The sequence below is a fragment of the Sphingomonas sp. Ag1 genome (genome assembly GCF_000980895.1).
In the GTDB taxonomy this organism is placed as follows: Bacteria; Pseudomonadota; Alphaproteobacteria; order Sphingomonadales; family Sphingomonadaceae; genus Sphingomonas; species Sphingomonas panaciterrae.
On record NZ_LAZX01000081.1, the window covers coordinates 1 to 80,969 of the forward strand.

At 67.6% G+C, this 80,969-nt stretch carries 76 protein-coding genes and 1 pseudogene; 34 read left to right on the plus strand and 43 right to left on the minus strand.

Going from position 1 to position 80,969, the window contains the following annotated elements:
• Positions 1 to 100: 100 nt before the first annotated feature.
• The gene (locus tag XM50_RS04230; RefSeq protein ID WP_046407633.1) at positions 101 to 1,114 is read right to left on the minus strand and encodes a glycosyltransferase; all 1,014 of its coding nucleotides are present in this window, start codon (positions 1,112 to 1,114) and stop codon (positions 101 to 103) included.
• 200 nt (positions 1,115 to 1,314) lie between these two features.
• Here XM50_RS04230 and XM50_RS04235 point away from each other — a divergent pair, with 200 nt between their 5' ends.
• From XM50_RS04235 to XM50_RS04260, 6 genes are all read left to right on the plus strand, one after another.
• Complete coding sequence (locus tag XM50_RS04235; RefSeq protein ID WP_046407635.1) at positions 1,315 to 2,217, plus strand: LysR family transcriptional regulator; 903 nt, start codon at positions 1,315 to 1,317, stop codon at positions 2,215 to 2,217.
• Between the two features lie 128 nt (positions 2,218 to 2,345).
• The gene (locus XM50_RS04240; RefSeq protein WP_156167123.1) at positions 2,346 to 2,888 is read left to right on the plus strand and encodes a nuclear transport factor 2 family protein; all 543 of its coding nucleotides are present in this window, start codon (positions 2,346 to 2,348) and stop codon (positions 2,886 to 2,888) included.
• An 81-nt stretch (positions 2,889 to 2,969) separates the two neighbouring features.
• Positions 2,970 to 3,554 carry a 2Fe-2S iron-sulfur cluster-binding protein gene (locus XM50_RS04245; protein WP_082102696.1) on the plus strand — a complete coding sequence of 195 codons (585 nt, stop codon included), beginning with the start codon at positions 2,970 to 2,972 and terminating at the stop codon, positions 3,552 to 3,554.
• Positions 3,551 to 4,543 carry an FAD binding domain-containing protein gene (locus tag XM50_RS04250; protein WP_046407636.1) on the plus strand — a complete coding sequence of 331 codons (993 nt, stop codon included), beginning with the start codon at positions 3,551 to 3,553 and terminating at the stop codon, positions 4,541 to 4,543. The genes XM50_RS04245 and XM50_RS04250 overlap by 4 nt, the downstream gene beginning before the upstream one ends.
• The gene (locus tag XM50_RS04255; protein WP_046407637.1) at positions 4,540 to 6,762 is read left to right on the plus strand and encodes a xanthine dehydrogenase family protein molybdopterin-binding subunit; all 2,223 of its coding nucleotides are present in this window, start codon (positions 4,540 to 4,542) and stop codon (positions 6,760 to 6,762) included. The genes XM50_RS04250 and XM50_RS04255 overlap by 4 nt, the downstream gene beginning before the upstream one ends.
• Before the next feature lie 30 nt (positions 6,763 to 6,792).
• Entirely contained in the window at positions 6,793 to 7,536 is a 744-nt protein-coding gene (locus XM50_RS04260; protein ID WP_046407639.1) for an SDR family oxidoreductase, read from the plus strand.
• A 19-nt stretch (positions 7,537 to 7,555) separates the two neighbouring features.
• Here XM50_RS04260 and catB read toward each other — a convergent pair whose 3' ends face one another.
• Positions 7,556 to 8,194, minus strand: coding sequence for a type B chloramphenicol O-acetyltransferase (catB, locus tag XM50_RS04265; protein ID WP_046407641.1), 639 nt, complete (start codon positions 8,192 to 8,194; stop codon positions 7,556 to 7,558).
• A 329-nt stretch (positions 8,195 to 8,523) separates the two neighbouring features.
• Between catB and chrA the strand changes: the two genes are divergently transcribed.
• Positions 8,524 to 9,891 carry a chromate efflux transporter gene (gene chrA, locus XM50_RS04270; protein ID WP_231621850.1) on the plus strand — a complete coding sequence of 456 codons (1,368 nt, stop codon included), beginning with the start codon at positions 8,524 to 8,526 and terminating at the stop codon, positions 9,889 to 9,891.
• A 46-nt stretch (positions 9,892 to 9,937) separates the two neighbouring features.
• On the opposite strand, the gene XM50_RS04275 is transcribed toward chrA, so the two are convergent.
• Together XM50_RS04275 and XM50_RS04280 are read right to left on the minus strand one after the other, a co-directional pair.
• Entirely contained in the window at positions 9,938 to 10,393 is a 456-nt protein-coding gene (locus XM50_RS04275; RefSeq protein ID WP_046407644.1) for a DUF3597 domain-containing protein, read from the minus strand.
• A gap of 77 nt (positions 10,394 to 10,470) precedes the next feature.
• Positions 10,471 to 11,355, minus strand: a complete 885-nt coding sequence (locus tag XM50_RS04280; RefSeq protein WP_046407645.1) for an SDR family NAD(P)-dependent oxidoreductase — start codon at positions 11,353 to 11,355, stop codon at positions 10,471 to 10,473.
• A gap of 150 nt (positions 11,356 to 11,505) precedes the next feature.
• Here XM50_RS04280 and XM50_RS04285 point away from each other — a divergent pair, with 150 nt between their 5' ends.
• On the plus strand, positions 11,506 to 11,826 hold the full coding sequence (locus XM50_RS04285; RefSeq protein ID WP_046407646.1) for a UvrB/UvrC motif-containing protein: 321 nt from the start codon (positions 11,506 to 11,508) through the stop codon (positions 11,824 to 11,826).
• A 100-nt stretch (positions 11,827 to 11,926) separates the two neighbouring features.
• Complete coding sequence (locus XM50_RS04290) at positions 11,927 to 12,409, plus strand: MucR family transcriptional regulator (RefSeq protein WP_046407648.1); 483 nt, start codon at positions 11,927 to 11,929, stop codon at positions 12,407 to 12,409.
• A gap of 55 nt (positions 12,410 to 12,464) precedes the next feature.
• On the opposite strand, the gene XM50_RS04295 is transcribed toward XM50_RS04290, so the two are convergent.
• Together XM50_RS04295 and XM50_RS19110 are read right to left on the minus strand one after the other, a co-directional pair.
• Positions 12,465 to 12,791: a hypothetical protein gene (locus XM50_RS04295; RefSeq protein WP_156167125.1), complete on the minus strand. Its 327-nt coding sequence runs from the start codon at positions 12,789 to 12,791 to the stop codon at positions 12,465 to 12,467.
• Between the two features lie 132 nt (positions 12,792 to 12,923).
• The gene (locus XM50_RS19110; protein ID WP_125946236.1) at positions 12,924 to 14,003 is read right to left on the minus strand and encodes a hypothetical protein; all 1,080 of its coding nucleotides are present in this window, start codon (positions 14,001 to 14,003) and stop codon (positions 12,924 to 12,926) included.
• 210 nt (positions 14,004 to 14,213) lie between these two features.
• On the opposite strand from XM50_RS19110, the gene XM50_RS04305 reads away from it, so the two are divergent.
• Complete coding sequence (locus XM50_RS04305; RefSeq protein WP_046407651.1) at positions 14,214 to 14,864, plus strand: hypothetical protein; 651 nt, start codon at positions 14,214 to 14,216, stop codon at positions 14,862 to 14,864.
• 97 nt (positions 14,865 to 14,961) lie between these two features.
• On the opposite strand, the gene XM50_RS04310 is transcribed toward XM50_RS04305, so the two are convergent.
• The 3 genes from XM50_RS04310 to XM50_RS04320 form a co-directional block, all read right to left on the minus strand.
• On the minus strand, positions 14,962 to 15,510 hold the full coding sequence (locus XM50_RS04310) for a GNAT family N-acetyltransferase (protein ID WP_046407653.1): 549 nt from the start codon (positions 15,508 to 15,510) through the stop codon (positions 14,962 to 14,964).
• A 122-nt stretch (positions 15,511 to 15,632) separates the two neighbouring features.
• Entirely contained in the window at positions 15,633 to 17,456 is a 1,824-nt protein-coding gene (locus XM50_RS04315; RefSeq protein ID WP_046407654.1) for a DUF885 domain-containing protein, read from the minus strand.
• Positions 17,457 to 17,514: 58 nt separating this feature from the next.
• The gene (locus XM50_RS04320; protein ID WP_046407724.1) at positions 17,515 to 20,175 is read right to left on the minus strand and encodes a M1 family metallopeptidase; all 2,661 of its coding nucleotides are present in this window, start codon (positions 20,173 to 20,175) and stop codon (positions 17,515 to 17,517) included.
• A 262-nt stretch (positions 20,176 to 20,437) separates the two neighbouring features.
• On the opposite strand from XM50_RS04320, the gene XM50_RS04325 reads away from it, so the two are divergent.
• Positions 20,438 to 21,250 carry a hypothetical protein gene (locus XM50_RS04325; protein ID WP_046407656.1) on the plus strand — a complete coding sequence of 271 codons (813 nt, stop codon included), beginning with the start codon at positions 20,438 to 20,440 and terminating at the stop codon, positions 21,248 to 21,250.
• 18 nt (positions 21,251 to 21,268) lie between these two features.
• On the opposite strand, the gene nikR is transcribed toward XM50_RS04325, so the two are convergent.
• Positions 21,269 to 21,748 carry a nickel-responsive transcriptional regulator NikR gene (gene nikR / locus XM50_RS04330; protein WP_046407725.1) on the minus strand — a complete coding sequence of 160 codons (480 nt, stop codon included), beginning with the start codon at positions 21,746 to 21,748 and terminating at the stop codon, positions 21,269 to 21,271.
• A 116-nt stretch (positions 21,749 to 21,864) separates the two neighbouring features.
• Between nikR and XM50_RS04335 the strand changes: the two genes are divergently transcribed.
• The 6 genes from XM50_RS04335 (at position 21,865) to ssuD (ending at position 31,091) form a co-directional block, all read left to right on the plus strand.
• Entirely contained in the window at positions 21,865 to 23,964 is a 2,100-nt protein-coding gene (locus XM50_RS04335; RefSeq protein ID WP_052742420.1) for a TonB-dependent receptor, read from the plus strand.
• A 181-nt stretch (positions 23,965 to 24,145) separates the two neighbouring features.
• Complete coding sequence (locus XM50_RS04340; RefSeq protein WP_443024633.1) at positions 24,146 to 26,641, plus strand: TonB-dependent receptor; 2,496 nt, start codon at positions 24,146 to 24,148, stop codon at positions 26,639 to 26,641.
• On the plus strand, positions 26,638 to 27,837 hold the full coding sequence (locus XM50_RS04345) for a YdcF family protein (RefSeq protein WP_231621851.1): 1,200 nt from the start codon (positions 26,638 to 26,640) through the stop codon (positions 27,835 to 27,837). Before XM50_RS04340 ends, XM50_RS04345 begins: the two co-directional genes overlap by 4 nt.
• Before the next feature lie 16 nt (positions 27,838 to 27,853).
• Entirely contained in the window at positions 27,854 to 28,846 is a 993-nt protein-coding gene (locus tag XM50_RS19950; protein WP_046407661.1) for a nuclease, read from the plus strand.
• A gap of 164 nt (positions 28,847 to 29,010) precedes the next feature.
• Entirely contained in the window at positions 29,011 to 29,946 is a 936-nt protein-coding gene (locus XM50_RS04355; protein WP_046407662.1) for a TauD/TfdA dioxygenase family protein, read from the plus strand.
• Complete coding sequence (gene ssuD / locus XM50_RS04360) at positions 29,943 to 31,091, plus strand: FMNH2-dependent alkanesulfonate monooxygenase (protein ID WP_046407664.1); 1,149 nt, start codon at positions 29,943 to 29,945, stop codon at positions 31,089 to 31,091. The genes XM50_RS04355 and ssuD overlap by 4 nt, the downstream gene beginning before the upstream one ends.
• A gap of 45 nt (positions 31,092 to 31,136) precedes the next feature.
• Here ssuD and XM50_RS04365 read toward each other — a convergent pair whose 3' ends face one another.
• From XM50_RS04365 to XM50_RS04385, 5 genes are read right to left on the minus strand one after another with little or no spacing between them, the layout of a single operon-like run.
• On the minus strand, positions 31,137 to 31,877 hold the full coding sequence (locus tag XM50_RS04365) for an ABC transporter ATP-binding protein (protein ID WP_197075351.1): 741 nt from the start codon (positions 31,875 to 31,877) through the stop codon (positions 31,137 to 31,139).
• Between the two features lies 1 nt (position 31,878).
• Complete coding sequence (locus XM50_RS04370; RefSeq protein WP_082102700.1) at positions 31,879 to 32,736, minus strand: ABC transporter permease subunit; 858 nt, start codon at positions 32,734 to 32,736, stop codon at positions 31,879 to 31,881.
• Between the two features lie 10 nt (positions 32,737 to 32,746).
• The gene (locus tag XM50_RS04375; RefSeq protein WP_046407667.1) at positions 32,747 to 33,715 is read right to left on the minus strand and encodes an aliphatic sulfonate ABC transporter substrate-binding protein; all 969 of its coding nucleotides are present in this window, start codon (positions 33,713 to 33,715) and stop codon (positions 32,747 to 32,749) included.
• Positions 33,712 to 35,079 carry an LLM class flavin-dependent oxidoreductase gene (locus tag XM50_RS04380; RefSeq protein ID WP_046407669.1) on the minus strand — a complete coding sequence of 456 codons (1,368 nt, stop codon included), beginning with the start codon at positions 35,077 to 35,079 and terminating at the stop codon, positions 33,712 to 33,714. The genes XM50_RS04375 and XM50_RS04380 overlap by 4 nt, the downstream gene beginning before the upstream one ends.
• A gap of 14 nt (positions 35,080 to 35,093) precedes the next feature.
• A complete protein-coding gene (locus tag XM50_RS04385; RefSeq protein WP_052742422.1) occupies positions 35,094 to 37,523 on the minus strand; it encodes a TonB-dependent receptor in 2,430 nt (809 codons plus the stop codon).
• Between the two features lie 629 nt (positions 37,524 to 38,152).
• On the opposite strand from XM50_RS04385, the gene XM50_RS21120 reads away from it, so the two are divergent.
• From XM50_RS21120 to XM50_RS20735, 6 genes and pseudogenes are all read left to right on the plus strand, one after another.
• The gene (locus XM50_RS21120; protein ID WP_443024635.1) at positions 38,153 to 38,395 is read left to right on the plus strand and encodes a DUF6894 family protein; all 243 of its coding nucleotides are present in this window, start codon (positions 38,153 to 38,155) and stop codon (positions 38,393 to 38,395) included.
• A 9-nt stretch (positions 38,396 to 38,404) separates the two neighbouring features.
• On the plus strand, positions 38,405 to 39,394 hold the full coding sequence (locus XM50_RS19115; RefSeq protein WP_052742423.1) for a M61 family metallopeptidase: 990 nt from the start codon (positions 38,405 to 38,407) through the stop codon (positions 39,392 to 39,394).
• Positions 39,395 to 39,440: 46 nt separating this feature from the next.
• Positions 39,441 to 39,500: pseudogene (locus XM50_RS21125) on the plus strand (hypothetical protein); the annotation flags it as partial.
• A 14-nt stretch (positions 39,501 to 39,514) separates the two neighbouring features.
• On the plus strand, positions 39,515 to 39,922 hold the full coding sequence (locus XM50_RS20730; RefSeq protein WP_052742424.1) for a hypothetical protein: 408 nt from the start codon (positions 39,515 to 39,517) through the stop codon (positions 39,920 to 39,922).
• A gap of 17 nt (positions 39,923 to 39,939) precedes the next feature.
• The gene (locus XM50_RS19125) at positions 39,940 to 40,257 is read left to right on the plus strand and encodes a hypothetical protein (protein ID WP_052742425.1); all 318 of its coding nucleotides are present in this window, start codon (positions 39,940 to 39,942) and stop codon (positions 40,255 to 40,257) included.
• A 132-nt stretch (positions 40,258 to 40,389) separates the two neighbouring features.
• Positions 40,390 to 40,590, plus strand: coding sequence for a hypothetical protein (locus tag XM50_RS20735; protein WP_156167127.1), 201 nt, complete (start codon positions 40,390 to 40,392; stop codon positions 40,588 to 40,590).
• 26 nt (positions 40,591 to 40,616) lie between these two features.
• Here the strand turns inward: XM50_RS20735 and XM50_RS04395 are convergent, their stop codons facing one another.
• From XM50_RS04395 to XM50_RS04410, 5 genes are all read right to left on the minus strand, one after another.
• Positions 40,617 to 41,048: a hypothetical protein gene (locus tag XM50_RS04395; protein WP_046407670.1), complete on the minus strand. Its 432-nt coding sequence runs from the start codon at positions 41,046 to 41,048 to the stop codon at positions 40,617 to 40,619.
• A gap of 4 nt (positions 41,049 to 41,052) precedes the next feature.
• Positions 41,053 to 41,736, minus strand: a complete 684-nt coding sequence (locus XM50_RS04400) for a Crp/Fnr family transcriptional regulator (protein ID WP_052742426.1) — start codon at positions 41,734 to 41,736, stop codon at positions 41,053 to 41,055.
• A gap of 191 nt (positions 41,737 to 41,927) precedes the next feature.
• On the minus strand, positions 41,928 to 42,692 hold the full coding sequence (locus XM50_RS04405) for a DUF2243 domain-containing protein (RefSeq protein ID WP_046407673.1): 765 nt from the start codon (positions 42,690 to 42,692) through the stop codon (positions 41,928 to 41,930).
• Position 42,693: 1 nt separating this feature from the next.
• The gene (locus XM50_RS20935; RefSeq protein WP_269430557.1) at positions 42,694 to 42,816 is read right to left on the minus strand and encodes a hypothetical protein; all 123 of its coding nucleotides are present in this window, start codon (positions 42,814 to 42,816) and stop codon (positions 42,694 to 42,696) included.
• On the minus strand, positions 42,809 to 43,816 hold the full coding sequence (locus tag XM50_RS04410; RefSeq protein WP_046407674.1) for a methyltransferase: 1,008 nt from the start codon (positions 43,814 to 43,816) through the stop codon (positions 42,809 to 42,811). The genes XM50_RS20935 and XM50_RS04410 overlap by 8 nt, the downstream gene beginning before the upstream one ends.
• 324 nt (positions 43,817 to 44,140) lie before the next feature.
• Between XM50_RS04410 and XM50_RS04415 the strand changes: the two genes are divergently transcribed.
• Complete coding sequence (locus tag XM50_RS04415) at positions 44,141 to 45,193, plus strand: zinc-dependent alcohol dehydrogenase (protein ID WP_046407676.1); 1,053 nt, start codon at positions 44,141 to 44,143, stop codon at positions 45,191 to 45,193.
• 180 nt (positions 45,194 to 45,373) lie between these two features.
• Complete coding sequence (locus XM50_RS04420) at positions 45,374 to 45,958, plus strand: hypothetical protein (protein ID WP_046407677.1); 585 nt, start codon at positions 45,374 to 45,376, stop codon at positions 45,956 to 45,958.
• 24 nt (positions 45,959 to 45,982) lie between these two features.
• Here the strand turns inward: XM50_RS04420 and XM50_RS04425 are convergent, their stop codons facing one another.
• The 9 genes from XM50_RS04425 to XM50_RS04465 form a co-directional block, all read right to left on the minus strand.
• The gene (locus tag XM50_RS04425) at positions 45,983 to 47,119 is read right to left on the minus strand and encodes a hypothetical protein (protein ID WP_231621853.1); all 1,137 of its coding nucleotides are present in this window, start codon (positions 47,117 to 47,119) and stop codon (positions 45,983 to 45,985) included.
• Between the two features lie 182 nt (positions 47,120 to 47,301).
• Positions 47,302 to 47,496 carry a hypothetical protein gene (locus XM50_RS04430; RefSeq protein ID WP_046407679.1) on the minus strand — a complete coding sequence of 65 codons (195 nt, stop codon included), beginning with the start codon at positions 47,494 to 47,496 and terminating at the stop codon, positions 47,302 to 47,304.
• On the minus strand, positions 47,489 to 47,818 hold the full coding sequence (locus XM50_RS04435; RefSeq protein ID WP_052742427.1) for a hypothetical protein: 330 nt from the start codon (positions 47,816 to 47,818) through the stop codon (positions 47,489 to 47,491). Before XM50_RS04435 ends, XM50_RS04430 begins: the two co-directional genes overlap by 8 nt.
• A 31-nt stretch (positions 47,819 to 47,849) precedes the next feature.
• On the minus strand, positions 47,850 to 48,737 hold the full coding sequence (locus XM50_RS04440) for a peptidylprolyl isomerase (RefSeq protein WP_156167129.1): 888 nt from the start codon (positions 48,735 to 48,737) through the stop codon (positions 47,850 to 47,852).
• Positions 48,734 to 49,528, minus strand: coding sequence for a respiratory nitrate reductase subunit gamma (gene narI / locus XM50_RS04445; RefSeq protein ID WP_046407682.1), 795 nt, complete (start codon positions 49,526 to 49,528; stop codon positions 48,734 to 48,736). Before narI ends, XM50_RS04440 begins: the two co-directional genes overlap by 4 nt.
• Complete coding sequence (narJ, locus tag XM50_RS04450; RefSeq protein ID WP_046407684.1) at positions 49,525 to 50,223, minus strand: nitrate reductase molybdenum cofactor assembly chaperone; 699 nt, start codon at positions 50,221 to 50,223, stop codon at positions 49,525 to 49,527. The genes narI and narJ overlap by 4 nt, the downstream gene beginning before the upstream one ends.
• Positions 50,220 to 51,746 (minus strand): nitrate reductase subunit beta, encoded by a 1,527-nt coding sequence (narH, locus tag XM50_RS04455; RefSeq protein ID WP_046407686.1) that lies wholly within the window; start codon positions 51,744 to 51,746, stop codon positions 50,220 to 50,222. The genes narJ and narH overlap by 4 nt, the downstream gene beginning before the upstream one ends.
• The gene (locus XM50_RS04460) at positions 51,743 to 55,525 is read right to left on the minus strand and encodes a nitrate reductase subunit alpha (protein WP_046407687.1); all 3,783 of its coding nucleotides are present in this window, start codon (positions 55,523 to 55,525) and stop codon (positions 51,743 to 51,745) included. Before XM50_RS04460 ends, narH begins: the two co-directional genes overlap by 4 nt.
• Positions 55,522 to 58,275: a nitrate/nitrite transporter gene (locus XM50_RS04465; protein WP_046407689.1), complete on the minus strand. Its 2,754-nt coding sequence runs from the start codon at positions 58,273 to 58,275 to the stop codon at positions 55,522 to 55,524. Before XM50_RS04465 ends, XM50_RS04460 begins: the two co-directional genes overlap by 4 nt.
• Positions 58,276 to 58,437: 162 nt before the next feature.
• On the opposite strand from XM50_RS04465, the gene XM50_RS04470 reads away from it, so the two are divergent.
• Positions 58,438 to 59,025, plus strand: a complete 588-nt coding sequence (locus XM50_RS04470) for a nucleoside 2-deoxyribosyltransferase domain-containing protein (protein WP_082102705.1) — start codon at positions 58,438 to 58,440, stop codon at positions 59,023 to 59,025.
• A gap of 4 nt (positions 59,026 to 59,029) precedes the next feature.
• Here XM50_RS04470 and XM50_RS04475 read toward each other — a convergent pair whose 3' ends face one another.
• Together XM50_RS04475 and XM50_RS04480 are read right to left on the minus strand one after the other, a co-directional pair.
• Positions 59,030 to 59,680 (minus strand): trimeric intracellular cation channel family protein, encoded by a 651-nt coding sequence (locus XM50_RS04475; RefSeq protein ID WP_046407691.1) that lies wholly within the window; start codon positions 59,678 to 59,680, stop codon positions 59,030 to 59,032.
• On the minus strand, positions 59,673 to 61,097 hold the full coding sequence (locus tag XM50_RS04480; protein ID WP_046407692.1) for an amino acid permease: 1,425 nt from the start codon (positions 61,095 to 61,097) through the stop codon (positions 59,673 to 59,675). Before XM50_RS04480 ends, XM50_RS04475 begins: the two co-directional genes overlap by 8 nt.
• 175 nt (positions 61,098 to 61,272) lie before the next feature.
• On the opposite strand from XM50_RS04480, the gene XM50_RS04485 reads away from it, so the two are divergent.
• On the plus strand, positions 61,273 to 61,749 hold the full coding sequence (locus tag XM50_RS04485; protein ID WP_052742428.1) for an Lrp/AsnC family transcriptional regulator: 477 nt from the start codon (positions 61,273 to 61,275) through the stop codon (positions 61,747 to 61,749).
• 21 nt (positions 61,750 to 61,770) lie between these two features.
• On the opposite strand, the gene XM50_RS04490 is transcribed toward XM50_RS04485, so the two are convergent.
• Positions 61,771 to 62,397 (minus strand): OmpA family protein, encoded by a 627-nt coding sequence (locus XM50_RS04490; protein WP_052742429.1) that lies wholly within the window; start codon positions 62,395 to 62,397, stop codon positions 61,771 to 61,773.
• On the minus strand, positions 62,394 to 64,283 hold the full coding sequence (locus XM50_RS04495) for a cation:proton antiporter (RefSeq protein ID WP_046407696.1): 1,890 nt from the start codon (positions 64,281 to 64,283) through the stop codon (positions 62,394 to 62,396). Before XM50_RS04495 ends, XM50_RS04490 begins: the two co-directional genes overlap by 4 nt.
• Before the next feature lie 630 nt (positions 64,284 to 64,913).
• Here XM50_RS04495 and XM50_RS04500 point away from each other — a divergent pair.
• From XM50_RS04500 to bdcA, 3 genes are all read left to right on the plus strand, one after another.
• Positions 64,914 to 66,242 carry a YeiH family protein gene (locus XM50_RS04500; protein WP_197075353.1) on the plus strand — a complete coding sequence of 443 codons (1,329 nt, stop codon included), beginning with the start codon at positions 64,914 to 64,916 and terminating at the stop codon, positions 66,240 to 66,242.
• A complete protein-coding gene (locus XM50_RS04505; protein ID WP_046407699.1) occupies positions 66,239 to 66,490 on the plus strand; it encodes a hypothetical protein in 252 nt (83 codons plus the stop codon). The genes XM50_RS04500 and XM50_RS04505 overlap by 4 nt, the downstream gene beginning before the upstream one ends.
• Before the next feature lie 394 nt (positions 66,491 to 66,884).
• Positions 66,885 to 67,598, plus strand: a complete 714-nt coding sequence (gene bdcA, locus XM50_RS04510; RefSeq protein WP_046407700.1) for an SDR family oxidoreductase — start codon at positions 66,885 to 66,887, stop codon at positions 67,596 to 67,598.
• 86 nt (positions 67,599 to 67,684) lie between these two features.
• Here the strand turns inward: bdcA and XM50_RS19130 are convergent, their stop codons facing one another.
• The gene (locus XM50_RS19130) at positions 67,685 to 68,101 is read right to left on the minus strand and encodes a BLUF domain-containing protein (protein WP_052742430.1); all 417 of its coding nucleotides are present in this window, start codon (positions 68,099 to 68,101) and stop codon (positions 67,685 to 67,687) included.
• Positions 68,102 to 68,291: 190 nt separating this feature from the next.
• Between XM50_RS19130 and XM50_RS04520 the strand changes: the two genes are divergently transcribed.
• Positions 68,292 to 68,921, plus strand: a complete 630-nt coding sequence (locus XM50_RS04520; protein WP_197075355.1) for a PilZ domain-containing protein — start codon at positions 68,292 to 68,294, stop codon at positions 68,919 to 68,921.
• 26 nt (positions 68,922 to 68,947) lie between these two features.
• Here the strand turns inward: XM50_RS04520 and XM50_RS04525 are convergent, their stop codons facing one another.
• Positions 68,948 to 69,607 (minus strand): response regulator transcription factor, encoded by a 660-nt coding sequence (locus tag XM50_RS04525; protein WP_046407703.1) that lies wholly within the window; start codon positions 69,605 to 69,607, stop codon positions 68,948 to 68,950.
• 142 nt (positions 69,608 to 69,749) lie between these two features.
• On the opposite strand from XM50_RS04525, the gene XM50_RS04530 reads away from it, so the two are divergent.
• Complete coding sequence (locus XM50_RS04530) at positions 69,750 to 70,700, plus strand: PAS domain-containing protein (protein WP_046407705.1); 951 nt, start codon at positions 69,750 to 69,752, stop codon at positions 70,698 to 70,700.
• Positions 70,669 to 71,556 carry a sensor histidine kinase gene (locus XM50_RS20740; RefSeq protein WP_231621854.1) on the plus strand — a complete coding sequence of 296 codons (888 nt, stop codon included), beginning with the start codon at positions 70,669 to 70,671 and terminating at the stop codon, positions 71,554 to 71,556. Before XM50_RS04530 ends, XM50_RS20740 begins: the two co-directional genes overlap by 32 nt.
• Positions 71,557 to 71,558: 2 nt before the next feature.
• Here the strand turns inward: XM50_RS20740 and XM50_RS04540 are convergent, their stop codons facing one another.
• The 8 genes from XM50_RS04540 to ectA form a co-directional block, all read right to left on the minus strand.
• Positions 71,559 to 72,794, minus strand: a complete 1,236-nt coding sequence (locus XM50_RS04540; RefSeq protein ID WP_046407743.1) for a mechanosensitive ion channel family protein — start codon at positions 72,792 to 72,794, stop codon at positions 71,559 to 71,561.
• A 72-nt stretch (positions 72,795 to 72,866) separates the two neighbouring features.
• On the minus strand, positions 72,867 to 74,216 hold the full coding sequence (locus XM50_RS04545; RefSeq protein ID WP_046407707.1) for an MFS transporter: 1,350 nt from the start codon (positions 74,214 to 74,216) through the stop codon (positions 72,867 to 72,869).
• Positions 74,201 to 75,466 carry an MFS transporter gene (locus tag XM50_RS04550; protein WP_046407709.1) on the minus strand — a complete coding sequence of 422 codons (1,266 nt, stop codon included), beginning with the start codon at positions 75,464 to 75,466 and terminating at the stop codon, positions 74,201 to 74,203. Before XM50_RS04550 ends, XM50_RS04545 begins: the two co-directional genes overlap by 16 nt.
• 19 nt (positions 75,467 to 75,485) lie before the next feature.
• The gene (locus XM50_RS04555; protein WP_046407711.1) at positions 75,486 to 76,928 is read right to left on the minus strand and encodes an aspartate kinase; all 1,443 of its coding nucleotides are present in this window, start codon (positions 76,926 to 76,928) and stop codon (positions 75,486 to 75,488) included.
• Positions 76,925 to 77,857: an ectoine hydroxylase gene (gene thpD / locus XM50_RS04560; RefSeq protein ID WP_046407713.1), complete on the minus strand. Its 933-nt coding sequence runs from the start codon at positions 77,855 to 77,857 to the stop codon at positions 76,925 to 76,927. The genes XM50_RS04555 and thpD overlap by 4 nt, the downstream gene beginning before the upstream one ends.
• 57 nt (positions 77,858 to 77,914) lie before the next feature.
• Positions 77,915 to 78,328, minus strand: a complete 414-nt coding sequence (locus tag XM50_RS04565; RefSeq protein ID WP_046407715.1) for an ectoine synthase — start codon at positions 78,326 to 78,328, stop codon at positions 77,915 to 77,917.
• A 27-nt stretch (positions 78,329 to 78,355) separates the two neighbouring features.
• Positions 78,356 to 79,660 carry a diaminobutyrate--2-oxoglutarate transaminase gene (gene ectB / locus XM50_RS04570; RefSeq protein WP_046407716.1) on the minus strand — a complete coding sequence of 435 codons (1,305 nt, stop codon included), beginning with the start codon at positions 79,658 to 79,660 and terminating at the stop codon, positions 78,356 to 78,358.
• A 4-nt stretch (positions 79,661 to 79,664) separates the two neighbouring features.
• Positions 79,665 to 80,258 (minus strand): diaminobutyrate acetyltransferase, encoded by a 594-nt coding sequence (gene ectA, locus XM50_RS04575; protein ID WP_331386557.1) that lies wholly within the window; start codon positions 80,256 to 80,258, stop codon positions 79,665 to 79,667.
• A gap of 179 nt (positions 80,259 to 80,437) precedes the next feature.
• Here ectA and XM50_RS04580 point away from each other — a divergent pair, with 179 nt between their 5' ends.
• Entirely contained in the window at positions 80,438 to 80,917 is a 480-nt protein-coding gene (locus XM50_RS04580; RefSeq protein WP_046407745.1) for a MarR family winged helix-turn-helix transcriptional regulator, read from the plus strand.
• Positions 80,918 to 80,969 lie beyond the last annotated feature (52 nt).

The following is an 80,969-nucleotide window of genomic DNA, read 5'->3' on the forward strand; positions in this document are numbered from 1 at the left end:
AGCCGCAGCAGGCGCAGCAGCGCGTCGGGATCAGCAGGGTCGGCGAGGCCATCCAGCCGGGGGGTGAGCGCGGCGATGTCGGCGCGGTCCAGCGGGGCGATCATGCCGCGCCCTCCAGCCGGTCCTGCTCCAGCCCCGCGATCAGCCGCTCGGCATCGGGCAGGGTGACCGTGCGCATCCCGCCCGGCGGGGCGCCGACGATCCGGGCGGCGAACGCCTCGCCATTGGTACATTCGGCGGCCACCGCGACGATCTCCGCCAGCGGCAGGCGCAGCGGGGCGGCGAGCCGGGCATAGAAGCGCCGGTCGCAGCCGTGGCGCTGGCGTGCCTCCGCCTGCATCGCATAGCGCCATGCCTCGTCCGCCGGATGCGCCACCAGCGGCGGCTGCTCCGCGGTGTCGAGCGTCGCGAGATGCGCGGCAAAGCCGCCGCCGGCGCGGCCATCGCGCCGGGTCGATGTTGCCACCCGTACCGCGCCATCGCGGCGCAGCGCGAAGCCCAGCCGCGCCGCGGCATCGGCAAAGGTTGCATCCTCGCCATGCCCCAGCGGCGGGAAGCCGCCGGCCGCGCGATACACTGCGCTCGTCATCGCCAGGCTGGCGGCGCTGGTCCAGTGATGCGTGTCGCCCGCCTCCCACGGGACCGGATCGAGCCGGCGGCGAAGGGCGTGGAGGCGATCGTAATAGACCTCCAGCCGCGCCTGCAGCGGCGCGGCGTGGCCGGGTTGCTGCACGATCCGCCCGGCGACCACGTCGGCCTCAGCCAGCCCTGCCAGGGTCGCCGCGACCCAGTCGGGCGCGGGGCAACTGTCGGCATCGGTGGTCAGCAGCAGTCCGTCAGGCGCGACCGACAGTGCAAGCGCCATCGCCCGCCCGCGCGCGAGCCCGGCATTGGACGGGCGACCTGCGTCGCAACAGTCGGTGATGATGCGATAGGGCAGCGTCGGGGCCAGCCGCCGGGCGATGGCAAGGCTGTCGTCGGCGCAATTGTCGAAGAACAGCGCCAGCGTGAAGCGGGACGCGCCGACTTGCCGCGCCAGTGCATCGAGCAGCCGGGGAAGCCGGTCCGCCTCGTCACGCACCGGGACCGCAATCGCGACCTCAGCGCCGGTCACGACATCCTGTCGATCGCATCTCGATCATCGCCCCTGCCCCTTGTCTATCCATGTTATACGCCCGAACACAGGTTAGGCTCCCATGGTGAAGGTTGCGGTCAGGGGAGATCGTGCCCGATCCGTCGCGCTTCGCGCGACGCAAAGGCGCCATGCCGCGCGCGGTGCATCTATGATAGCCTTCGCACCGGAAGGGAGCGCCATTGCTGTTCGACGGCCGGATCATCGCGGGGATCACCGTGTTCGTCGCCGTGGCGCGCACGGGCAGCTATGCGCGCGCCAGCGAGTTGCTTGGCCTGTCGCGTTCGGGGGTGGGGAAGGCGATCGGCCGGCTGGAGGAGCGTACCGGCCTGCGGCTGTTCGATCGCAATGCCCGCGCGCTGAAGCTTACCGACCAGGGACGCCTGTTCCTCGACGAGGCGACGCCGATGCTGGAGGCGCTGGGTCGCATCGCCACGCCAGCGGCGCCGGCCGAGATCCGCGGGCGGCTGCGCGTGTCGACCGACGGGGCGTTCGGGCCCGATGTGCTGATCCCGATCCTGCCCGATTTCCTCGCTGAGCATCCGCGCGTCCGGCTGGACGTGCTGGTGCGCGACCGGATCGACAATCTGTTGACCGACGGGTTCGACGTCGCGCTGCGCTTTGGCGATCCCGATGCGCGCGGGCTCGACAAGCAATTGCTGATGAAGAGCCGGGTACTCACCTGCGCCAGCCCGGGCTATCTTGCCCGGCATGGCACGCCGATGGTGCCGGAGGACATTGGCGAGGAGCATCGCTGCGTCCGCCTGATCGATGATGTGACCGGGCGCCCCCACGCGTGGCATTTCATCGACGCTGCGGGGGAGACGCGCACGATCGCGCCCGAATGCGGCCTGACCGTCAACGACGCCGCCTCGCTGATCGCCGCGGCGCGCTGTGACCATGGCATCGTCCGGTTGCTCGACGTGGTGGCGGAAGGCCCCTTGCGGACCGGCGAACTGGTCGAGATCCTGCCGGAGTGGAACTGCCTGCGCTGGCCGGCCTATCTCTACACCCCCGACGACGCGCATCGCTCCCCCGCGCTGGAGGCTTTCATGGGGTTCGTGCGCAGGCGCCTGTCGGCCTGATCCCGTCGCGGCGCAGGCCTAGCCCGATCTGGCCGCGTTGCGGCCCGTCCCGCCAGGGGGGACATTTCGGCGACGAACTCGCGCGCCCGCTGCGCTGTTCTTGCAGCAGCATCCGGGAGAACAAGTCGTTGCGATCGTCCATCATGCCTGCCGCGCTGGCGGCGGTTCTGCTTGCCGCCCCCGTTGCCACACCCGTTGCCGCCGTGCCGCGTCAGGATCCGGTGGCGGCGCCCAGCCGCGAACCGGTCAATCGCCAACCGGCCAATCGCGCGCTGATCGAGCGGGCCTTTGCGCAATGGGCGCGCGGCGAGGCGGACATCTTCGACCTGCTCACCGATGACGTGGTCTGGCATATCACCGGCCAGGATCCGGCGGTCGCCACCACCTACCGGTCGCGTGAGGCGCTGCTCGCGGGGGCGGCGCGGCCGCTCGCCGCGCGGCTCACCGCGCCGCTCACCCCGACGGTGCGGCGTATCTGGAGCGACGGCGACGACGTGCTGGTCCATTGGGACGGGAGTGCGCCGCTCGCCGACGGCTCCACCTATCGCAATACCTATCTGTGGATCATGACCGTGCGCGGCGATCGGGTGACCCGCGTCACCGCCTTTCTCGACAATGCAGCGTTCAAGGCCGCGCTCGCCAAAGCGCCGCGGCGCGACGCCCGCGATTGACAATTCTGTCCCCGCTGCGTCGACAAATCGGCGCGGAACGGCGGGCGTCGGCCATGCGATACGATCGCATCGCACAGAGGAATGGAGCCCGGAAACGCGGGCGCCGAGGGAGTGACTGTGGATTGGATCGACGCGGAAGCGACCACCGATATCGACCTGACGATCAACGGCACGACGCACCGGCTGGCGATCGACGCGCGCGTAACCTTGCTCGATGCGCTGCGCGAGCATCTGCACCTGACGGGCACCAAGAAGGGCTGCGATCATGGCCAGTGCGGCGCCTGTACCGTGCTGGTCGACGGCCGCCGCATCAACAGCTGCCTGACGCTGGCGGTGATGCATCAGGGCGATGCGATCACCACGATCGAAGGCATCGGCACGCCCGAGGCGCTTCACCCGCTGCAGGCGGCGTTTGTCGCTACCGACGGATTCCAGTGCGGCTATTGCACGCCGGGCCAGATCTGCTCCGCGATCGGCATGCTGGGCGAGGTGGCGGAGAACTGGCCGAGCCATGTCAGCGACGACCTTGAGGCGCCGGTGACGCTCGACGCCGCGCAGATCCGCGAGCGGATGAGCGGCAATCTGTGCCGCTGCGCCGCCTATCCGCGCATCGTGGAGGCAATCGCGCAGGTTGCCGACCAGCAGGCGGCGGAGGCGGCGGCATGATCGCGTTCGACTATATCCGCCCCGCCTCCGTCGACGCGGCGCTCGCGGCGCAGGGTGCGCGGGGGGAAGGCCGTTTCATCGCAGGGGGAACGAACCTCCTCGACCTGATGAAGCTTGGCATCGAGCGTCCGCGCCAGCTGGTCGATATCAACGGCCTTGATCTGAAGGCGATCGAGGAAACGGCGGAGGGCGGGCTGCGCATCGGCGCGCTCGTCACCAATGCCGATCTTGCCGCGGACCCCCGCGTGCGGGCGCGCTATCCCGTGCTGTCGCGCGCGATCCTGGCGGGGGCGTCGGCGCAGCTGCGCAACAAGGCGACGACCGCGGGCAATCTGCTCCAGCGCACGCGCTGCTTCTATTTCTATGACCCGGCGACGCCCTGCAACAAGCGCGAGCCGGGCAGCGGGTGCAGCGCGATCGGCGGGTTCAACCGGATCATGGCAATCCTCGGCACCTCGCCGGCCTGCATCGCCTCGCATCCGTCGGACATGGCGGTGGCGATGCGCGCGCTCGATGCGCGGGTGGAGACGGTCGGGCATGACGATGGCCCGCGCACGCTGACGCTCGAAACGCTGTACCGCCTGCCGGGCGATACGCCGGAGCGCGAGACGATACTGGCAGCGGGTGAGCTCATCACCGCAGTGACGCTGCCGCCGCCGCCGCCCGGACGCCAGAGCTATCGCAAGGTGCGCGACCGGGCGTCCTATGCCTTTGCGCTGGTGTCGGTGGCGGGGATTGTCGCGGTTGCTGACGGGCGGATCAGCCATGCCGCGCTCGCCTTTGGCGGGGTCGGGACGATGCCGTGGCGCGATCGCGCAGCGGAGGCGATGCTGGTGGGCGAGGCACCCGATCGCGCGCTGTTCGCCCGTGTCGCCGACGCGGTGCTCGCCGAGGCGCGGGGCAGCGGCGCGAACGATTTCAAGCTGCCGCTGTTCAGGCGCACGCTTGTCGCCAGCCTTGCGTCCCTTGCCCAGGAGAGTGCCCGATGAGCGCGACGATCAAGCTCGACGCGCCGTTCAGCCACAGCCTGGTCGACGACGCCGCCGATCCGCAGGTCGGGCGGCCGCTGCCGCGGGTCGATGGCCCGCGCAAGGTGGCCGGGCAGGCGCGCTATGCCGCGGAGCATTTCCCTGACGGCCTCGCGCATGGCGTGCTGCTGCGCGCGCCCGTCGGCAAGGGGCGGATCACCCGGCTGGAGGCGACGGCGGCGCGGGCGATGCCCGGGGTATTGGCGGTCGTCACCGACCCGCGGCTGATCCGCAACGGCGGCGATTTCGCCGGATCGGCCGCGCCGGTGCAGGGGGTGGAAGAGGTCGTCTATTTCGGCCAGCCGGTCGGCGTGGTGGTGGCCGAGACGTTCGAGCAGGCACGGGCCGCCGCGCTCATGGTGACGATCGACTGCGCCGCCGACGATGACGGCGTGTTCGACATGGAAGCCGCGCTGGATCGCGCCGCGCCGCCGACCGACGACATCTTCGGCCTGTTCCTGATCCACACCGAACAGGGCGATGTGGAGGCGGCGATGGAGGCCGCGGCGCATCGCGTCGACGCGGTCTGGACCACGCCCAGCCACAGCCATTCGGCGATGGAGCCGCATGCCGCGGTCGCCACCTGGGAGGGCGACCGGTTGACGCTGGACGCATCCTATCAGTCGCCCGTCACCTCGCGCGACAAGCTTGCCACCGTGCTCGGCATCGCGCCCGAGAACGTGCGCGTCCGGTCGCCCTTCGTCGGTGGCGGTTTCGGCGGCAAGCTGGGCCTGATGCCGGAGGCCGCGGCGGCAGCGATCGCGGCGCAGCAGCTGGGCCGGCCGGTCAAGGTCGCGATGACCCGCCAGAACGTCTATGAGACGACGGGCCGCCGCCCCGCCACGCACCAGCGGCTGCGGCTGGCCGCCGACGCCGACGGCCGGCTGACCGCGATCGCGCATGAGACGATCACCGACCAGCTGGCGGGCGAAAGCTTCTTCGAGCCCGCCGGCATCGCCACGCACCTTCTGTATGCCGGGGCCAACCGCCTCGTCGATCACAAGGTGGTGCGGGTGAACAAGCTGCTGGCGGTGTCGATGCGCGCGCCGGGCGAGGCGGCGGGGCAGCTTGGGCTGGAATGCGCGATGGACGAGCTGGCCGAGCAGCTCGGTATCGACCCGGTCGATCTGCGCCTGCACAACGAGCCGGATCGGCACCCGGAGGACGGCATGCCCTTTTCCAGCCGCGCGCTGGTCGATTGCCTGCAGCGGGGCGCCGAGCGGTTCGGCTGGTCGAAACGCAACCGCACGCCGGGCGCGATGCGCGACGGCGAATGGCTGATCGGGCACGGCATGGCGGCATCGGTGCGCGGCAATCTGTACGGGCCGAGCGCGGCGCGCGTGTCGATCGGCGGCAACGGCCAGGTGACGATCGAGAGCGAGATGACCGACATCGGCACCGGCACCTATACGATCCTGACGCAGATCGTTGCCGATTTGCTGGGCGTGTCGTCCGACCGGGTGGAGGTGCGGCTGGGCGATACCGACAGCCCGCGCAGCGCCGGGTCGGGTGGCAGCTGGGGCGCGGCCACGGCCGGGTCGGCGGTTTATGCCGCGTGCGAGGCGCTGCGTGCGCAGCTGGCGGCGGCGGCCGGTGTCCCGCTGGCGGAGGCGCGCTTTGCCGACAATGCGCTGATCGCGCGCGGCGCGCGGCATCCGCTGGCGCGGCTCGCCGGTGAGGGGATGAGCGTCGAGGGGTCGACCGAGCCGGGCGAGAACAATGCGCGCTACAGCCAGGCGGCCTATGGCGCGCATTTCTGCGAGGTGCGGGTCAACGCGGTGACCGGCGAGACGCGATTGTCCCGCTGGAACAGCGTCTTCGCTGCGGGCCGTATCTTGAACCCGCGCACCGCCACGTCGCAGGCGATCGGCGGCATCGTCTTTGGCATTGGCGCGGCGCTGACCGAGGAACTGGTCCACGACGCGCGGACCGGCAAGGTCGTCAATCGCGACCTCGGCGAATATCACGTCCCCGCGCATGCCGACATTCCCGCGATCGACGTGCTGTTCCTCGACGAGCGCGATTCCATCGCCAATCCGCTGCTCCTGAAGGGAGTGGGGGAGCTTGGCACCTGCGGATCGGGCGCGGCGGTGGCCAATGCGATCTACAATGCAACGGGTGTTCGCGTCCGGGAGTTTCCCGTGACGCTCGACAAGCTGCTGCCCGGCCTGCCGGACTGACGCCTTGTCCCTCAGCGCACAGGAACGACGATGAAGAACAGCGGCAACACGATCCTCATCACCGGCGGCGGATCGGGGATCGGGGAGGCTCTGGCGCATCGGTTCAACGATGCCGGCAATACGGTGATCGTCGCGGGGCGGCGGCGCGCGGCGCTGGAGGCGTCGATCGCCGGCCGCGCCAACATGCATGCGATCGAGCTCGACGTGACGAGCGCGCCAGCCATCGCCGATTTCGCGCGGCGCCTGCTGGCCGAGCATCCGGACGTCAACGTTCTCGTCAACAATGCCGGCATCATGCGGATGGAGCCGCTCGACCGGGCACGCGACCTCAGCGATGCGGAGGCGACGATCACCACCAACCTGCTGGGCCCGATCCGGCTGATCGATGCGCTGATCGACCATCTGGTCGGTCAGCCCGATGCCACGATCGTCAACGTCAGCTCCGGCCTCGCCTTCGTCCCGCTGGTCGCGACGCCCACCTATGACGCGACCAAGGCCGCGATCCATTCCTATACCGTCGCGCTGCGCCATGCGCTTGCCGGCCGGGTCGAGGTGATCGAGCTGGTGCCCCCGGCGGTGCAGACCGGGCTGACGCCGGGGCAGGAAACGCGCGAGGGATATCTGCCGCTGGGCGCGTTCATCGATGAGGTCATGACGCTGTTCGCGCAGGACCCGACCCCGCCCGAGATCCTGGTCGAGCGGGTCGGCTTCCTGCGCGATGCCGAGCGCGAGGGGCGGTTCGACGAGGCGCTGGCGACGCTCAACAGCCGCTAGGCGCCCCGCAGCGGCCCCGCTAGCGTGCGCCGCGCACCCTCGCATGCCAATGGTCGTACAGCGCGGCAATGTCGCCGCTGGTCAGGATCGGCATCGCCTCCTGCAAGGCTGCGTCGGTCCAGTCCCACCAGCGCATGTCCAGGAGGCGCGCGATCTCCGCCGGCTCGAAGCGGTGGCGCAGTACGCGCGCCGGGTTGCCGCCGACGATCGCATAGGGCGCGACGTCCCTGGTCACGAGGCTGCGCGTGCCGATGACTGCGCCGTCGCCGATGGTGATGCCGGGCATGATCACCGCCTCCGACCCGATCCACACGTCGTTGCCGATGACCGTGTCGCCTGCCGGCCGGAACCCGTTCGCCGCGCCGGCAAAGCTGGGGACCTCGGGCATCCAATAGAAGGGAAAGGTGCTGATCCAGTCGCTGCGATGCCCCTGGTTGCCGGCCATGATGAACGCCGCGCCCGATCCGATCGAGCAGAAGGAGCCGATGATCAGCCGGTCGACGCCCGGATCGGGCAGGAGATAGCGGGCGCAATCGTCGAAGCCGTGGCCGTGATAATAGCCCGAATAATAGCTGTAGCGCCCGACCGAGATGTTGGGATTGGTGACCTGCTGGTCGAGCGTGATGCCCTTGAACGGGCTTTCGAAAACCTGCTGCATGGGTGAAGATCCGTAGGAAATTGGCAGAGCAACGGGGCAGGGGATCGCATGGATACCCTGCCGCGGCCGCTCCCGTCATCGACGGAAGGGCGCGATTCAGCGGCTACTCGGCGTGATCTTCATGCCGCGATCATGCGTCAGGCGTACCGCCCTGCCAACCCTCGTGCACGCAGCCGCGCCGCCGATTGACACGGGCCGGGCGGCGTGGCTCATTCGTCCTTTCGGGACAGGGCCGCGCTCGTCCCGGCATGATCATGCGAGGGAGGGGGCGCCATGTCTGCTGTCCGTGACCGGCCATCGCCTCCGTCGTGCAGCGCCGCGGTCGCATCGTGACAGCGCCGCCGCCGGTGACCCTGGGTGAGGCCGTCCGCGTGTGGCTGCGCATCGCGCTGTTGTCCTTTGGCGGGCCGGCCGGGCAGATCGCGGTAATGCACCGCATCCTCGTCGACGAGAAGCGCTGGATCGGCGAGCATCGGTTCCTGCACGCGCTCAATTACTGCATGATGCTGCCCGGCCCCGAGGCGCAGCAGCTGGCGACCTATATCGGCTGGCTCCTGCACCGGACGAGGGGCGGGATCATCGCCGGCGTGCTGTTCATCCTGCCCGGCGCGATCTCGATCATGGTGCTGAGCTGGATCTATGTCCTCTACGGCCGGCTCGGCATCGTCTCGGCCTTGTTCTTCGGGTTGAAGGCGGCGGTGCTGGCGGTGGTGGTGCAGGCGGTGGTGCGGATCGGCAGCCGCGCGCTGCGCAGCGGCGCCGCGCGCGCACTGGCGGCGGCGGCCTTTGCACTCATCTTCTTCGCCGGCGTGCCGTTTCCGCTGATCGTTCTGGGTGCCGGCATCATCGGATGGTGGTCGGCGCGACGCGGCAGCGCGGCGTTCCGGGCGGGCGGCCATGGCAGCACGACGGGGACGATCGTTGCCGACGCCGACACCGTGCTGGGCGAGGAGCTGCCCGACCATGCCCGTCCCGGCTGGCGCGCGGCGGCGCGCACCGCGATCGTCTGGCTGGCCTTGTGGCTGGTGCCGGTCGCCGCACTGGTCGCGGCGCTTGGCCCCGACAATGTGTTCAGCCGCATCGCGACCTTCTTCTCCACCATGGCGATGGTGACGTTCGGCGGCGCCTATGCGGTGCTTGCCTATGTCGCGCAGCAGGCGGTGGAGAGCTATGGCTGGCTGGCGCCGGGCGAGATGCTGGACGGGTTGGGACTGGCCGAAACGACGCCCGGGCCGCTCATCATGGTGCTCCAGTTCGTCGGTTTTCTTGGCGCCTATCGGGATCCCGGCGCGCTGTCGCCGCTCCTCGCGGGTACGCTCGGCGGGCTGCTCGCGACCTGGGTGACGTTCGTGCCGTGCTTCCTGTGGATCTTCCTCGGCGCACCGTTCATCGAGCGGCTGCGCGGCAATGTGGCGGTGGCGGGCGCGCTTTCCGCGATCACCGCCGCGGTGGTCGGCGTCGTGCTCAACCTGGCGATCTGGTTCGCGCTCCACACGCTGTTTCGCGAGACGGCCAGTATTTCGGCGGGCCCGCTGCGTTTCGACGCGCCGGTGCTGTCCAGCATCGACCCCGCGGCCCTGGCGCTGTCGCTGGGTGCCGCTGTGGCGATCTTCGTGCTGCGGGCGGGGGTCATCACGACGCTGCTCGCAACCGCGGCGGCGGGGCTGGCGCTCTACGCCCTTGGCTGGATCCGGTAACGGGGCGGCACGGGCGGGGGCGGGCGCCCCCGCCCGCCGTTCCGGCTCAGTCCTTGAGGCTGGCGGGCACGATCCCGCCGTTCTTCTCCAGCTCGCGCATCACCGCCTTGTGCAGCCAGATGTTCATTTCCGCCGACCCGTCCTTGGCGCCGGTATAGCCAAGCTCGGTCGCCAGTTCCTTGCGGTTGGCGAGGCTGGAATCGATCCCCAGCAGCTTCATCAGGTCGACGATCGAGGTGCGCCAGTTGAGCGCGGGGCCGCCGTGCTTCGCCGCGAGATCGCTCAGCACCTTTTCAACATCGACCGGGGCGGCGGCAGGCGCGGGGGCGGCAGCGGCCGGCGCACCGCCCGGCGCGGAGGATTGCGGGGAGGTCTGCGGCGCCGGGCTGGCCTGTGGCGCGGGAGCGGCTTGCGGGGCAGGGGCGGGCTTGCCCGAGAACTGGCCACCAAGCGGCCCGCGATCGCCAAAGATCGCCTTCTTGATCGAGCCGAAGATACTCATGACCTCACTCCTGTCGTTTCGCTGCGACTGCAACGCGGCGCACGGAGGATGGTGCCCGCCCCGACCACCCCGACCGCTCAGCCGTCGATGCTCACCACGTCCAGCCGGCGGTCGCGGGGAAGGGTGTTCAGCGCGGGGCTTTGTTTCGATTTGTCGAACCCGGCCATGATCTGGTCGAACCGGTCGCGCACCACGCGCTCATATTCGACGTGGCTGAGGATATAGAGGTCATTGTCGCGGACCCCCTCGACCACGCGCTGGCCAACGATCAGCGGGTCGATGCCGCCTGCCATCCATTCGCGCTGCCGCTCGATGTCCGCCTGGCCGTAATCCTTGTCCCGCTCGCCATAGACCGCATGCTGGCGATTGCGTCGGCCGGCATAGATGTTGGTGCTCACCAGCCCGGGGCACAGCACCGAGACGCCGATGTTGCGGGGGGCAAGCTGCTGGCGCCAGCCCTCGCTCATCGCCACCACGGCGAACTTGCTGGCACAATAGGGCTCCATCCCCGCCGGGCTGATCAGCCCCGCCATCGAGGCGGTGTTGACGATGTGCCCGCCCTCGCCGTGGCTTTCGATCAGCGGCACGAACACCTCGACACCATAGACCACGCCCTTCAAATTCACGTCGATCACCCAGTCCCAGTCGCCCTCCGGCACGCTGCCCAGCGCACCGCCCGCGCCGACGCCGGCGTTGTTGGCCACGAGGTGCACCTTGCCGAAGCGGGCAATCGTCTCGATCGCGCCCTTGCGCACCGAATCGCGGCTCGTGACGTCGACCTGCACCCATTCGGCGCGGATTTGCCGTGCGCGCAGCTCCTCCACCTTCCGCTGCGCGGCCTCGGCCTCGATGTCGGCGATCATGATGTTCATGCCGTCGCGCCCGAGCGCCTCGGCCATGGCGAAGCCCAGCCCGCTCGCGCCCCCGGTGATGAACGCGGTCTTTCCACGCAGGTCCTTCATGGCATCTCTCCCGATACCCGTCCTTTGCGGACGGTGTTGTCGCGCGTGATGCTAGGTGCTTCGCCGGCGCGGCGCCAGCCAGCGCGTGCGGCGGCGCCGGGGAATGGGGGGAGGGTGCCACCCGAAGGCGCATATGCGCGTTGAGCCGGCATGACCGAGACGATCGAGGATCTTCAACGCCGGATGGAGGAGGCAGCGCACGCGCTCGATTTCGAGGAGGCGCGTCGTCTGCGTGATCGCATCAACCTGATCCGCGGCGGCGCGAGCGGTGACGAGGCCGCGCGGGCCGACACCTCCGGCCTCGCGCGGCAGCAGCCGGGCGCGATGGGCCTCGGCACCAGCCGGCAGCGCCCCGTGCCGCCGCCCGGATGGAAACCGCCGCCCAAGCCCGATCTGATGACCTCCGGCAGCAAGGCGCCGCGCGGATCAGCGCCGAAAATCCCGCCGCTCAGGAACGACAAGAAGAGGTGACGGTATTACCGGCGTGCATATACTTTAAGATATGTTAAACTTGCGCCGGCTATATTAGGCTGCCACTTCTGCTTATCCCCCTGTGAAAGATTACAACATAATGACGGACAATTCCCCCTATGACGGGACGCTCGACACGATTGATTTTGCGGTTCAGCTGACGACCGCATGGCTGTCGAACCCCAGCACGCGCGCGTCGGAGGATGATGTGCTGGCCTTTCTCCAGAACATGCATCGCGCGGTCGATGATCTTTCGGGGCCAAAGGAAACCGAGGAGCCGGCGGAAGCAACGCTCGACTATATTCCCGCCGTGTCGGTCAGAAAGTCGCTCGCTTCGCCGGACCACATCCTGTCGATGATCGACGGCAAACCCTATCGCACGCTGCGGCGCCATCTTGCCGGCCACGGATTGACGCCAGAGGAATATCGCGCGCGTTACGGGCTGAAGCCGGATTATCCGATGGTCGCGGCCAGCTATTCGGAAGCGCGCCGTGCGATGGCGAAGAAGATCGGGCTCGGCCGCAAGGCGGGCAAGACGGCCGAGGGCGCGACCGCGCCGAAGCCGCGCGCCAAGCGGGGCTGACGCCAAGCGGCGGATCGGGCAGCCCGGGCGTCGGTCGCGTCCGGCCTGCCCGGCGTTATCGGACGCAGACCTGCCGCGGGATCATCGTCATGCTGCCATCGCTCGTGATGGGGCGCATTTCGGTGCGCGTCCTGGTGCAGGGGCGACCATATTTGTCGGTGGGGGATGCATTGCGCTTTGCCCGCAAGGCGGCGCGCGCCTCCGGGCATACCTGGGTGCGGACCCATTCCTCTGCGACTGCCTTGCCCTTTGTCCGCACGCGGAAGCGATAGCGCGATCCATATTGCTTCTGATCCGTCGCAGGCAGCGTGGCGAAGGATGAGCAGCGCGGCGGCGACGGAGCCGGTGCGGCGAGGAGCATCAGGGCAAGGGTCGTGATCATCGGCACCTCTTCATGCGGCAACGAAGTCTGCAGCGAAGACGCATGAGCCGCGCGATGGTCGCCGCTCCCCTCGAGGATCGTGTCGCCTGCCGTCTTCCGGTGTTCCCCTGTAGGGTTGCGGGCGGCGACCTGTCACCGCGGCGGCGCGGGCGCCGCGACCGGGGCGTCGCCGGGAGGAGGCGCCGGGAGCGGCTCAACGTCGGGCGGCGGGTTTTCGGTGGCGACCGCCGGCGGCGCTTGGACGACCGTCTCCGGCGTGGAGGCACCCCCCGCTGGCGCCTCGATGACTGTTTCCGGCATGACGGCGCCTGCTGCCGGTGCCTCAATGACCGTTTCCGGCATGACCGCGCCCGCTGCCGGTGCCTCGATCACGCCTTCCGCCATGGCTGCGCCCGCGGCAGGCGCCTCGATGACGGTCTCTGGCGTTGCGGTGCCGACGGCCGGCATGTCGCCGCCGACCGGCGCGGCCACGCCGACCGCCGCCACCGCAGCGGGTGGCTCCTCCGGTGGCAGCGACGCCTTATAATAATCGCGCCACTTGTCGTAGGCGGCGAAAAACTCGACGAACGGCCGGTCCAGCCGCAGCAGGGATTCACGCGCAAAGGCGGGCAGATCAGCCTCGGCGACCTGGCCTACCTTCGCCACCTCCTCGCGGGCCACCGCGCAGAACGCCTGGCGGACCGCCGGCCGGGCATAGAAATTGTAGATACGCGTCTGGTTGTCGTCATAGACGCGCTGCCAGTCCCACCAGCCGGGCGCCTGCCATTCGCGGATATAGGCCTTGTAATAGCGATCGATCGCGGCCGCCTGGGTCGTGACCCACGCGCTGTACAGTTCCGCGACCCCGCCGCCCGCCTGGTCGCATCCGAGCGCCGCGACATTCAACGCATTGCGCAAATGCCAGACCGCGGCCTGATCGGTATTGTCCAGATTGGGCGTGAAATACTTTCCGTCGGTGGTGCGCTTGGGCGGGATCTTCATCCCGATATAGCCGCCCGCCGGCATGACGGGGGGCGGCGGCGTCACCGTGGGGACCACGGCCGGCGGCTGCACAGGCGCGGGCGCCGTCGCACAGCCCGACAGCGCGATCGCCATCCCGCCCAGCAATCCCCAGCCAAGGTTCGCACGTACCGTCATCATCTCGCCCGAATAATCATCAGCAGCGCGCCTATGCCGCGCCGGCTGAACATCACAAATATGACCGACCTTCATTCGTCCCTTCATCCGCGGCGCCCGCTCGTCAACTGTGGTCGCGACCGACCGAGCCGGCACCCGGTTGACGAGGCGGGGCAGCAGCGCGGCGGCGCGAAGGTCTGGTCGACGGCGTGGTCATGAACGGTCTCCTGCGCGCCCACAACGCACGAGCCGGAGGAAAGTGGCTGGGACTGTTGCGTGCCGGCCTGCGCTGGCAGAAAACGCGCCATGGCGGACGGGGAATTGATCAACTATCACAGGCGGATGCTCGCACGGTTGATCCCGCTCGCTGCTCTCATGCTGACCGGCTGCCTGACAGGGGAGAACGTCGGGCGCGGCAGCGATCTTCGCGCGCCGGACGATGCGAAGCGGACATTCGCCAGCTGTCCGGGCGCGGACGCGCTGGCGACCGCGACGGACGTGTCATGGGCGCCGCAGGCCAGCCGTCTCGCCGAGCATCGGGCGCTTCGCACGCGCATGAAGATACCGCTGCCGGAAGGCACCAGCCGCATCCTGTTCTGGTCGTCGGGCACGCACCACACCAGCTTCGACTTCAGCGTCATTGCCGTACGCGACGCGCAGGGCAGGTGGCGGACGAGCGGTATCGGTGAACAGGGGCCGGGGCTTCCGTCGATCGCGCCACCTCCGCCTCTGACGCTTGAGCGCGACCTGTCGGTGGACGAGGGCCGCGCGCTGGACCGCGCCCTTGCGGACCCCTGCCTCTACGCCTCGCCAACATTCCAGCGAAACCCGGGGATCGTGGCGGGGGGTGCCATTCAGACGATGGAGATCGAAACGCCGCAGCGTCGCTGGACGGGCAGCTGGGCCGGCATCCGCACGCCGCAACAGGCGTCGGTCGTCAACCTGATTACGGAATGACCGGCTGATCACGCTATGACCGGGTCGGCGCAGCGATCCAGCCGATTATTGACCGTTCAATGACGTCCGATTGCGGGGCACAGGCTTTCCGCCGGTGTCACAGCTGCTTCTGCATCCGGATCAGCGGTATCGCGATCCCGTCGACGACTGCCTCCACCTTCTCGACGGGGACATAGCCGGCGGTGGCATAGAGACGCTCGCCGCTCAACGTCGCCATCAACTCGACGCTGGCGAAGCCGTGGCGGGCAGCGGCCCTTTCGCATCCGTCCAGGATCAGCCGCCCTATTCCCTGCCGCGCGAAATCGGGGTCGGTGTACATCGCGCGGATCTTCGCGGGGTCGCGCGCGGGATCGAGCAGTGCGGGATTGCGCAGGCTGGTGCTGTGATCGCCACCGTACAGCGTCGCCCTGTTGCTCCACCCGCCGCAGCCTGCGATGATCCCGTTGCGCACTGCGATCAGATAGGTGCCATCCTCGATCAGCTGGGTGTCCAGCCCCATGATCGCGTGACTGGCGGCGACCTGCTCAGGGGTGAGCAGGCCGGTCTGCAAGGCGTCAATCGCCCGCTTCATCAGCCTTTCGAGTGCCGGCAGGTCGGCATTGGTTGCCCATCGCGTGTCGAAGGCGGCATTGGTCGTTGGGGTCATGTCATGCCTTGCAGGTCTCGTCCGCCGCGACCTATCTCATGGCTGCCGCCCGTGTCAGCCACGATCGGCTGAGCCGCGGTCGTTCCGGGTGGACGCCCGGAACGACGATGGCGGCATTCAGGCTAGGCGCGCGACTTGATCCAGTCGTTCACGCGGCGCTCCAGGATCGACAAGGGCTGCGATCCCGACGCGATCAGCAGGTCGTGGAAGCCCTTGATGTCGAACTTCGGCCCCAGCGCGGCCTCCGCCTTGCGGCGCAGCTCGACGATCTTGAGCATGCCGATCTTGTAGCCGGTCGCCTGCCCCGGGAGCGTGATGTAGCGGCGCACTTCCGAGCGGGCCTTCTCGATCGGCTGCCGGCCCGTCTTGTGCAGATAGTCGACCGCCTGATCCTCGGTCCAGCCGAGCGCGTGGATGCCGGTGTCCACCACCAGCCGCGCGGCGCGGAACAGCTCGGCATCGAGGCGCATGAAATCGGCCGCAATGTCGGGGAAGGCGTTCATTTCCTTGCACATCGCCTCGGCATACAGGCCCCAGCCTTCGCCGAACGCGACATAGCCGGTGACCGAGCGGAACTTGGGTCCGCCCTTCTGCCGGACCTGGATGTCGCCCTGCATGTTGTGGCCGGGAATCGCCTCGTGACACATCAGCGTGTACATTGCGGCGGGATCTTCCTGGTTGCCGACCATGTGCACATAGGTGCGCGCCGGGCGCGCCCCGTCCGGGCTGGGCGCCGAGGCATGTGCCGCGCCGCCCGGTACTTCGCTGAACGACGGCTCGCGCACCACCTCGATGCGATATTCCGGCAGGGTGCCGAAGTAATTGGGCAGCAGCGTGCGGGTGCGGGCGACGAACGCATTGGCGTTGGCGAGATATTCCGCGCGCGAGGCGTCGGTCCACGGCCGCGAGGGGAAGAGGCGGGCGCGCTCGGCATAATAAGCCTGGCGGTCCTTCAGCCCGGCCTTGCGCGCCAGCGCGTCCTGCTCCGCCTCGATCCGCGCGACTTCCGACCGGCCGATCGCGTGGATCTGGTCGGCGGTATAATCGGTCGTGGTGTTGAGCTTCAGCTCATCGGCGTAGAAGGCCGCGCCGCCGGGCAGCGAGACCGCGCCGACGCGGCCACTGGGCGCGGTCGGCAGCGCGCTTTTCGCCCAGGCGATCACGCGGCCATAGGCGGGCTGCAGCGCGAGGATCGCGGTGCGCGCCTCTTCCAGCAGCGTGTCGGCCTGCGCGCGGTCGAGCTTGCCGGCGGTGACCAGCTTCTCGGTCTTGGCCTTGACGTCCGCCCATAGCGCGACGTCCGGCCCCGTGCCGAAGGGCGCCCCCTGGGTCAGCTTCTCGCTGCCCGCGATGATCGTCTCGATCTGGAAACGCGGCACGCGGATGCCGGCGGCCTCGCTCGCGCGGGTCCGCTCGATCGCGACGTCGAGCACGGCGGGCAGGCCGCGCAGCCGGGCGATGTAGTTCCTAAGGTCGGTCACATCGGCGACGGCATGAGTGTTGATCAGGAAATCGGGCAGCTGGCTGTGCGTCGAATAAAGGCGCGAATAGAGCGGCGGCTTGAACCGCCGGTTGGCATTGGTCATCGCCGCACGCTCGGCCTCGAGCAGCCAGATGTCGTAATTGACCTGCGCTTGCGGGGAAAGTTTGGCGCGATCGAACCCTGCCTTCAGCCGCGCGGCGCTGGCCTGCCGCCACGCGACAAAGGCGTCGGCGGCGGAATCGCTGATGTCGTTCCACCGGTCCCCGCCGTCCTTCAGCCCCAGCCGGGTCGCGGTCTGCGGCTGGAACTTCAGCATCTCGGCGAATTCGGCGTCGAGGAAGGCGGTAAGCCGCGCGTCCTCGGCGTTGGCGGATGTCGCCGCCGGCGTCTGCGCGGCAGCCGGCAGGGCCAGTCCGCTGGTGGCGAGGGAGGCGATCGCAGTGGCAAGGAGGAAGGGCTGCACAATGGCTCCTATCAAGGGTGGCAAGGCTTAGGGTCGGTCAGTCGATCGCTGGCGGCGCTCACTTCTTCGCGGTCAGCGCGGCGCCGAGCTCGGCCGACTTCGCATCGCGCAGCGCGCCGCACAGGCGGATCCCCTCCAGCGTGCGCTCGTAATCGAGCACGCCGGCACCTGCTTCGCGGATCTTGCCGCCGACCGCGGCATCGATGCGCGCCGCACGATCGGCGCCGCATTGCGTGGCGAAGGATTGCGCGAGGCGGCCGGCGAAGATGCCGTTGGCATTGCCCAGCAGCGTATCGATATTCTCGACGATCCAGTCGCCGGTCATCGCGCTGGAGCCCCGTGCCTGCGCCAGCCGCAGCAGCATCGTCGCCCGCTCGAGCGAGCGAAGCCGCGCATCGCCGAAGCCGAGCGCCCAGGTGGCGATTTCCGGCTGGCCGCTGTCGGCGACCGCGGTCAGCGCGGCGCTGCGCACCACCGGGTCCTCGCTGGTGAGGCCAAGGTCCATGATCTTCTTGGCCGCGGGGAGGCCGCCCTGCCCGACGATCGCGGCGAAGCCATCGGCAAGATAGGTCGGGTCGAGCGCGGCCTTGTCCCCCGCGATGTAGCGCTGCGCCGCGGCGGACAGCTTCGCCAGCACCGCCTTGTCCTCCGCCTCATGCGCCAGCAGCGAGACGAGGTCGGCGCGCAGCTTCTGCCGGTCGGGATCGTCGCTGGCATAGGCCCCAGCCGCCGGATCGAAGCCGAGCGCGGCGAGGCGCGGCGCAAAGGTACGGTCGAGATAGGCGCGATACGCCGGCACGGCGGCGGCAGGGATCACCCCGCGGCGGTTCAGCCCGGCAAGCCGCTGCGCCCCGTCGAGCGCAGCGTTCGAATCGGCGTTGGCCGCAAGCGCCGCCGTGCCGGCGAGCAGGAGAGGCGCATCCATCCGCCCGGCGCGGAACGCCGCCCACAGGCTGTCGCTGGCGGCAATCGCCTCCGCGCCCGACATCGTGGGGAAGGTCGCGATCAGGCGATCCCAGTCGGCAGGCTCCAGATCGAAGCGGTAGTAGCCGGTGCCGCCCGCGTTGGGCATCAGCGCGGCATTGCCCGCCGGCGCGTCGATCACCGCCGACGGCCCGTCGATCAACGTGCACTTCCGCGTCGCCGCGACGCTGTAGCAGAACGGCACCGTCCAGCGGGTCGGTTGCGGCGTCTGGCCGATGAAGGTGTAGCGCGACTGGCTGGCGACCAGGCGGTTGCCGTCGCGCTTCAGCGTGATCAGCGGCACGCCCTGCTGGTCGACGAAGCTCTGCATCGCCGTCACCACGCGCGGGTCCTGCGCCGCATCGGCCAGGCTCTTGAAGAAGTCGGCGGTCGCGGCGTTGCCATAGGCATGGCGCTTCAGGTGCAGGCGCACGCCATCGCGGAACTTTTCGTCCCCCAGATAGCCGGCGATCATCGCGATCACATGGCCGCCCTTGCCATAAGTGATGCTGTCGAAGGCGGAATCGATGTTCGCATTCTCGGTGATCGGCTCATGGATCGGCCGCCCGACAGTGAGCGAATCCGTGTTCATCGCGGAGAAGCCGTCCTCCAGCCCGCCGACGCCGATGTTGAGCTCCGGCCGCCATTCGCCACCGATGCGGAAACCCATCCAGTTGGCGAAGCTTTCGTTCAGCCACAGATCGTCCCACCAGACGGGGGAGACGAGGTCGCCGAACCATTGGTGGGCAAGCTCATGCGCCACCACCATGCCGAACACCTTCTTCTGCGACACCGGCGCATCGGGCGCGAGCGCGATGATCCCGTCGCCGTAGATGTCGGCGCCGGCATTCTCCATCGCGCCCGGCATGATCGGCGAGCCGATCTGGTCCAGCTTGGGGAAGGGGAAGGGGGTGCCGAAGTAGCGCTCCAGCAGCGTGACGATGCGCGGCGTTTCCGCCTGCACATAGGCCGTCCGGTCCTTCAGCGGCTGGGTGACGGCGATGCCGAGCGGCAGCGGCTCGGCACGCTCCGGCGTCGGGGCGATCGCCGCGGTCTCGTGCACGAACGGGCCGGTGACCAGCGCGACCAGATAGGTGGGCAGCGGGCGCGTGGGGGCGAACTGGTGCTTCTCCAGCCCGCCGACCCGGGTCACGCCCTGCTCGGGCGCATTGGTGATCGCCTTTGAGCCGGGGTCGGTGGTGATCGAGATGGTGAAGGGCGTCTTGAACCCGGGCTCGTCGAAGCCGGGGAAGGCGGCGCGCGCGTCGATCGACTGGAACTGCGTCCAGCTATACCATTGGTCGCCGACCTTGACGCGGTAGAGGCCCGACGCGCTGTCGCCGAAGCTGCCGGTCCAGTCGAACACCAGCGTTACGGCGCCGGCGGGTACCGGCTGCGCGAAGTCGAGCCGCGCGGTGCCCGTCTTGTCGACCTGCGTGAAGGTGGCCGGGATCGTCCGCCCGCCGACGCGCGCCGACGCCTTTACCTTGAGGTCGCGGCCGTGGAGGTAGAGCCGGCTGGTCGGCGCCTTCACCGTCACGTCGATCTCGCCATGGCCGGAAAAGTCCGGCTTGCTCGGCTGGATCGTGAAATCGAGCCGGTACGCCTTGGGCATGGCGGCGTCCGACAACCGCCCCTTGGGCGCGGCGGGATCGGCGGCGATCGTGGGAGCAGCGGTGGCCGCCGGGGCTGCGGTCTGCGCGCCGGCGGTGGTGGCCAGCAGGGACAATGTCGTCGCGAGAAGGATGGCGCGCATGAAGGCTCCGAAAACCAGTTCCACGCAACCGGTACGGCCCGCCGCGACGCGCAGCAAGTATCCGTCGCAACGACGCGCAGGTGCGTGCGGCGGTGCGGGCGTTTCCGTCAACAGTTGTCGGCCCGGGCTGCGCGCGCTCCACCGGCCTGGGCCGAAGAATGGCACGGTTTCGCCGCGATAACCGCAATTTAGCCCCTCCTGCCCATTGCCAGTCAGGCGCCGCTCGTTCAGCCTCCGTCTTGGTATAACGGGGGATGAAGTGATGCTGGTCGTTGCAGCGTTGATGTCGGCGGCGCTGGTCCAAGATGCGGACGCTCCACCGCCGCCGCAGAACACCGCTCCCGCACCTTCCGCCGAGCAACGGATCGCCGAGGCAGCGCGGCTTGGCCAGTTGATCTTTGTGTTCGATCGCGCGGCCTGGGTCAGTTCCGACGCGCTGGTGGCCGTGCTGCAGAAGGATCAATTGTCGGACATCGGCGGCTATGTCGTCGAGCCGGCGGGGCCGCAGATGCTTCGCGTCACCTATTATCGTGGCAATCCGGCGGCCGCGCAGGCGGTCTTCGTGGCCGAGGTGAAGGGCGGCAAGGTCGTGCGCAGCACAGTGCTCGCCACGCCCGTCCCGCTCAGCGCGGAACAAGCGGTGCTTGCCCGCGCGCGCGACGTGGCGGCGCAAACGGCTGAGGCGCGCGCGTTCAAGCCATGCACGCCCGTCCCCTTCAACACCGTCGTCGTGCCACCGCGCGCGGGCGGTCCGGTTGCGGTCTATCTGCTGACGGCGGAGCAGGAGGCCGCGACCTATCCGATGGGCGGCCATTTTCGCGTCGTCATCGGTCCCGACGGCAAGGTGCTCGCGTCCCGCCCCTATACCGCCAGTTGCATGAACATGACGGCGCCCAAGCTGCCGAAGGGCGCGCAGCCGGTCGGCTTCACCGTCTCGCACCATCTCGATCCGGTGCCGACCGAGATGCATGTCGTCGCATCCTACAACCTCCGCCTGCCGGTATTTGTCGCGACCCCGGACAAGCGCCTGTGGGAGGTGAAGGGCAGCAGCATCACCCTGGCCGCCGCGCCGTGACGTGGCGCGCGCGGACGCTCAGTTGGTGGGGGACAGGTGCGCCAGGCCGGCGTGGACATGAACGTCCGCCCCGTCGTGATGCTCATGATGCTCATGCGCGTCGACGCGCAGCAGATTGATCGCGCCTGACCGCACCCCGCGTTCGGCGCGCACCTGATCGGCAAAGGCCCGAACCGCCGCGGCGGGCCCCCTCATCAGAACGCTTTCCATCGTGTGGAAATGGTCGAGCCGCACCGCGGTGGTGGCGACGATCAGGTCATGGCTCGCGTGCTGCATCTCGGCGAGCCGCTTGGCGAGCAGGCGGATGCGCCGGTCAAAGACATAGGACAGGTTGCCGACGCAGATCGCCGCGATCTCATTTTCCTGCTGCCAGCGATCGATGCCGTCGCGCACCAGATCCCGCACCGCCTCGGACCGGGTCTGGTACCCGCGCTCGGCCCGTATCGTGTCCAGGTCTGCACTGAGCTGGTCGCCGACGGAAATGGTGATGCGCTGCATGGACGTGATCCAATCACACGAGGCCGGCAAGAAGCATACGTAAAGTGCCGAATTCGCGGCCATTCAGCAATGCGTATGAAGGTTGCTCGGAAACCTCTTACCGGGGCGAGCAGCACATGGGGCAGCAGCAGATCGGCGCCGCAGGCCCGCACGGCTCGCTGCTGCCGCGGGCGCTCGCCTGGCTCGTCACCTGCGGGGCCCTTACAGAGACGGCGGCTGTGGCGCAGGAGCGACCGGCCAGCTCCGCACCTCAGGATGCCGGGGATGACACGGACGGCGATCGCGCGACGGATATCGTCGTCAAGGGCCAGCGGCTTCGCGCCAACAACGCCTTCTCCTCCACCAGCTTCGATACCAAGGCGATTAAGGACCGACGGCTGACCGAAGTGGAACAGATTTTCCGCGAAGTGCCGGGCATGAACGTGCGCGATTACAACCTGTCCGGCGTCGCCAACCAGATCGTCATCCGCGGCTTTGGCAACGGCGGGCATGGCGGCGACCTGGGCATGGTGATCGATGGCATCCCGCTCAACGAAGCCAACAGCCATGCCGACGGCTATGTCGATACCAACGTCCTCGTCCCGCTCGAGATCGGCGCGATGACGATCTATCGCGGCCCCGTCTCCGCGCTGTACGGCAATTTCAATCGCGGCGGGCTGATCGCGTTCGAAACGCGCAAGGGCGGCCGCTATTGGGAGGGCGACGTCAGCGGCGGCGGGTTCGGCACGGGCGATGCCCAAGTCGCGCTGGGCACGCCGCTGGGCAGCAAGGTTCAGCTGAACGCGGCCGCGCAAGCATTTCGGACGGACGGCTTTCGGCCGCAATCGGATGCCCACCGGATCACCGCGGCCGCCCGCCTCGCGCTTGCGCTCAGCGACCGCCTCGACCTGTCGGTGTCGGCGCGCGGGCAGCATGCCCGGGGCGAATCCCCAGGCTATCTGACGCTCGCGCAATATCGCGCCGATCCCTATGGCATCGACCCGCGGGTGCAGAACGACGGGTCCAGCAAGGACTTCGCCACGCTACGCGCCGATCTTGCCTACACTCTCCTCCCCGACGTCAGGTTGCTGGCCTTCGCCTATACCACGCAGCAGGATTTCACCCGCTTCTTCACCCGCGGCGCGGTGGCGCCGACCGCGATCTGGCGCCAGCGTGAGGAGAGATATGACCGCTCCGTCTATGGTGTCGGCACCAGTCTGAACGGCGCCACCAACCTGTTCGATCGCCGGCTCGATTTCGTGATCGGGCTGGAGGGGTTCAGCGAGGACACGCAGTATCAATTCTATGACGATCTGAACTTCCGCCGCCGCACCGCCCCGGCGCAGTTCGACCGGACGCTGAAGCTGAACAGCGTCTCCGCCTTTACCGAGGCCAATCTGGTGATCGACCCTTTGCTCCAGCTGTCGCTCGGGCTGCGCTATGACCGGTTCACCGGCGATTGCACGGTCGATGGCCCCGAGCAGCCCGGCGGCAATTGCGGCCGCTTCCGCACCGTCGACAATCTCAGCCCCAAGGCCGGCATCCGGTCTCAGATTACCCCCTGGCTGCAGCTGCGCACCAGCTATGCGCAAGGCTTCGCGCTGCCCGAGGCGCAGGCCAAGTTCCAGACCGGGGCGCAGGGGCTGGATCCCAATACGATCAACCAGGTGGAAGTCGGCGGCAAGCTGACCCCGACGGAGGGGCTGGAGCTGGATGCGGTCGTCTATCGCGTCGATTCCTCCGACGAATTCGCCAGCACGGCGCCGGGCGTGTTCGTCAATTTCGGCAAGACGCGCCGCCGGGGCGTGGAGGCGTCCGCGCTGTGGCGGCCGAGCGCCGCCGTCGAACTGCGCGCGGTCTATGCCCATGCCACCTCGCGCGTGCGGCAGAACCTCGACCCGCTGCTGATCGGGAAGCACGTTACCGGCGTCCCCCGCGACACGCTGACGATCTATGCGTCCGTCCGACCATTGCCGCGGCTGCGCCTGCAAGCGACCTACCGCCACGTCGGTTCCTACGCCGCGGATGCCGCCAGCACGCTCTTCTCGCCGGCCTATGATATCGTCGACGTCGGCGTCTCCTACGATCTCGACCGCTGGTTGCGCGTTCCTTCCCGCGCCTATCTCAACGTCGATAACCTGTTCGACACGGTTTACGCCTCCACCTTCAACTCCCTGAGCTCGGTGGGAACCGGCGCGCCGCGTTTCGTGCGGGTCGGCGTGCAACTCGGCTTCTGAGAGGGACGCGCAGCCCGAGCCGCAGGTTTGGCTTTCCTCGCCACCGAAATCGCCCGCGCCGCGCAATCATTGTTTCGTTTAACGGATGTGAAACAAAGCCTACATCACGGCGTCATTTTCCCCCCCGACAGGCACGCGCACCGGTCGCGGTAAATCAGACAAGATCCTGACAGGGGAAATAATGCGTAAGGCTCTTTTGATGGGCGGCGCTGTTGCCGCTCTTTGTTCGTTTACGGCTGGCATTGCACAGGCGCAGGTTGCCGTTGCCAGCACCGCCGCGACCGCGGCTGCCGATGACACCGCGGGGTCGGACATCATCGTTACCGGCACGTCGCGGGCACAACGCCGCTTCGATGCGTCCTACGCCATCAACTCGCTCGACCAGGCAGCAATCGAAAAGATCGCGCCGGTCAATTTCGCCGACCTGATCGGCCAGCTGCCCGGTTTCCAGACCGAGATCACCGGCGGCGAAGTGCAGAACATCTATCGCATCCGTGGCCTGCCGAACGACGGCGGCTTCGTTTCCTTCCAGCAGGACGGCCTGCCGCTGTTCCACGAGAATGACGGCGTCTTCTTCCGCGGCGACGCGATCCTGAAGCAGGATCTGATGACCAAGCGGGTCGAAGTGGTGCGCGGCGGCCCGGCGCCGGTGTTCTCCAGCTATTCGGGCGCGATCATCAACGCGATCACCCGCGAGGGCAGCGCCACGGCCGAGGGTGGGGCGCAGATCACGCTGGGCGATACCGGCCTCTACCGGCTCGACGCCTTCCAGTCGGGACCGCTCGGCAAGGACACCTATTATGCGGTTGGCGGGTTCATCCGCCATCATGACGGCTATCGCGACAACGGCTTCCCCAATGATCGCGGCGGCCAGATCCGCGCCAACATCCGCCACGACCTCAGCAATGGCTTCGTCAAGCTGAGCGCCAATTACGTCAACGACAAGAACGTCTTCTACCTGCCGATCCCGATCGCCGACCCGCGTGACCCCTCGGTCAGCCTTGATCCGTACATCGATTATTTCACCGGCACGATGAACTCGCCGGCGTTCCGCAACGTCACCATCCCCTACCGCAACGGCCAGGGGCAGACGGAAAGCCGCACCACCGACCTGTCGGACGGCCGCCACATGCGGATGTTCAACATCGGCGCGCAATATGAGGGCGATTTCGACGGCTGGCTGCTATCCGCCAAGCTCGGCTACACCGAGGGGAAGAACCGCTTCACCGCTTTCTATTCGACCACCAATCCGGCCGATGCCGGCAGCTTCGCCGCCGATTACCTGGCGCGCGCGACCGCCGCATTCGGCCCGATCGGCTCGTTCGGCTATACGCTGGCGGGTACCAATACCGTCTATGATCCGTCGGCCGCGTCGGGCCTCGTCATGCAGGGCCAGTATCGCGACATCGCGTCCGATTTCTATTCCGCGCAGGGCAATCTGTCGGTGTCGAAGCGGTTCGAAACCGGGCTTGGCAGCCATGATCTGACGGCCGGTCTCTATGGCAGCCTCTATGGCCAGGATCGCTTCTACGCCTATCAGAATTACCTGATCGAGGTGGCGGGCACGCCGCGCACGCTGGATCTGGTGGCCTATGGCCCGACCGGCACGGAGATCGGCCGCGTCACCGACAATGGCGTGCTGAACTATGCCGCGACGCTCAACCAGGGCGATTCCGACGCATCGATGTTCGCCATCTATGCGAACGACACGTGGGAGATCGTTCCGGGGCTGCGGCTCGATGCCGGCATCCGGCACGAACGCTATGATTATCGCGGCTGGGGCGCGCTCACCGATCAGGTCAACCTCGGCGATGGGACCACGCTGGCCGATGATGCGACGCGCGGGTTCACCGGCGTCATCCTCAACCGCAAGCTGAAGACCGAGGCGACCAACTGGACGGTCGGCGCCAATTACGATTTCAACGGCAACATCGGCGTGTACGCGCGCGCCTCGCACCTCGAAACGCCGCCCAACGTCCAGGCGGCGATGGATGTGAACCCCAACCCGGTCTACATCACCACCGTCGCCGACCAATATGAGGTCGGGCTGAAGCTCGCGAGCGGCCGTTCGTACCTGTACGCAACCGGCTTCTATTCAAACTTCGACCCGCTGAACGCCTCGTTCCTGGCCTATGACCCGACGACTGGCCGCAACGACGTGAACGTGCCCTTCATCGGCGAGGCGAAGATCCTGGGCGCCGAGCTGGACGGTGCGCTTTCGCTCACCCCATGGTTCACGCTCAATGCCTCGCTGACGGTGAGTGACCCCAAGTACAAGAACTTCGCCAGCGCGACAGGCGCCGATCCGGAGCAGGTCGAGGGCAATCAGATCGTCCGCCAGCCCAAGGTGTACGGCAACATCCGCCCGTCGTTCGACTTCACCAGCGGGGAGACGGACATCTCGATCTACGGCCGCTACACCTACATGGGGAAGCGGTTCGTCGACCTCTACAACAACACCGCGCTGCCGGCGTACGGCACGGTCGGTGCGGGCGTGACGATGGTCCGCGGGCAGTGGAAGCTGCAGGTCGTCGGCGATAATCTGTTCAACCAGAAGGGCCTGACCGAAGGCAACACCCGCACCGACGCGCTGGCCGGGCAGGGGAGCACGGAGGCGATCTATGGCCGCCCGATCTTCGGCCGCAACGTCCGCCTGGTCGTGGGGCTCAACTGGTGAGCCGCTGGCGGTTCTCCATGCAGGCGGCGGCGTTCGTCGCCGCCTGCGCGGTGCCGCTGGGCGCGGCGTCGGCTGCGGCTGGGTCTGGAGCCAGGGCTGAGCAGGCTCCGGTCGCAGACAAGGCGCTCCAGGCCTTGTCGCAGCGACTCTTTCCGCTGTTCACCGCGCTTGGCAGTGACGGCAAGGCGCTGGCCGCATTGTCGCGCCAGCCCGCGGTGGCATCGCTGATCGCTGCCCGCGCCGAGCGCGTCGCCGCGTGCCGGCAGGAGCCGGGCTGCATCGCGCAGGCATTGATGTGGCGTGAGGACGAGATCGCCGCGGTCACCGCGGCCCTGCCGGGCGGCTTGCCGGCGTTCGACGATGGGATCGCGGCGCAGGCGACCCGCGAGCTTCAGGGCGTCAACGTGATCCTCGGCACCTATGGCCTTGGCCAGGTGCCTGCCTATCCCGTGATCGACGGCGCGGGCAGCATCAGTCCGCAAGAACGGCGGGCGTGGCTGCACGCCGCGCAGTCGATGGCGCAGACGCCGCGCGCGGGCTCGTTGCAGGGCTTCGACACCTCGTTCGATTTCGCGCTGGCGCTGCTTGACGGCAGCACCCGCACCGACGCCGCGGCCTTCCTGCCGCTCGGCAGCGGGCTGAACGAGGCGGCCTTTGCGCGCGCCCGGCAGACCGACTGGCGTGCCTTCCGCTACAGCGCGCTGGTCGTCACCGGCATCGGGCCGGAGCTCGAGGACATGCCGCTTAGCCCCGGCGGCAAATATCATCTGCGGCTCGCAGCGCAGCAGTTCGCGCGCGGTGACGCGGCGTTCATCATCGTCTCCGGTGGCCGCGCGCATCCGTTCAATACGCCGTTCGTCGAGGCGGTCGAAATGCGCCAGGCGCTCATCGATCGCTATGGCATTCCCGCCGACCGGATCGTGATCGAGCCGCACGCCCGGCACACCACCACCAACATGCGCAACGCCGCCCGGCTGCTGATCGCGATGGGCGCGCCGCTGACGCAGGACACGTTGGTCATCTCCAACCCGATCCAGAGCGCCGCGATCGGCAGCGCCGAATTCGTCGCCCGCAACAAGCGCGAGCTTGGCTATGCGCCCGGCATTGCCGGTAAGCGGCTCAGCCCGACCGCGATCGAATGGCGCCCCGCCGCCGCCGCGGCGCGGATCGATCCGCGCGACCCGCTCGACCCCTGAACACGGAAAAATCCTCATGCGCCATCTGCTCGCGGCCGCGCTCGGCCTCTTCGCCTTCACGTCCCAGCCCGCCCTTGCCTGGGGCGAGCGTGGGCACGCCGTCATCGATACCGCTGCGATCGCGGCGATCCCCGCCGACGGGCCCGTCTTCCTCAAGAAGCACGTCGACTATATCGCCGCCTCCGCCTCTCAGCCCGACGGCTGGCGCGGCAATGCCGAGGGCTTTTCCAAGATCAGCGAGGATCCCAACCACGGCTGGTTCCGCGAACAATTCACCTTCATGAAGACGATCCCGCGCAGCCGCTACGAATTCGTGCTGGCGCTGTATGACGAGCATCTGCGCATCAAGGCCAGCGATCCGGAACGCGCCGCGCGCACCAACGTACGCTGGACCGGCACGCTGCCCTATGCCGCGATGGAGGCCTATGACCGGATCGTGGTGTGCATGCGCAATGTGCGCCGGCTCACGGCCGAACGCCGCGACCCCACCTTTGCGGAGCAGAATTGCGCCTTCGACGTGACGCGGCTCGGCCATTATATCGGCGACGCGGCCAATCCGATGCACAATTCGATCCATTCGGATGGCTGGCGCGGCGACAATCCCGATGGCTTCACCACCGACCGCAGCGTTCATGGCCGGTTCGAAAGCCGGTTCGTCGACGCCATGGCGCTGACGCCCGCCGACATCGGCCCCCGCATCGGCGCGCCCGCGCGGCAGAGCGGCGACCTGTTCGACCATGTCCTGCGCTACGTGAACGAATCCGGCGACAAGGTCCGCGACGTCTACACGCTGGAGAAACGCAGCGGCTTTGCCGACAGCAACGATCGCGAGGTGCGCGCGCTGGTCTATGAACGCACCGCCGCCGGGGCCGCCATGCTGCGCGACATGCTCCAGCGCGCGTGGACCGAAAGCGCCCGCCCGCCCGCGCAGATCACCCCCGCGCCGCTGGACTTCTCTAACCCGGCATTCAATCCCGCGACCGGCTCCGCACCGGCAGGACCAAGGTGATGCGGTGATGCGAACAACCACCGGGCCGCCGCTCTGGATGCTCGCATCAGCAAGCGGCACGCCCACCCTGCTGCGACCGCGTTAGCTCGGCTTTCAACGGATGAAGCCGTTCTTCGTGGCTTCCTCTTAATCCTACCAAGAAGATAGGAATTAGGAGGTGCCCAATGACGACTCAGTTCATCAACACGCCCAACCCTGCCAGCCCGCTGGCAATCACCCCTGTCGCGGGCCGCATCGGCGGCGAGGTGCACGGGATCGCGCTTTCCGCCGATCTTGCGCCCGAGACCTATGACGCCCTTCATGCGGCCCTCGCGCGGCACAAGGTGCTGTTCTTCCGTGATCAGCACCAGCTGGACGATGCCGGGCAAGAGGCATTTGCGGCGCGCTTTGGCGATCCGGTGTCCCACCCGACCGTGCCGGTGCGGCAGGGAACGCAGCATATCCTCGACCTCGATTCCACCGACGGGCGCGCCGCGAACTCGTGGCATACCGACGTCACCTTCGTTCCGGCCTATCCGGCCGCCTCGATTCTGCGCGGCGTAACCATCCCGGAGGCGGGCGGCGACACGCAATGGGCAAACACGGCCGCTGCTTACGACGCGCTGCCGGAGCCGCTGCGCGTGCTGGCCGACACGCTCTGGGCGGTTCACTCCAACGCGTATGACTATGCGGCGCTGCGTCCCGAATCCTCGGCAGAGCGGATCCGCTACCAGCGCGAGGTGTTCGCCCGCGTCGTGCACGAAACCGAGCATCCGGTGGTACGTGTTCATCCGGTCACCGGAGAACGGACGCTGCTGCTTGGTCATTTCGTGCAGCGGTTCGTCGGCCTCGGGCAGTCCGACAGCCTGGCGCTGTTCCAGATCCTTCAGAACCATATTCTCCAGCCGGAGAATATCGTCCGCTGGCGCTGGCGCGAAGGCGACGTGGTGATCTGGGACAATCGGGCTACCCAGCACCGCGCCACGGCCGATTTCGGCCTGCAGCGCCGCACGGTCCGCCGGGTCACGATTGCCGGTGACGTTCCGGTGTCGATCGACGGCCGCCGCAGCCGCGCAATTCGGCCGGAGGCCGACGAGGCCTTGCTGGAGGCCGCAGAATGATCGCGGCCGCCGGCCGCAGCCCGCTCGACTTCCTCTGGTTCCTGCCCTCAGCCGGGGACCAGAGGTATCTGGCCTCTACCGATGGCGCGCGCGCGGCGACGCCGGGCTATCTGAAACAGGTGGCAATCGCCGCAGACCAGCTCGGCTTCTCCGGCGCGCTGATGCCCACCGGATCGCATTGCGCCGATGCGTGGATCACGGCCGCGAGCCTCGCGCCGGTGACCGAGCGGCTGCGGTTGTTGGTTGCGCTGCGGCCGGGGCTCACGCTGCCGGCGGAGTCGGTTCGGCAGGCGGTGGCGCTGGATCGCATCAGCGACGGGCGGCTTCTGCTCAACGTCGTCACCGGCGGCAGCAGCGAGTTGCTGGCGAGGGACGGGATCTTCCTCGATCACCGCGAGCGATACGAACAGACGGCCGAGTTCCTCGATGTCTTCCGCGCCCTGGGCCGCGGTGAGACGGTGACGCGCGAGGGGAAGTACCTGTCGATCCGCAAGGGCCGGCTGGAATTCCCGTTCGTGCAGAAGCCGCATGCGCCGATCTGGTTCGGGGGTTCCTCCGACATCGCGCGGGAGATCGCGGCCGAGCATGTCGACGTTTATCTGGCGTGGGGCGAGCCGCCTGCCCAACTGAAGGACGTGATCGACGACGTGCGCGCCCGGGCGGCGGCGCGTGGGCGCACCATCCGCTTCGGCGTCCGGCTGCACTTCATCGTGCGCGAGACGGAAGCCGAGGCATGGGACGCGGCGAACGACCTCATCCGCCATGTCACCGACGATGATATCGCCCGCTTTCAGGCGGCGCTGGCGCGCACTGAGTCGGTAGGCCAAGCCCGGATGCGGGATCTTCACAAGGGCAATCGCGCGGATCTGGAGGTCAGCCCGAACCTGTGGGCCGGCATCGGGCTGGTGCGGACGGGTGCCGGCACCGCGCTGGTGGGCGACCCCGCAACGATCGCCGAGCGGCTGGAGGAATATGCCGCGATCGGCATCGATACCGTGATCGGTTCGGGCTATCCGCATCTCGAGGAGGCCTATCGGGTGGCCGAGCTCCTGTTCCCGCATCTCAATCTGGTAAACGGCCCGAAGGCGCAGGAAGCGGCGCCGCAATTCCCCTTCACCACATTGCGGCAGGCCGCGGCGAGCTAAGCAATTGCTCCCCTCCGCCGCAGGGAGGAGGGGCGCGTTGCCGCCTTATTGCTCCAGCAGTCGTTCCAGTATCTCACCCTCGATCAGTGCCAGCCCCGTATCGCCATGGCGACGCGGCCGGCCCGCCGGGATGGCCCGATCGAGCGTGATCCGCCCGCCTTCCATGATCACCACGCGATTGCCCAGCGTCACTGCCTCGGTCACATCATGCGTCACCAGCAGCGCGGTGAAGCCCTGGTTCAGCCAGACCCGTTCGATCAGCCGCTGCATTTCGATCCGCGTCAACGCATCAAGTGCGCCGAGCGGCTCGTCCAGCAACAGCAGCCGTGGCCGGCTGACGAGCGCGCGGGCCAGCGCGACGCGCTGGCGTTGGCCGCCGGACAGGCGCGAGGGCCATTCGCCCGCCTTTTCGGTCAGGCCGATGAGCGCGAGCGCCTCGACCGCCTGCTCGTGCTTTTCGGCGGGTGTGCCCTCAGCGCCCACCACGACATTGTCGAGCACGCTGGCCCAGGGCAGCAGCCGCGGTTCCTGAAAGACGACGCGGGTGCGATCGCGATCGGTGTCGATCGCGCCGCCATCGGGTTGCTCCAGCCCGGTGATCGCGCGCAGCAGCGTGCTCTTGCCGCAGCCGGACCGGCCCACGATCGAGACGAAGTCGCCAGCCGCGACATCCAGGTCGAGAGCGTCGATCACGCGATTGCTGCCGAAGGCAATGCCGAGGCCGCGGATCGTGATCGTCGCGCCGCCCTGCGCGGCCGCGCGGGCAAGGGTATGGACGGTGGCCATGTCAGCGTACTCCATAAGCCGGGTTCCAGCGCAGGAAGCGCCGTTCGATCAGGCGCGTGATGCTGTCGGCGAGCTTGCCGAGGCAGGCATAGACCAGGATCGCGAGGACGATCACGTCGGTCTGGCTGAACTCGCGGGCCTGGTTCGCCATGTAGCCGATGCCCGAATTGGCCGCGATCGTCTCCGCAACGATCAGCGTCAGCCACATGATGCCCAGCGCGAAGCGCAGGCCGACCAGGATCGACGGCAGCGCCCCGGGCAGGATCACGCGGCGAAACAGCGTCATGCGCCGCATCCCGTACACCCGCCCCATCTCGATCAACCCCGGGTCAACGGAGGTCACACCGTGGTAGGTGTTGAGATAGATGGGAAAGAACACGCCCCACCCGACCAGCAGGATCTTCGCCCCTTCGTCGATCCCGAACCAGAGGATGACGAGCGGGATCAGCGCGAGGTGCGGAATGGTCCGCACCGCCTGCAACGTCGGATCCAGCAGGCGGCGGAGCCCCGGCGACAATGCGGTGGCAAGGCCAAGCGCGAGGGCGATCGTGCCGCCCGCCAGGAGACCAACCAGCGCGCGTGCCGCGCTGACGCCCAGGTTGGCGATCAGCGTGCCGTCGCGGATCAGCTCACCCCCGACATCGATCACTGCGGTGGGGGCGGGGAGGATCGTCGCCGGCAACGCACCGGTCGTCGAGGCGAGCTGCCAAGCGGAGAGCAGCAGCACCGGCAGGAACGCGGGGGTCCAGCGTGTGCGGGCGAGCCATGAGCCCGCTGGTGCCGGGGAAGTGGTGCGTGACGGTCCAGGCGGGCTCGCAGGGGCATCGGCACGTGTCAGTATGGGGGCGAGACTGGCCATGATCGTCTCCTCAGCTTTTCGGGGTCCAGCCGGTCCAGGCGATGGCGCCGGCGTCCAGCTTGCGGTTCAGCACGCCCGCCTCCGTCAGATAATCGGCGACACGCTGCTGGTTGGCGATGTCGATTGGCGTGACCGGATCGACGACAAAGGCCGCCCCGCTGTAGCGCGCCAGCATCTTCTGCTGGACGGCGAGCGGGAGGCGGGTCGCGGCGGCGGACAGCTTGCTCACCGCGTCCAGGTTCGCCCGCGCCCAGGCAGCTTCGCCTCTCAGCGCGTCGAGTGTGGCGGTGATCGCTTCCGGCCGTTCCTTCACTATCGCGCCGCGGGCGATGTAGAAGACGGTGGAGGCAAGGCCGGCCCGGTCGATCGGGACCTCGCGTGCGCCATGCCGCTCCTCGGCGAGCCCGCGGTAGGGATCCCAGGTGATCCAGGCATCGATCGACCCGTTGCTGAACGCGGTCATTGCGTCGCCCGGCGCCAAGTACACCGGCGTCACGTCCTTCAGCGTCAGCCCGTGTTTCTTCAGCGCGATGACCGCGCTGAGCTCGCTGGCCGAGCCCTTGGTGAAGGCGAGGCGCTTGCCCTTCAGGTCAGCGGCGGTGCGCACCGGCGACCGGCGTGGCACGATCAGTCCGCCGGTGATCGCGCTGGGGAAGCTGTGCGTCGCGACATAGACGATGTCCGATCCCGACGCCTGCGCATAGGCGACCGGCGTATCGCCCACCGCGCCGATATCGACCGAGCCTGCGCGCATCGCCTCGATCAGGGGCGGGCCGGAGGGGAATTCTACCCATCGTACCGGCGCAATGCCCTGTGCCGCGAGCGTCTTCTCTACCGCGCCACGCTCCTTCGCGACGAACAGCACGCCGCCCTTCTGGACACCGATGGTCAGGCCCTTGCCTGTGCCTGTGCTGTCACCCGTGCCGCAGGCGGCGAGCATCAGCGCCAGCGTGCCGGCCAGCACTGCACGGCGCCTCATTCCGCCGCCTCCGCCAGCGCGGCCGCTCTTCGGGCGGGGTGCTCCGGAAAGGGCAGGCCCAGGTTCTCCCGCAGCGTCGTTCCTTCATAATCGGTGCGGAAGCGGCCGCGGCGGCGCAATTCGGGCAGCACCTCGGCGATGAAGTCATCCAAATGGTCCGGCAGGTGCGGCGGCATCACGTTGAAGCCGTCCGCCCCATGGCCATCGAACCAGGATTCAAGCTGGTCGGCGATCTGCCCGGCATCGCCGAAGATCGTCCAATGGCCGCGCGCGCCGGTGACACGCAGGTGAAGCTCGCGGGCGGTAAGGTCCTCCCGCCGCGCCATGTCCAGAAGCAGCGCCGGGCGGCTCTTGCGCCCGTCGACCTGCACCCACTCGGGAAGCGGCTGGTTCTCGTCATGCTCCAGCAGGCGATCGTCCTCGAACAGCCGGGCGAGGAACCGTTTGCCGATCTCGGGATGGACGAGGGCCTGGAGCTCCTCGTACTTCTCGCGCGCGTGGCGCTCGCTGTCGCCTACAACAGCCATGACACCGGGCATGATCTTCAGCGTCTCGGGCCGCCGCCCGTGGCGCGCCATCCGGCCCTTCACATCGGCGTAGAAGTCTGCGGCGGAGGCGAGCGTCTGATGCGCGGTGAACACCACTTCGGCAGTCGCGGCCGCAAGCTCGCGCCCCGGTTCGGACGAGCCCGCCTGGACCACGACGGGGTGCCCTTGCGGCGATCGCGGCACGTTGAGCGGCCCGGCCACCGAAAGATGCGCGCCCTTGTGGCCGAGGATGTGGAGCTTCGACGGATCGGCGAAGAGGCCGCTGTCGCGATCGCGCGGGAAGGCATCATCCTCCCAGCTTTCCCACAATCCCTTTACCACCGCGGCGAATTCGGCGGCGCGGGCGTAGCGAACCTCCGGTTCGGGATGCTGCTCCAGCCCGAAATTCTGCGCCTCGCCCGCCGCGGCGGACGTGACGAGGTTCCACGCCGCCCGGCCGCCGCTGACAGTGTCGAGCGAGGCGAACAGGCGAGCGAGGAGGAACGGCGGATAGTAGGTCGTGGTCGCCGTCGCGACGAGGCCGATGCGCTGCGTCCGAGCCGCAATCGCGCTCAGCAGCGTGATCGGCTCCAACCCGGCGACGCCCGCCATGCGTGCGATGCTTTCCGGATCGTCCCGATCGACGAAGCCGCCCTGGCTGTCGGCCAGGAACATCATGTCGAATTTCGCCGCCTCGGCCTTTTGCGCGAGCGAGACGTAATGCTCGATGTCGACGCCTGCATCCTTGGCGGCGCGCGGGTGCCGCCACGCGGCGACATGGTGGCCCGTTGCCATCAGGAAAGCGCCCAGGCGGATCGTGTCGGTGCGTTTGGTCATGGTTGTTCTCCCGGTCAGAGACGGTGACGCAAGGTGAGGCCGAAGGTGCGCGGATCGCCGGGCTGGCCGTAGAAGACGGCGCCGTTCTCGCTGATGCCCTTTGAGTAGAAATACAGCTTGTTCAGCAGGTTGCGGGACCACAGCGACGCTTCCCAGCGGCCGTCCTTGCCGCGCACGCCGAGCCGCGCGTTGAGGAGGCCAAAGCCCTCCACCAGTGAGAAGCGGCTGAGGTTGTACGTCGTGTAGAAGGACGAACGGTACGCATAGTCCGCGCCGACGAAGCCGGTGACGGTGTCGCTCAGCGCCGCGTCATAGCTGGCGCCTGCCGACCAAGCCCAGCGCGGCGCCGCGGGCAGGCGGCGGCCGGACAGGTCGCACACCGTGGGTTGCCCCGGCGCCCGTATCTCGAACGGGCATTGCGCGTTGGAATAGCGGCGGTATTCGGCCGGGTTCCAGGTGCCGCTGGCATAGAGCGACAGACCCGCGACAGGACGCGCCCGCACATCGCCCTCGATGCCATAGGATCTGACATCGCCGACGTTGGCGATATATGCGCGGGGCGGCACCACGCTCGCGTCGACGATCGTCGACTGATAGTTGGAGACGTCGGTCAGGAACGCCGAGAAATTGGCCGTGAGGCGCCGGTCGAACCATTCGCTCTTCAGGCCGACCTCGTAATTGTCGACCTTCTCCGGCGAGACCACTGCGAGATCCAGCAGCGGCGCACCGTCCGGAGATAGCGGCAGGGTGGCGAAGTTCAGCCCGCCTGATTTCTGCCCGCGCGCATAGGTGACATAGACCAGCGCGTCCTCGCCCAACTTGCCCGACAGGCTCGCAGTGCCGGAAAGGTCGCCCCAGCTGCGATCGAGATCGTAGCGCGCGTAAATGGGCGTGTAGGCGTTGCGCAGCGCGATCTGCGCTGGGGTCAAGGTCGCAAGCGGTGACCCGCCGCCGCGCACCTGCTCGTAGAAGCCGTATTTGCGCTCATGCGTGTACCGCAGGCCGACCGTCAGATCGACCGCGTCGGTCAGGTGCCACACGCCCTGGCCGAACGCCGCAACGCTTGTCGTCTTTGGCTCCGAGGACGCGTAAGTGTAGGTGCCTTCCAACGTGGCGCGGCGTTGTGCCGGCGTCAGGCCGGCGGTGCCCGGCGCAATGAGAAATTCGCCCGCGTCGCGGCCATATTCGTTGATGAACCAACCGGGAATTTTCTGGTGGAAGGCATAGAGCCCCACCACCCAGTCGAGCGTTCGCCGGCCGTTGGAGGCAAGACGAAATTCCTGGCTGAACTGCCGCTGGTGGTCGTACTGATTACCCTCCAGCGATATGTTGAGGGCCGAATAATCAGGGTCGTTGCGCGGCGTCCAGTTCCAGAAGCGCGCCGCGGAGACAGAGGTCAGCGTAGCCCCGCCGAAATCATATTCCGCGTTCACCTGCACGCCGCCCTGTTCCATGCGGATCGGGCCCAGCCAGTCGCTGTCGGTGATGCGATCCTTGGGGTCGGCGAGCGGCGGGGTGTAGCCGAACTGCGCGATCCGCTGGGCATAGTTGAAGGCGATCGGCGCGCCATTGTCATAAGCGGCGAGCGATCCGAGGAGCACCGGAACGCAGCAATTCTGCTCCTGCCGGGCATAATCGCCGATGACGCGCACGGTCAGCGCTTCAGTCGGCGTGAACAACAATTGCCCGCGCACGGTATAGTTCTGAAAATCGTGGACGCGGCGATCCTGGAAGATGTTGCGCAGGAAGCCGTCGCGCTTCGTCGCTTCAAACGACAGGCGCCCGGCGACGTTCGTCGCGACCGGTCCGGAAAGCGATCCGCGCGCCTGGAACAGCCCGTAATTGCCGACCGAAACGTCCCCTGATGCCTCCGGAGTGAAGCTGGGCCGCTTGGTGGTGACGACGATTGCGCCCGCCGTGGTGTTACGGCCGAACAGGGTGCCTTGCGGCCCGCGCAGGATCTCGACCCTGTCGAGGTCCACCAGGTCGAAGCCGGACTGGCCGACGCGCGCATAATAAACGTCGTCGACGTAGAAGCCGACGCCGAGGTCCAGCCCGTTGTTCGCCGTGGCGACGTTCGATCCAAGGCCGCGGATGTTGACCGTCACGTTGCGCGGGTTCGAGGTATAGACCGTCAGGCTCGGCACCTCCTGATAGATCTGCTGGAGGTGATAGGCGCCTTTCTGCTCCAGCGCCTCGCCGCCCAGCACGCTGATGGCGAGCGGCACGTCCTGGACGCTCTCCGCGCGGCGCCGCGCGGTGACGAGAATGTCGGAACCACGGTCGGCAGAGACAGCGGATGGGGTTGTGGTTGCGGGGTCGTTGCCCGGGGCGGCCGCCTCCGCCGCGGGTCGAAGAGTGTCCGGGGCGGTGGCGGTATGAATGGAGGGCGCAGAAATGCTGCCTGCGCTGGCCAGCAGCCAGGCAGTGAGGGGCAGGGGCATCGCGATATGGTCCCTTTATCGATCTTTAATCGGCGCGCGCGCTCGTTGCCCGCCAGTCATGCTGGCGAGTGGGCGGACGCTGACGATGAATGCGTGAAGCGGCCTAGCGCGGCGGGTCGACCATGCTCGTTCTCCCGAGATGCGGGGACACGCGCCGTGTCGCCAGTCGACACGCCGGGTGCGCTTTAGCCGTTGGTGACGCGGAGCAAGCTGATCCCATCAAACGCCGCGGGCCGCAGTCGGGCGGCCTCCGTTGAATCCATACTGAACCAGTAGGAATTAACGGCAAGATAGCTTTGGTTCACCGGTCGAGAGATCTGCTTCGCGCTACGCCGGCGGTCGGCGTCGCGCCGCAGCGTCGCTCTGCCACGGCCTGACGGCGGGAAGTCCCCGCTTACGGCAGGGGTGATCCCCTCCCATACCCCCCGGGCACGTGACAGACTGCCCGGATCGCTTGGCCAAGCACTGCTGCCGACTGCCCGATATAGACAAAGATCAATATAGAATATCAGCAGGCGTCGTTATCGAGCGCGTTGCATGATTACGCATAGTTACTGGATGCCTGCGGCGATCGTATTAACCGGTGTTGTTCTTCAGGAACCGGGAAAATCGCCGCGAATTCCTGCAACATGCCCGTTTATACTTTCCATCTATGTTCGGGCGCAACAAGTCGCCCGATCAAGACATCGCGCTCTGAATTTCCCGATCGTCTCTCGGCCCTGGCCGAGGCAAACCGGATCGGTATCGCCATGGTCCGCTCACGGGTTGGGCGTAAGGCATGTCAGCTGCGCTCCCGGCTTGATGTTCGCGACGAAAGCAACCTGCCGGTGGCGCGCTTGTTGCTGGCCGATCTCCTCCAGCGGATCACGTGAAGGCGCTTCATGACCAAAAACCTTCGGGACCTGGACTTCAAGGTCCCGGCGCCCCGCGACATCGCCTATCCTGCTCCCATCCATTTGTACGTGGATGCGCAAGATGTGTTGCGCGGGATCTTGCAGGTACGCCAGGTCGTACCTGTCGGGTCCGGCGGGCCGCTGACGCTTCTGTTTCCAGAGTGGCTGCCGGGATATCATGCGCCGCGAGCATCGATTGCGCTGTTCGCTGGCCTGCGCATCGAGGCGGGTGAGAAGGAGCTGCCGTGGCGGCGGCACCCGGTTCAGGTTCACGCCTTTCAGGTGGAGGTGCCCGCCGAGGCGGAGCAGATCGTGGTGTCTTTTCACTTCCTGACACCAACCGATTCTTCGCAGGGCGGCGTGGTGGTCGGCAAGGAAATCCTGACCATTCAGTGGAACAGCGTGCTTCTGTACCCGGCCGGCTATTACGCGCGCCAGATCGAATTTCATGCCTTTTTGACCGTGCCGGCGGGTTGGCAGCATTCATGTGCAATCGCCGCTGTCGACCGGCAGGATGATACCATCCGTTTCGAGCCCGTAAGCCTCGACGTGCTGGTCGATTCACCGGTATTTGCCGGCCGGTACGCCGCCCGCGTCCCGCTGGATGACCAGGAGAAGGTTCATCTGAGCATCTTTGCCGACAAGGCAGAACTGATCGACATCTCCGAGAAGAAGATCGCGCCCCATCGGGCTGTTGTGGAACAGGCGGGGAAGCTGTTCGGGCCCGCTCCCTTCGACCGTTTCGAGATGCTCCTGGGGCTCAGCAGCGAGCTTGGCCGTATAGGGGTCGAGCATCACCGCTCCTTCGAGGCCGTTACCGTTCCCGACTATTTCACCGATTGGGAAGGGTGCTTCTCTCTGCGCGAGACCGTGCCGCATGAGTTCATCCATGCGTGGAACGGCAAGTTCCGGCGCGGCGCTGACAGCTGGACGCCCAGTTTCGACACGCCGATCCGGAACAGCCTGATGGATCTATGAGGGGCAGACCCAATATTGGGACCGGGTATTATGCGCGCGTTCCGGGCTGTGGACCGCAGACCAGACGCTGCAGGCGATCGCTGTCACCGCAGCGACGCACCAAGTGCGGGCTGGCAGTAGATGGCGGCCCATCAGCGACACCACGCGAGACCCGATCATCGCCGCCCGCGCGCCGCTGCCCTGGCAAGCTGGCAGCGAAGCGAAGACTATTATTCCGAAGGATCGCTCGTCTGGCTCGACATCGATACGCGCATCCGCATGCTTTCGGGTGACACGCGCTCGCTCGACGATTTCGCCAGATCCTTCTTTGCGGCGGATCAGCAAGGACCTGCGCAGACGCTGACGTACACCCTGGACGATGTGATCGCCGCCCTGACCGATCTCGCCCCCTTCGACTGGGGCGGGTTCCTGCGAGAGCGGATTGACGGAAAGCACACCGGCGCGCCGCTCGAAGGCATTGAGCGAGCGGGCTATCAGCTGGTCTTCCGGAACGATCCAGGCGAGTTTGGACCAACACCGAGAAACTAGCTGACAACCTCAACCTGATGTTCTCGCTTGGCCTGACCGTGGACCATGACGGCAAGGTGGAAGAGGTCCTTTGGGAAGGCCCCGCCTTTGAAGCGGCGATCACTGCAGGCACGAAAATCCTGGAAGCGGGTGAGCGGCCCTTCTCGGTGGAGGCGCTGCGGGCGGCGGTTCAGGAGGCAGGGCGATCGAACGGCAGGGTGCGGCTTCGCGTGACGTCGGGGACTTGCGAAAGGGAGGTCGAGGTCCACTACCCCGGGGGCCTGCGATATCCGCACCTCACGCCGCTCGAGGGTGCCAGACCGCGCCTGCTGGAGATCCTTTCCCCGCGCGTCTAGTCCGCAGTCTGCTGCCGAATACATGACCTCGATCAGTCACTTATGATGAAGCAGCCGGGCGCTTTGGTGGTACGATCCCATAGGGATTAGGGATGTGACCCTGCGCCAAAAGGCGCAGGGGAATGTCGGCCGATGGAAATGCCAGATCGAAATGGCGCTAGCGCCGACGACCTGACGAGCCAGCAAAACATGGACGCCTTCCTCTCCGGTTGCGCCGCCCATGCAGACGGCGCGGCTTTCACCGCCTGTCCTTTTGGACACGGAACCGCGGAGCAGGATAGCTGGCATCGCGGCTATCGTTTGAGCCGGCTGAAGGCCCTGGCTTCAGACTAGGCTGCTTTAGATTAGGCTGCTTCAGACTAGGCTGGCGTGAGCGATCCACCGATTGCCTTGGGGCAGGCGGGTCTGGAGCCCGCGACCACCCGCAACTTTGACAGGCTGTCGACGACCTGGTGAGCGGCGAAGGGGAGGGTCAGAACGGCTGCATATGGAAATGGGGGCTCACGACGACGCTGGTCCTTCCTCACCAGCAGCACGGGAGCATCAAGATCGGCCAGCGCCCGCGCCAGGCATGTTTCCGCAACGCCAAATATCGTCGCACTCACCAATATGGCGTTCGGTTTCACCCTGAGCCGCTGGATCAAGCGTGCACCTTCGTCAGCGTTCCGCGCCGGCCCGATGATCTGCGCGCCTGCGCTTGCGACGGTCTCCCCAACATAGTTGGCAAGGAATGAATCGTCCTCGATCTGAACGATGAGCTGGCCGGCAAGCGGCTTGGTTACCCCGGGCATCGCCCTATTTCTCCCACGGACGTAAATAGCGTGGATCAAACTGTCCGGCCCGGCGCAGTCCTCCTTCATCCACGATCCACAAAGTCTTGTTTGTCAACGCGATCAGCCCTTCGTGTCGCAGCCGCCGGAGCACGCGGTTGACGTGTACCGAGGTCAGGCCGAGCGCGTCTCCGATGTGCTCCTGCGTGATCGGCAGGGGCATGTCATTGTCGGTCGCCAGCCCGATCTGCCTGCCGCGCGTGATCAGTTCGCATAAAAGGTGCGCCATCGCATGATAGGCATCATCCGAAATGGTAAGCCACTTGCGCAGGGTCGCCGCCTCGATCAGCGACGCGCGCCACAATGCCGCGTTGATACCAGGGTGACGCGTGGCGAGGCCTGCGATCACCTCCCCCGGGATCCAGCCGATCTTGCAGTCGGTCAGCGCAATCAGATCATGCTCGAACGTTGATCCACAAGCCGCGTGGAGCCCGCAAAAGTCACCCGGGAGCAAAATAGCGGTTATGCGGCGAGATCCGTTCATCCGTACAGCCGCCCGGGCCGCCCACCCGTTGAGGACAAGGTAGAGCTGGTTTGGCGCGGCGCCGTCTTTCAGGATCACGCCACCGTGCGAAGTGGCGACCGGTTCGACGTGGACAGCGTCGACCGCCTCGATTTCCTCCGGCGTCAGATCTGACAGTGTCCTCATCCGCCGGCTCAACATCGTGCCGACCTTGTCACGACACGGAGGGGGAGTGAATTGAAGTGGGTTAGGAAAACGGCGGATTCACGAGAACGGGATCGGCCGGCGGCCGGTGAAACATGCGCGCGAAAGCCCGGTCAGCCGTCAGCCTTGTCTGCACAGCATCCTGGCGCCTCGTCGGTTCTTGCGCGCCGGGCTCATTCGGCTGTGGTCCAGGCGAGACAGCCGGCACCAACCAGCGATGAGCTCACGAACAGCGCCCCCCGCGGATAGAGCGTGTCGACGCGCGCAGGGTCGTTCCAACGCACCGCCCACAGGCCGCGCGATTGCCACAGCACGCTGCCGTTTGCGGCGCGGATGGCGTTGACCGCTGCGCCCTGGCTGGTGCCCGGTCCGAACAGCACGATCATGGTCTCGCTGCCCGCCGGTGCGCGTGCCGCCCAGGCGCCGCAAATCAGCGCCGTGGCGGTAAGGCCAAGCGCTGCGATGCCGCCGCGCGGCCCGCTGCCACCGTCGTTGCCGCCGCCGCCACGATACAGCAGCCGCCCCGCGACGATCGGGATGATCCCGAAGGCGACGAACCAGCCCAGGTCCCAGGCGAGCGGATTGGCACTGTCCAGCTTGATCCGGTGAATGCCGAGAACCCAGTGCGATACGATGCCGTCAGCGACGTGCCACACGCCCGCGCCGATCAGCGCCGCCGCGAGCAGGCGCCTGCCGCTTCCCGAGCGAGCGAGGCTGCGGCGCGTTCGGAACAGCGCCACGAGGCCGATCGCCGCGACGGCATACATCAGCGCATGAAACAGGCCGTCGAACAATATCTGGTCGGTGACGCCGTCCACCAGGCTGAGCAGATGATGCCATTGCAGGATCTGGTGGAGCAGGATGCCGTCGAAGAACCCGCCCAGCGCGAAGCCGATCAGATAGCCGGACCATGGCAGGCTGGTGGCGGCGCGCGCCATGTCAGCGCACCGGCCGCGGGCGGCGGCCTTGCTGGCCTTCCAGCGCCTGCGTCGTCGGTCCGAGGCGGCCGGCATCGACGAGGCGCTTCACCTCGGCGAGGATGGCGGGCGCGGGATCATTCATGGGCGGCGGCATCGCGCTGGACGCACAGGCCGATGGCCGCGATGCGATCAACGCCGGCGTAGGGTTCCTTTTCGAGTTCGTCCCCGAAGATGTCGGGATCGAGCAGGCGGTAATCGTAGCGATAGCCCGTCGCCGGCATTGCCTCACGCAGCGCCTCGCGCACCACGTCGCGCCCGGCCACGATCGACACGCCGGTGTGCATGACGAAGCGGCCGCCGGGCGCCAGCTTCTCGATCGCCATCAGCGTCCAGTCGAGCGAGAGTTTGCCGCCGTACAGGTCGCCCCCGTCGCGATAGGCGCGGCGATCGGGGTCGATCATGAAGGGCGGGTGGGTGACGATCAGGTCGAAGCGGCCGTCGACTTCCGCCGGGGTGCCGGCGAGTGCGGTGCGGTGGTCGATTGCGGCAAAGGTGGCGTTCACCGACGCGAGCGATAGCGCCTTCGGGTTGATGTCCGCCAGCGTCAACGTGGCATTGCCGTGCAGCGATGCGGCGATGATCCCGCCTACGCCGGCGCCGGCGCCGTAATCGAGGATCCGCGCGTCGCTGGGCAGGCCGGCGAGGTTGCGCGAGATATAGTCGGCAAAGCGATAGCTGTCGGGGCCGAGGAAGACCGAATCCCGCTCGCTGGTCGGGTAGCTGGAATGCACGAACAGGCGGCCGAGCACGTTCGACACGCGCACCTTGGCGACCAGCAGTCCGTCGCGGCGACGTGTCAGCAGCCCGGCCGCGTCGAGTGCATCGACGATGGCGTGCGGAAGGTCGTCCCGCCGGCACGGCAGCGACCAGCCGAGCAGGTCCGCCACGGTGGTGCCGACCTGTCGGTCGGCCCGTGACAGGACGCGGGCTTGCGATGCCGGTGTCGGTGCGATGAAGTCATAGTGGATGGAGCGCAGATGCTCCAGAAGTTCAAGCAACGCGGTGCGCGGCGCATCGTCAAGAACACCCGCGCTGTGGCTTTGGTCATTGATCGCCGACTCATTTACATAGATCAAGTTCATGTTTTCAGGCCGGAAGTTTCCTGTTCGGGACCAACAGGACGGGCGCGCCTTCGTTCCGGTACATTAACACTGATCTCCATCAGCATGACGGAAAGACAGGCAGGTCGGGGAAACATAAATCATAGAGACTAGTGTATGTTGCACTAGGTTGGCGACTGACCAAGTAAACGAAGGGACAGGAAAACAAGCAAGACGCACTTGATAACTTGGATTGCAATACGGGAACGTGCGCGGACAATAATGTTTGTTCCCCGGACAGATGCCGCGGTGAAAGCCGGCGTTCAGGCTTAAGAAGACGCACCGGGCAAGGGAGGCATCCGCGCCATGAAGGCTGCACTGAAGACCGCCGAAGGCACGTTTGCTTTGATCGAGGTGGAACGCCCAATCATCCCGGCGCCCAACTTCGTATTGGCCCGCGTTCGCGTGGCAGGAATCTGCGGGACGGACCTGCGCCACTGGAAGAAGCACGATCCCGCGCTGGAATGCCATATCATGGGGCATGAGCTGGCGGGTGAAGTCGTCGAGGTGGGCGCGGACGTCAGCAACGTGAAGCCAGGCGACCGCGTCGTCATCGAGACGGTGATGGGCGACGGCGTCTGCGAATACTGCCGCGTACAGCGCTACAACATCTGCGAGCACCTGTATGACGTGCGCACCAGGTACGTCTCGCGCGCCTATGCCGAATATGTGTCGGGACCGGCGGAGAAATTCTACCCGCTCCCCGATCATGTCAGCTTCGAGGAAGCATCGTTGATCGATACCTTCTCGGTGTGCCTGCATGCGCAGCATCTCTCGGGACTGGGCATCAACGACAAGGTCGCGGTGATCGGCGCCGGGCCGATCGGTCTCGGGCAGATGATGCTCGCCAAGGCGAGCGGGGCGGACGTGATCATCTGCGACAAGGTGGCGAGTTCGCTGGACTTGGCACGCGAGCTTGGGGCGGATGCGGTCGTTGATAGTGGCCGCGAGGATGCGGTCGAGCGCGTCAGGGCTTTCACCGGTGGCAAGGGGGCGGACATCGTCTTCGAATGTGCAGGCGGCGACGCCATGCCGACGACCTTGCCGCAGGCAACGAAGATGGTGCGCCGCGCGGGCAAGGTGGTGATCGTCGGCGGCTTCGACGCTGGCGAGACGAGCATCCCGCTGGAATGGCAGCGGCTGCAGATGAGCGAGATTCAGCTGATCCTCAGCGCCAGCTTCGCTATGCACGATATCTATCGCGAACAGGGCATGGTGCTGGATCTGATCGCCAAGGGGCGCATCGACGTAAAAAGGATGATCACCCACCGTTTCCCGCTGGATCGCATCAACGAGGCATTCGACACGGCACAGCGCAAGGAGGAGACCGGGGCGGTGTTCGTCGCCATCACGATCTGAGCGCACCGGGAAAGTAATCGCGTGCGGCCGAGGTGAAGCCTGGCGCACCGGTTTCAAGCACGGGCGTCGTGTTCATTCGATCTTTCCCCGGTCCTTAGATCGTCCTCCGCACCTCACTGTAACCCCGCCCTCCGGCCGCTCGTTCAGCGAAACGACATGACGCCTGCGTTACGATCCCTCATGCCGATCCGCCTTTCCCCGCTCTCGCTCTGCCTCGTCACTGCCCTTGCCGCCGGATCGCTGCCCGCCGCCGCGCAGGTGATCGGCGCGCCGCCGGCGATCCGCACCATCGACATCCCGCCCTCGCGCATCGCGCCGCCGGAGGCCGCGCCGCAGGAAGCAGAAGCCTTCCCAGAGGCGCAGCCCGCCGCGGTCGAGACCCCGCGCGCCGGCGGACTGGTGCTCGACCTGCCGCGCACCGGTGCCTCGGACACGCGCGTGCCGCCGCCGCCCACCGCCCCCAGCGCCGAACAGCTCGCGATGGAGGCGATCGCTGCGGCCGAGGCGGAGAAGCTGCGCCAGGTGAACAGCGCGCAGCTTTCCGCCGCGCAGGCGCAGCTTGACCGGATCGCCGCCGACAAGGCCGCGCAGCAGGAGCGGCTGGCCCGCTATCGTACGGAGGCCGCTGCCCATGCCGCGGCAATGTCGGACTATGCGGCGCAGCTCGCGGCCGCCCGTGCCGACCGCGAACGGTGGGAGGCGGATGTCGCTGCCTGCCGCGCCGGCGACCGGCTGCGCTGCGGCGTCACCGACGGCCGCCGTTAGGGCGCTCACCGCAACGCGGCCGGCTCAATAGGCCCAGTCGAGCTGCACCCACGTCTTGTCGGTGTCGGTCGCGAACGTATCGGCGCGGTAGCGTGCGTGGCGCAGTGAGAAGAGCGCGCGGCGCACCTTCACGCTGGCGATGAGGTCAATTTCCGTCCCGTAGCGCTGCCCCAGCCGGTCGCTGCGAAAGCGATGCCACGTGCCCGACAGCGAGATCGCATCCGCGCCCAGCACCTCCTTCACACCATAGCCGCCGCCGACATACAGGTCGCGCACGCCATTGGGCGGCGTGGTCAGGAACTTGTCGGCCCAGCCCTGGAACTTGAAATTGGTGCCAAGCGGCGTCTGGAAGCTGGTGAAGGCCACGCCGTCGTCCGCGCCCAGCACTTCATAGCCCGCGTTGAGCGACCAGCCCGATACCGACAGCGTCGCATCGGCGAGATAGTAATTGGCGGCATAGCGATTGGGGTTGCGGTGCCAGTCGCTTTGCCGCGCATAGCTCAATTGCCAGGCAAGCTTCGCCGCCTGCGTCAGGGCGGTCGATCCCGCCAGCCGCGCGCCATAGCTCTGGCTGGACAGGCGATAGCCCTGCACCGCCGCCTCGTCCTGATCGACCAGATAGGCAAAGCCGGTGAGCGTGCCGACCGGCGTCGCATAGGAGAGGTTGGCGAATACATTGTCGCCGCCGATGCTGGGCTGGCGCGCGCCGGTGCCGTTGATCCCCCAGATGGTCCGCACGTTCCAGGCATAGGTCACGTCCAGCTTCAGCTTGGGCAGCGGCGTCAGCACCGTGCGCACCGCGTCGAACGTCTGCGCATTGTCGCGGAAGCCGACATTGCCGACGAAGCGTTCGTCGTCGAGCGCGATGACCTGCCGACCCGCCGTCACCGACACGGCATCGTCCTGGTAGCGAAGCTGCGCGCGGTAGAGCGCGATGTTCTGCGGATCGGCGATCAGCGGGCGGTTGGCGAGCCCGGTCACGCCGTCATAATAACGGTCGATCGCGGCCAGCGTGCCCTGCGCCTCGACCAGCGCGCTGAACGGGCCGCGGGTCGCCTCCACGCCGGTGCGCAGGCGGATGGTGAGCGCGTCGGCATCGCGCGGCTGCCCGTCCTCGTCGACATGTTCGTAGCGCACCCGCGCATCGACCAGCGGCTTCATCTCGACCTGCTGAGCGGTGGCCGGCGCGGCGGCGGCCAGCGTGCAGGCGGCAAGCGTGGGCGGAACGAGGGCGGCGATCGATCCGGGGATGTGCTTCACGGCAAACTCCTCGATCGGGCAGGGAAGCGGATCGCACCGCGCCGCCCCGGCGCGGGAACGGGGCGGGGGCGGGGTGGGGGCCTTCAGATGATGAGATAGCCGGTGACGACCAGGCAGATCGCCAGGACGATCAGCCAGATCACCGGCCAGCCTTCGCCCTCCCCCTCGGTCGCCGATGCGGTGTCGATCGGCGCCGGCGAACTCGTCTGGGTATCATATTGGGTTTCGGTGCCCCGCTTCATCGCGGGGTTGATCTGATTCTTGGGGGTGTCAGCCATGGGTCGCTCCGGCCTGATGAGTGTCCGAATGGGCGCGGCAGGCGGGCGCGGTCAGCCGCCAGTGGACCATCGCCGCAAGGCAGGTGGTGCCGGGGTCCTGGCTGTCGCGAAGCCCAGACATCAGCGTCGCCCAATCCTCCTCGCCCGCCAGCCGGGTGAAATCGGCGATCGCCATGCGCGCATAGCCCGACACGCTGATCCCCAGCCGCCCGGCCGCGTCGGCGGCCTCCCCGGCGAGCGCCGGATCGGTACGGCCGAGCCATTGTTCGAGCCCCGCCGACGAGCGGCGCGCGGCGGCGAGCGTGTCGCCCAACGTCGGCATCAGCCGGCGTCCGTTTCGACCAGCGTCGGCATCAGTCCGCGCCGATCCTGATGCCCTCGACATTCCCGCGCTCGGCAAGCGCGGAGATGTAGCGGGCCGAGGCCATGGTCCAGCTGCGCGCCTCCAGCATCTCGGCGATCTTCGGCTGTACCACCTCGAATGGAAGGACCTGCCCCGGCACGCGGCGATGCAGCCGCAGCACGTGCCAGCCGAAGCGCGATCGCACCGGGCGCGGCGTGATCGTCCCGCCGGCCAGCCGCTCCAGCGCCTCGTGCACTTCGCTGACCAGTTCACCGCGCCGCACCTGGCCCAATGATCCGTCCTGCTGCGCCGAGGGGCAGGTGGAACAGGCGCGCGCGGCGACGGCGAAGGCGGTGGGATCGTCGCCGACGGTCTGCGCGATCTCGAACGCGCGCCGCTCCGCCGCGGTCCAGGCGGCAGCGTCGTCGCCCTCCGGCTCGATCAGGATATGCGCGGCGTCGAACAGGTCCGGCGTGCGCAGCCGCTGGCGGTTGGCGGCATAATAGCGCCGGCATTCGGCCTCGTCGGGAAGCTCCGGGCGGACCGCCTGTTCCAGCACGCCGCGGATCAGCGCATCCTCCTCCGGCTCGACGCGGCCGGCCTCATCCTCCTCGGGTTCGGCGACCAGATCGAGCCGGCGCGCCTCCTGCAGCAGCAATTCGCGCACCGCCAGCGCGCGCGCCGCCTCGGTCCAGGCGGTTTCCATGTCGGGCGCGGGGTGATGCTGGATTTCCTGCGCGATGCTTTCGGGATCGATCTCCACGCCATTGACCCGCACGTCGCCGAAGCTGGGGGGCGGGGGGAGGAGGGGTTCGGCCCCGCCGCACCCGCCGCTGGCACAGGCCGACGGCATTGCCGGGCGGGGGGTGAGATCGAGCGTGTCTGCCTGCCGTGTCATATCGCCTGGCTCTCCTCGGCCTGCTGACGAAGCATCGTGTCGCCGCCATAGCTCGCCGCGCCGCCCGCCGGCCCGCGGGTGGGCGAGAGATAGCGTTTGCCGATCGGCATCCGCGACCGGACGATCTGATAGCCGGGGCGGAACAGGAACCAGACCGGCGCGCTCCAGATATGCACCAGCCGGGTGAACGGCGTGATGAGGAACAGCGTCAGCCCCAGGATGATGTGCAGCTTGTAAACCAGCGCCACGTCGGCGATTTCCTCCGGCGCGCCGGGGTTCAGCGTCAGGATGCCGTTTGCCCAGTTCATGAACCGAAGCATCTCGCTGCCGTCGAGGTGGCGGATCGTCCAAAAGGTGGTGAGGATGCCCAGCGTCAGCTGGCACCAGATCAGCACCAGCACCGCGATGTCGCCCCACGACGAACTGCGCCAGATGCGCGGATCGACCAGCCGGCGGTGCAGCAGCAGGGTGCAGCCGATATAGGCCATGACCCCGGCGATGCCGCCGACGATCAGCGCGGCGAGCTGCTTGAACTCATGCCCGATCCCCAGCCGGTCGATCACCGTCGCCGGGGTCAGCAGCCCGACGAAATGGCCGAACAGCAGGATCAGCAGCCCCATGTGGAACAGGTTCGATCCGAGCACCATCTGGCGGCGGCGCAGGAACTGGCTCGACTGCGATCGCCAGCTGAACTGGCTGGCGTCGAAGCGCAGGATGCTGCCGACGATCAGCACGGTGACGGCGAGATACGGGTACCAGCCGAATGCGAGTTGGTTGATGAACGCGTTCATGCTCCCGTTTCCCTCTTCTGGGCCCGGTTGGAGGCGCGGATCTTGGCGACGACGCCGGTCGGCCCGCCCATGTCGTGCGCGGCGGAGGCCATGAAGCTGACCGGCGCCTCTTCCCATTCCTCGTCGATCTTTGCCGGATCCTCGGACGGTTGCCGTTCCTTGAGCTCCGCCAGCGCGCCGGCATCGGGCTTCACCCCGGCCAGCGCGAGCAGCGCGTGGAAGATGCCGGCATAAGGCGCCTCGCGCTCGTCCAGCCGCTCGGCCAGCGCGGCGAAGACATGCGCCGGCTGGCCCAGGAAGTCGCGCGCCTCGCCGGGCGGCAGGTTGGACGCATATTCCAGGAACACCGGTACGAAATCGGGCAGTTCGCGCGTGTCGAGCAGCAGCCCGCTGGCGGCATATTGCTGCCCGAGGTCAATCATCGCCTGGCCGCGTTCGCGCCCGTCGCCATGGACATGTTCGAACAGGTGGAGCGACAGCCGGCGCGAACGGTCGAACAGGTCGCTGTAGGTGATCTGCAGGTCGAGCAGATCGTCGTTCGCCATCGCATCGAGCAGCGGCTGGAGCCGCGCCAGCACCGGCTTGCGCAGCGCGCCTTCCTCGCGCAGCAGCGCGCCGATCGCGGCGGCATTCTCCTGCAGCTCGGCGGAGGGATAGTCGAGCAGGGCGGCCAGCGCCTTCAGCGTCATCCTCATGTCGGGGCATCCATGTAGCGTTTGCGCGGCGTTCGCTTCGCCCCGCCGAACAGGTTCACCTTGGTCGATCCGTTGCTGTCCTCGCGGAAGCCGAAGCCGCTGTTGCCGCGCAGGACATAGGCGTCCTCCTCCAGCTCGCGGTGGGTGGTCGGGATGACGTAGCGGTCCTCATAGGCGGCCAGCGCCATGATGCGGTACATGTCCTCGACCAGCGCGCGGGTGAGGCCGACGCGCTCGGGGATCGCCTCGTCGATGCGGCCGTCAATCGATTTCGCCCGCATATAGGCGCGCATCGCCAGCATCCGTTCGAGCGCCAGCGCGATCGGTTCCTCCTTCCCCGCGGTCAGCAAATTGGCGAGGTAGCGAAGCGGGATGCGCAGGCTGCGCACGTCGGGCATCCCGTCGCGCGAGGACATCTTGCCCGCCTCCGCCGCCGACTGGATCGGCGACAATGGCGGCACGTACCAGACCATCGGCAGCGTGCGATATTCGGGATGGAGCGGGAAGGCGACGCGCCATTCCACCGCCATCTTGTAGACGGGCGAGCGGGTGGCGGCCTCCAGCCACAATTCGGGCACCCCGTCGCGCCGCGCGGCTTCCTGTACGGCGATGTCGTTGGGATCGAGGAACACGCCAAGCTGCGCCTCGTACAGATCCTGCGGATCCTCGACCGAGGCGGCGGCCTCGATCCGGTCGGCGTCATAGAGGACGACGCCGAGATAGCGGATCCGCCCGACGCAGGTTTCGGAGCAGACGGTGGGCTGCCCCGTCTCGATCCGGGGATAGCAGAAGATGCACTTCTCCGACTTTCCGGTCGACCAATTGTAATAGATCTTCTTGTACGGGCAGCCCGACACGCACATCCGCCAGCCGCGGCATTTCTCCTGATCGATCAGGACGATGCCGTCCTCCGCGCGCTTGTAGATCGCGCCCGACGGGCAGGAGGCGAGGCAGGCCGGGTTGAGGCAATGTTCGCACAGACGCGGCAGGTACATCATGAACGTCTGTTCGAACTGGCCGTAGATCTCCTTTTCCACCCCGTCGAAATTCTGATCCTGGCTGCGCTTGGCGAATTCGCCGCCAAGCATGTCCTCCCAATTGCCGCTCCATTCGATCTTGTTGAGCGCCTCGCCGGTCAGCAGGGATCGCGGGCGGGCGGTGGGCTGCGCCTGAAGCTCGGGCGCAGCCTGCAGCCATTCATATTCGAACGTATAGGGTTCGTAGAAATCGTCGATCTCCGGCAAATGCGGATTGGCGAAGATCTTCGACAGGATGCGCCATTTCGATCCCTGGCGCGGCTGGATGCTGCCGTTCTTCTTGCGGATCCAGCCGCCCTTCCAGCGTTTCTGGTTCTCCCAGTCCTTCGGATAGCCGATGCCGGGTTTCGTCTCGACATTGTTGAACCAGGCGTATTCGACGCCCTCGCGGTTGGTCCACACGTTCTTGCACGTGATCGAACAGGTGTGACAGCCGATGCACTTGTCGAGATTGAGCACCATGGCGATTTGTGCGCGGACTTTCATTCTGCGGCCTCCACGCTTGATCCGGTGCCCCAGTCGGCCGTGCCGCCGGTGACATTGGCGGCATCGTCGGCGCGCTTGTCGAACCAGTTCACCTGGCTCATCTTGCGCACGATCACGAATTCGTCGCGGTTCGCGCCGACGGTGCCGTAATAATTGAAGCCATAGGCAAGCTGGGCGTAGCCGCCGATCATGTGCGTCGGCTTCATGTTGATCCGCGTGATGGAGTTATGCACCCCGCCGCGCTGGCCGGTGATTTCGGACCCCACGGTGTTCACGAGCTTCTCCTGCGCGTGATACATGATCGCCGATCCGGGCATGATCCGCTGCGACACGATCGCCCGCGCGGTCACCGCGCCGTTGATGTTGAACACCTCGATCCAGTCATTGTCCTCGATGCCGGCGGCGGTCGCATCATCCTCGCTGATCCACACCGTCGGCCCGCCGCGGCTGAGGCTCAGCAGCAGGAGGTTTTCCGAATAGGTCGAATGGATGCCCCATTTCTGGTGCGGGGTGAGGATGTTGAGCAGGATTTCCTTGTTGCCGTTGGGCAGCCGCCCGACGACGTCATGCACTGTCTTGGTGTCGATCGGCGGCCGCCAGGTGACCAGGCTTTCGCCGAACGCGCGCATCCACTGATGGTCCTGGTACAGTGATTGCCGCCCGGTCAGCGTTCGCCACGGGATGCGTTCGTGGACGTTGGTATAGCCGGCGTTGTAGCAGACCTTCTCGCTCTCCAGCCCCGACCAGATCGGCGAGGAGATGATCTTGCGCGGCTGCGCGGCGACGTCGCGGAAGCGGATCTTCTCCTCCTCCTTGCCCTCCGCCAGATGCCGGTGATCGCGCCCGGTGGTATGGCCCAGCGCCTCCCACGCCTTCAGCGCGACTTCGCCATTGGTCTCGGGCGCGAGCATCAGGATCGTCTCGCAGGCGTCGATATCGGTGTTGATCCGCGGCCGCCCCTCGGTCAGCCCGCCGGACACCCGCCCGTTGAGGTTGCCGAGCAGCTCCACCTCGTGCGCCGTGTCCCAGCTGATCCCCTTGCCGCCATTGCCCAGCTTTTCCAGCAGCGGGCCGAGCGCGGTGAAGCGCGCGAACGTCTCGGGATAATTGCGCTCGACGATCTGCACCGAGGGCATGGTCTTGCCGGGGATCGGATCGCATTCGCCCTTCAGCCAGTCCTTCGGCTCATAGGGCTGGCCCAGCTCGCCCGGGCTGTCATGCTGGATCGGTGCCAGCACCACGTCATGCTCGATGCCCAGCACCTCGGGGCAGACCTGCGAGAATTTCTCCGCAATCGAACGGAAGATGTTCCAGTCGCTGCGGCTTTCCCACGCCGGGTCCACCGCCGCGGTCAGCGGGTGGATGAACGGGTGCATGTCCGACGTGTTGAGATCGTGCTTTTCGTACCAGGTCGCCGTCGGCAGCACGATGTCGGAATACATGCTGGTGGTGGACATGCGGAAATCGATGTTGACCATCAGGTCGAGCTTCCCGACGGGCGCCTCGTCGCGCCACACCACGTCGCGCGGCCGGTCGATCTGCTCGATATCGCTGTCGGTCCCGACGATGCCGTGCAATGATCCGACGAGGTGCTTCAGGAAATATTCGTGGCCCTTGCCGCTCGCCCCCAGCACGTTCGACCGCCAGAAGAACATGTTGCGCGGCCAGTTCTGCGGATTGTCGGGGTCGAGGCTGGCGGGCTTGATGACGCCGGTCTTCCACCCTTCGGCGACGGCATTGCCGGGATCGGCCTTGCTGTCGTGGAGGTGGCGGCCAAGCTCGATCGGGTTCATCTGAAGCTGCGGCGAGGAGGGGAGCCAGCCCATCCGTTCCGCCTTGGCATTGTAATCCAGCATGCTGCCCGACCAGTCACCCTCGGGCGCCAGCGGCGAGAGGATTTCCGACATGCGAAGCGTTTCGTAGCGCCACTGGTCGGTATGCGCGTAGAAGAAGCTGGTGCCGTTCATCTGGCGCGGCGGGCGGGTCCAGTCGAGCGCAAAGGCCAGCGGCAGCCAGCCGGTCTGCGGGCGCAATTTCTCCTGCCCGACATAATGCGACCAGCCACCGCCCGACTGGCCGACGCAGCCGCACATCACGAGCAACGCGATGATCCCGCGATAGCTCATGTCCATATGGTACCAATGGTTGAGCCCCGCGCCGAGGATCACCATCGAGCGGCCCTTGGTGACTTCGGCATTGGCGGCGAATTCGCGCGCCACCTGAATGATCGCCTGGCGCGGCACGCCCGTCACCTTTTCCGCCCAGGCCGGGGTGAAGGGCACGTCCTGGTCGAAGCTGGTGCCGACATTCTCCCCGCCGAAGCCGCGATCGACCCCGTAATTGGCGCACATCAAGTCGAACACGGTGGTCACCGTCGCGCTGACGCCGCCGGCCAGCGTGATCCGCCGCACCGGCAGGTTGCGCAGCAGCACCTCGTCATGATTGGTGGCGACGAAATCGTGCGGCGCGGTGGAGCCGAAATAGGGGAAGGCGACCGGCTCGACGCCGTCATTATGCGCCGCCAGCGTGGTGCGCAGCCGCACCTGGTTACCCTCGGCGTCCTTTTCCTCGAGGTTCCACTTGCCGACCTCGCCCCAACGGAACCCGATCGTGCCGCGCGGCGCGACCAGTTCGCCATTGGCGTCGTCGATCGCCACCGGCTTCCAGTCGATGTTGTTGAGCTCACCCAGCGCGCCGTCGAGATCGGCCGCGCGCAGCAGGCGATCGGGCACCAGCCGCCCGTCGCGCTCGACCAGCCGGACGAGGAACGGGAAATCGGAATATTGCCGCGTGTAATCGGCGAAATATTCCACCTGCCGATCGACGTAGAATTCCTTCAGCACGACATGGCCAAGCGCCAGCGCCAGCGCGGCATCGGTCCCCTGTTTGGGGTGGAGCCACATGTCGGAGAATTTTGCCGCCTCGTTATAATCGGGCGCGATGACGACGCTCTTGGCGCCGCGATAGCGAACCTCCGAATAGAAATGCGCGTCGGGCGCGCGGGTCATCGGGATGTTCGATCCCCATACCAGCAGGAAGCCGGCATTGTACCAGTCGGCGCTTTCGGGAACGTCGGTCTGCTCGCCCCAGGTCTGCGGCGACGACGGCGGCAGATCGCAATACCAGTCGTAGAAACTGAGCAGCGTGCCCCCGATCAGCGACAGATAGCGGCTGCCCGCGGCATAGGAGATCATCGACATCGCCGGGATCGGGGAAAATCCCGCGACCCGGTCCGGGCCATATTCCTTGATCGTATAGGCGTTGGCCGCAGCGATGATCTCGGTCGCCTCGTCCCAGCCGATGCGGACGAAGCCGCCGCGCCCGCGCTTCGACACCCAGTCGCGCCGCTTGTCGCTGTCCTGCACGATCGATTGCCACGCCGCGACCGGCGGCAGCGACTTTCTCGCCTCGCGCCAGTGGCGGATCAGCCGCGCGCGGACGAGCGGATATTTGATCCGCGTGCCGGAATAGAGATACCAGCTGTAGCTGGCACCCCGCGGGCAGCCGCGCGGTTCGTGATTGGGCAGGTCCGGGCGGGTGCGCGGATAATCGGTCTGCTGCGTTTCCCAGGTGACGATCCCGCCCTTGACGTAGATCTTCCACGAACACGATCCGGTGCAGTTCACGCCATGCGTCGACCGCACGATCTTGTCCGCCGCCCAGCGCTTGCGATACGCATCCTCCCACGCGCGCGTCTCATCGGTGGTGATGCCGAGACCGTCGGAAAACTTGCCCTGCTCGCGGCGGAAGAACGTCAGGCGATCGAGGAAATGGCTCATGAATAGGCTCCGCTGGTCAGGTCGCGCTTGCCAGCGCCGGAAGGGGGGGCGCCGAGGCGGGGGCGCGACCCGAACATGCCGCGCGGCCCGCTGTATGCGACCCAGGTCAGGGCCGCGCAGCTGAGGTAGAAGGCGAAGAACGCCCACAAGGCGCCGTCGGCAGACCCGGTGCTGCTGATCGACCAGCCATAGCCCTTGGGAATGTAGAAGGCGCCATAGGCCGCGATCGCCGAGATGAAGCCGACGATCGCCGCCGATTCACGATCGGCGTGCAGCCGCCGCTCCTCGACGGGCATGTCGGCATGTTCCACGTCGAACACGCGGCGCATGATCGCGGGCACCATCTGGAAGGTGGAGGCATTGCCGACGCCGCTGACGAAGAACAGCAGCAGCACCATGCCGAAGAAGCCGGCGAAGCTGCGCGCGTCGAGCGACCAGATCATGCCGATGATCGAGGCAGCCTGGACCAGGAAGACCCAGAAGCTGACCTTGGCGCCGCCGATCCGGTCCGACAGGCCGCCGCTGCCGGCCCGCGCCAGCGCGCCGACCAGCGGGCCGAGGAAGGCGTAGTGCAGCGCGTCGACCTCCGGGAACACCAGCTTGGAGAGCAGCGGGAAGCCCGCCGACATGCCGATGAACGTCCCGAACGTGCCGGTGTAGAGCCAGCACATGATCCAATTGTCGCGCCGGCCAAAGATCGTGGCCTGGTCGGCGAAGGAGGATTTGGCGCTGAGGATGTCGTTCATCCCGAACCAGGCGAGCACCGCGCCCAGCATCACCGGCGGCACCCAGATGAAGCCCGCATTCTGCAGCCACAGCAAAGTCCCGTCGCTCGCCACCTGCGCCTGCCCGCCAAGCGCGCCGAACAGCCCCATGGTGATCGCCACCGGCACGACGAGCTGCATCACGCTGACGCCAAGGTTGCCGATGCCCGAATTGATCGCCAGCGCACGGCCTTTTTCCGCCGCCGGGTAGAAGAAACTGATGTTGGCGACCGAGGAGGCGAAATTGCCGCCGCCAAAGCCGCACAGCAGCGCCAGCACCAGGAAGATGAAGAACGGCGTTCCCGGGTTCTGCACGGCATAGCCGATGCCGAACGCGGGGATCAGCAGCGATGCGGTCGACAAGGTGGTCCACAGCCGCCCGCCGAAGATCGGAACCAGGAAGGCGTAGAAGATCCGCAACGTCGCGCCGGATATGCCGGGCACGGCGGCGAGCCAGAACAATTGGTCGGTGGTGAAGGTGTAACCGATGCTGGGCAGCCGCGCGACGACGACGCTCCACACCATCCACACCGCAAAGGAGAGGAGCAGGCAGTAGGTCGAAATCCACAGGTTACGTCTGGCGATTGACCGCCCGGTGTTTTCCCAGAAATCCGGATCCTCCGGCCGCCATTCGGCGATCGGCCCGGCGCGCATCGCCGCGCGGCGGGTTTCCGGTTCGCCCATGCCGCGGAACTCGGGCAGCTCGGGACTTTGCGGCACGTGCGCCGCCGCCGACGCCTCGCGCTCCATGTGCTGGATCGCGCCATGCATCCAGAGCAGCGAGACGAGCACGATCAGGAACAGCAGGGCAAAGCTGCTCGTCCAGATCCCGGTCAGGTCGAGCAACGCGCCAAAGGCGAGCGGCAGGACGAAGCCGCCGAGGCCGCCGATCATCCCGACCAGGCCACCGACCGCGCCGACGTGATTGGGGTAATAGACCGGGATGTGCTTGTAGACCGCCGCCTTGCCCAGGCTCATGAAGAAGCCGAGCACGAAGATGATGATCAGGAACGGCACCAGCCCCATCGAGGTGCTGAAGGTGATCGGGCCGTTCACCCCCTCGATGACGTAGCTGGTCGGCGGATAGGACAGCAGGAACGTGCACAGCACCGAGACGATGAAGGTGGCGTACATCACCTTGCGCGCGCCGTAGCGATCGGACAGCGAGCCGCCATAGATGCGGAACAGGCTGGCCGGCACCGAATAAAAGGCCGCGAGCATCCCGGCGGTGCGGATGTCGAGGCCATAGACCCCGATCAGGTAGCGCGGCAGCCACATCGCCAGCGCGACGAACCCGCCGAACACGAAGAAATAATAAAGCGAGAACCGCCACACCTGGACGTTGCGCAGCACCTTCAGCTGGCTGGCCATGCTTTCGGCCTTCTGGCCGCCGTGCTGGCGCGTTTTCTGGTCAGGATCCTCGGGCGTCACGAACAGGAAGATCACCCCCATCACGATGATCGCCGCGGCCCAGATCTGCGCCACCGCCTGCCAGCCCATCGCGACCATCACGAAGGGGGCGAGGAACTTGGTCACCGCCGCGCCGATATTGCCCGCGCCAAAGATGCCGAGCGCGGTGCCCTGCCGCTCGGCGGGATAGAATTTGGAGACATAGGCGACGCCGACCGAAAACGACCCGCCGGCGAGCCCCACGCCAAGCGCCGCGATCAGCAACTGGGGGTAGGTGTGCGCATAGGACATCAGGAACGTCGCGATGCCCGACAGCACCATGACCGCGGCGAACACCCGCCGCCCGCCGATCTGGTCCGACCATACGCCCAGGACCACGCGCACCAGCGATCCGGTCAGGATCGGCGTGCCGGTCAGCAGGCCGAATTGCGTGTCGGAAAGCCCCAGTTCCTCTTTGACGCCCAGCCCGACGATGGAAAAGATGGTCCAGACCGCAAAGCAAACGGTGAAGGCGATCGTGCTTGTCCACAGCGCCCGGCCCGCGCCGTCCTTTGCGTGTCCAACATCCTCCACCATGGATTGGTCCCCGCCCGCCGAATGGTTCTCGACGACAAGGTAATCTGCGCTTTTCGCTGGGGGCGCAGTCAGTAAAGCTCCTTAATTGCGCACCAAACGGCGGGAAATCGCGCGCGCTGTCGATGGTGGCCGTCCGCCGCCGGGTCGGCTAGGGGGCGCGCCATGCTCTATCCCCTTGCGCTCGCGCTCGCCGTCGCGGCCACCCCCGACGCCGCCAGCACCGCGCCCACCCCGCAGGCGACGACCCAGGCGGCGGCGACCGGGCGCGCGACGGTGGTCACCGCGCCCGAACGGCCCGCGACGACGCCCGATCGCCCGCGCATCTTCCTCGGCGGCAGCATCGACATGGGCAACGCGCCCGACTGGCAGAAACAGCTCATCGCCGCCCTCGCCGACCGCGACGTGGTGATCCTCAACCCGCGCCGCCCCGACTGGAACCCTGCCTGGCGCCCGGAGGCGAGCGAGCCCGAATTCCGCCGCCAGGTGGAATGGGAGCTGGAGGCGCTGGAGAGCGCGGACATCATCGTCCTCTACCTCGCGCCCGGCTCGCAAAGCCCGGTCAGCCTGCTCGAACTCGGGCTGCACGCGCGGTCGGGCAAGGTCATCCTGCTGTGCCCGCCCGGTTTCTGGCGCAAGGGCAATGTCGATATCACGGCCGAGCGCTACGGCATCCAGCAGGTCGCCTCGCTGGAGGAACTGCACAAGGCGATCGACGCCCGGCTCGCCGCGCCGGCCCGCGCGCGGCGCTAGTCGGTCAGGCCACCGGCGGCCGGTTCGCCACCGGCAGCTGCCAGCCGCGCCGGATCGCCATCATCCGCAACCCGAAGCACAGCGCGCCCCCGGCGATCGCGGTCGGCACGATCGGCAGGTCGAGCATGTTGCCCGCCACCACCACGCCGGCGCCGGCCAGCGCCGCGACCGCATAAAGCTCCGACCGCAGCACGCCCGGCACCTCGGCCAGCAGCACGTCGCGCGCGATCCCGCCGCCGATCCCGGTCAGCACGCCCAGCAGCGCGGCCATCACCGGGCTCAACCCATAGGCCAGCGCCTTTTGCGCGCCCGCCACCGCGAACAGCGCCAGCCCCACCGCGTCGAGCATCCTGACCGGCGCGTGCAGCCGCTCGATCCACGGCGACCAGAAGAAACAGATGACGCCCGCCAGGCTCGATACGCCCAGGTACCGCCAGTCGACCAGCGAGGCGGGAGGCGTTGCGCCGATCAGCACGTCGCGCGTGATCCCGCCGGCGGTCGAGGCGGCGAACGCCAGCACCAGGATCCCGAAGATGTCGAGCCGCCGGCGCACCCCCGCGGTCGCGCCGCTCAGCGCGAAGGCGAACGTCCCGCCAAGGTCCAGCACGCGGACCAGCGTCACCAGCAGCTCGCCGGCGGCGGCGCCCTCAACCATCGCGCACCTCGCCCGCGTGATCCGTGTCAGGCCGCGCCCGGCCGGCATAGGCCCAGTAGAGCGCGACGCCCAGCGCGTTCCAGACCAGGAACCACCAATGGGTCGTGCTCGGCAGGCTGACGAACAGATAGACGCAGCCAGCGATCGCCACCGGCCCGACCAGCCACGCGGCAGGCGCGCGATAGCCACGCGGTGCGTCCGGCGCGCGGCGGCGCAGGACGAGCATGCTGACCGCCACCGCGGCAAAGGCGACCAGCGTCCCGGCATTGGCCAGCGCGACGATCTCGTTCAGCGGAAAGAACGCCGCGATGGTGCCGACGATCAGCACCGTGAACAGGGTGGTGCGCACCGGGGCCCCGCTCGACGACACGCGCGCCAGCCCGCGCGGCAGCAGCCCGTCGCGCGCCATCACGAAGAAGATCCGACTCTGCCCGTAGAAGAACGCAAGGATCACCGTCGGCAATGCCACTACCGCCGACAGCGCCAGGAACCGCGCCGCCTCCGGCTCGCCCAGCCGGCGCAGCACCAGCGCCAGCGGCTCGGGACTGTCGGCGAAGTCGCGAAAGCCGACCGCGCCCAGCGCCGCTCCCGCCACCAGGGTATAGATCGCCGCGCACGCCAGCATCGACCCGATGATGCCGATCGCCAGGTCGCGGCGCGGGTTGCGCGTTTCCTCCGCCGCGGTGGCGATCGCGTCAAAGCCGTAGAAGGCGGAAAAGATGATCGCCGCCGCTGCCATGATGCCACGCTCGACGCCGTCCGCGCCGGTCGACTTGGCAAAGCCGAACGGGTTGAACGGGGAAAGGTTGGCGCTGTCGAAATGCGGCGCGGCCATCCAGACGAAGGCGACCAGCGCGGATACCTTGACCAGCACCAGCACCGCATTGACGCTGGCGCTGCTGCGCATGCCATAGATCAGCATCGCCGCGACCCCGCCGATGATCGCCACCGCCGGCAGGTTGACGATGCCGCCCGCGTGCGGCCCATTCATCAACGCCCAGGGCACGCCCAGCCAGTCGTGCAGCAGCGGCGCGGCATAGCCGGACCAGCCGACCGACACCGCGCTCACCACCAGGCTGTATTCGAGGATCAGGCTCCACCCGATCATCCATGCGGCCAGCTGCCCCACCGCGACATAGCTGTAGGTATAGGCCCCGCCCGATGCGGGGACGAGCGTCGCCATCTCGGCATAGGCGAGCGCAGCGCAGGCGCATACGAAGCCCGCGATGACGAAGGCGACCAGCACCGCCGGTCCCGCCTTGGCCGCGCCAACCCCGATCAGCGTCAGGATGCCGGTGCCGACGATCGCCCCGACTCCCATTGCGATCAGGTGCGGCCAGCCCAGCGTGCGGGCCAGCGCGCCGCTGCCCTCACCGAACGCGCGGTCGAACGGCTTGCGAAGCTTCCAATTCCTCAACCGCCCGATCCTTCTTCACCAGCGCATGGCCCAACCGCTCCGCCCATTCCCGCGGCCGGGCGGGGCCGGGCAGGGGGGCGGACTGGTTGCTGTCGGCGCGGATTAGCATCGCCGCCGCCGCAGGTGGCGCGAAACACCTTGACCGCCGCCGCAGATTCTGCGGTTTGATCGCGCCATGACGACGGATCGTACGCTCGACCGGATCGACCGGCGAATCCTGCGCGCGCTTCAGGCCGAGGGGCGGCTGCGCAACGCCGCGCTGGCGCAGCGCGTCGGCCTGTCGGAAAGCGCGTGCCTGGCGCGCGTCCGCAACCTGGAAAACGCCGGCGTCATCCAGGGCTATCACGCCCGCCTCGATCCGTTCCGCGTCGACATCGGCCTCGTCCTTCTGGTCGAGGTCACGCTGGAGGGCCGCCACCGCGAGGAGCGGCAGCATTTCGAACGCCTCGTCAACGATTTGCCGCAGATCGTCGAGGCATCGCACGTCAGCGGTGAGACGGATTACATGCTGAAGGTCGTGGTGCGCGGCATGGCCGACTGGAATGCACTGAAGGAACGGATGACGCGCGAGGTCGGGCTCGCCCGCGTCGTGACGCATGTCGTGATGGACAAGCCCAAGGTGTTCCAGGGTTATCCGATCGCCCCGGAATGACGCCGCCGGGCGGTGCCGGCGTTATTCCTTCGCCTTGGCCGCCGGTGATGTCGTCTCCGGTGCCGCCGTGTCCGCGCCCTCCGGCGCCGCTGCCTCCGGCACGATGATCTCGATATCGACGCGCCGGTTCTGCCGCCGCCCCTCGGGATCGTCGCTGCCGTCGAGCCTGACGTTGGGCGCCGCCGGCCGACCGTCGCCCAGCGCGATGACGGTGATCCGCTCCTCGGCGATCCCCTTGTCGGTCAGGTAATCGCGCACCGCCTCCGCGCGCAGCCGCGACACGCGCAGGTTCGCCGCCCGGCTGCCGTCATTGTCGCTGCTCCCGCGCAGCACCCAGCGTGCCTCGCCCGGCAGCGACGGGTTGGCGAGCAGCGCGTCCAGCGCCTCGCGCGCCGCATCGTCAATCGCCGCGCCGCGCTCGAACAGGATCGTCGCTTCGGTCGGCACCGGCGGCGTCGGCTCGGGCTCGGCGACCGCCTGGCTCTCGGCGATCACCTTGGGCTGCATGATCGACTGCGCGGCGCGCTGCTCATTGCCCGTCGCCGCCTCGGCCGGGCTCGGCGTGGGCGAGGGGGCAGGGGCCGGCGCGCGATTGTCGCAGGCGGCGAGCGATACCGCCCCCAGCAGCAGAAAGGCGGTCTTGTTCATGCGATGGTCTCCTGCGGTCGCCCGGCCCTGTCTGCGGCGCTGTCCGTTGCCCCGTCTGTCGCCTCTTCGGGCGCCGGGATGGCATGCCAGAAATCGTCCTCCACCCGGTCGGGCGGCACGTAGAGCAGCACCGTGTCGCCGACCGTGGGCGTCGGCGCGGAGGCGTGCGAGAACATGCGCAGCGACCCGTCCTTGCGCAGCAGCAGCAGCGGGCCTCCTTCTTCGGGCAGCGTGGCGGCAGCGGCGGTGAAGCCGGCGACATCCTCGACGGTCGCGGCGGCGAAGGTCCAGCCCATCCGCTCGCGCCACGCGACATCCTCGACGCCCAGCCCCGACCGGAACATCGCCCGGCCGCGCAGCGCATCGGGCAGGCTGCGCGGATCGTCGCCCGCCGCATCGCCCAGCTGGTACACATTGTCGCGGCCCAGCTCGGGCGCGAACTCGCTGCACACCAGCGCATTATACGCCTCATTCTCCGCCGTCGCGGCGAGCAGCCCGAATTGCAGCAGGTCGAGCCGTTCCTCGGTCGCCTCGGCCAGGATCTCGCCGTGATAGATCGGCACGCCCTCGGCGCGCGCAGCGGTCAGCCGCTGCCAGCTGTTGTCGCTGATCGTCACGCCCACGCCCAGCGCGCGCAGCGCGCGCGCCAGCGACAGGCTCCACCGCGTCGACCCGACGATCAGCACGCCGCGCCCGCTCGGCGCAGTCAGCCCCAGCGCGCGGGCGAAGAAACCGATGGTGAAGCCGTGCGCGACGATCGTCGCCACCACCACCGCGAACGACAGCGCGACCAACGTGCTGCCGTCGCCATAGCCCAGCTCGTCCAGCCTGAGCGCGAACAGGCCGGTGATCGCGATCGCCACCACGCCGCGCGGCGCGATCCACCCGATGAACAGCCGCTCGCGCCACGGGATGCGGCTGAACGCCAGGCTGATCAGCACCGTCGCGGGGCGCACGAGGAACAGCAGCGCGAACAGGAACAGCCCGAACCGCCACTCGAATTGCCGGAGCACGCTGAGGTCGAGCGACGCGGACAGCAGCACGAACACCCCCGAGACGAGGATGATCGTGATATTCTCCTTGAAGCTCAGGAAATCGCGCAGCGACGCCAGCTTCATATTGGCCAGCGCAATGCCCATCACCGTGACGGCCAGCAGCCCCGTTTCCTGCTGGATCGCGTTGGACGCCACGAAGGTGCCGATCACCGCGACCAGGATCACCGGCGCCTTCAGATATTCAGGGACATAGCCGCGCGGCAGCGCCCAGCCGAGCAGCCGGGCGACGCCATAGCCCATCAGGCCCGCCACGATCGCCGCCAGCACCAGGCTCGCCAGGCTGTCGATGATCGTCGCGCCGCTGCCGGCCTGGCGCAGCACCTCATAGGTGACGACCGCGCACAGCGCGCCGATCGGGTCGTTGACGATCGCTTCCCATTTCAGGATCGCGCGCGGCCGCGCCGCGACGCTCGACTGGCGCAGCAGCGGCAGAACGACGGTGGGCCCGGTGACCACCAGGATGCCGGCGAACAGGATCGCGACCGGCCACACCAGCCCCGCGACATAATAACAGGCCAGCGCGCCCAGGACCCAGCCGACCGGCACGCCGACCAGCACCAGCCGGTGCACCGCGCCCTCGGCATGGCGCAATTCGCGCAGATTGAGGCTCAGCCCGCCCTCGAACAGGATCACCGCCACCGCCAGCGATATGGCGGGTTCCAGCAGCGCGCCGAAATCTTCCTCGGGGTGGATCAGCCCCGTCGCGGGCCCGGCGATGAGCCCCGCGATCAGCATCAGCGCGATCGCCGGCAGCCCGGTGCGCCACGCAATCCACTGTGCGCCGATGCCGAGCAACCCGACAAGCGTCAGCACGATGGCCAGATGATTCATTGTGTCTCCCTGCCGTCGCCATCGCGCGACCCTTCCCCAAGGGCCGGGGCAATGACTTTGTTCCGGCAGGGCAACGTCATGCCGCCCTGCACCTCGAATTGCCGCGCCGGGATCATGCCCGCTCCAGCCCCGCCCCGACAACCCCGCGACAAGTGACCCGATCAGTCGCTCAGCCGTGCCGACCAGCGCCGCTGAGTCATGGACCTACAAAAGAGGGCTGCGCGTGCAACGGCTGAAGGACGAAGATGGGTGGTGAGCTGACTTAGGATCGGGCCGGTTCGAGCAGACGCTTCCGCCGCCATTGCTTGGTTGATCTTCCAACGCACGAAGCTCGGCAAGGGTCACTATCCCGTTTTCGCTGCCACGCTTACGTGAGCGAGCACCGCAGAGTAATGTCGGAATTTCAAGTAGGTTAATCCATAGCTTGATCGGCACCGGCGAAGCTTGGACGGGTAGGGCTACGACAGCAGCGATCCAGCACCAAGTCGGAGGCCGGAATATGATCGGGAATCTCGGCGCGTCCCCCCACTGGCTCGGCGCCCATGATGCGGGCCGTTCGCCCGCTATTCCGACGTTGCACTAATGGTCGCGAGCACGACTGAGCCCGGGTCCGCCTGGCGCGAACTATGGATGAAGGAGGATTGGTGGGCGACGTGGATCGGCCTCTCGATCGTCCTCGCCGCTTGCGCATTGTTCTGGAGCGGCAGCAGCCTGCGTTGGCTGGCGGTGGTGCCGCCGCGGTGGACAGATTTCCGTCAGGTGGTCTACGATATTGCGACGAACTGGCCGCGCTATATCGGCCTGTACGTCCTCTGGCTGGCCGCCTTCTCGCTCGCCCTTGCGGTGATGGGGCAGCGGGTGCGCGCCTTCCTGCCCGCCTTCACCCTGCTGTATCTTGCCGCCTACGCGATCTTCGTCATCGGCCAGTGGCAGGAGGCGTCGTCCTACAATCTCGAGCCGCCGCTGCTCGCGCTGTTGGTCGGCCTCGTCATCGCCAACACGGTGCGCCTGCCCTCCTGGTTCGAGGCGGGGCTGAAGACCGAATTCTACGTCAAGACCGGCATTGTGCTGCTCGGCGCGACCCTGCCGCTCTCGCTCGTCGTGCAGGCCGGGCCCGTGGCCATGTTGCAGGCGGCGCTCGTGTCGATCGTGACCTTCACCGTCATCTACACGGTGGCGGTCAGGCTCGGCCTTGATCGGCGCTTTGCGGCTACGCTGGGGGTGGGCGGCGCGGCCTGCGGGGTCTCGGCGGCAATTGCGGTCGCAGGTGCGGTGGGCGGCAAAAAGGAAGATACTGCCGTCGTCATCACGATCGTCGTGATCTGGGCCATGATCATGGTCTTTGCCCTGCCGCTCGCCGGGCGCGCGCTGGGCCTCCCGACCGGCGTGGCGGGCGCATGGATCGGCACCTCCGAATTCGCTGATGCGGCGGGGTTCGCGGCGGCGCAGACCTATGGCGGCTACGCCGGCGAGGTTCAGGGCATCACTGGCACCGCGGATCAAGCTATCTCTGCCTTCACGCTGATGAAGGTGGTCGGTCGCGACATGTGGGTGGGTGTGTGGGCTGTGGGACTCGCGATCATCGCGACGACGCGATGGGGCCCGCACCCCGGCGGCAGCGCGCCCGACGTGGGCGAAATCTGGCGACGTTTCCCCAAGTTCGTGATCGGGCTGTTCCTCGCCTCTGCGATCATCACCGCCGCGACCGCCCATTACAGCTTGGAGCGGTATGACAACATCGTCGCGCCGACGTTGACGGGTCCGATCAAGGACCTGCGTACCTGGGCATTCATCTTCTGCTTCTTCAGCATCGGCCTGACGACCCGTTTCCGTGACCTGGCTGCCGCCGGCCGAACGCCCTTCGGCGCATTCACCGCCGGCGTGGTCGTCAACGTCATCCTGGGCTTCGTCCTCTCCGTCTATGTCTTCGGCGCCTATTGGGCGACGCTGGGGCAATGAGCATCGCCACGATCTTCCGGGACCTTCTGGAGGCGGGGGCGCGAGACAAGCCCTGCCGCCCGTGCGCGCATTTCTGCGACGATCCCGCGCGGCTGAAACGTGAATTGCCGGGGCTGACGGCGCTCTCCTCGACCAGCGCCTCGGTCTGCGCGCAGGACGGTTTATGCCTGCACCACGGATTGATCATCAACGGTCGACGCCGCTGCCCCGCCTTCAGCCCCTGCGACTTGGGCCTCGAGCGGGCGTGACTTGAGTGTACGGCCACCCTCCCATCTGCATCGGGGCAGATAGCGAACGCTGACAGTGCGCCGTCGGTTTATCTGTCGGGCACGCTCGAAAAACTCGTCGCCGGGACTCCAGCTTAATTGCAGCAGGTCAAGAGTCGCGGCCGATCACGCCTCCCAAGCATCGAAGTCGCTTTCATTTTGCGCCCCGGCTATCGCAAGGAGGCGCAGCGCCTCGCAGGGGTACGAGTTTGGACTGGGCTCTAAGGACCGCTAGTGGGGCGCTACCCGACAGTCCGCTTTATGATTCCACGGCCCGGCTCTGAGTCATCTGTCCTCGACGCGTACGCCCATCATTGACGGACGCCGTTGCCGGATTATGTACCGCCCCGTACATTATCCATCAAGGAGAGGCCGCATGGCTGCGTTTTCAGGAAAGAAGGTTCTCGTGCTCGGTGGCAGTCGCGGGATCGGCGCGGCGATCGTGCGGCGCTTCGCGAACGATGGCGCGGCGGTGACCTTCACCTATGCCGGATCGCGCGACGCGGCCGAGCGGCTGGCATCGGAAACCGGCGCCACGGCGGTGCAGACCGACAGCGCGGATCGCGACGCGGTGATCGCCCGGGTGCGCGACAGCGGCCCGCTCGACGTGCTGGTGGTGAACGCCGGCTATGCGATCTTCGGCGACGCGCTGGCGCAGGATCCCGATGCGATCGACCATCTGCTGCGCGTCAACGTCCACGCGCCTTATTACGCCTCCGTCGAGGCGGCGCGGCAGATGCCCGACGGCGGGCGGATCATCGTCATCGGCTCGGTCAACGGGGATCGCATGCCGATGCCCGGCATGGCCTCCTATGCGCTCAGCAAGTCGGCGCTTCAGGGCATGGCCCGCGGCCTCGCGCGTGATTTCGGCCCGCGCGGCATCACGATCAACATCGTGCAGCCCGGCCCGGTCGATACGGAGGCCAATCCCGCCGACGGCCCGATGAAGGATGTGATGCACAGCTTCATGGCGATCAAGCGCCACGGCCGCCCGGACGAGATCGCCGCGATGGTCGCCTGGCTCGCCGGCCCGGAGGCCGGGTTTGTCACCGGCGCGATGCACACGATCGACGGCGGCTTCGGCGCCTGACCGCCTGATAAATGGGGGGGCGGGGGCGGGGCGCGTGCCGGCCGGCGCGCGCCCTTCTCGCCCTGCCTCCCGTCAACCGCCGCGGTTCAGCGGTCGGTGGTGCGGACGAACTCCATCAGCAGCGCCTTCAGGTCGCGCGCGCTGTCCTCGGCGCGGGTGCCGGCCTGTTCGCATATCCGCTTCAGCTCGCGCTCGAAGAAGGACGTGCCGGCTGACGACACCGCCCACCAGCCGGCAAAGGCGCGCCTGGCCGCGGTCGACGCCTCGAGTGTCAGGGCGCTGCGATGGCGCGGGTCCGACAGGATGCTCTGGCGCAGCGCAGCGACGCTCGCCGCCGGCCCCTCGATGAACTGCGAGAATCGCTCGCCGGTCCAGATCAGCGCACCCGTCACGTCGAGCGTCGCGTTGCGCGATTGCGAGACCGCTTGGATCGCCCGCATCGCCTCACCAGCCTCGGCACGGTCGAGCGTGCAGACGCTTGAATATAACCAGGTAGAAAACATGATGGTGACGGCGCGCGGGTGTTGATCTCAAAGAGGTGGGCGGCTCCATCGTCAATCGCACCCGTGTCGGTCAAGAGTGCTGCGGCCCTTGTGGTTACCAAAATGTTACCGGCCGCTACCGTAGATTTGCCATCTCCCCCTCGCCCCCGGTCGCGCGGCAATGGTCGCCTCGCGAGCAGGAGGGTTGAAGATGAACGTTCATGATCTGAACCGCGGCGCGATCGCGCAGGGCGCCCGGTCGTTACGATCGCTGTCCGCGCCGGAGCGGCGCCGTGGGCAGCGCCTGCGCACCGTGTACCGCGTCGCCCGGCTGTTCGCGCGCGGCGACACCGGGCTCGCGCGGGTGCGCAACATCTCTGACGGCGGGCTGATGCTCTCGACGACGATGGACATGTGCGTCGGCGATCCGGTGCGCGTCGACCTGTCGGACAGCTGCTCGCTGAGCGGCAAGGTTGCCTGGCACCACGGCGACCAATGCGGCATCGCGCTCAGCGCGCCGATCGACAGCAGCGCGGTGCTGAAGCGGCTGTTCGAGGAACGCCGCGCCGGCGACGCGCGCCCGATGCGGATCAACCACCAGAAGTCGGTGGTGGTGGAAAGCGAGCTTGGCCTTCAGGTCGCGACGCTGCGCGACGTGTCGCAATCGGGGCTGAAGCTGGCGCATGACGGCCGCTTCACCGCGGGCCTGCCGGTCAAGGTGCGGCTCAGCCCCGAGCTGGAGCGCCGCGGCGTAGTGCGCTGGTCGCAGACCGGGCTCGCCGGCGTCGTCCTCACCGAGGGCTTGAGCGTGGAGGAACTAGGCTCGATGCGCGACCTGTAATCACCCGTCCGCACCGGCTGCCTGTTTCAGGCAGGCTCCAACACGGCGGCATCCGCCACGCCCGCCGCAAAGCCGATCCGCATCGCCTCGGCGACGGTGCGCACCCCCAGCCGGTCGAACAGGTTGGCGCGGTGCATCTCGGCGGTGCGCACGCTGATCCCCAGCAGGTGCGCCGCGCTCTTGGTCGTTTCCCCGGCCATCAGCGCGGTCAGCATCTCGCGCTCGCGCGGCGACAGCTGGTCGACCCGTGCCGCGTTCTGGCGACGCGCGTTCTGCCGTGCGACCACCTCATCCAGTTCGTCCGACAGGCGGGCGATAATGTCCAGCAACACCGCCTCGGCGAACGGCTTTTCGATGAAGTCGCGCGCGCCCAGCTTCATCGCGCGCACCGCGCTCGGCATGTCACCATGTCCCGTCACGACGATCATCGGGAACAGCGCGCGCAGGTCCTGCGGGATACGCTCCAGCACCGCCAGCCCGTCGAGCTGCGGCATGCGAATGTCGAGCAGAGCGCACCCCGGCGCCAGCCCGGGCGCCTCGTCGAGGAAATCGGTCCCGGACACGAACGGTCGCGGCGCATAGCCCGACGCGCTCAGCAGGAACGACGTTGATCGACGAACGCCGGCATCATCGTCAATGACGTACACCGCGCGGGAAGAAGAAGGCGCGGGCGCAGCAGCAACCATGGGGAGGACTTTTCCGTGATCGGGGAGAAGGCGCCCGATCAAGACTTCCGCGTCGGGAAGCAAGGGGACGGACCAGAGACAGGCGGCGCACTAACGCGCATAGAGGCGGCGCGCCATAACAAGGTTGGGGGAGATCTGAAAAATGCTGAGCCTGACGGCGACGGAATTCCTTGAACGTACCAGCGAGTGCGTTCTGGTCGTCGGTTCAGACTGGACGGTGAAATTCTGCAATGACCTTGCCCGGCGTGAGTTGCGCAGCCCCGATCTGGAGGGGAGCCACCTGTGGTCGACATTTCCCGCGGCGCGCGGCTCGGTCTTTGAGGAACGCTATCGCCTCGCGCTCGAGCGGCAGATGAGCCAGACCTTCCAGGCTTATTATCCCTCGCTTGAGCGCTGGTATGATGTTCATGCCGTCCCGGCCGGCGGGAACCTCGCGGTGTTCTTCCGCAACCTCAACGGCGCCCGCGTCGCGCCGGGCGAGGTGCGGCCGCCCGCGCCGATGCTTGATGCGCTGTTCGACCAGACGTTCCTCGGGGTGATGCAGCTTGATGCGGGCGGGCGGCCGGTCGATGCGAACCACCAGCTCTGCAGCCTCGTCGCGCGTTCCGCTTGCGATCTTCTGTCGCGGCCGATGGCCGACTGGATAATGCCGACCGACCTTAAGGCATTGGAGGCGTGGCTGCGCCATGTGCAGGCGACGACGGCGCCGGGCGAGTGCGAGGTCCGGATCGTGCGCCCGGATGGGGAAATCCGCCACTGCTCGCTGCGCCTCTCGTCCGAGGGCAGCATGCCGGCTGGCCGGCGCACTATCCTGGTCTCCGCCGACATCACCGACCGCCGGCAGGCGGAGGCGCATTTGCGCGAGCGGGAACAACGCCTTCACCTCGCCGCGCGCGCCACCAACGACGTCATCTGGGACCATGACCTGCGCTCGGGCGAGGTCAGCTGGAACCACGCGATCGAGCAGCTCCACGGCGCCCCGGCAATCGACCACGTCAGCTGGTGGGTGGCAGATCCACCCCGAGGACCGCCCGCGCGTCACCGCCGATATCGACGCCTTCATCGTTTCGGGCGGGGAGCATTGGCAGCATGAATATCGCTTCGCCCGCGCCGATGGCAGCCACGCCCACGTCCTCCACCGCGCCTTTCTGGTGCGCGACGATGGCGGTGCGGCGGTCCGCATGGTCGGCGCGATGACCGACATCAGCCAGCGGGTGGAGGCGCAACAGCGGCTGAACCGGCTGCAGGGCGAGCTGATCCACGTCTCGCGCGTCAGCGCGATGGGCACCATGGCCTCCGCGCTCGCGCATGAGCTCAACCAGCCGCTCACCGGCATCGCCAATTATGTCTCGGGCGCGCGCCGCCTGCTCGAGGCGCGCGGCGCCGACGCGCTGGAGGATGTCCTGCCCGCGCTTTCGCTCGCCGCGGATGAGGTCAACAACGTCGGCGAGATGATCCGTCGCCTGCGCCGCATGGTGGCGCACGGCCGCGCCGATGTGCAGCCGGTCGCGCTCGGCCGGCTGGTCCATGACGCGCTGTCGCTCGCCATTCCCAACCCGGCGCTGGCGCAGGTCGAGATCGCGGTGGATCTCGCCCCCGGCAAGGTCGATGCCGATCCGGTCCAGCTCCAGCAGGTGCTGGTCAACCTCATCCGCAACGCGACCGAGGCGATGGAGCATGCGCCAACGCGCCGGCTGCGGATCTGGTCGACGGCGGAGGGGGATCGTCACCGCGTGCGGGTGTCCGACACCGGCGGCGGCCTCTCCGACGAGGTTGCGGCGGGGCTGTTCTCGGCCTTCCGCTCGACCAAGGAGAACGGAATGGGCGTCGGGCTCACCATCTGCCGCACGATCATCGAATCGCATCGCGGCACCATCGGCGTGGAGGAAACCTCGCCCGCGGGGACGACGATGTTCTTCGTCCTCCCGCTCTCCCGCGCCGAACCCTGACGCTAGGCCGCGTCCGCGCGCGCGCCGATCATCCGCAAATCGACCCCGCTCGGCTCCTGGAAGGCGCGCAGGCCGAACTCGGGCAGGATCGCGATCAGATGGTCGAAGATATCCGCCTGGATATCCTCATACTCCACCCACATGGTCGTCGCGGTGAAGCAATAGATCTCGATCGGGATCCCCTGCGGCGTGGGGGCCAGCTGGCGCACGATCAGCGTCATGTCCTGCGCGATCCGCGGGTTGGCGCGCAGGTAATGGAGCACATAGGCGCGAAACGTGCCGATGTTGGTCACGCGCCGCTGGTTGGCGGGGATTTGCGCCGCCGGCCCAAGCCTCGCGTTCCATTCGGCCAGCTCCCCGCGCTTGCGATCGATATGGTCGTGCACCAGGGCGATGTCGGCCATCCGGTCGCGCTCCGCCTCGGTCAGGAACCGCACGCAATTCTGGTCGATGAGCAGCGCGCGCTTGATCCGCCGCCCGCCCGATTCCGCCATGCCGCGCCAGTTCTTGTAGCTTTCCTGGATCAGCCGGTGGGTCGGGATGGTGGTGACCGTCTTGTCCCAGTTCTGCACCTTCACCGTGTGCAGCGCGATGTCGATCACCGCGCCGTCGGCATGCAGCTGCGGCATGTCGATCCAGTCGCCGACGCGCAGCATGTCGTTGGAGGTGAGCTGCACCGACGCGACCAGCGACAGGATCGTGTCCTTGAACACCAGCATCAGCACCGCCGCCATCGCGCCCAGCCCGGACAATAGCAGCAGCGGCGATTGCTCCATCAGGGCCGCGACGATCAGGATCGCGGCGCCCAGGTACAGGACGATCTTCAGCACCTGGACATAGCCCTTGATCGGGCGATGCGCCGCCTCCGGCCGCCGCTCGTAGATCTGGTTGGCGAGGCTCAGCGCCGCGCCGATCGCCAGCGCCAGGAACAGGATGATCGACGCCGCCACCACATTGCCGATCGCGACCCCCACCGGCGCGGGCAGGTTGGGCACCGCGCGGATGCCGTAAGCGACGATCAGCGCCGGCACGATATTGGCCAGCCGTGCGGCGATCGGCGCCGCGCCCTCCACCGGCAGCCGCCGCATGATGTAGCGCAGCGCGATCCGCTTCACGACGAAGTTCGCGCCCCACGCGATCGCCCCCAGCAGCGCCAGCGCGATCAGCGTCTCGGCCCAGGCGGGCAGCTGCGCCAGCACGGGTATCCCGCGCAGCGAGAGGGAAGGGGCGGCGGTCATCGAATACATGGCAATCCTGCCCGGACGATCCGGGTCCTGCTGGGGCGAGGGGGAAGGCGCGGGTGAACGGGCTCAGCCCGCCGCTTGGTCACGCCGCGCAAAGGGGTCCTCGCGCAGCGATCGACCCGCCGTTTCGGGCATGAAGCGCAGCGCGACAAGCCCCACGACGCACGCCAGCATCATGTAATAGGCCGGCATCATCGGATCGCCCGTCAGGCTGATCAGCCCGCTGCCGACCATCGGCGCCGTCCCGCCAAAGATCGAGGTGGAGATATTATAGGCGATGGCAAAGCCGGCAAAGCGCACCGCGGTCGGGAACATTGCCGGGAAGGTGGCGGAGATGGTCGCCAGCTGCGGCACGTACAGCAGTCCCAGCACGATGAACCCGACGATCGCGCCGGCAAATCCGGTGCCGATCAGCATGTAGAGCGGCACCACCATCACCAGCAGGCCGATCAGCGACCAGCGCCACATCACCCGCCGCCCGATCCGGTCGGACAGCGCGCCGGCAAAGGGGATGAAGACCATCATGAACAGCATGCCGATGATCGGCACCAGTAACGCCTCGTCGCTGCTGAGGCCGATGCGGCGCTGCAGATAGGTCGGCATGTAGCTGAGCAGGGTATAATTGACGACGTTGAGCGCGATCACCAGCCCGCCGACCACCAGCAACGGCCGCCAATGCTCACGCACCAGCGTGGCGATGCCGGGCGGCCGCCGCTCCTCCATTGCTGCCATTTCCTCGCGGAAGATCGGCGTGTCCTCCATCTTCGACCGGACATACATGCCGACCAGCCCGATCGGCCCGGCGATCAGGAACGGGATGCGCCAGCCCCAGCCCTGCATCTGCGCGTCGCCCAGCCACAGCGAAAAGCCGAGCATCAGCGCCGCGCCGCAGGAAAAGCCGGCGAGCGTGCCGAATTCCAGGAAGCTGCCGAAAAAGCCGCGCCGGTCGTCGGGGGCATATTCGGCCATGAAGGTCGCTGCCCCGCCATATTCGCCGCCCGTGGAAAATCCCTGCACCAGCCTGAGCGCGATCAGCAGCGTCGGCGCCCAGACGCCGATCGTCGAATAATCGGGGATCAGCCCGACGGCAAAGGTCGCGCCGGCCATCATCAGGATGGTCATCGCCAGCACCGACTTGCGCCCGATCCGGTCGCCGAGCGGCCCCCAGAACAGCCCGCCGAGCGGCCGGACCAGGAAGGAGATGGCAAAGGTGGCGAGCGCGAACAGCACCGCCTCCTCGGTGTCGCCGGGAAACAGGGCGGCCGAGATGAAGGTCAGGCCGTAGGCGTAAATGCCATAGTCGAACCATTCGACCGCATTGCCCAGCGCCGACGCGCCGACCGCGCGCTTCAGTTCCGAACGGTCGCCACCCTGATGGGGCGGCGCGGCGGTATCGGCCGTCACGTGCGTGTCCATGGTTCACCTGTTGTATCGTCGTGGGGCGCAGGCTCGGGGCCTGCAGGGTCGAGCAGCGCGGCGACCGGCGTGGTGCGCGGCAGGATCTGGAAATCCTGCTGCTCGGGCGCGGGCACGGGCGCGCTGATGGCGAGACGGCACAGGCCAAAGGCGAGCGTTCCCGCCGCGGCAAGCCCGATGAAGCCGAACAGGCCGCCCGTCCCCGCCTGGCTCATCGCCGTCGCCGCGCCCATCGGGCCCAGTGCCGCGCCCGCCGAATACAGCAGCACCAGCTGGCCGCTCGCCGCGACCCGCTCGTGCGACGCCAGCCGGTCGTTCACATAGGCGACGCACAAGGGGTAGAGCGCAAAGGCGAGGCCACCGAACGCCGCGCCCAGCACGAACAGCAGGATCCCGCCCGGCGCCGTGGCCAGCGCCAGGCTCACCAGCAGGGTCGCGGCAAAGCAGCCGATGATGACGAGCCGTCGGTCGAACCGGTCGGACAATCGCCCCAGCGGCCATTGCAGCGCCACGCCGCCCAGGATCACGATGGTCATGAAGCTGGCGGTGCCCTTCAGGTCCAGCCCGACGCGCCCGGCATAGATGGCGGCGAGGCCATAAAAGGCGCCCAGCATCAGCCCGGTGATGCCGGCGCCGACCACGCCCAGCGGGGAGGCGGCGAACAGCCGGCGCAGCGGCAGCGAGGCGGCATCCTCCAGCACCGGCGCATGGGTGCGCGTCAGGCAGACCGGGATGATCGCCAGCGTGATCAGGATCGACGCCAGCTCGAACGGCACCTGCGGCGCGGTATTGCCTGACCTGAGCAGCAGCTGCCCCAGCGCCTGCCCGGAATAGAGCGCGACCATATAGGAGGCGAGCACCGACCCGCGCGTCGTGCTGTCGGCGCGGTCGTTCAGCCAGCTTTCGATGCAGATGAAGACGCCCGCCACGCAGACGCCGTCGACCAGCCGCAACGCGGCCCACAGCGCGGGCTGCTGGACCAGGGCATAGGTCAGCGTGCTGACCGACAGCAGCGCGACGAAGGTGGCGAAGGCGCGGATATGGCCGACGCGTCGGACGATCGCGCCGGCGCGCAGCGCGCCGATCACCAGCCCGCCGAAATAGGCGGTGGCGACAAGGCCGATGACCATCGTGCTGCTGCCGCCGCGTTCCAGCCGCAGCGCGATCAGCGTCGACAGAAAACCGCTGCCCGCCATCATCATGAAGATGGCGGCGAGCAGGCTTCGCACGGGCAGGATGGTCGCCAGCATCGGTGTCATGCCCGCCGCATCACGCGGCGCGGCGGTCCTCGCTGATGGGCGCCTCGCGCTCGATCAGCGCATGGTGCAGCGCGCGCACCGCGGCGTCGAAATCACTGCAATCGACGACGAACTGGACGTCGACGTTGCGGATCTGGTGCTGCATCGCCAGCATCGTCACGCCCGCCTCGCCCAGCGCGGCGAGCGCGTCCGGGACCAGCCCGGGGCGCGAGATGTCGCTGCCGATCGCGGCAACCATCGCCACCGGATGCGCGGAAACCGCCGCGTCGGGATACATCGCCTGCAACTCGGCGATCGCGCCCGCCACCGCCTCGGCGCTGGCGTTCAGATAATGGGTGATCGTATTGGCGTTGGACGCCTTGCTCACGATCCACAGACGATGGCGCGCGAGCAGGTCGAGGATCGCGGTGTCATAGCCCTTCACCCCGACCATATCCTGTTCGAAGAACTGCAGCGCCTGCAGCTGGCGGATGCCCGTGACGATCTCGATCCGTGGCTTTTCCGACATATAGTCGCCGGTGACGAGCGTGCCGCCGTCCTCGCGGTCGAACGTGTTGCGCACGCGCAGCGGGATCCCGCTCTGGCGCAGCCCGCGCCCGGCGCCGGGGTGGATCGCCTCCATCCCTAGGTTCGCGAGCTGGTCGGCGACGTCGTAGTTCGTCCGCCCGATCTTGCGCGCCTTGTCGACGCCGACCAGCCGGGGGTCGGCGCTCGACAGGTGGAATTCCTTGTGGATGATCGCCTCGCGCGCACCGGTCAGCACCGCCAGCCGCGAAAAGGTCATCTCGGTATAGCCGCGGGCATAGCGCGACACCATGCCGCCCTCGCAGCCGGCATAGCCGGTGACGATCGGCAGCACGCGGGAAAGGTCGATCGCGGCAAAGGCGTCGCCGATCCTTTGGTCCAGGCTGCGCAGGTCGTCCTGGTCCCATAGCGTCAGGTCCACGAACTGCGCATTCACGTCGCGGTCGCGCAGCAGCAGCGCGGTGCTGTTCGCGCTATGCGCCTCGCCGATCCCGGCCAGCAGCTCGCGCACCGTCACCAGCTGCTCCTTGACGCAGAAGCGGCCATGGCTGCGCAGCCGCGCCAGATCCTCCAGGCACGCACCGACCGATGCGATCCGCCGGTCGACAAAGGCGTCGGCCTCGGCGCGGCTCTCGGCGCGCGCGAACATCGCGGCATTGCGCTCGCGCATCGCCGCCTGCACCCGCGCCATCGCCTCGCGCCAGCCATTGGCATCGTCGTCCGCGACGAACCGGCCATAGACGCCCGGCTCGCCGGTCTTCTTGTTCTCCAGCAGCAGGTCGGTCATCCCGCCATAGGCGGAGACGACGAAGATGCGGTTGTAGAGGTCCGCGCCCGAGCGGCCGGCGATCAGGACATTGTCGAACAGCGTCGCCGTCGCCGCCATCGACGTGCCGCCGATCTTCTCCACGCTGTGGCCAGCGCTCATGCCGGCACCATTTCTGCCAGCGGCTCGGACAGGGGCCCGCTTTCGACGGCCAGCGGCTCGGCCTTGCCGCGATGCGCCAGGAACCAGGGGCGCGGCTTCTCGACCCCGAACGGCTTCTCCAGCTGGTTGCTCACCGCATTATAGACCAAGAACGCATTCGCGCGCGGGAAGGGCGTGATGTTGCCGTTCGACCCGTGCATCAGGTTGCAGTCGAACAGGACCACCGTGCCCGGCTTCCCCGTCGGCGCGACGATGCCGTGCCGCTGCGCCATTTCGGCGAGGCTCTGCTCGTCCGGCACGCCATATTCCTGCTTCTTGAGCGAGCTGAGATAATGGTCCTCGGGCGTCTCGCCGACGCACGTCAGGAACGTGCGGTGCGATCCCGGGATCACCATCAGCGGGCCGTTGTGCGGCGTGTTCTCGGCCAGCAGGATCGACATCGACAAGGCGCGCATCCGCGGCATCCCGTCCTCGACGTGCCAGGTCTCGAAATCGCTGTGCCAGTAGAATTCGCGCCCCTTGAACCCCGGCTTATAGTTCAGCCGCGACTGGTGGATGTACACCTCGTCGCCGAGCAGGAACCGCGCGACATCGGCCAGCCGCGCATCGCGCGCCAGCCGCGCCATCACCGCGCTTTGCTGGTGAATCTCGAAGATCGACCGGATTTCGTCGCTCTGCGGCTCGGTGACGATCGTCTCGCGGTCGAGCGCGGCCGGATTGCCGAGCAGCTCGCCCGCCGCGCGCTGGAGGAAGTCGACCTCCGCGGCCGAGAACAGATCCTCGAGCACGAGATAGCCGTCGCGTTCGAACTGTACCGCCTGTGCCGCGCTGACCGGCGCGACGGGGCTCCAGGTGCTGCGGACGACGGGGTCCTGCCGCGGCCGCAGTTCGGCCTCCGCGGCAAAGCGAGAGGGGTAGAGGTCCTGCATCAGGCGTCTCCCTTTTATTGGTTCATGTCATGGGGGCGAGGGCGCGCACGCCGGGGATCACCCGGTCGCAGCCACCGGCGCCCGCGCGTCGACATCGGCCGGATAGGCCCCCGTCTCGTCATGCACTTCATTGCCGGTCACCGGCGGGTTGAAGGTGCAGGCGGTGACGAGGTCGGTCTCCGGCCGCACGATATGCCGGTCATTGTTGTTCAGCGCATACATCACGCCCGGCTCCAGCCGGTGGATTTCCCCCGTCCCCAGGTCCTCGATCGTGCCCGTGCCCTTCAGCACCAGCACCGCCTCCAGGTGGTTCTGGTAATGCATCTTCAGCTCACTGCCGGCGAACATGGTGGTGACATGGAAGGAAAAGCCCATGCCATCGTCCTTCAGCAGCAGCCGGGCACTGACCCAACCGTCCGATTCCACGTTGCGGTCCGATGCGCGAATGTCGTCGAGTTTGCGAACGATCATGAATGATCTCCTTTAGGTCTGAAGTATTTATTCCGCCGCGATGGCGTGGTCGGCGCGCATGGCCTCGCCCAGCCGCGCCTCCAGCATGTCGAGCCCGTGGCTCAGCACGGCGTCGTCGATCACCAGCGGCGCCAGCACCTTGATGACCTCGTCGTGCGCGCCGCTCGTCTCGATGATGAGGCCGGCGTCAAAACAGGCCGCCGTCACCTGGCTGGCAAGCTCGCCCGACCCGACGTTGATGCCGCGCATCATGCCGCGCCCGCGCGTCTCGAAACCATGGCGGTCGGCCATGCGCTGCAAGCGGCTGGCGAGCAGGTCGCCGCGCCGCTGCACGTCACCGGCAAAGCGGTCGTCCTGCCAGAAATGGCGCAGCGCCGCGGTCGCCGTGACGAAGGCGTGGTTGTTGCCGCGGAACGTGCCATTGTGCTCGCCCGGCAGCCACTGGTCGAGCTCGGGGCGAAGCAGCGTCAGCGCGAACGGCAGCCCCATGCCCGACAGCGATTTCGCCAGCGTGACGATGTCGGGCGTGAAGCCCATGTCCTCGAAGCTGAAGAAGCTGCCCGTCCGCCCGCAGCCGGCCTGGATGTCGTCGACGATCAGCAGCGCGCCATGCGCCCTGGCGGTCCCCGCGATCCGCCGCAGCCATTCGGGCGACGCGGCGTTCAGCCCGCCTTCGCCCTGCACCGTCTCGACCAGGATCGCGGCCGGCGCGTCGAGCCCGCTCGAGGGGTCGGACAGCCGCTGTTCCAGCAGGTCCGCGGTGTCGACGTCGGGCCCGTAATAGCCGTCATAGGGCTCGTGCGCGACATGCGACAGCGGCACGCCCGCGCCGCCGCGCTTGGTGGCATTGCCGGTGCACGCCAGCGCGCCCAGCGTCATGCCGTGGAAACCGTTGGTGAAGGCGATCACCATCTGCCGCCCGGTCACCTTGCGCGCCAGCTTGATCGCCGCCTCCACCGCGTTCGTCCCGGTCGGCCCGGTGAACATCACGCGATGGTCCATCCCGCGCGGCTTCAGGATCACGCGCTCGAACGTGTCGAGGAAATCGTGCTTGGCGTCGGTGTGCAGGTCGAGGCCGTGGGCGATCCCGTCGGCCGCGACATAATCGAGCAGCGCCTGTTTCAGGATCGGGTGGTTGTGCCCGTAATTCAGCGTCGAACAGCCCGACAGGAAATCGAGGTACCGCCCGCCCTGGTCGTCGTGCATCCACACGCCCTCGGCGCGGTTGAACTGGCGCGGCATCGCGCGGGCGTAGCTGCGCACGGCGGAGTCGCGGCGCTCATACAGGCGGGTGTCCGGGCGGGTGCCGGACGGCTGTGGTGTCGTGAACAAGGTCTTATCCCCTCTGTTCTGTCAGATTGTGGTGGTCGATCGGCCCAATCCGGGCGAGGAACTCGGTCGCGTGCGCGCCGGCGAAATGCGTCTCGCGGTCGAACATCGTGCGCCGCTCCAGCGTCGCGGACCAGGTCCGCGCCAGTCGCTGGAACAGCCCCCAGGACGCTTCATTGTCCGCGGTGATGGTGGTGATCAGATGCGTCACGCCCTGCTGTGCGGGCTGCTGCATCAAATGGTTGATCATCCGGCTGGCCAGCTGCCTGCCCCGGCCCTCGGGCGCGACGGCAACCTGCCACACGAAAAACGCGGTCGGGTCGGACGGCGGGCGATAGCCGGAGACCCAGCCGATCATCCGGCCCGCCTCCTCGGCGATCACTTCCTCGGCAATAACGCAATGGTCCCCGAAATGCTCGCACTGCAGCAGGTTGCAATAGGGCGAGTTGCGATCGAGCGGCGGGCAGGCCGCGATCAGTGCGGTGACGGCAGGGCCGTCGGTGGCTCGGGGACGGCGCAGGCGCAGCGTGGCTGCGGCGCCGCCATGATGGTCGTTGGCGGTCGAAGGCGTCGCCTTTTCGACCGTTTCGCTCTCAAGAATGTTTCACTCCATGAAGTTATAAGCGCACGGCAATGCAGCGCTGCTCGCTAAAAACCTAAGCCCCTTTGGCGCAAGCACAACCCCGTTCAGCAAAATATGTTTCATCGGGTGAAACATATCGCAATGAATATCGTGAAAAATGCCGCTTGCAGCGCGCGCGCCGGGCGCTACGCGGCGACATGGATTCGCCGATCGCCAGCGCCACTTTGAGAGCGTTGCGCCGCGTGCTTCGCGCGGCGGAAGGGGGCACGCGAAAGCTTGCCACCACCACCGGGCTCACGCCCTCGCAATTGCTCGTCCTGCGGGAAATCGACGCCGGCGAGGGGGTGACCCCGGGCAAGATCGCGCAGACGCTTCAGTTCAGCCACGCCGCGATCACCGCGATCGTCGACCGGCTGGTGACGCTCGGGCTGGTGACGCGCGCGCGCAGCGAGGAGGACAAGCGGCGGATGCTGCTCGCCGTTACGGGCAAGGGGCATGACTGCCTCGCCAGCGCGCCCGACATGCTGCAGGAGGTGTTCACGGCGCGCTTCACGGCGCTGCCGTCATGGGAACAGGCGATGATCCTCGCCGGGGTCGAACGGCTTGCCGATCTCCTCGGCGGCGGCGATCCCGACGCCGCGCCGCTGCTCGACGCCGGCGCGATCGACCGGCCCTGAGCGCAGGTGGGGCGGGGCGGGGGCCCAGGCCGCCCGCCGCCGTCCGCCCGCC

Coding starts and splice junctions, on each gene's coding strand:
- XM50_RS04380 (WP_046407669.1), bottom strand. CDS start 35,079: ATGACCAAACGCACCGACACGATCCGCCTGGGCGCTTTCCTGATGGCA.
- XM50_RS04485 (WP_052742428.1), top strand. CDS start 61,273: ATGACGACGGATCGTACGCTCGACCGGATCGACCGGCGAATCCTGCGC.
- XM50_RS04545 (WP_046407707.1), bottom strand. CDS start 74,216: ATGGACACGCACGTGACGGCCGATACCGCCGCGCCGCCCCATCAGGGT.
- XM50_RS19950 (WP_046407661.1), top strand. CDS start 27,854: ATGCGCCATCTGCTCGCGGCCGCGCTCGGCCTCTTCGCCTTCACGTCC.
- bdcA (WP_046407700.1), top strand. CDS start 66,885: ATGGCTGCGTTTTCAGGAAAGAAGGTTCTCGTGCTCGGTGGCAGTCGC.
- XM50_RS04550 (WP_046407709.1), bottom strand. CDS start 75,466: ATGCTGGCGACCATCCTGCCCGTGCGAAGCCTGCTCGCCGCCATCTTC.
- thpD (WP_046407713.1), bottom strand. CDS start 77,857: ATGCAGGACCTCTACCCCTCTCGCTTTGCCGCGGAGGCCGAACTGCGG.
- XM50_RS04490 (WP_052742429.1), bottom strand. CDS start 62,397: ATGAACAAGACCGCCTTTCTGCTGCTGGGGGCGGTATCGCTCGCCGCC.
- XM50_RS19130 (WP_052742430.1), bottom strand. CDS start 68,101: ATGTTTTCTACCTGGTTATATTCAAGCGTCTGCACGCTCGACCGTGCC.
- XM50_RS04385 (WP_052742422.1), bottom strand. CDS start 37,523: ATGCCCCTGCCCCTCACTGCCTGGCTGCTGGCCAGCGCAGGCAGCATT.
- XM50_RS04400 (WP_052742426.1), bottom strand. CDS start 41,736: ATGAGGACACTGTCAGATCTGACGCCGGAGGAAATCGAGGCGGTCGAC.
- XM50_RS04275 (WP_046407644.1), bottom strand. CDS start 10,393: ATGAGTATCTTCGGCTCGATCAAGAAGGCGATCTTTGGCGATCGCGGG.
- XM50_RS19110 (WP_125946236.1), bottom strand. CDS start 14,003: ATGAAGGTCGGTCATATTTGTGATGTTCAGCCGGCGCGGCATAGGCGC.
- XM50_RS04355 (WP_046407662.1), top strand. CDS start 29,011: ATGACGACTCAGTTCATCAACACGCCCAACCCTGCCAGCCCGCTGGCA.
- XM50_RS04470 (WP_082102705.1), top strand. CDS start 58,438: ATGCTCTATCCCCTTGCGCTCGCGCTCGCCGTCGCGGCCACCCCCGAC.
- XM50_RS04250 (WP_046407636.1), top strand. CDS start 3,551: ATGATCGCGTTCGACTATATCCGCCCCGCCTCCGTCGACGCGGCGCTC.
- XM50_RS04580 (WP_046407745.1), top strand. CDS start 80,438: ATGGATTCGCCGATCGCCAGCGCCACTTTGAGAGCGTTGCGCCGCGTG.
- XM50_RS04525 (WP_046407703.1), bottom strand. CDS start 69,607: ATGGTTGCTGCTGCGCCCGCGCCTTCTTCTTCCCGCGCGGTGTACGTC.
- XM50_RS04255 (WP_046407637.1), top strand. CDS start 4,540: ATGAGCGCGACGATCAAGCTCGACGCGCCGTTCAGCCACAGCCTGGTC.
- XM50_RS20730 (WP_052742424.1), top strand. CDS start 39,515: ATGGCGGCCCATCAGCGACACCACGCGAGACCCGATCATCGCCGCCCG.
- XM50_RS04285 (WP_046407646.1), top strand. CDS start 11,506: ATGACCGAGACGATCGAGGATCTTCAACGCCGGATGGAGGAGGCAGCG.
- narI (WP_046407682.1), bottom strand. CDS start 49,528: ATGAACGCGTTCATCAACCAACTCGCATTCGGCTGGTACCCGTATCTC.
- ssuD (WP_046407664.1), top strand. CDS start 29,943: ATGATCGCGGCCGCCGGCCGCAGCCCGCTCGACTTCCTCTGGTTCCTG.
- XM50_RS04290 (WP_046407648.1), top strand. CDS start 11,927: ATGACGGACAATTCCCCCTATGACGGGACGCTCGACACGATTGATTTT.
- XM50_RS04505 (WP_046407699.1), top strand. CDS start 66,239: ATGAGCATCGCCACGATCTTCCGGGACCTTCTGGAGGCGGGGGCGCGA.
- XM50_RS04415 (WP_046407676.1), top strand. CDS start 44,141: ATGAAGGCTGCACTGAAGACCGCCGAAGGCACGTTTGCTTTGATCGAG.
- XM50_RS04500 (WP_197075353.1), top strand. CDS start 64,914: ATGAAGGAGGATTGGTGGGCGACGTGGATCGGCCTCTCGATCGTCCTC.
- XM50_RS04425 (WP_231621853.1), bottom strand. CDS start 47,119: ATGAAGCCGCTGGTCGATGCGCGGGTGCGCTACGAACATGTCGACGAG.
- XM50_RS04405 (WP_046407673.1), bottom strand. CDS start 42,692: ATGGCGCGCGCCGCCACCAGCCTGCCATGGTCCGGCTATCTGATCGGC.
- XM50_RS04260 (WP_046407639.1), top strand. CDS start 6,793: ATGAAGAACAGCGGCAACACGATCCTCATCACCGGCGGCGGATCGGGG.
- XM50_RS04475 (WP_046407691.1), bottom strand. CDS start 59,680: ATGGTTGAGGGCGCCGCCGCCGGCGAGCTGCTGGTGACGCTGGTCCGC.
- XM50_RS04530 (WP_046407705.1), top strand. CDS start 69,750: ATGCTGAGCCTGACGGCGACGGAATTCCTTGAACGTACCAGCGAGTGC.
- XM50_RS20735 (WP_156167127.1), top strand. CDS start 40,390: ATGGAAATGCCAGATCGAAATGGCGCTAGCGCCGACGACCTGACGAGC.
- XM50_RS04325 (WP_046407656.1), top strand. CDS start 20,438: ATGCTGGTCGTTGCAGCGTTGATGTCGGCGGCGCTGGTCCAAGATGCG.
- narJ (WP_046407684.1), bottom strand. CDS start 50,223: ATGAGGATGACGCTGAAGGCGCTGGCCGCCCTGCTCGACTATCCCTCC.
- XM50_RS04410 (WP_046407674.1), bottom strand. CDS start 43,816: ATGAACTTGATCTATGTAAATGAGTCGGCGATCAATGACCAAAGCCAC.
- XM50_RS04365 (WP_197075351.1), bottom strand. CDS start 31,877: ATGGCCACCGTCCATACCCTTGCCCGCGCGGCCGCGCAGGGCGGCGCG.
- XM50_RS04555 (WP_046407711.1), bottom strand. CDS start 76,928: ATGAGCGCTGGCCACAGCGTGGAGAAGATCGGCGGCACGTCGATGGCG.
- narH (WP_046407686.1), bottom strand. CDS start 51,746: ATGAAAGTCCGCGCACAAATCGCCATGGTGCTCAATCTCGACAAGTGC.
- XM50_RS04280 (WP_046407645.1), bottom strand. CDS start 11,355: ATGAAGGACCTGCGTGGAAAGACCGCGTTCATCACCGGGGGCGCGAGC.
- XM50_RS21120 (WP_443024635.1), top strand. CDS start 38,153: ATGCCCGTTTATACTTTCCATCTATGTTCGGGCGCAACAAGTCGCCCG.
- XM50_RS20935 (WP_269430557.1), bottom strand. CDS start 42,816: ATGAATGATCCCGCGCCCGCCATCCTCGCCGAGGTGAAGCGCCTCGTC.
- XM50_RS04245 (WP_082102696.1), top strand. CDS start 2,970: ATGGAGCCCGGAAACGCGGGCGCCGAGGGAGTGACTGTGGATTGGATC.
- XM50_RS04340 (WP_443024633.1), top strand. CDS start 24,146: ATGCGTAAGGCTCTTTTGATGGGCGGCGCTGTTGCCGCTCTTTGTTCG.
- XM50_RS04465 (WP_046407689.1), bottom strand. CDS start 58,275: ATGGTGGAGGATGTTGGACACGCAAAGGACGGCGCGGGCCGGGCGCTG.
- XM50_RS04370 (WP_082102700.1), bottom strand. CDS start 32,736: ATGGCCAGTCTCGCCCCCATACTGACACGTGCCGATGCCCCTGCGAGC.
- XM50_RS04295 (WP_156167125.1), bottom strand. CDS start 12,791: ATGATCACGACCCTTGCCCTGATGCTCCTCGCCGCACCGGCTCCGTCG.
- XM50_RS04435 (WP_052742427.1), bottom strand. CDS start 47,818: ATGCCGACGTTGGGCGACACGCTCGCCGCCGCGCGCCGCTCGTCGGCG.
- XM50_RS04520 (WP_197075355.1), top strand. CDS start 68,292: ATGAACGTTCATGATCTGAACCGCGGCGCGATCGCGCAGGGCGCCCGG.
- XM50_RS04440 (WP_156167129.1), bottom strand. CDS start 48,737: ATGACACGGCAGGCAGACACGCTCGATCTCACCCCCCGCCCGGCAATG.
- XM50_RS04460 (WP_046407687.1), bottom strand. CDS start 55,525: ATGAGCCATTTCCTCGATCGCCTGACGTTCTTCCGCCGCGAGCAGGGC.
- XM50_RS19115 (WP_052742423.1), top strand. CDS start 38,405: ATGACCAAAAACCTTCGGGACCTGGACTTCAAGGTCCCGGCGCCCCGC.
- XM50_RS04540 (WP_046407743.1), bottom strand. CDS start 72,794: ATGACCGCCGCCCCTTCCCTCTCGCTGCGCGGGATACCCGTGCTGGCG.
- XM50_RS04335 (WP_052742420.1), top strand. CDS start 21,865: ATGGGGCAGCAGCAGATCGGCGCCGCAGGCCCGCACGGCTCGCTGCTG.
- XM50_RS04430 (WP_046407679.1), bottom strand. CDS start 47,496: ATGGCTGACACCCCCAAGAATCAGATCAACCCCGCGATGAAGCGGGGC.
- XM50_RS04420 (WP_046407677.1), top strand. CDS start 45,374: ATGCCGATCCGCCTTTCCCCGCTCTCGCTCTGCCTCGTCACTGCCCTT.
- XM50_RS04310 (WP_046407653.1), bottom strand. CDS start 15,510: ATGACCCCAACGACCAATGCCGCCTTCGACACGCGATGGGCAACCAAT.
- XM50_RS04375 (WP_046407667.1), bottom strand. CDS start 33,715: ATGAGGCGCCGTGCAGTGCTGGCCGGCACGCTGGCGCTGATGCTCGCC.
- XM50_RS04305 (WP_046407651.1), top strand. CDS start 14,214: ATGGCGGACGGGGAATTGATCAACTATCACAGGCGGATGCTCGCACGG.
- XM50_RS19125 (WP_052742425.1), top strand. CDS start 39,940: ATGTTCTCGCTTGGCCTGACCGTGGACCATGACGGCAAGGTGGAAGAG.
- XM50_RS04565 (WP_046407715.1), bottom strand. CDS start 78,328: ATGATCGTTCGCAAACTCGACGACATTCGCGCATCGGACCGCAACGTG.
- XM50_RS04495 (WP_046407696.1), bottom strand. CDS start 64,283: ATGAATCATCTGGCCATCGTGCTGACGCTTGTCGGGTTGCTCGGCATC.
- nikR (WP_046407725.1), bottom strand. CDS start 21,748: ATGCAGCGCATCACCATTTCCGTCGGCGACCAGCTCAGTGCAGACCTG.
- XM50_RS04395 (WP_046407670.1), bottom strand. CDS start 41,048: ATGCCCGGGGTAACCAAGCCGCTTGCCGGCCAGCTCATCGTTCAGATC.
- catB (WP_046407641.1), bottom strand. CDS start 8,194: ATGCAGCAGGTTTTCGAAAGCCCGTTCAAGGGCATCACGCTCGACCAG.
- XM50_RS04320 (WP_046407724.1), bottom strand. CDS start 20,175: ATGCGCGCCATCCTTCTCGCGACGACATTGTCCCTGCTGGCCACCACC.